Source organism: Nocardiopsis alba, assembly GCF_000710955.1.
GTDB classification, from domain to species: domain Bacteria; phylum Actinomycetota; class Actinomycetes; order Streptosporangiales; family Streptosporangiaceae; genus Nocardiopsis; species Nocardiopsis alba.
In genome coordinates this window covers 56,945-172,287 of record NZ_BAZE01000006.1, presented here as the reverse complement: position 1 = coordinate 172,287, position 115,343 = coordinate 56,945, and the positions used below count along the sequence as shown (strand labels likewise).

The 115,343-nt window shown below is 70.5% G+C and carries 98 protein-coding genes (2 of these 98 running past the window's edge); 55 read left to right on the top strand and 43 right to left on the bottom strand.

Features of this window, described 5'->3' with window-relative positions; translation table 11 throughout:
- Together TR33_RS13215 and TR33_RS13210 are read left to right on the top strand one after the other, a co-directional pair.
- Positions 1–578, top strand: partial view of a S9 family peptidase gene (locus tag TR33_RS13215; RefSeq protein ID WP_042283350.1) — the final stretch only. Its footprint begins 1,465 nt before the window's first position; the window shows 578 of its 2,043 coding nt (coding positions 1,466–2,043); its start codon lies beyond the left edge, outside the window; its stop codon occupies positions 576–578.
- A 153-nt stretch (positions 579–731) separates the two neighbouring features.
- Positions 732–1,544, top strand: coding sequence for an inositol monophosphatase family protein (locus TR33_RS13210; protein ID WP_042283347.1), 813 nt, complete (start codon positions 732–734; stop codon positions 1,542–1,544).
- Between the two features lie 153 nt (positions 1,545–1,697).
- Here TR33_RS13210 and TR33_RS26890 read toward each other — a convergent pair whose 3' ends face one another.
- A complete protein-coding gene (locus TR33_RS26890; protein ID WP_014912018.1) occupies positions 1,698–1,862 on the bottom strand; it encodes a hypothetical protein in 165 nt (54 codons plus the stop codon).
- Positions 1,863–2,514: 652 nt separating this feature from the next.
- On the opposite strand from TR33_RS26890, the gene TR33_RS13205 reads away from it, so the two are divergent.
- The 3 genes from TR33_RS13205 to TR33_RS13195 all read left to right on the top strand — a co-directional run bounded on the left by TR33_RS13205 (position 2,515) and on the right by TR33_RS13195 (position 5,241).
- Positions 2,515–3,168, top strand: coding sequence for a response regulator transcription factor (locus TR33_RS13205; RefSeq protein WP_014909606.1), 654 nt, complete (start codon positions 2,515–2,517; stop codon positions 3,166–3,168).
- A complete protein-coding gene (locus TR33_RS13200) occupies positions 3,165–4,424 on the top strand; it encodes a sensor histidine kinase (protein ID WP_026125139.1) in 1,260 nt (419 codons plus the stop codon). The genes TR33_RS13205 and TR33_RS13200 overlap by 4 nt, the downstream gene beginning before the upstream one ends.
- Before the next feature lie 520 nt (positions 4,425–4,944).
- Positions 4,945–5,241, top strand: coding sequence for a DUF4193 domain-containing protein (locus tag TR33_RS13195; RefSeq protein ID WP_013153901.1), 297 nt, complete (start codon positions 4,945–4,947; stop codon positions 5,239–5,241).
- A 343-nt stretch (positions 5,242–5,584) separates the two neighbouring features.
- Here the strand turns inward: TR33_RS13195 and TR33_RS13190 are convergent, their stop codons facing one another.
- Positions 5,585–5,860, bottom strand: coding sequence for a DUF4235 domain-containing protein (locus TR33_RS13190; protein ID WP_014912301.1), 276 nt, complete (start codon positions 5,858–5,860; stop codon positions 5,585–5,587).
- 206 nt (positions 5,861–6,066) lie between these two features.
- Here TR33_RS13190 and valS point away from each other — a divergent pair, with 206 nt between their 5' ends.
- From valS to TR33_RS13165, 5 genes are all read left to right on the top strand, one after another.
- Positions 6,067–8,655, top strand: a complete 2,589-nt coding sequence (valS, locus tag TR33_RS13185) for a valine--tRNA ligase (protein ID WP_042283342.1) — start codon at positions 6,067–6,069, stop codon at positions 8,653–8,655.
- A gap of 180 nt (positions 8,656–8,835) precedes the next feature.
- Positions 8,836–9,312 (top strand): dUTP diphosphatase, encoded by a 477-nt coding sequence (gene dut / locus TR33_RS13180; protein ID WP_026125138.1) that lies wholly within the window; start codon positions 8,836–8,838, stop codon positions 9,310–9,312.
- 59 nt (positions 9,313–9,371) lie between these two features.
- Positions 9,372–10,205 (top strand): DUF3710 domain-containing protein, encoded by an 834-nt coding sequence (locus TR33_RS13175; protein ID WP_014910394.1) that lies wholly within the window; start codon positions 9,372–9,374, stop codon positions 10,203–10,205.
- A 62-nt stretch (positions 10,206–10,267) separates the two neighbouring features.
- A complete protein-coding gene (locus TR33_RS13170; RefSeq protein WP_026125137.1) occupies positions 10,268–11,008 on the top strand; it encodes a PIG-L deacetylase family protein in 741 nt (246 codons plus the stop codon).
- Positions 11,009–11,097: 89 nt separating this feature from the next.
- Positions 11,098–11,814 (top strand): alpha/beta hydrolase, encoded by a 717-nt coding sequence (locus tag TR33_RS13165; RefSeq protein ID WP_042283339.1) that lies wholly within the window; start codon positions 11,098–11,100, stop codon positions 11,812–11,814.
- Positions 11,815–11,854: 40 nt separating this feature from the next.
- On the opposite strand, the gene TR33_RS13160 is transcribed toward TR33_RS13165, so the two are convergent.
- On the bottom strand, positions 11,855–12,967 hold the full coding sequence (locus tag TR33_RS13160) for a serpin family protein (protein ID WP_042283337.1): 1,113 nt from the start codon (positions 12,965–12,967) through the stop codon (positions 11,855–11,857).
- Positions 12,968–13,229: 262 nt separating this feature from the next.
- On the opposite strand from TR33_RS13160, the gene TR33_RS13155 reads away from it, so the two are divergent.
- On the top strand, positions 13,230–13,994 hold the full coding sequence (locus TR33_RS13155) for a DUF3159 domain-containing protein (RefSeq protein ID WP_017535344.1): 765 nt from the start codon (positions 13,230–13,232) through the stop codon (positions 13,992–13,994).
- A 7-nt stretch (positions 13,995–14,001) separates the two neighbouring features.
- Here TR33_RS13155 and TR33_RS13150 read toward each other — a convergent pair whose 3' ends face one another.
- Positions 14,002–14,694 carry a potassium channel family protein gene (locus TR33_RS13150; RefSeq protein ID WP_014912048.1) on the bottom strand — a complete coding sequence of 231 codons (693 nt, stop codon included), beginning with the start codon at positions 14,692–14,694 and terminating at the stop codon, positions 14,002–14,004.
- Position 14,695: 1 nt separating this feature from the next.
- Complete coding sequence (locus tag TR33_RS13145; RefSeq protein WP_042283334.1) at positions 14,696–15,382, bottom strand: potassium channel family protein; 687 nt, start codon at positions 15,380–15,382, stop codon at positions 14,696–14,698.
- A gap of 220 nt (positions 15,383–15,602) precedes the next feature.
- Between TR33_RS13145 and TR33_RS13140 the strand changes: the two genes are divergently transcribed.
- Complete coding sequence (locus tag TR33_RS13140) at positions 15,603–16,910, top strand: class I SAM-dependent RNA methyltransferase (protein WP_017535341.1); 1,308 nt, start codon at positions 15,603–15,605, stop codon at positions 16,908–16,910.
- Between the two features lie 82 nt (positions 16,911–16,992).
- Here TR33_RS13140 and TR33_RS13135 read toward each other — a convergent pair whose 3' ends face one another.
- On the bottom strand, positions 16,993–19,359 hold the full coding sequence (locus TR33_RS13135) for a M64 family metallopeptidase (protein ID WP_042283332.1): 2,367 nt from the start codon (positions 19,357–19,359) through the stop codon (positions 16,993–16,995).
- A gap of 150 nt (positions 19,360–19,509) precedes the next feature.
- On the opposite strand from TR33_RS13135, the gene TR33_RS13130 reads away from it, so the two are divergent.
- The gene (locus tag TR33_RS13130) at positions 19,510–19,890 is read left to right on the top strand and encodes a DUF427 domain-containing protein (protein WP_042283330.1); all 381 of its coding nucleotides are present in this window, start codon (positions 19,510–19,512) and stop codon (positions 19,888–19,890) included.
- A gap of 52 nt (positions 19,891–19,942) precedes the next feature.
- On the opposite strand, the gene TR33_RS13125 is transcribed toward TR33_RS13130, so the two are convergent.
- From TR33_RS13125 to TR33_RS13100, 6 genes are all read right to left on the bottom strand, one after another.
- Positions 19,943–20,890 (bottom strand): DMT family transporter, encoded by a 948-nt coding sequence (locus TR33_RS13125; protein ID WP_042283329.1) that lies wholly within the window; start codon positions 20,888–20,890, stop codon positions 19,943–19,945.
- 243 nt (positions 20,891–21,133) lie between these two features.
- The gene (locus TR33_RS13120; RefSeq protein WP_084570251.1) at positions 21,134–21,889 is read right to left on the bottom strand and encodes a DUF1326 domain-containing protein; all 756 of its coding nucleotides are present in this window, start codon (positions 21,887–21,889) and stop codon (positions 21,134–21,136) included.
- Between the two features lie 148 nt (positions 21,890–22,037).
- Positions 22,038–23,534: a hypothetical protein gene (locus TR33_RS13115; protein WP_042283327.1), complete on the bottom strand. Its 1,497-nt coding sequence runs from the start codon at positions 23,532–23,534 to the stop codon at positions 22,038–22,040.
- On the bottom strand, positions 23,531–24,424 hold the full coding sequence (locus tag TR33_RS13110; protein WP_042283325.1) for an ATP-binding cassette domain-containing protein: 894 nt from the start codon (positions 24,422–24,424) through the stop codon (positions 23,531–23,533). The genes TR33_RS13115 and TR33_RS13110 overlap by 4 nt, the downstream gene beginning before the upstream one ends.
- The gene (locus TR33_RS13105; protein WP_042283324.1) at positions 24,421–25,218 is read right to left on the bottom strand and encodes a zf-HC2 domain-containing protein; all 798 of its coding nucleotides are present in this window, start codon (positions 25,216–25,218) and stop codon (positions 24,421–24,423) included. Before TR33_RS13105 ends, TR33_RS13110 begins: the two co-directional genes overlap by 4 nt.
- Complete coding sequence (locus TR33_RS13100) at positions 25,215–25,805, bottom strand: RNA polymerase sigma factor (protein ID WP_014909197.1); 591 nt, start codon at positions 25,803–25,805, stop codon at positions 25,215–25,217. Before TR33_RS13100 ends, TR33_RS13105 begins: the two co-directional genes overlap by 4 nt.
- Positions 25,806–25,944: 139 nt before the next feature.
- Between TR33_RS13100 and TR33_RS13095 the strand changes: the two genes are divergently transcribed.
- The 8 genes from TR33_RS13095 to TR33_RS13055 all read left to right on the top strand — a co-directional run bounded on the left by TR33_RS13095 (position 25,945) and on the right by TR33_RS13055 (position 41,524).
- Positions 25,945–26,880: an LLM class F420-dependent oxidoreductase gene (locus tag TR33_RS13095; RefSeq protein ID WP_042283322.1), complete on the top strand. Its 936-nt coding sequence runs from the start codon at positions 25,945–25,947 to the stop codon at positions 26,878–26,880.
- A gap of 379 nt (positions 26,881–27,259) precedes the next feature.
- Positions 27,260–29,983 (top strand): aconitate hydratase AcnA, encoded by a 2,724-nt coding sequence (gene acnA, locus TR33_RS13090; RefSeq protein ID WP_014913034.1) that lies wholly within the window; start codon positions 27,260–27,262, stop codon positions 29,981–29,983.
- A gap of 130 nt (positions 29,984–30,113) precedes the next feature.
- Positions 30,114–32,072 carry a hypothetical protein gene (locus TR33_RS13085; RefSeq protein WP_042283321.1) on the top strand — a complete coding sequence of 653 codons (1,959 nt, stop codon included), beginning with the start codon at positions 30,114–30,116 and terminating at the stop codon, positions 32,070–32,072.
- Positions 32,062–33,345 (top strand): hypothetical protein, encoded by a 1,284-nt coding sequence (locus TR33_RS13080; protein WP_042283319.1) that lies wholly within the window; start codon positions 32,062–32,064, stop codon positions 33,343–33,345. Before TR33_RS13085 ends, TR33_RS13080 begins: the two co-directional genes overlap by 11 nt.
- Before the next feature lie 90 nt (positions 33,346–33,435).
- Complete coding sequence (locus tag TR33_RS13075; protein ID WP_042283318.1) at positions 33,436–35,466, top strand: hypothetical protein; 2,031 nt, start codon at positions 33,436–33,438, stop codon at positions 35,464–35,466.
- Entirely contained in the window at positions 35,456–36,772 is a 1,317-nt protein-coding gene (locus TR33_RS13070; protein WP_042283316.1) for a hypothetical protein, read from the top strand. The genes TR33_RS13075 and TR33_RS13070 overlap by 11 nt, the downstream gene beginning before the upstream one ends.
- Before the next feature lie 127 nt (positions 36,773–36,899).
- Positions 36,900–39,146: a serine/threonine-protein kinase gene (locus tag TR33_RS25700; protein ID WP_052358157.1), complete on the top strand. Its 2,247-nt coding sequence runs from the start codon at positions 36,900–36,902 to the stop codon at positions 39,144–39,146.
- Positions 39,147–39,361: 215 nt separating this feature from the next.
- Positions 39,362–41,524: a serine/threonine protein kinase gene (locus TR33_RS13055; RefSeq protein ID WP_042283312.1), complete on the top strand. Its 2,163-nt coding sequence runs from the start codon at positions 39,362–39,364 to the stop codon at positions 41,522–41,524.
- Between the two features lie 65 nt (positions 41,525–41,589).
- Here the strand turns inward: TR33_RS13055 and TR33_RS13050 are convergent, their stop codons facing one another.
- Complete coding sequence (locus tag TR33_RS13050; protein ID WP_017535668.1) at positions 41,590–43,101, bottom strand: AbgT family transporter; 1,512 nt, start codon at positions 43,099–43,101, stop codon at positions 41,590–41,592.
- Positions 43,102–43,344: 243 nt separating this feature from the next.
- A complete protein-coding gene (locus tag TR33_RS13045; protein WP_017535669.1) occupies positions 43,345–43,941 on the bottom strand; it encodes a uridine kinase family protein in 597 nt (198 codons plus the stop codon).
- 461 nt (positions 43,942–44,402) lie between these two features.
- On the opposite strand from TR33_RS13045, the gene TR33_RS13040 reads away from it, so the two are divergent.
- The 4 genes from TR33_RS13040 (at position 44,403) to TR33_RS13025 (ending at position 50,234) form a co-directional block, all read left to right on the top strand.
- Complete coding sequence (locus TR33_RS13040) at positions 44,403–45,662, top strand: styrene monooxygenase/indole monooxygenase family protein (RefSeq protein WP_017535670.1); 1,260 nt, start codon at positions 44,403–44,405, stop codon at positions 45,660–45,662.
- Between the two features lie 38 nt (positions 45,663–45,700).
- Positions 45,701–46,471: a sulfite exporter TauE/SafE family protein gene (locus tag TR33_RS13035; protein WP_017535671.1), complete on the top strand. Its 771-nt coding sequence runs from the start codon at positions 45,701–45,703 to the stop codon at positions 46,469–46,471.
- Positions 46,472–46,831: 360 nt separating this feature from the next.
- On the top strand, positions 46,832–48,760 hold the full coding sequence (gene dxs / locus TR33_RS13030) for a 1-deoxy-D-xylulose-5-phosphate synthase (protein WP_042283309.1): 1,929 nt from the start codon (positions 46,832–46,834) through the stop codon (positions 48,758–48,760).
- Positions 48,761–48,815: 55 nt separating this feature from the next.
- Positions 48,816–50,234, top strand: coding sequence for an FAD-dependent oxidoreductase (locus TR33_RS13025; RefSeq protein WP_017535672.1), 1,419 nt, complete (start codon positions 48,816–48,818; stop codon positions 50,232–50,234).
- A 7-nt stretch (positions 50,235–50,241) separates the two neighbouring features.
- Here the strand turns inward: TR33_RS13025 and TR33_RS13020 are convergent, their stop codons facing one another.
- Both TR33_RS13020 and TR33_RS13015 read right to left on the bottom strand, forming a co-directional pair.
- Positions 50,242–51,069 carry a neutral zinc metallopeptidase gene (locus tag TR33_RS13020; protein ID WP_084570250.1) on the bottom strand — a complete coding sequence of 276 codons (828 nt, stop codon included), beginning with the start codon at positions 51,067–51,069 and terminating at the stop codon, positions 50,242–50,244.
- Between the two features lie 544 nt (positions 51,070–51,613).
- The gene (locus tag TR33_RS13015) at positions 51,614–52,405 is read right to left on the bottom strand and encodes a TetR/AcrR family transcriptional regulator (RefSeq protein WP_017535674.1); all 792 of its coding nucleotides are present in this window, start codon (positions 52,403–52,405) and stop codon (positions 51,614–51,616) included.
- 138 nt (positions 52,406–52,543) lie between these two features.
- Between TR33_RS13015 and TR33_RS13010 the strand changes: the two genes are divergently transcribed.
- Positions 52,544–54,769 (top strand): MMPL family transporter, encoded by a 2,226-nt coding sequence (locus TR33_RS13010; RefSeq protein WP_014911184.1) that lies wholly within the window; start codon positions 52,544–52,546, stop codon positions 54,767–54,769.
- Positions 54,770–54,845: 76 nt separating this feature from the next.
- On the opposite strand, the gene TR33_RS13005 is transcribed toward TR33_RS13010, so the two are convergent.
- The 6 genes from TR33_RS13005 to TR33_RS12980 form a co-directional block, all read right to left on the bottom strand.
- Positions 54,846–56,939, bottom strand: a complete 2,094-nt coding sequence (locus tag TR33_RS13005) for a 3-hydroxyacyl-CoA dehydrogenase NAD-binding domain-containing protein (RefSeq protein WP_042283307.1) — start codon at positions 56,937–56,939, stop codon at positions 54,846–54,848.
- Entirely contained in the window at positions 56,936–58,111 is a 1,176-nt protein-coding gene (locus TR33_RS13000; protein WP_026125200.1) for a thiolase family protein, read from the bottom strand. The genes TR33_RS13005 and TR33_RS13000 overlap by 4 nt, the downstream gene beginning before the upstream one ends.
- Before the next feature lie 181 nt (positions 58,112–58,292).
- Complete coding sequence (locus TR33_RS12995) at positions 58,293–58,793, bottom strand: FBP domain-containing protein (protein WP_017535676.1); 501 nt, start codon at positions 58,791–58,793, stop codon at positions 58,293–58,295.
- A gap of 89 nt (positions 58,794–58,882) precedes the next feature.
- Entirely contained in the window at positions 58,883–59,884 is a 1,002-nt protein-coding gene (locus TR33_RS12990) for a tetratricopeptide repeat protein (RefSeq protein WP_042283303.1), read from the bottom strand.
- Positions 59,885–60,095: 211 nt separating this feature from the next.
- The gene (locus tag TR33_RS12985; RefSeq protein WP_026125201.1) at positions 60,096–61,346 is read right to left on the bottom strand and encodes an HRDC domain-containing protein; all 1,251 of its coding nucleotides are present in this window, start codon (positions 61,344–61,346) and stop codon (positions 60,096–60,098) included.
- Positions 61,347–61,457: 111 nt separating this feature from the next.
- Positions 61,458–62,033 carry a DUF3000 domain-containing protein gene (locus TR33_RS12980; protein WP_014909935.1) on the bottom strand — a complete coding sequence of 192 codons (576 nt, stop codon included), beginning with the start codon at positions 62,031–62,033 and terminating at the stop codon, positions 61,458–61,460.
- Between the two features lie 338 nt (positions 62,034–62,371).
- On the opposite strand from TR33_RS12980, the gene hemE reads away from it, so the two are divergent.
- Positions 62,372–63,340 (top strand): uroporphyrinogen decarboxylase, encoded by a 969-nt coding sequence (hemE, locus tag TR33_RS12975; protein ID WP_014908338.1) that lies wholly within the window; start codon positions 62,372–62,374, stop codon positions 63,338–63,340.
- Between the two features lie 64 nt (positions 63,341–63,404).
- Here hemE and TR33_RS12970 read toward each other — a convergent pair whose 3' ends face one another.
- The gene (locus TR33_RS12970) at positions 63,405–64,490 is read right to left on the bottom strand and encodes a DUF4349 domain-containing protein (protein WP_017535679.1); all 1,086 of its coding nucleotides are present in this window, start codon (positions 64,488–64,490) and stop codon (positions 63,405–63,407) included.
- A 168-nt stretch (positions 64,491–64,658) separates the two neighbouring features.
- Between TR33_RS12970 and hemG the strand changes: the two genes are divergently transcribed.
- Together hemG and hemQ are read left to right on the top strand one after the other, a co-directional pair.
- Positions 64,659–66,131, top strand: coding sequence for a protoporphyrinogen oxidase (hemG, locus tag TR33_RS12965; RefSeq protein WP_026125202.1), 1,473 nt, complete (start codon positions 64,659–64,661; stop codon positions 66,129–66,131).
- The gene (hemQ, locus tag TR33_RS12960; protein WP_014911538.1) at positions 66,128–66,838 is read left to right on the top strand and encodes a hydrogen peroxide-dependent heme synthase; all 711 of its coding nucleotides are present in this window, start codon (positions 66,128–66,130) and stop codon (positions 66,836–66,838) included. Before hemG ends, hemQ begins: the two co-directional genes overlap by 4 nt.
- A 69-nt stretch (positions 66,839–66,907) precedes the next feature.
- Here hemQ and pssA read toward each other — a convergent pair whose 3' ends face one another.
- The 3 genes from pssA to msrB all read right to left on the bottom strand — a co-directional run bounded on the left by pssA (position 66,908) and on the right by msrB (position 69,075).
- Positions 66,908–67,705, bottom strand: coding sequence for a CDP-diacylglycerol--serine O-phosphatidyltransferase (pssA, locus tag TR33_RS12955; RefSeq protein WP_014910258.1), 798 nt, complete (start codon positions 67,703–67,705; stop codon positions 66,908–66,910).
- Positions 67,692–68,360 carry a phosphatidylserine decarboxylase gene (locus TR33_RS12950; RefSeq protein WP_017535681.1) on the bottom strand — a complete coding sequence of 223 codons (669 nt, stop codon included), beginning with the start codon at positions 68,358–68,360 and terminating at the stop codon, positions 67,692–67,694. The genes pssA and TR33_RS12950 overlap by 14 nt, the downstream gene beginning before the upstream one ends.
- A 268-nt stretch (positions 68,361–68,628) precedes the next feature.
- Positions 68,629–69,075 carry a peptide-methionine (R)-S-oxide reductase MsrB gene (gene msrB / locus TR33_RS12945; protein ID WP_014910176.1) on the bottom strand — a complete coding sequence of 149 codons (447 nt, stop codon included), beginning with the start codon at positions 69,073–69,075 and terminating at the stop codon, positions 68,629–68,631.
- A 252-nt stretch (positions 69,076–69,327) separates the two neighbouring features.
- Between msrB and TR33_RS12940 the strand changes: the two genes are divergently transcribed.
- Positions 69,328–69,711 carry a hypothetical protein gene (locus TR33_RS12940; protein WP_017535682.1) on the top strand — a complete coding sequence of 128 codons (384 nt, stop codon included), beginning with the start codon at positions 69,328–69,330 and terminating at the stop codon, positions 69,709–69,711.
- Positions 69,712–69,816: 105 nt separating this feature from the next.
- Here TR33_RS12940 and TR33_RS12935 read toward each other — a convergent pair whose 3' ends face one another.
- The 5 genes from TR33_RS12935 to TR33_RS12915 form a co-directional block, all read right to left on the bottom strand.
- On the bottom strand, positions 69,817–70,605 hold the full coding sequence (locus TR33_RS12935; RefSeq protein ID WP_036568407.1) for a GntR family transcriptional regulator: 789 nt from the start codon (positions 70,603–70,605) through the stop codon (positions 69,817–69,819).
- A 168-nt stretch (positions 70,606–70,773) separates the two neighbouring features.
- The gene (locus TR33_RS12930; RefSeq protein WP_017535684.1) at positions 70,774–71,577 is read right to left on the bottom strand and encodes a dihydrofolate reductase family protein; all 804 of its coding nucleotides are present in this window, start codon (positions 71,575–71,577) and stop codon (positions 70,774–70,776) included.
- A 70-nt stretch (positions 71,578–71,647) separates the two neighbouring features.
- The gene (gene glgX / locus TR33_RS12925; RefSeq protein ID WP_017535685.1) at positions 71,648–73,792 is read right to left on the bottom strand and encodes a glycogen debranching protein GlgX; all 2,145 of its coding nucleotides are present in this window, start codon (positions 73,790–73,792) and stop codon (positions 71,648–71,650) included.
- A 205-nt stretch (positions 73,793–73,997) separates the two neighbouring features.
- On the bottom strand, positions 73,998–75,629 hold the full coding sequence (locus TR33_RS12920) for an acyl-CoA dehydrogenase family protein (RefSeq protein WP_017535686.1): 1,632 nt from the start codon (positions 75,627–75,629) through the stop codon (positions 73,998–74,000).
- A 109-nt stretch (positions 75,630–75,738) separates the two neighbouring features.
- Entirely contained in the window at positions 75,739–76,395 is a 657-nt protein-coding gene (locus TR33_RS12915) for a pyridoxine/pyridoxamine 5'-phosphate oxidase (RefSeq protein ID WP_017535687.1), read from the bottom strand.
- A 118-nt stretch (positions 76,396–76,513) separates the two neighbouring features.
- Here TR33_RS12915 and TR33_RS12910 point away from each other — a divergent pair, with 118 nt between their 5' ends.
- Together TR33_RS12910 and TR33_RS12905 are read left to right on the top strand one after the other, a co-directional pair.
- Positions 76,514–76,864 carry a DUF5713 family protein gene (locus TR33_RS12910; RefSeq protein WP_017535688.1) on the top strand — a complete coding sequence of 117 codons (351 nt, stop codon included), beginning with the start codon at positions 76,514–76,516 and terminating at the stop codon, positions 76,862–76,864.
- A 202-nt stretch (positions 76,865–77,066) separates the two neighbouring features.
- Positions 77,067–78,356, top strand: coding sequence for an MFS transporter (locus TR33_RS12905; protein WP_108914137.1), 1,290 nt, complete (start codon positions 77,067–77,069; stop codon positions 78,354–78,356).
- On the opposite strand, the gene TR33_RS12900 is transcribed toward TR33_RS12905, so the two are convergent.
- The 5 genes from TR33_RS12900 to TR33_RS27500 all read right to left on the bottom strand — a co-directional run bounded on the left by TR33_RS12900 (position 78,331) and on the right by TR33_RS27500 (position 82,058).
- Entirely contained in the window at positions 78,331–79,113 is a 783-nt protein-coding gene (locus TR33_RS12900; RefSeq protein ID WP_017535690.1) for a sirohydrochlorin chelatase, read from the bottom strand. The genes TR33_RS12905 and TR33_RS12900 overlap by 26 nt on opposite strands.
- Complete coding sequence (locus TR33_RS12895) at positions 79,095–79,796, bottom strand: phosphoadenylyl-sulfate reductase (RefSeq protein ID WP_017535691.1); 702 nt, start codon at positions 79,794–79,796, stop codon at positions 79,095–79,097. Before TR33_RS12895 ends, TR33_RS12900 begins: the two co-directional genes overlap by 19 nt.
- On the bottom strand, positions 79,793–79,999 hold the full coding sequence (locus TR33_RS12890) for a hypothetical protein (RefSeq protein WP_042283300.1): 207 nt from the start codon (positions 79,997–79,999) through the stop codon (positions 79,793–79,795). Before TR33_RS12890 ends, TR33_RS12895 begins: the two co-directional genes overlap by 4 nt.
- Before the next feature lie 83 nt (positions 80,000–80,082).
- Entirely contained in the window at positions 80,083–81,780 is a 1,698-nt protein-coding gene (locus TR33_RS12885) for a nitrite/sulfite reductase (protein WP_042283299.1), read from the bottom strand.
- Positions 81,781–81,968: 188 nt separating this feature from the next.
- Positions 81,969–82,058 (bottom strand): putative leader peptide, encoded by a 90-nt coding sequence (locus tag TR33_RS27500; protein ID WP_017535694.1) that lies wholly within the window; start codon positions 82,056–82,058, stop codon positions 81,969–81,971.
- Positions 82,059–82,186: 128 nt separating this feature from the next.
- Here TR33_RS27500 and TR33_RS12880 point away from each other — a divergent pair, with 128 nt between their 5' ends.
- The 3 genes from TR33_RS12880 to TR33_RS12870 all read left to right on the top strand — a co-directional run bounded on the left by TR33_RS12880 (position 82,187) and on the right by TR33_RS12870 (position 85,915).
- Complete coding sequence (locus tag TR33_RS12880) at positions 82,187–83,197, top strand: YihY/virulence factor BrkB family protein (protein WP_026125205.1); 1,011 nt, start codon at positions 82,187–82,189, stop codon at positions 83,195–83,197.
- A 306-nt stretch (positions 83,198–83,503) separates the two neighbouring features.
- Complete coding sequence (locus TR33_RS12875) at positions 83,504–85,072, top strand: hypothetical protein (RefSeq protein ID WP_042283297.1); 1,569 nt, start codon at positions 83,504–83,506, stop codon at positions 85,070–85,072.
- A 30-nt stretch (positions 85,073–85,102) separates the two neighbouring features.
- Complete coding sequence (locus TR33_RS12870) at positions 85,103–85,915, top strand: hypothetical protein (protein ID WP_042283295.1); 813 nt, start codon at positions 85,103–85,105, stop codon at positions 85,913–85,915.
- A gap of 94 nt (positions 85,916–86,009) precedes the next feature.
- Here the strand turns inward: TR33_RS12870 and TR33_RS12865 are convergent, their stop codons facing one another.
- A complete protein-coding gene (locus TR33_RS12865; RefSeq protein WP_014913499.1) occupies positions 86,010–87,209 on the bottom strand; it encodes an MFS transporter in 1,200 nt (399 codons plus the stop codon).
- Between the two features lie 276 nt (positions 87,210–87,485).
- Here TR33_RS12865 and TR33_RS12860 point away from each other — a divergent pair, with 276 nt between their 5' ends.
- Positions 87,486–88,046, top strand: a complete 561-nt coding sequence (locus tag TR33_RS12860; RefSeq protein ID WP_014911833.1) for a GNAT family N-acetyltransferase — start codon at positions 87,486–87,488, stop codon at positions 88,044–88,046.
- 144 nt (positions 88,047–88,190) lie between these two features.
- Complete coding sequence (locus TR33_RS12855) at positions 88,191–89,456, top strand: phosphoribosyltransferase family protein (RefSeq protein WP_042283292.1); 1,266 nt, start codon at positions 88,191–88,193, stop codon at positions 89,454–89,456.
- Between the two features lie 169 nt (positions 89,457–89,625).
- On the opposite strand, the gene TR33_RS12850 is transcribed toward TR33_RS12855, so the two are convergent.
- On the bottom strand, positions 89,626–89,925 hold the full coding sequence (locus TR33_RS12850; RefSeq protein ID WP_017588640.1) for a WhiB family transcriptional regulator: 300 nt from the start codon (positions 89,923–89,925) through the stop codon (positions 89,626–89,628).
- A 773-nt stretch (positions 89,926–90,698) separates the two neighbouring features.
- Between TR33_RS12850 and TR33_RS12845 the strand changes: the two genes are divergently transcribed.
- From TR33_RS12845 to TR33_RS12790, 12 genes are all read left to right on the top strand, one after another.
- Entirely contained in the window at positions 90,699–91,106 is a 408-nt protein-coding gene (locus tag TR33_RS12845; protein ID WP_014913110.1) for a YccF domain-containing protein, read from the top strand.
- Between the two features lie 123 nt (positions 91,107–91,229).
- Positions 91,230–92,594, top strand: a complete 1,365-nt coding sequence (locus TR33_RS12840) for an AI-2E family transporter (protein WP_017535698.1) — start codon at positions 91,230–91,232, stop codon at positions 92,592–92,594.
- A gap of 263 nt (positions 92,595–92,857) precedes the next feature.
- Entirely contained in the window at positions 92,858–94,456 is a 1,599-nt protein-coding gene (locus TR33_RS12835) for an ABC-F family ATP-binding cassette domain-containing protein (RefSeq protein ID WP_014912012.1), read from the top strand.
- Positions 94,457–94,662: 206 nt separating this feature from the next.
- Entirely contained in the window at positions 94,663–94,869 is a 207-nt protein-coding gene (locus tag TR33_RS12830; protein ID WP_014912345.1) for a helix-turn-helix domain-containing protein, read from the top strand.
- Between the two features lie 68 nt (positions 94,870–94,937).
- Positions 94,938–95,780 carry an enoyl-CoA hydratase/isomerase family protein gene (locus TR33_RS12825; RefSeq protein ID WP_042283535.1) on the top strand — a complete coding sequence of 281 codons (843 nt, stop codon included), beginning with the start codon at positions 94,938–94,940 and terminating at the stop codon, positions 95,778–95,780.
- Positions 95,781–96,110: 330 nt separating this feature from the next.
- Positions 96,111–97,700, top strand: coding sequence for a DEAD/DEAH box helicase (locus TR33_RS12820; RefSeq protein ID WP_014908592.1), 1,590 nt, complete (start codon positions 96,111–96,113; stop codon positions 97,698–97,700).
- Positions 97,701–97,895: 195 nt separating this feature from the next.
- Positions 97,896–99,449, top strand: coding sequence for an alanine/glycine:cation symporter family protein (locus tag TR33_RS12815; protein ID WP_042283290.1), 1,554 nt, complete (start codon positions 97,896–97,898; stop codon positions 99,447–99,449).
- Between the two features lie 169 nt (positions 99,450–99,618).
- Positions 99,619–100,689: a permease gene (locus TR33_RS12810; protein ID WP_017535702.1), complete on the top strand. Its 1,071-nt coding sequence runs from the start codon at positions 99,619–99,621 to the stop codon at positions 100,687–100,689.
- A complete protein-coding gene (locus TR33_RS12805) occupies positions 100,686–101,468 on the top strand; it encodes a TIGR03943 family putative permease subunit (protein ID WP_042283289.1) in 783 nt (260 codons plus the stop codon). Before TR33_RS12810 ends, TR33_RS12805 begins: the two co-directional genes overlap by 4 nt.
- Positions 101,469–101,560: 92 nt before the next feature.
- Entirely contained in the window at positions 101,561–102,976 is a 1,416-nt protein-coding gene (locus TR33_RS12800; RefSeq protein WP_042283287.1) for a sensor histidine kinase, read from the top strand.
- On the top strand, positions 102,973–104,154 hold the full coding sequence (locus TR33_RS12795) for an AI-2E family transporter (protein WP_017535705.1): 1,182 nt from the start codon (positions 102,973–102,975) through the stop codon (positions 104,152–104,154). The genes TR33_RS12800 and TR33_RS12795 overlap by 4 nt, the downstream gene beginning before the upstream one ends.
- Positions 104,155–104,183: 29 nt before the next feature.
- Positions 104,184–104,843, top strand: a complete 660-nt coding sequence (locus TR33_RS12790; RefSeq protein ID WP_042283285.1) for a TVP38/TMEM64 family protein — start codon at positions 104,184–104,186, stop codon at positions 104,841–104,843.
- A 27-nt stretch (positions 104,844–104,870) separates the two neighbouring features.
- Here TR33_RS12790 and TR33_RS12785 read toward each other — a convergent pair whose 3' ends face one another.
- On the bottom strand, positions 104,871–106,190 hold the full coding sequence (locus tag TR33_RS12785) for an ABC transporter substrate-binding protein (protein WP_042283281.1): 1,320 nt from the start codon (positions 106,188–106,190) through the stop codon (positions 104,871–104,873).
- A gap of 275 nt (positions 106,191–106,465) precedes the next feature.
- On the bottom strand, positions 106,466–107,368 hold the full coding sequence (locus TR33_RS12780; protein WP_014912117.1) for a LysR family transcriptional regulator: 903 nt from the start codon (positions 107,366–107,368) through the stop codon (positions 106,466–106,468).
- A gap of 227 nt (positions 107,369–107,595) precedes the next feature.
- Between TR33_RS12780 and TR33_RS12775 the strand changes: the two genes are divergently transcribed.
- Positions 107,596–108,753, top strand: a complete 1,158-nt coding sequence (locus tag TR33_RS12775) for an acyl-CoA dehydrogenase family protein (protein WP_042283280.1) — start codon at positions 107,596–107,598, stop codon at positions 108,751–108,753.
- Between the two features lie 10 nt (positions 108,754–108,763).
- Here the strand turns inward: TR33_RS12775 and TR33_RS12770 are convergent, their stop codons facing one another.
- On the bottom strand, positions 108,764–109,534 hold the full coding sequence (locus TR33_RS12770) for a 4'-phosphopantetheinyl transferase family protein (protein WP_042283531.1): 771 nt from the start codon (positions 109,532–109,534) through the stop codon (positions 108,764–108,766).
- 100 nt (positions 109,535–109,634) lie between these two features.
- Between TR33_RS12770 and TR33_RS27425 the strand changes: the two genes are divergently transcribed.
- From TR33_RS27425 to TR33_RS12750, 5 genes are all read left to right on the top strand, one after another.
- The gene (locus TR33_RS27425; protein ID WP_014910036.1) at positions 109,635–109,769 is read left to right on the top strand and encodes a hypothetical protein; all 135 of its coding nucleotides are present in this window, start codon (positions 109,635–109,637) and stop codon (positions 109,767–109,769) included.
- Between the two features lie 62 nt (positions 109,770–109,831).
- Positions 109,832–110,638 carry a DeoR/GlpR family DNA-binding transcription regulator gene (locus TR33_RS12765; protein WP_026125210.1) on the top strand — a complete coding sequence of 269 codons (807 nt, stop codon included), beginning with the start codon at positions 109,832–109,834 and terminating at the stop codon, positions 110,636–110,638.
- A 195-nt stretch (positions 110,639–110,833) separates the two neighbouring features.
- Positions 110,834–111,652, top strand: a complete 819-nt coding sequence (locus TR33_RS12760) for a polyprenol monophosphomannose synthase (RefSeq protein WP_042283275.1) — start codon at positions 110,834–110,836, stop codon at positions 111,650–111,652.
- A gap of 93 nt (positions 111,653–111,745) precedes the next feature.
- Positions 111,746–112,015, top strand: coding sequence for a hypothetical protein (locus TR33_RS12755; protein ID WP_017535712.1), 270 nt, complete (start codon positions 111,746–111,748; stop codon positions 112,013–112,015).
- A 122-nt stretch (positions 112,016–112,137) separates the two neighbouring features.
- Positions 112,138–112,434 (top strand): hypothetical protein, encoded by a 297-nt coding sequence (locus TR33_RS12750; RefSeq protein WP_014909971.1) that lies wholly within the window; start codon positions 112,138–112,140, stop codon positions 112,432–112,434.
- Here the strand turns inward: TR33_RS12750 and TR33_RS12745 are convergent.
- Positions 112,422–114,026, bottom strand: a complete 1,605-nt coding sequence (locus TR33_RS12745; RefSeq protein WP_017535714.1) for an MFS transporter — start codon at positions 114,024–114,026, stop codon at positions 112,422–112,424. The genes TR33_RS12750 and TR33_RS12745 overlap by 13 nt on opposite strands.
- A gap of 122 nt (positions 114,027–114,148) precedes the next feature.
- A protein-coding gene (locus tag TR33_RS12740) for an ABC transporter permease (RefSeq protein ID WP_042283274.1) crosses the window boundary here: on the bottom strand, positions 114,149–115,343 show its 3' portion. It continues 1,496 nt past the right edge of the window; only the last 1,195 of its 2,691 coding nucleotides appear in the window; its start codon lies off the right edge, out of view — the gene reads right to left on this strand; the stop codon is at positions 114,149–114,151.

Here is a 115,343-nt window from a genome sequence, read left to right as displayed (position 1 = left end):
CCGGCTACGGTCAGGACATGCTGCGTCGCGCCTGGGGCAAGTGGGGTCCGCGCACGCACGCCGACGTCATGGCCATCACCGACGCGGCCGTGGCGCGCCCCGACATCGACGCCGAGCGCACCGCCATGATGGGCGGCTCCTTCGGCGGCTACATGGCCAACTGGATCGCCGGGCACACCGACCGGTTCAAGGCGATCGTCTCCCACGCCTCCCTGTGGCAGCTGGACGGGTTCAGCGGCACCACCGACTACCCGCCGGTCTGGGAGCGGGAGTTCGGCACCCCGCTGGCGCAGCCCGAGCGCTACCGTCTCAACTCCCCGCACCTGAGCGCCGACCGGATCCGGACGCCCATGCTCGTCATCCACGGGGACAAGGACTACCGGGTGCCGATCGGCGAGGGGCTGCGGTTGTGGCGCGACCTCCTCCTGCACGAGGTCGACGCCAAGTTCCTCTACTTCCCGGACGAGAACCACTGGATCCTGACCCCGGGCAACGCGAAGATCTGGTACGAGACGATCTTCGCCTTCCTGGACCACCACGTCCACGGCAAGGAGTGGGCCAAGCCCGAACTCCTCTGATCGACCACGTGGCCACGGGCCCCGATACCGGGTGTGTCGGGGCCCGTCCCGTGTCCGAGGTCCGCCCGTGGCCGGGCGGGGCCCGGGTCATAGGGTGCGGGAAGAGCCGCCCGGGCACGACCGTCCGGGCGTCCACGAGCGGAGAGGACAGCAGTGACCACCATCCAGTCCACCCACGACCGGGAGAAACTGCGAGATCTGGCGGTCGAGGTGGCGGCCGAGGCCGGGGCGTTCGCGGCCAAGGGGCAGGAGGGCATCACCGTCCTGGACACCAAGTCCAGCCCCACCGACGTCGTCACGGAGATGGATCGGGCCACCGAACGACTCATCCGCGATCGCCTGCTCGCGGCCCGTCCCGACGACGCGGTCCTTGGCGAGGAGGACGGCGGGGTCGAGGGCACCAGCGGGGTGCGTTGGGTGGTCGACCCCATCGACGGCACCGTCAACTACCTGTACGGAAGCCCCGACTGGGGGGTGGCGATCGCCGCGGAGATCGATGGCGTGGTCGTGGCCTCCGCGGTCTGTCTGCCATCCCATCACCGGATGTTCGAGGCGGTCCTGGGCGGGGGAGCGCGCCTGGAGGGGCGGACCCTGCGCGCGCCCGACACGGTGCCGCTGGACCGGGCCCTGGTCGCCACCGGGTTCGGGTACTTCCCCGAGCGTCGACTCCAGCAGGCCAAGGTGTTGACCGGGGTGATCGAGCACATCCGCGACATTCGGCGGGGCGGATCGGCCGCCGTCGACATCACCGGTCTGGCCACGGGTCGTTACAACGCCTACTACGAGCGGGGACTCCACCTGTGGGACTGGGCCGCCCCGGGCCTGGTCGCCTCCGAGGCCGGTCTGCGGGTGGGCGGGGCGCGTGGCGGCCCGCCCTCGAACGACCTGGTCATCGTGGCCCGTCCCGGCCTCTACGAGGAGCTGGACGGTCTGGTGACGCCTCTGGGGGCCAACACCGACGGCTGACCCGTAGGCCTCCCGACACGACGAACCCCGGGCACGTGCACCGTGCCCGGGGTCGAACCGGGGGAAGGGTGGGCGGGGTCCGGAGAGGGCCCGCCCCTGTGCGCGTCGCCGTCGTGGCCGGCCCCGAGGAGGGGAGACGACGACGCCGGAGCCCTAGGAGCGGGCGTCGATACCGTTGCGGTCGGCGATGCGGTACAGATCCTCGAGCTCCGACGCGTGCGTCTCGGCAAGGAAGTCGTCCCCGGCGGCCTTCGCCGTCTGGAGCGACCGGTAGGTCTCGTTGATACGGACCTTGATCTCCGCCATGAACTCGCCCATTGCACCTCTTTCAGGGGTCGGCGCCGGGGCATGTCGATGCCTCGGTGCACATCGTTGTGCGCACGCCTGCGCGTGGCACGGAAAGAAGACGTCACGACTTTGTGACACGAACGCTCGTCGCGGTCCGGAGTCGGAATCCGGTGTCCACGCGTGCCTTCTACCTCTACCGCACTGTGACGCGCGTCAAACCTCGGGTCCCCCGTGTGATCCCTTCGTGACCGGAGTGGAGCACGGACCCCTCGCGCGGGCCGAGGCCACGGGTGAACGCGGCGCTCCGCGAAGAGAGGTGAAGCGTGGGGCAAGAGTGTCCCACGACACATTTTCCCTGAGGCTCCTGTGCTTACTTGTTTCTTATTCTTGATGTGTCAGATTTGAGATGTGCGGGGTTGAGTCGTCGCCGACGGTTGGGGGATTCGTCGGCGTCGGCCACCCCGCACACAACAGGGGTCGTGAGACTCCCGGCCCAGCGCCCGTCTCGTACGGGGGCGAGGACGCGAATGAAGGCCTTCGGGTTTACCGTGTCCTTACCCCGACCGTGGGAGAACGGATGACGCGGCCGGGACCAAGAACGCCGCTGCCGGTGTGTTGGGGGATGCGCCGGCAGCGGCCCCCTTTTTTTGTTCTATGTGCCGAACCCCCCAGAAGGACAACGTTGCGCGTACTCGTGGTCGAAGACGAACGGGTCCTGGCCGACACGGTCGCGGTCGGACTGCGGCGGGAGTCCATGGCGGTGGACGTGGTCTACGACGGTGACACCGCCCTGGAGTACACGGCGGTCAACGAGTACGACGTCGTCGTACTCGACCGCGACCTGCCCGGTACCCACGGCGACGACGTCGCCCGCTCCCTGGTCGAGGAGAGCTACAACGGCCGCATCCTGATGCTCACCGCCTCCGACGGTGTCCAGGACAAGGTCGAGGGGCTCACCCTGGGCGCCGACGACTACCTCGCCAAACCCTTCGCCTTCCCCGAACTGGTCGCCCGTGTGCACGCCCTCGGGCGTCGTTCCGCGCCGCCCCTGCCACCGGTCCTGGAACGTCACGGCATCACTCTGGACCCGGCCAACCACCAGGTGTACCGGGACGGGAACGAGATCTCGCTGACGCCCAAGGAGTTCGCGGTCCTCCAGGTGCTCATGCGCGCCCAGGGCACCGTGGTCAGCGCCGAGGGCCTTCTGGAGAAGGCCTGGGACGAGAACGCCGACCCGTTCACCAACGTCGTACGGGTCACCGTCATGACCCTGCGCAAGAAACTCGGCGGCCCCCAGGTCATCCAGACGATCCCCGGCGCGGGGTATCGGCTGTGAGACCGGGCGAGCGTCCGGAACCGGGGCAGGTGGAGGCCACCCGCCCCGGTGACACGGGGACCTGGCGGAGCCTGAACTCCGTGGCCCCCGGTGGTCAGACGACCGAGCGCTCCGCCGCCCACGCCACGGTCCACCGCTTCACCGACAACCTCAGCCTGCGCGCCCGCCTCACGCTCATCTACGGGATGCTCTTCTTCGCGGCGGGCTCCCTGCTGGTCCTGGTCAACTACCTGGTCGTCGCGGTTCTGCTCAACGCCCTCCTCGCCGAGGAGAGCCTGGCCGAGCTGATCGAGCACAGCCACCACATCGAGCAGGTCCTCACCCACGTCACCCGCTTCTCGCTCCTGGCGCTGTTCCTGGTGGGGCTGCTGGCGGTGGCCCTGGGCTACGCGGTCGCCGGGCGGGCCCTGTCCCCCCTACAGAAGATCACCCGCATCGCCCGTCGCCTCTCCGAACGCTCCCTGCACGAGCGCATCGCCCTGTCCGGGCCCGACGACGAGATCCGCGAACTCGCCGACACCTTCGACGGCATGCTGGAACGCCTGGACCGCGCCTTCGACGGACAACGTCGTTTCGTCGCCAACGCCTCCCACGAGCTGCGCACGCCCCTGGCGATCAACCGCACCCTGCTCGAGGTGGCCCTGAGCGCGCCCGACGTGTCGGCCGACCTCAAGACGGTCGGCCAGACCCTCCTGGAGACCAACGCCCGCCACGAACGCCTCATCGAGGGGCTGCTCTTCCTCGCCAAGAGCGACCGCGAGCTGGAGGTCAAGGCCCGCGTCGACCTGGGCGAGGTCACCGAGACCGTGCTCAGCCAGCTCTCCGGCGACCTCGACCGCTCCGGTCTGTCGATCCGGCGCGACCTGCGCCCGGCGACGGTCGTCGGAGACCCGGTCCTGCTGGAACGCCTGGTCGCCAATCTGGTGGAGAACGCCCTCAAGTACAACGTCGACGACGGTGAGATCACCGTGCGCAGCGGTATGTACGAGGGCATGCCGGCGGTCCAGGTGGAGAATTCGGGCAAGGTGATCCCCGCCTACGAGATCGAAGGGCTCTTCGAGCCGTTCCGGCGGGGTTCCGCGGACCGTGTGGGCTCCGGGCGCAGCGCCGGTCTGGGCCTGTCGATCGTGCGCTCGGTGGTCCGCGCGCACGAGGGCGTGGTCACCGCCTGGCCCCGTGCCGGCGGCGGTCTGGTCATCACCGTCTGTCTGCCGCCCGCGCCCGGTCCGGGCGGCGAGGGGAACGAGCGTCGCTGACCTCCGTCCTTCCCCCGCCCCCACGTCCGCCGACGCCCTTTCCACGACCCGTTCGCACCCCGAAGGGTCTCCAAGCTGCGTCCGACTCCGCTTCGTGGTATTTATACGTGTCCGAAGACACGCCCACCCCTGTCACGGGGCTCGACTCGGGGTGGGTATGCTTCCCCGGGCGTGGACACGGAGGGAATCCCTCCTGACGTGGGCATGTCTTGGTTTTCGCTTATATCCGGGGGAGTGTTCACACCGATCCGGCATATGGGCGCGAACGCGTTTTTCAGGTCTAGGAGACGCCCGACGTTGGGTAGTACACGAAGGAACGACGCGTGAGGGGCCACGGAACCTTGGCCGCCTTCGGTCACATTCCCAGGAAAGTGCTACCGACCAGCGAACAGTGACCCGGGAGGGGGCACCGTTCGCGAACATCGGGATAACTCATCGGCCGAATCGGGCACAACGAAGGTCTCTCAAGCGTTACACCCGCGCGACGAGGCACTAAACGAGGGGGATGGAGTTAGCAGAGATGGCCACCGACTACGACAGCCCGCGCAAGACTGACGAGGACATCAACGAGGACAGCCTCCAGGAACTGCAGGCGCGGCGTGTGGACAAGGGCACCGGCACCATCGACGTCGACCCCGACGAGGTGGCCGAGGGCATGGAACTGCCCGGTGCCGACCTGTCCGGCGAGGAGCTCGCGGTCCGTGTGCTTCCCCGCCAGGCCGACGAGTTCACCTGTTCGCGCTGCTTCCTGGTGCACCACCGCAGTCAGCTCGCGGAGCAGCGCGCCGGACAGCTCGTCTGCAAGGAATGCGCCTGATACGGGCGGATACGGGATCCCCGACCCCCGACGGTCCCAGGACGGTCACGGGGTCAGGGACGGGGGCCGGTGCGGCCTCGAACATCATCGACCGGTGGGCGGCGAGACCCGGCGTGTCCCCCTACCGGGCACGCCGAGTCCGAACTTCCGAGGGCCCGCCGTTCGAGGATCCGCCCTCGGCCGCACGATGAGGACGTCACCACCGTTCACGGGGGCTCGCACGGTGATGGCGTAGGGACCCGCGGGCGGTGGACGGCCGACCCCACACCGGGAGGACCCCGGTGGGGTGAGCCGTCCACCGCCACCCGTTCGCGCCGGGAGGGTCACGAGGGAGCGTTCAGGCTCACGAGCCGCTCTCCTGGGAACCGCCCCCGGTCAACTGCTTGCGGGCGGCGCGTACGGCCAGCACGCGGGCCACCTCGACCCCGACACCGGCGACCACGGCCCAGCTCAGGGCGCGCCCCAGGCTCACCTCGGGCGATTCCAGGTCCGTCGGGGGCTCTTCACCGGTCGCGCGGGTCCAGGCGAAGGTCAGCGCCTTGCGCGTGACGAACTCCGCCGCGAAGCCCGCGACGAGTCCGAGGACGACCGGTCCGACCTCACCGTCCTTCTTAGCCATGTGAATCGTTCACCGTTCCCTTGTGCGTACGATGGTGCGTGCCGATACGCACCGTCTGCGTGAGGAATACTGTCACGCCGGGCCGGTCCCGCGCAGCGCCCGCGCGACGGGGTGTCCCCGCCGAAGGCGGCGACCGCCTCCCGACCCCGGTCACGGTGCCGGAAAGCGGGAGCGACCATGGCTCCGAGAGCACTAACATTGCCCTCATGGCCAACCGCTCTCATTCCTTCCGCATGCCCGACAAGCCTTCGCTGGACGGTATCGAGGCGAAGTGGGTGGACGTATGGGATGAGTCCGGCGTCTACCACTTCGACCGCACCCGCGGCCGCGAGGACGTCTACTCGATCGACACCCCGCCGCCCACCGTCTCCGGCTCGCTGCACATCGGGCACGTGTTCTCCTACACGCACACCGACACCGTCGCGCGCTTCCAGCGCATGAACGGCAAGGCCGTCTTCTACCCGATGGGGTGGGACGACAACGGTCTGCCCACCGAACGCCGCGTCCAGAACTACTACGGCGTGCGCTGCGACCCGTCGATCCCCTACGACCCGGACTTCCGCCCGCCGGAGAAGCCCGACGCCAAGCGACAGATCCCCATCTCCCGTCGCAACTTCATCGAGCTGTGCGACGAGCTCACCGTCGAAGACGAGAAGGTCTTCGAGGGCATCTGGCGCCGGCTCGGCCTGAGCGTCGACTGGCGGCACACCTACGCCACCATCGACGACAACTCCCGGGCGGCCGCCCAGCGCGCCTTCCTGCGCAACCTGGCCCGCGGCGAGGCCTACATGGCCGAGGCCCCCACCCTGTGGGACGTCACCTTCCGCACCGCCGTCGCCCAGGCCGAGCTGGAGGACCGCGAGCGTCCCAGCGCCTACCACAAGATCGCCTTCCACAAGCCCGACGGCACCCCGGTCCACATCGAGACCACCCGCCCCGAGCTGCTCGCGGCCTGTGTCGCCCTGGTCGCCCACCCCGACGACGAGCGCTACCGGGACCTGTTCGGCACCACCGTGACCACCCCGGTCTTCGGCGTCGAGGTCCCCGTCAAGGCGCACCGGCTCGCCGACCCCGAGAAGGGGTCCGGCATCGCCATGATCTGCACCTTCGGTGACACCACCGACGTCACCTGGTGGCGCGAGCTCCAGCTGGAGACCCGCCCCATCATCGGCTGGGACGGTCGGATCATCGCCGACCCGCCCAAGGGCATCGACTCCGAGGCCGGCCGCGAGGCCTACGCCACGCTGGTCGGCGCCACGGTCCACACCGCGCGCGAGCGCACCGTCGGGCTGCTGCGAGAGAGCGGTGACCTGGTCGGCGACCCCAAGCCCATCACCCACCCGGTGAAGTTCTACGAGAAGGGCGACAAGCCCCTCGAGATCGTCACCACCCGCCAGTGGTACATCCGCAACGGCGGCCGGGACGAGGACATCCGGGCTCAGCTCCTCCAGCGCGGCCGTGAGCTCACCTGGTACCCCGAGCACATGCGTCAGCGCTACGAGAACTGGGTCGAGGGCCTCAACGGAGACTGGCTGATCAGCCGCCAGCGCTTCTTCGGCGTCCCCTTCCCGGTCTGGTATCCGCTGGACGCCGACGGCAACCCGCGCTACGACGAGCCGCTGCTGCCCACCGAGGCCCAGCTGCCCATCGACCCCAGCTCCCAGGTCCCGGAGGGCTACACCGAGGACCAGCGCGGTCGCGCGAACGGCTTCATGGGCGACCCCGACGTCATGGACACCTGGGCGACCTCCTCGCTGTCGCCGCAGATCGCCTCCGGCTGGGAACGCGACCAGGACCTGTTCGAGCGGGTCTTCCCGATGGACTTCCGCCCCCAGGGCCAGGACATCATCCGCACCTGGCTGTTCTCCACCGTGGTCCGCGCCCACTTCGAGAACGGCACCCTGCCCTGGAGCACCACCGGCATCTCCGGATGGATCCTGGACCCGGACCGCAAGAAGATGTCCAAGTCCAAGGGCAACGTCGTCACCCCGGTCGCCCTGCTGGAGAAGTACAGCTCCGACGCGGTCCGGTACTGGGCGGCCAGCGGCCGTCTGGGCACCGACACCGCCATGGACGAGGGGCAGATGAAGATCGGCCGCCGGCTGTCCATCAAGATCCTCAACGCCAGCAAGTTCGTCATGTCCGTGGCCGGTGAGAACGCCGACACCGACGCCTCCCTGGTGACCGAGCCCCTGGACCGGGCCATGCTGGCCGCCCTGGCCGACGTGGTCGAGGAGGCCACGGCCGCGTTCGTCGCCTACGACCACACCCGGGCCCTGGAGCGCACCGAGCGCTTCTTCTGGGACTTCTGCGACGACTACCTGGAGCTGGTCAAGGCCCGCGCCTACGACACCGAGTCCGCCGAGGGCGCCTCGGCCCGCGCCGCCCTGCTCATCGCCCTGGGCGCGCTGCACAAGCTGTTCGCCCCCTTCCTGCCCTTCGTCACCGAAGAGGTCTGGAGCTGGTGGCAGGACGGCTCGGTGCACGCCGGCCCCTGGCCGTCCGCGGCCGAGTACCGCGCGGTCGCGGCCGACGGCGACCCGGCCGTCCTGGCCGCCACCGCCGAGGTCCTGCGCGCCGTGCGCAAGGCCAAGTCCGAGGCCAAGCTGTCCATGCGCGCCGAGGTCGAGCACGTCGTGGTCTCCGGCAAGCGGGCCGAGTCGGCCCGTGCCGCGGCCGGCGACATCGCCGCGGCCGGTCGCGCCGCCGGGATCGACTTCCGGGCCACCGACGAGGGCGAGCTCTCCGTCGAGGTGACCCTGCCCCCCGCCGAGGAGGACGGGGCCGCCGGGTAACGGGCGAAACGAACGCACCACGTCGGGCGGGGCGGTTCCGGACCACATCGGTCCGGAGCCGCCCCGCCCTCGTCGGTACGGGATCGTTCATCGGTCCGTCGCCCACATGACCTCCGCGAGGAGTCGTTACGGCACGCTGGACACCCGGGCAGCGTTCCGGGAGCGATAGGCTCGGCGAATGTGAGTACCTCATCCCTGGAAGGCACCCGCGTGTCGATCACGGTCCGTCGCCTGGACCCCGGCCTCCCGCTGCCCGCCTACGCCCACCCGGGCGACGCGGGAGCGGACCTGTACACCGCCGTCGACGTCGTCCTCGAACCGGGGGAGCGGGAGACCGTCCCCACCGGACTGGCGATCGCCCTGCCCGAGGGGTACGCGGCCTTCGTGCACCCCCGTTCGGGTCTGGCCGCGCGCAGCGGTCTGACGATCGTCAACGCCCCCGGCACCGTCGACGCCGGATACCGGGGCGAGATCAGGGTGACCCTGCTCAACACCGACCCCCGCACCCCCGTGGAGCTGTCGCGCGGTGACCGGATCGCCCAGCTGGTGATCCAGCGTGTGGAGCGGGCCGAGTTCGTCGAGGCCGACACCTTGCCGGACTCGGCGCGGGGATCGGGCGGTTTCGGTTCGACCGGGGGCCACGCCGCGCTGCGGTGACCGTCCCCCGACACCCCGGTGTGATCCCGGGACCCATGAAGAAGCGGAGAGGTGAAGGCGTGTTTGGACGCCGCCGTAAGAAGCGGGACGAAGAGACCGAGAGAGCCGGGCGGGAGCAGTCCGGTTCCAAGGAGCGCCACGGCGCCGCCGGGGCCGTCTCGTTCGACAACGAGGTGGAACCGGAGCGTCCTTCGGGTCAGCCCGTCAAGGACGAGGACCGGTACCGTCCCACCGGTCCCTGGGACTCGACCGAGGACGCTCCCGACATCAAGCGGATGGACCTGGGCAGCATGCTGCTGCCGATGGAACAGGGCACCGAGATCCAGGTGAACGTCGCCCAGGACGGCCAGGGCAAGCAGAAGATCATCGGCGTGACCCTGGTGCGCGGCAAGACCGCCCTCCAGGTCCAGCCCTTCGCCGCGCCCAAGTCCTCCGGCCTGTGGGGCGAGATGCGCGAGGAACTGCGCACTCAGGTCACCGGTCAGGGCGGACGCGTCGAGGACCACGACGGCACCTTCGGCCCCGAACTCCAGGCGGTCATCCCCATCAAGGGGAAGAAGACCGAGGACGGTCGACAGCTCGGACAGCGGGTGCGCTTCATCGGCGTGGACGGCCCTCGTTGGGTGCTGCGCGGCGTCATCCGGGGCGAGGGCGCCACCAAGCCCGAGATGATGTCGGAGGTGGAGCGGATCTTCGCCGGCATCGTGGTGGTGCGCGGCGACCAGCCGGTGCCCCCCAACGAGCTGCTGCCCATCACCGTGCCCAAGCAGGTCCAGGAACAGATGGCGGCCGCGGCCAAGCAGCGGGCCGCACAGCAGGCGGCCCAGCGTGGCAACGCGGGGAGTTCGCCCAACGGTTCCGGCCCGGACACCGGTGGGGCCACACCCGTCTGACCGAGGAGAACGTCCCTGTGGACAACGTGCCCGGGGGCGCTCCGTTCCGTAATGTGTCCTGCATGGCACAGATGAGAGAGAACGGCGCCCCCGGACGGCTCCCGGAGGACTGGGACCGTCTCCTGGCGGTGGTGGCCCACCCCGACGACCTGGAGTTCGGTGCCTCCTCGGCGATCCACCGGTGGACCTCGCAGGGCAAGCAGGTGGTCGAACTCCTGGTGACCAAGGGCGAGGCCGGGATCGACACGATGGATCCCCGCTCCTGCGCGCCGGTGCGCATGGCCGAACAGCGGGCCTCGGCCGCGGCAGTCGGGGCGACGGAGGTGGAGTTCCTGGACTTCCCCGACGGCATGCTGGAGTACGGGCTGCCGCTGCGCAGAGCCCTGGCGGAGGCGATCAGACGGTACCGGCCCGAGGCGATCGTCTCGATCAACTTCCGTGAGCACTTCGACGGCGGGGGCGGCTTCAACCACGCCGACCACCGGGTCCTGGGACCGGCCCTACTGGACGCGGTCCGCGACGCGGCCAACCGGTGGGTCTTCCCCGAACAGCTCGTGGACGGCACCGAGCCCTGGTCGGGTGTGCGTCTGGTGGCCTTCGGGGCGGCGCCGGACCCCACCCACTTCGTCGAGTTGAGCGAGGACGACCTGGCCGCGGGCATCGCCTCCCTGGACGCGCACGAGGTGTACCTGGCGGCGTTGGAGGGGTTCGATCAGCGGACCTTCCTGCGCGAGGCGGCGGTTCTGGCCGGTGAACGGGCCGGGGTCCCGCTGGCCACCTCGTTCGAGGTCTTCGAGGTCTGACGGATACACGGAAGGGATATGAGGGGACGATGAGCGAAGGTGGAGGGGCGCGGTCACGTGGGCCCCGGCCCCTCGTATGGGCGGCTGCGGTGCTGTTCGTCCTGGTGGCGACGGGGGTCTTCCTCTTCCTGGCCTGGGCGCTCGATCCGCACCGGGCCGAACCCGGGCCCCTCGAACGGGCCACGGCCCTGCCGAACGTCGACGTGACCCGGGGCGAGGAGGCGGTGACGATCGCCCCCGCGGGCGACCCCTCGGGGGTCGGGGTGGTCTTCTACCCGGGCGCCCGGGTAGAGGCCGACGCCTACGTGGCCTCCTGGGCCCCGGTGGTGGAGGCCACCGGGGTGACGGTGATCGTGCCCGATCTGAGACTCAACCTGGCCCTGCTCGACCGGGCCCGGGCCGAGAGCGTGGTGGGTCTGGCCCCCGACGTGGAGACCTGGTATCTGGGCGGGCACTCGATGGGAGGGGCCTTCGCCGCCCGCCATCTGGCCGACGACACCGACGTCGACTGGGCCGGACTGGTGCTGTGGGCCTCCTACGCGACGGAGTCCGCGGAGCTGTCCGACCGCGACGACCTGAGGGTGCTCTCCGTCGCCGGCGGACGGGACGGGCTCCTGTCCCCCGACGAGGTCGAGGGGCACCGGCCCGCCCTGCCGGACTCGGCCGTCACGATGACCGTGGAGGGCATGAACCACGCCCAGTTCGGCGCCTACGGCGACCAGCCGGGGGACGGTCGGCCGGAGATCACCGACGAGGAGGCCAGAATGACCCTGGCCTCGACGACGGCGGACTTCCTCGTCCCCTGAGCCTGGGCGGAGAGGACCGACGGGGGAGGGGCGGGACGGTTCAGGAGGCGGGGCCGGGATCGACCGGATCGACCACCCTTCCGGTGAACAGGACGGCCTCGCCTCGGCGCAGGGCGAAACCGAACGGCCGATCCACCACGAACCGCTTCGCCTTGGTCGGCAGCGCCGCCGTCAACATCACGGCCGCGGTGGCGGCCGCACCCTCGGCGCCCCGCTCGTCCACGCGAAGGACCGACTGGTGGACGATGGCGTCCACCTTGAGTCGCGCGTCGGCGATCCCGGAGAAGTCGGCCTCGTCGGTGGCCAGGGTCCGCACCCCGATCGAGTCGTCGGCCAACGGTTCGAGCAGGGACAGGTCGCTCTCGACCGCGAACCTGGGCAGGGCCAGGTCGACCCGCTCCGGGCGCAGGGCCTCGTACAACGCGCGCGACGTGCGGTGGTCCGGTGGGGTATCGCCCTCGCCGAGGAACACGTCCAGGGCGAGGCCGTACTCGCCCGCCAGGCTCACCATCCGCCATCCGTCCCGCTCGGCGTAGGGCATACGACCGGAACGGTGCATGGTGGGGACCTTGCGCGCCCCTCGTGGGGTGTGGAATCGACGCTGCCCGGTCAGCCCCACCTCGAAGGGGTCACGCCAGACCATCTTCACCCACAGGGCGTTGACCAGCATCATCCGAACGTCGGGGTGGACGGTGCCCGGTGCGAGGAGCTCGTCGATGATCCCTCGGGTGACCTCCGAGACCCGCCCGTTGATCGACCGGCGGACCTCCTCCGAGGCGCCGCGGAAGTCGACCCGTTCCACCTCCGCGCCCGCCCGGGCCCGGACGGCCTTTTCGAACCCGGGGTAAGGTCGCAGGTCGTCGGGCACGTACAGACCGTTGAGCACGGCCAGGTCCAGGCCGTCGGCCGACTCGACGGCCGCGTCCAGGGCCGCCAGGTGGGCGGAGGGGTCGCCTCCGACCGGGGCGAGCAGGGCCGCCAGCTCCTCACGGGTCCGTCCGGCGGCCCCCTCGGCAAGAAGGGCCAGGACCGAGCCGACCGAGTACGGCGACCAGACGTGGGAACGGTCCTTCGCCGACAACAGGCGTTCCAGGGCCGAGGCGAAACGGGCGTGGTCCTCGTTGGGCGGTCGGTCTCCTCCGGTGGCGCTCAAGCGGTCCTCCTCGTCGAAGCGGGTGGGCCGCCAGGGTACGGAAGGGGACCGGTCGACGCCAGGGATCGGGCGTCGCCGACGACGGTGGCGAGGACGTGAGAAGCCGCACGCGACAAGGCGGGGCGAAAGCGGACGAGTACGTCCGGTACCCGGTTCTCGGAGGCCGGAAGGGGGGATCGGCCTGTGACGGTTGGCATAGGGTGGTGCATCATGACCGGCGGCCGTCGGACCCCATACAGCGAGACCGGAGCGGGAGCGGGATGTGACTGAGCAGCAGAGGGCCTCGGGCGAGACGGACCGGGTCGATGATCGGGAACGGTCCACCGTCGTCACCGAGGGCACGGTCGAAGCGCTGGTCAGGGCCAAACTCGCCGAGGCGCTGGGCGGTAAGCGCGGCATGGTCGAGGCGGCCATCCCCACCCTGGCCTTCACGATCTCCTACATCGTCCTCTCCGAGCTGAAGCTGTCGATCATGCTCGGTGTGGGCGCGGCCCTGCTGCTGGGCGTGGTCCGGCTCCTCCAACGCTCCTCGGTGCAGTACGTCGTCACCAGCCTGTTCGGCATCGGCATCGCCGCGCTCTTCGCCATGCGCAGCGGCAACGCCTCCGACGCCTTCCTGCCCGGCATCATCTACAACGCCGTCTACGCGGTGGTGTTGAGCCTGTCGGTCCTGGTGCGCTGGCCCGCCATCGGCCTGATGATCGGCCCGTTCATCGGCAACAAGGAGGACTTCACCTCCTGGCGGGCCAACCCGGCCGTGGTCAAGCTGGCCTCCCGGCTCACCTGGCTGCTGGTCCTGCCCTGTGTGATCCGGGTCCTGGTGCAGTACCCGCTCTGGCTCGCCGACAGCAACGGCTGGTTCGACGCCTTCGCCCTGCTGGGCCTGTCCAAGGTGGCCATGGGCTGGCCGCTCCAGGTCGCCGCCTTCGCGGGCATGGTGTGGGTGCTGGCCAGGGGCCGTACCCCGCTGGCGGAGGAGAAGCGCGAAGAGACGGGGACCGTCGCCCGCGATCCCGAGACCGACTAGGGGAGACTCAGTCCAGGGAGGCCGGGTCCGACTCGTCGACCGGTCCCAGGACCTCCTCCAAAGTGCCCAACACGTCCGTCTCGGCCAGGAACACCATGGTGTCGCCCGCCGTCAACGTCCGCTCCGGGTCGGGCGGGCACACCCCTCCCGAACCCAGGATCGCCACCAGCGCCACACCCTCGGGCAGCGCGGCGATCAACTCGCCCTCCCGCCTGTCCACGAACGGGCTCCCCGCGTGCAGCACGGACTCGGCGATCTCCGCTCCGGGCAGCGGGGGAGGCATGCCCTCCTCGGCGTACTCCTCCTCGGGGATCCCCTCCACGAGGTCGGCGATCAGACGGGGCGGCGAGACCGCCAGATCCACGCCCCAGGAGTCGTCGAACAGCCACTCGTTGTCCGGGTCGTTGATACGGGCGATCACCCGTTCCACCCCGAACTCCTTCTTGGCCAGCAGCGAGACCACGAGGTTCACCTTGTCGTCGCTGCCGGCGGCGATCACCACGTCGAAGTCGCCCAGCCGGGCGTCCTCCAGGGTGGCCAGCTCGCAGGCGTCCGCCAGCAGCCACTCCACCTGAGGCAGGTCGTCGACCCCGATCGCCTTGGTGTCCCGATCGATCAACAGCACGTCGTGGCCGCTGCCCGCCAACTCCGTGGCGATCGAACGACCCACGCTTCCCGCGCCCGCGATGGCGATCCGCATCTCACCCACGCCCCGTCTCGTCCTCGCGCGGCCCCTCCAGCCGCTCGGCCAGATCGGCCATGTCCCGACCGTGCGCCACCGCGTGCAGAACATCGCCCTCGGCGAGCGGTTCCCCCGGAGCGGCCAGCACGATCCGTCCCCCACGGACCAGGTAGACGGGCCGCAACGGGACCCGCTCCTCCAGCTCGGCGACGGTCACACCGGACCACGCCTCGGTCAGCGGGAAGGCGCGCATGCTCAGACTGCCCGAGGCGTCCTGCCACTCGGGGGCCGTGTCCAGACGCCCGTCGCCCGGGATCATCCGACGCAGGATCGCGTCGGAGGTCCAGCTCACCGTCGCCACGGTCGGGATGCCCAGCCGCTGGTAGACCTCGGCCCGGCGGGGGTCGTAGATACGGGCCACCACGTTCTGGACCCCGAACGCCTCGCGCGCCACCCGCGCCGAGATGATGTTGGAGTTGTCGCCGTTGCTGACCGCGGCGAAGGCGGACGCCCGGTCCACCCCGGCCGAGAGCAGGACCTCGCGATCGTGGCCCACACCGCGAACGGCGTGTTTGGCCACCGAACCGCGCAGCCGGCGGAACGCGTCGGGATCCTGGTCGATCACCGCCACGCTGTGCCCCAGGTCCACGAGCGTGTGCGCCAGGGTGGAACCCACCCGGCCGCACCCCATGATCACGATGTGCACGTCGTCAGCACTCCCCGTCCACCTCGGGGCGCACGGATCGTGTCCCGTGGCCCGCGTCTCCACCTTGGCACAGATCGATGTGACACGCGCGTCCGCCCCGGTGGCACGTCCGCGAGCAGTACGGGCGGCACGTGAAGGCCGGTAGATTGGGGGCGGTCGGTGGCTGTGCGCGCAGGGTCACCCGAAGGACCCGCCCACCCACCACCGAAGGACATCCACCATGATCACAGTCGGCACCGAGATCGAGATGAGCGTCGAGGACGTCGCCCACGGAGGATGGTGCGTGGGACGTCACGACTCCCAGGTCGTCTTCGTTCGACACGCGCTGCCCGGCGAGCGCGTCCGTGTACGGATCACCGAGCGGACCAGCCGTTTCCTCAGGGGCGAGGCCGTCGAGGTCCTCACCGCCTCTCCGGACCGGGTCGAGGCCCCCTGCGCCTTCGCGGGCCCCGGCATGTGCGGTGGCTGCGACTGGCAGCACGCCTCCCTGGAGGCTCAGCGCCGGCTCAAGGGCAAGGTCGTCGCCGACCAGCTGAGCCGGATCGCGGGCCTGGACCTCGACGTGGACGTCGAGGAGCTTCCCGGGACCCCCGACGGTCTGGGCTGGCGCACCCGGGTCCGCTTCTCCGTCGACTCCGAGGGCCGGGCCGGACTGCGCCGTCACCGCTCCCACGACATCGAGCCCATCGACCGGTGCCTGATCGCCCACCCCGGGGTCGACGAGCTGGGCGTGACCGAGGTCCACTGGGAGAACATCTCGGACGTGGAGGCGGTGGCCTCCGCCACCCGCGCCGACCGCGCCATCGTGGTCACCCCCACCACCGCCAAGCTCGGCGCGCTGCCCGACCTCAAGGCCTCCAGCGCGGTGCTGCGCCGCTTCAAGGGCGGCCGTGTGCAGTCGGTGCGCGGCCGCAAGGGCGTGCGCGAGGACGTGGCCGGACGCGAGTACCGGGTCGGCGCGGGCGGCTTCTGGCAGGTCCACCCGGCCGCGGCCGAGACCCTCTCCGCCGCCGTCCTGGACGCTCTGGAGCCGGAGGCCGGCGAGACCGCCCTGGACCTGTACTGCGGCGCCGGCCTGTTCACCGGTGCCCTCGCCGAGGCGGTCGGCGCCGAAGGCCGGGTCATGGGTGTGGAGAACGGCGAGACCGCGGTCCGGGACGCCACCTACAACCTCAAGGACCTGGAGCAGGTGCGCATCGAACGCGCCGACGTGGCCAAGCAGATGCGCGAGTGGGCCGACGTGCGCGCCGACGTGGTGGCCCTGGACCCGCCGCGCGCGGGCGCCGGCGCCGAGGTGGTTCGCAAGGTCGCGGGGATGAAGCCGCGCCGCATCGCCTACGTCTCCTGTGACCCGGCCACGCTCGCCCGTGACATCGCCGCGTTCGACCGCTCCGGATACCGGTTGGTCGGGTTGCGCGCCTTCGACGCCTTCCCGATGACCCACCACGTGGAGTGCCTGGCGGTGCTGGAGCCGGTCAAGCTCGCCCGCCGTCACCGCGAGCGCCTCGACGAGGGCGAGCAGGACTAGAGACGAAGAGACACGGACGCCCGGGACCGATCGGTCCCGGGCGTCCGTGGTCCGTGCGCTGGGGAGCGCGCGGACGGGGAGGTCAAAGGCCGGAGCACTGTCCGGAGACGGAACCCTTGACCTCATTGGCCGCGCCGAAGTCGGTGGCCGAGCCGCTGTTGTTCGAGCAGGCGAGCGCGCCGTTCAGCCGGTTGCCGGCCAGGACGGGGCCGTACCCCTCCTCGGGGCCGGTCCAGGTCGAGGCGGGCGCCTGGGTGTTGCCGGTCAGGGACACCGAACCCGCCAGGGTGGAGCCCAGGATCGTCACTTCCGACGTGGTGTCGGCGATCGACACCGAGCCGCGCACCTCGGCACCGAAGAGCCGGACGGTGTGCGCCCCGGCGGCGTCGATCCCGCCGCGCACCGAACCGCCGTCCACCAGGAGCGAGGCGCCCTCGGCGACGGTGATCCCGCCCCGCACGTCGGCCCCGTCGAGGCAGACGACGCCCTCGTCCACCCTCAGACCGCCGGTGATCGTCCCGGTGACGGTCTCGGCGCACTCCAGGTCGTCGCCGGGAACGACCGTGGCCCGGAAGGACTCGGGGGCGCCGATGTTGCCGGCGGCGTCGATCGCCCGGTGCTCCACGGTGTGGGTACCCCAGCCGGGCTCGTGGCCGTCGACCTCGAACACGGCCATGGACAGGCCACCGGTGCCGAGGCTGCCGTAGACCAGGTCGTCGACCTCGGTCCCGTCCGGGGTGAACCGGAACGGGGCCTCGGAGTCCTCGGGCCAGCCGTAGTAGTGGTGCCAGCCGTCCCCGTCGACCCGGAACTCTCCGACGACGTGTCCGTCCCGGTCGTCCTCGGGCGACAGCTTCATGGAGAACCCGTTGAGGAACAGGTGGTGCTCCCCGTCCGCCGCGGTGGCCGCGGCCTCGGACAGTTCGCGCGGGGCGGTCGGGGCGGTGGCGTCCACGGCCCAGGTGAGGCTCTCCGACGCCTCGTCCTTCCCGGTGGGGTCGGTGACCGTCGCCGTCAGCGTGTGGTCGCCCGAGACAAGGTCGAACGCTCCCAGGTCGAGGGTGCGGTCGTCGGTCGAGGTGGACACGGGGGAACCGTCCAGCTCCCAGGTCACGTCCAGGATCCGGTCGGTGGGGTGGGTGGTCTCGACGTAGACGACCTCGTCGCCGCCGACGGCGCGCTCGGTGTCCCGGAACCTCTCGAAGCCCACCTCGGTCTCGACCGGCTCCAGCGGTGCGCCGACGGTCCAGGTGAGCGTCCGCGTCATGGCATCGGACGCACGGATGAGCGGATCGCGGACGAAGTCGGTGGGGTCGGTGACCGTCACGCTCACCTCGTCGCCGGCGGACACGTCCAGGGCCGACAGGTCCAGGGCACGGGCGCCCTCGGCGTCGGGGAGTTCCTCTCCGCCGACCGACCACGTGTACGCCAGCTCGTGGCGGACGGGGTGCGGTCCCTCGGCCCAGACGACGTTCTCCGGGCCCACCTCGCCCTCGGGGATGGAGGCCACCGGCAGGGTCGCCTGGTCGCGCAGGCCCGAGATCCGGTGGGTCATCACCTCACGGCCGACCTGGTCGAAGTAGTACCCGAGGGTCTTGAGCATGGAGTGGTCGCTGGGGCGCCAGATCCCCTCGGAGTGGTAGAGGCCGCCCTCGTGGCCGTCGGGGTCGGCCGCGGCGATCGTGCCGCCGGACTCGCTCTCCTCGCCCAGCCAGCGCCACCACTTGGCCTCCTGGGCGAGCATCTCCTCGGAGGTCATCAGCGTGTGGTGCGCCGAGTCGGGTTCGCCAGCGTCGTAGCGGCCCAGGCTGGTGTCGCGGAAGTAGTAGGGGTACTCGTCCTGGAGCCGTCCCAGCGAGTGCGCCAGCTCGTGCGGGCTGATCAGCGCGGACAGGGCGTTGTCGGAGGAGGCGGTCGCCAGGCGTCCACCGGCCCCGCCGTAGGTCTCGCTGTTGGCCAGGGCCAGGATCTGCCGGTTGTCCTCGGTCACCCCGGGGACCAGGTCGGCGGCGGCGTTCGCGGACGCGGCGTCCACGGTGAGCAGCCGCTCCAGGGCGGACTCGTCGCAGCCGTTGAAGAAGCCCATCCCCAACGCGGTGTCGCGCCGCTCCCACCCATGGACGGGGTCGCAGTCGACGCCGGACTCGGCGGAGGGCGTCTCCACCACGTAGACGTTGAAGTAGTGGCGGTAGGAGCGGAAGGGTTCGATGCTCCACTGGACGTTGAGGTGCCGTTCCACCTGCTCGTGGAAGTCCGGCATCTCCTCCGTGGTGTAGCCGTCGCCCAGCAGGACGAGGTTGAACCGTTCGGAGGGGTCGCCGGTGACCTGGACCGGGACGACCTCGGCGCCGTCGAGGGTCGTGGCCTCGGCGGTCCGTTCGAAAGGCAGGAGGACGGCCGATGTGGCCATGAGTGAGAGGGCGGCCAAGGCCGCCGCGGTACCGCGCAAGGGAGGGGTCCTTCGATTCGGGGGAACTGCCTCGGAAGCGTACTGACCTTCGTGTCGTGGGTTCCAGAGGCGGGACCATAAGCGTTTCGATAACCCCGCAGGTCCTACAGTGGGGCCACGACCTGGGAGACCGACGAGGGAGCGTGGATCATGGCCGAGCACGGCGGGTTCTCGAACGAGGACCACCCGATCACCGTCGAACCCACCGGGCGCCCGGTGCGGGTGGAGGTGGACGGCCGGCGGATCGCCGAGACCACCTCGGCGTCGACCCTGCGCGAGGCCGGATATCCGCCCGTCCACTACGTTCCGCTCACCGACGTGGACCCGGCCCTGCTACGCCGGAGCGAGACCACCACCTACTGCCCCTTCAAGGGCACCGCCTCCTACTACGACCTGGTCCCGGAGGGCGGCACCGTCCTCACCGACGCGGTGTGGGCCTACGAGGAGCCCTACCCCGGCGTCGCCGCCATCGCCGGCCTGGTCGCCTTCGACCCCGCCCGCGTCCGCACCGAGCCCGTCGGCGGAGCGTAGGGGAGGGGCCTCGGGACCTTCCGCTCGGAAGGTCCCGAGGCCCCTCGGGCCGTCAGGGCGAGGGGCGCTTCGATCGGGAGGGGGCCTTCAGGATCGCCAGGCCCAGGGCGAGGACGACCAGTCCGGACCAGGAGATCGGGGGCAGTCGTTCGCCGACCAGCGCCACGCCCAGGACCGCGGCGACGGCGGGCTCGGCGAGGCTGAGCGTGGTCGCGGTGGTGGCGGAGGTACGGCGCAGTCCGTGGCCGAACAGCCGGTAGGCGAGGAAGACGGTGAACAGGGCCAGGTAGAGGGCGACGAGGGCGCCGTCGAGGGTGGCCAGCCAGGCGGCCCCGGTGGCCGCGACCACGGGGAGGACGAGGAGGCCGCCGCCGGCGAACATCGTGCCCATCACCGCCCCGGAGGGGTGGCCGCGGCGGATCAGACGCTGGGCGATGATCGTGTAGAGGGCGTAGGAGAACCCGGCGACCAGGGCCAGGAGCACGCCCAGGGGGTGGACCGGTGCGGGGGTGCCGACGAGGTCGGGGCCCAGGACCAGGACCGCGCAGCCGAGCACGGCGGCGATCGTCGCGAGGGTCCAGCGCAGGTCGGGGCGGACCCGTTCCAGGACCCAGGCGGCCAGGCCCGCGAAGACCGGGGCGCAGCCCAGGGTGATCACGGTGCCGACCGCCACCCCCGCGTGGGCGACGGCGGGGTAGAAGGACAGCGGGTAGCCGGCGACCGCGATCGAGCCCAGGAGCAGGGCTCCCCGGGTGCGCCGGTCCGAGTGGCGGAGCAGGGCGGTGGAGCCGCGGCCGGTCAGGAACAGCAGGAGTCCGCCGAGGACGAGTCCGGCCGATCCGATGGCGGCGGCGTGGGCGTTCTCGGGGGCGAAGGAGGCCGCGGTCCCGGTGGTGCCCCACAGGACGGCCGCTCCGAGGATCGGCAGGGGACCGCCGACCCGGTGGTTCAAGGGACGCTTCGACCGCTGAGGGGTCGTGGACGAGGTGTGTTCCGGCACGTTCGTATCTTCCGTCTCGACGCCTGGGTGATCTGCGGGGCGGGCGCACGACGGACCGGCCGCTCGCCGTGACGGCGGGGCCTGGACAGAGGGGGTTCGGGCGCCCGGTCAGGCGCTCGGAGGCGGAAGGACCTTGTGCCGGTAGTGGTTCATGGGGCCACGGTAGCGCGGGGTCTTCGGTGGAGAGGACGGCGGGGTGGGCTCCCGGGCCCGCCGGTCGGGCGGCGGGTCCGGGAGCGACGATCAGCGGGGGCTCCAGTCGAAGGGGAAGTGTTTGCTGGAACCGCCTCGGTAGGGGCGGGAGAAGTCGAAACCGGTGGCGTGGTCGTCCTCGACCACGCCCCAGGTGGCGACCTGGCCCGGTCCGACCTCGGATCCGGGTGCGTTGATCAGCTGGACACGGCGGTCGGGGTCGGCGGTGGGGCCGGTGAGGGCCTTGGCCCCGACCTTCACACGGCCGGGGATCTCGGCCTCCCAGCGGGCCAGATCGTGCGCGGCGTGGAAGCGGACGGGCGCGTATTCGATGCCGCGCAGTTCACCGATGAGCGAGCCGAACCGTCCGGGCCACCCGCCCTCCTTTCCGGTGAAGAGGCGTTCCAGGGCGTGGCGCTGGTCGGGGTCCGCCGCGGAGTCGATGTAGAACATCAGCCTCATCATGGCCCCGGGGTCGCCGATCCACATGTGGCCCTCGAATTCGCCGACCGCGACGACGCTCAGCCCACCGAGGTCGGTGTTCCGGTAATGGCCCTCCTCGATGTGCCAGACGAGTGTGAACAGGCAGCTTCCGTGGGTGGGCGCCTGGGCGAAGGTGCAGGGGCAGGGGAGTCCGCAGCTACAGACGTCGAACCAGTCGCCTCGCAGGTGCCAGTCCGGTGTCGTCGGGTCCTCGGCGGTCGTGGTCGTTCCGGTGCCGGCGATCCGTGCCTCGATGCCCTCCACGAGGCCGTGTCCGTGGCCGTCGGTTCCGGTGGTCGTGGTCCTGCCGTCGATGCCGCACATGATGCGTCTCCTTCGAGCCTTGTCCGATACCCCCAAGGGGTATATGAAGATCGTGGCATACCCCCCCGGGGGTGGTCAATGGGGTGTGGTCGTTCGAAAGGGGAGTGGAGCCTCGGGAGGAGAGGGGCGTGCGAGGAGAGGAGGGGCCTCAAGGGCAGAGCGGGGTGTCCTCGCCCATCTCGTAGGGGAGCTTGTGGGGCTCGATCATGGCCTGCTCCCAGTCGGGCTCGGGGAGCTCGTCCGCCGGCGGGAGATCGAGCAGTTCCGTCAGGGTGTCGAGGTCGGCCTCGGGGGACGTCAACGTCTCCCAGTGCTCTTCGATCACCGCGGCCACGCGTTCCTCGGGAAGGCGCGTCAACAGGTAGGCCAGGCTCAGGTCCGGAAGGTCGGGACGGTAGTCCATCAGGAACCACTCCGCGGCCGTGAAGCGCGTGGACGCGTCCTCGTGCACCGCGCCCCTGCTCACCAGCCAGGAGCCCACCACGACCCGGGCCTGACCGGTCGCCGAGCACAGGTGGTACAGGTACGGCGGGAGCCCCAGGGAGTAGGCGACGACGGAGGAATCCAGGTCCATGCCGTGGTAGGGGTTCTCGGGGTCCCAGTACTCCCCGACCGGGGCGGTGCCGTCGGGCGGGGTGTAGAGGGTGTCGGAACGTCGGGTGGGATTGGCCTGCCAGATCACGGGCAGGGGTGCCCGGTCGGGGATCCGGGCCACCACGGGGGTCAGCTCCGTGCTCCAGTGCTCGACCCACGGCTCGTACCCGGGCAGCGGGCAGTAGGTCATCCTGCCGATCTCGACGCACCCCTCGGCCGCCAGGTCCCGAGGCAGAGGGCTCGGAGACCGCTCGGGAGCAATGTAGACGTCGTTCGCATAGGCCTGGAGGCCGACGAGCCCCACCAGGGACAGGCCCACGACGCCGAGACAGGCGACGCGTCTCAGGCGGGCCCCTCGCCGAGCGGCCAGGACCAGCAGCGTCAGGCAGAGCACCATCAGCAGGGTGTGCGTCAGGTAGATCAGCGCGGTCTCGAAGGTGTCCGGGTAGAAGGGAAGCGGCGACAGGGCCAGGTACATGAAGCGGCTCATCTGCTCCATCACCAGATCGGCCGGGGTGACCAGGGCCAGAGCGGTGTACAGCAGGTACGTCGGGAAGAGCAGACCGACCGCGACCAGAGGCACGAAGGAGCGGGTCCAGACGGCCGAGACGACGGCCGAGAGGGGCCCGTACCAGCTCAGGAGGATCACCCCGACCAGGGCGATCGGTTGGAACACCCCCGCCGGCGGGACGGGGGCGAAGAGCGGGTACAGCGCCGCGACCGAGCCCATGATCACCGAGGTGACCGTCACCGAGGCGAGCGTCAGCGACAGCAGCCGGAGCGCCGAGGACAACGGCAGGGCCAGATCGTGGGAATGGCGGACCTCGCGGAGCGCCGGGAAGGTCGTGACCGCGAACATGACCGCGCCGACCCCGGCGACCTTCAGGACCGAGTCGGTGAAGAAGTCGTTCAGGGTCGGCAGGGCGGGCATGCTCGTCGTCAGCCACAGCCAGATGAGCATCAAGGGCATCAGGACGAGGAAGACCGGACTGATCAGAAGGTGCCGCAGGTTGAGACCGGTCAGCCGCCAGAAGATGGAGGCCCTGGTCAACGCCCGCCTCCCACGGCTCCGGTCAGAAGCAGGTAGGCGTCCTCCAGGGACGGCTCCACGGCCACCCTCCCGGGCGGGGCGGGTTCGGGAGCGGGCGCGCCCACGGGGAGCAGGACCCGATGGCGGCCATCGGCCAGACGCCAAGAGGTCACGCCCTCCTCGGGGCGCGTGTCCTGTTCCCAGACACGACCTCGGGCCCGGTCGACGAGTTCGCCCGGTGAGCCGTCGAAGATGATCCGTCCCCCGTCCAGACACACCACCCGGCGGCACAGCGCCGCGACGTCCTCGATCTGATGGGTGGAGAGCACCACGGTACTGCGCACCGCGAGCTCCGAGACCAGATCGCGGAAGCGGATGCGCTGTTCGGGGTCCAGGCCGACGGTCGGTTCGTCGAGCAGGAGCAGGCGGGGGTCTCCCAGAAGGGCGGTGGCCAGTCCCAGCCGCTGGCGCATGCCTCCCGAGAGACGCCGTATCCGACTGTGTCTTCGGTCGTACAGGTCCACCCGACGCAGCGCGCGACGTACCTCCTCGTGCCGTTCCCGGCGTCCGCCCAGGTCCTTGAGGACGGCCATGTAGTCCAGCAGGCCGAACGCGGTGAAGTGCGGATAGAAGGAGGGGTTCTGCGGCAGGTAGCCCATGTTCCGCCGGATCTCGGTGCGCTCGGTCGAGCGTTCCGGGGAGCGGTCCAGGACCCGCAGCTCGCCGTCGCTGATATCCAGGTCGGTGGACAGGCAGCGCATCAGGGTGGTCTTGCCGGCCCCGTTGCGTCCCAGGAGGCCGGTCACCCCGGGGCCCAGGTCGAGATCGATCCCGTCCAGGGCCCTCCGGGTGCCGTAGGTGCGGACCAGTCCTCGGGCGCTGACCCCGGAGGCGCCCTCCACGCCGCTCACGCGGTCCTGACCCGAAGGACGATCGCCACGGTCAACAGGGCCAGGGCGATGGCCCAGCAGCCCTGCGCGGTGGAGGAGAACAGCAGAAGCGGATCGACGCCCTCCAACGCCATGATCCCCACGGTGAGCACCCATCCGACGGCGACGATCCCACCGGCCAGACTCAGATGCATCCAGCGGCTCAGAGTCAGGCAACCGGCGACCATCGCCAGTGCGGGCAACAGCCAGAAGACGGCCTCGTAGAGCGTGGCGGACGAGGGCATCAGGATCGCCGCCACCGTGCACAGGAGCAGGGCGGGGACCAGGACCGCGCAGGTGCGCATGAGCAGTAGCGGATAGCCGGCCCACGGGGTGACCGAGGTCAGGGTGTGGGCGGGATCCACGCCGCGTCCGTAGGCGAGGGCGACCCCGATCAGCGGGACGATCGGCGCGGTGAAGGAGAACAGCAGGGTGCCGCGCGGGACCTCGTGGGCCAGGGTGAGGGCCGCGATGAGCACGACCACGGTGGCGATCAGCCAGGCCCGGTAGAGCGCCGGGGTGGCGGCCAGTAGCTTGGCGGTGCCCTCGCGCACGCCTATCACGCCCAAGAGGCGTTCGACCGGCCCGAGGCGGGGGCGGTCCACGATGTCGCGCAGGTCGGCCCAGCTGCTCTCCAGCCAGGCGTCGTCGGTGGGCAGACGGTCTCGGCAGTGGGCGCAGTGCGTCAGGTGGGCCTCCACGGACATGGCGGTGACGTCGTCGGCGGTGTGGTTCGCGTAGCGGTGCAGTTGGTCCTGGTCCAGGTGCCAGCTCATGTGGTCAGTGCCTCCCGTAGCCGAGCCTTCGCGCGCATGACCCGTGTCTTGACGGTCCCCTCGGGTATCTGGAGGATCTCCGCGGCCTCGCGGACGGTCAGGCCGTCGAGGACGGTCGCCTTGAGGGCCGAGCGGAGCTCGGGGGAGAGCTCGTGCAGGGCGGTTCCCAGAGGGCCGTGCTCGATGTTGAGGAGCACGGTGTCCTCGGCGGAGGCGTCGCCGATGGTCTCGTACGGCTCCGGCTCGCTCTCGGCGATCCACCGGTTGGCGCGTTTGCGCAGTTGTGAGATGAGTTGGCGGATCGCGATGGTCCACAGCCAGGCCCCGGCGTCGGTGTCTCCGGGACGGGGGCGGAAGGAACCGGCGTTGCGCCACACGGCGAGGAAGGTCTCCTGGAGGGCGGCGTCGAGTTGGTCGGAGTCGGAACAGCGGTAGCGCAACCGGGCGCGCAGCCAGGGAGCGTGCCTGCGGTGCAGGATCTCCAGGGCGTCGGTCTCCCCGGCGGCCACGGCCGTCAACAGCACCGGGTCGGGGCTGTCGGGGTCGTAGTCGGGAACGCGGCGTCGCGAGCGGCGGAGGAACTTCACGTGGTCGGCTATCGCTGGAAGGAGGGAGAACGGTTCAGACGGAGCGAGGTCGGGTTCGCACCGTCCTGACCACGCCTTTTCGACGGTACCCGCGCGGCGGTTCCGAAGTTGCCGGTCAGGGTGGGAGAAAATGGGGCGTATGCGTCTGAGTATCTTCCTTGAGCCCCAACAGGGGGCCACCTACGAGGACCAACTCGCCGTCGCCAGGGCCACGGAGGACCTGGGCTTCGACGGGCTCTCGCGGTCCGACCACTACCTCCACATGGGTGATCACGTGAGCGGGCTCCCCGGCCCGACCGACGCCTGGATCACCCTGGCCGGACTGGCCAGGGACACCTCTCGTATCCGTCTCGGCACCCTCATGACCGCGGCGACCTTCCGTCATCCCGGCCCCCTCGCGATCGCCGTCGCCCAGGTCGATCGCATGAGCGGTGGGCGGGTCGAGTTCGGCTTCGGCGCCGGATGGTTCGAGCAGGAGCACGCCGCCTACGGGATCCCCTTCCCGGCCTCGGCCCGTGAGCGTTTCGACCGCTACGAGGAGCAGCTCGACATCATCACAGGGTTGTGGTCGACCCCGGTGGGGGAGACCTTCCGGTACGAGGGGCGGCACTATCGGCTGGCGGAGGGGCCGGCGTTGCCCAAACCGCAGCAGGGGCCGCGCCCTCCGGTGGTGATCGGGGGGACCGGGCCCAAGCGGACCCCGCGTCTGGCGGCCCGGTTCGCCGACGAGTACAACGTGCCCTTCTGCTCCGTGGAGGAGACCGCGGCGGCCTTCGGTCGTACGGCGGAGGCGGTCCGTTCGGCCGGACGCGCCGCTCCGATGGTCTACTCGGCGGCGCAGGTGCTGTGCGTGGGGCGTGACGAGGCCGAGGTGGCCCGGCGCGCCGAGCGCATCGGGCGCGAGGTCTCGGACCTGCGTCGTGACGGCCTGGCCGGCACGCCGGACGAGGTGGTGGACAAGATCGGCCGGTTCGCGGCGGCGGGTGCGGAGAGGATGTACCTACAGGTCCTGGACATGGCCGACCTGGACCACCTGGAGCTGGTGGCCTCCGCGGTGGCTCCGCGGCTGGACTGAACCGGTTCCGGAACCGGGGGTGCCGGAGGGCTTCGGGGAGGCACCCGATAACTTGATATCGAGATACAAGTTGGATACCTTGACATCAAGATATAGCGGGGCTCCCCCGGCCCGCTCCCGACCCGGGCGTGTGAGGTCGACCGCGTTTCGACACACGGGCCCGAGTGGGTGGGCGTGCGCGGCCAGCGAGCCGCGCGACCGGCGGCGATGTGGCGTCGCCGCAGGTCAAAGCGGCCCTGAGGGGTTCTCGAAGGGGTAGGGCGCAGGAGGGCGCTCCACGTTCTCCGGGAACCCGGTCAGGGCGGCCTCAGTAGGTCCCGCGTCTTTGCCATAGGGCAGGATGCTGGGGACAAAGTGGCGAGATCAGGAGGCAGACACCGTGTCCGCGAACAGCTTCGGCGCCCGTGACACGTTGCGCGTTGGCGACGAGTCGTATGAGATCTTCCGGTTGGACGCCGTCAAGGGCGCCGACCGACTTCCCTACAGCCTGAAGGTGCTGCTGGAGAACCTCCTGCGCACCGAGGACGGCGCGAACGTCACCGCCGAGCACATCACCGCTCTGGGCAACTGGGACGCCAAGGCGCAGCCCAACCAGGAGATCCAGTTCACCCCCGCCCGGGTGATCATGCAGGACTTCACCGGCGTCCCCTGTGTCGTCGACCTCGCCACCATGCGCGAGGCCGTCCGCGACATGGGCGGCGACCCGGACAAGATCAACCCGCTCGCCCCCGCCGAGCTGGTGATCGACCACTCCGTCGTCGTGGACCTCTTCGGTCGTCCCGACGCCTTCGAGCGCAACGTCGAGATCGAGTACGAGCGCAACTACGAGCGCTACAAGTTCCTGCGCTGGGGCCAGACCGCCTTCGACGAGTTCAAGGTCGTCCCGCCCGGCACCGGAATCGTGCACCAGGCCAACATCGAGCACCTCGCTCGCGTCACCATGGACCGCGGCGGCCAGGCCTACCCCGACACCTGTGTCGGCACGGACTCGCACACCACCATGCAGAACGGCCTGGGCATCCTGGGCTGGGGCGTCGGCGGTATCGAGGCCGAGGCCGCCATGCTCGGCCAGCCGATCTCCATGCTCATCCCGCGCGTGGTCGGCTTCAAGCTGACCGGTGAGCTCAAGCCCGGCACCACCGCCACCGACCTGGTGCTCACCATCACCGAGAAGCTCCGCGAGCACGGTGTGGTCGGCAAGTTCGTCGAGTTCTACGGCGAGGGCGTCTCCTCGGTGCCGCTGGCCAACCGCGCCACCATCGGCAACATGAGCCCCGAGTTCGGCTCCACCGCCGCGATCTTCCCGATCGACGACGAGACCATCCGCTACATGCGCCTGACCGGCCGCTCCGAGCAGCAGGTCGCGCTGACCGAGGCCTACGCCAAGGCCAACGGCTTCTGGCACGACCCGGCCAACGAGCCCGAGTTCTCCGAGTACCTGGAGCTCGACCTCGCCGAGGTCGTCCCCTCCATCGCCGGCCCCAAGCGCCCGCAGGACCGCATCGCGCTGTCCGAGGCCAAGCCGACCTGGCGTCACGACGTCCGCAACTACGTCGCCGACGAGGCCGACGAGGCGGGCGAGGAGTCCTTCCCGGCCTCCGATGCCCCGGCGCAGAGCGCCAACGGCGGCCGTCCGCACCGTCCGGTCCCGGTCACCCTGGCCGACGGCACCGAGACCGAGATCGACCACGGCGCCGTGGTGATCGCCGCGATCACCTCGTGCACCAACACCTCCAACCCCTCGGTCATGCTGGGCGCCGCCCTACTGGCCAAGAAGGCGGTGGAGAAGGGCCTGAGCCGCAAGCCGTGGGTCAAGACCTCCATGGCCCCGGGCTCCAAGGTCGTCACCGACTACTACGAGCGCTCCGGCCTGACCCCGTACCTGGACAAGCTGGGCTTCAACCTGGTCGGCTACGGCTGCACCACCTGCATCGGCAACTCGGGCCCGCTGCCCGAGGAGATCTCGCAGGCGGTCCAGGACAACGACCTCGCGGTCACCGCGGTCCTGTCCGGCAACCGTAACTTCGAGGGCCGGATCAACCCGGACGTGAAGATGAACTACCTGGCCTCGCCGCCGCTGGTGGTCGCCTACGCGCTGGCCGGTTCGCTCGACGTGGACATCACCACCGAGCCCCTGGGCCACGGCAAGGACGGCGAGCCGGTCTACCTGGCCGACATCTGGCCGACCGCCGAGGAGATCCAGGAGGTCATGGACAGCGCCATCGCCTCCGACATGTACCAGGACGCGTACTCGGACGTGTTCGCCGGTGACGACCGCTGGCGTTCGCTGCCCACCCCGACCGGCAACACCTTCGAGTGGGAGGGCGAGTCGACCTACGTCCGCAAGCCCCCGTACTTCGAGGGCATGGGCGACACGCCCGCGCCGGTCACCGACATCACCGGGGCCCGCGTCCTGGCCAAGCTGGGCGACTCGGTCACCACCGACCACATCTCCCCGGCCGGCGCCATCAAGCCGGGCACCCCGGCCGCCGACTACCTCAAGGCGCACGGTGTCGAGCGTCGCGACTTCAACTCCTACGGTTCCCGTCGTGGTAACCACGAGGTGATGATCCGCGGCACGTTCGCCAACATCCGTCTGCGCAACCAGATCGCGCCGGGCACCGAGGGCGGCTACACCCGCGACTTCACCCAGGCCGACGCCCCGGTGTCGTTCATCTACGACGCCGCGCAGAACTACGCCGAGCAGGGCACCCCGCTGGTCGTCCTGGGCGGCAAGGAGTACGGCTCCGGTTCCTCGCGCGACTGGGCGGCCAAGGGCACCCGCCTGCTGGGCGTGCGCGCGGTCATCACCGAGTCGTACGAGCGCATCCACCGCTCCAACCTGATCGGCATGGGCGTCCTTCCGTTGCAGTTCCCGGAGGGCTCCTCGGCCGACTCCCTCGGCCTGACCGGTGAGGAGACCTTCTCCATCACCGGCGTGACCGAGCTCAACGAGGGCCGCGTCCCCGAGACGGTGAAGGTCACCACCGACACCGGTGTCGAGTTCGACGCCGTGGTGCGGATCGACACCCCCGGTGAGGCGGACTACTACCGCAACGGCGGCATCCTCCAGTACGTGCTGCGTCAGCTGATCGCCGAGTAGTCCCTTCGGCTCCACCGGCGCCCTCGGGCACCGGATCGGATCCTCGGGCCACCGCCGTCACACCGACGGCGGTGGCCCTTTTCGCACCCTTGGTCCTCATATGACCAATGTGGGTGGCTAAGATCCGGTCATGCCCCCGACCCTCATCCCCCGGTCCGGTCGCCTTTCGATCATCGTGTCGTGCGCCTTCCTGTCCCTTCTCGCGGGACCCTCCGACGCGAGGGCGGAGGCCCTCCATGACATCGGTCCGGCCGAATACGTCGCCGACCTCCTGATCGCGGAGCCCGAGGGCGAAGCGGTCGTGATCGGGGACATGCTCGCCGGTACCCACGACCTCGAGGACACGGCCGATCATGTCCGTGATCTCTTCTCCGACCTGGGCGTCCCCTTCCACGTCTACGCCTCGCCGTCGATGCCCTACACCTATGAGGGGAGGGCGTTCCTGTCGGAGGTGGCCGAGCGGGTCGGAGCCGACGGCCTCTACGTGCACATCGCCGACGGTTCCCCGAGGGTCAGGACGGTGGCGGTGGGGGTGGACACGCCGGTGGAGGACGTGGACGGCCTCGTCGGGGCGCGTGCCAGGGACGAGGAACATTCCTCCATCGAGACGATCGCCGAGATCTATGTGGAGACCCTCCTGGACCCGGCGTTGGAGGAGTGGGCCGAGAACCCCTGGCACGTCCCACCTCGAGATCCGCTCGATGAGGAGGGCGGGGACCGCTCCTCGTCGGGTCTCCTCGACCCGGATCGCCCCGGCGCCTCCGCCGACGCGGGTCTCCTCGTCGGGACGGTGGGAGGGGCCCTGATCATCCTGGCCGTGGTGCGGGTCCGTGTCCTCCGGCGTCGTTATCGCGCGTCGAAGGAGGATCTTCCCGGGACCGGCGCCGTCGTGGGAGCGGTCGCCGTCGCCGCCGTCCTCGCCATCGGGGCGGGCGCGGCGACGTCCGGGGCCGTGCTCGGGCGGTCGGAGAACCCGGCGTCCGTCCGGAGGCTCTCCTCCCCTCCCCACGTCACCTCCACGGAGCGGATCGACCGGATCGTCGAGGGGTGGGGCGACACACCGTTGTACGTCGACCCCCACGTGCGGGGGGACCGTATCGGGCTGACGCGGATCGGCGCCGGGTTGGAGGAGGGGACGGTTCCCGTTCGAGCGGCTCTGATGGTCCAGCACGGGTCCGACGAGTCCGCCGGCGTGCCCGATGTCCTCGCCTACGCGTTGGCGCACACCTATGGGGAGGAAGGCGTGTACGTGGTCCTGGACGTCATCGGCGGGAGGGTCGGAACGGCCTTCGTCGGCGCGAGGCCGACGGGGGAGGGCTTCGACTGGTCGCCTCCGAGGCCGAGCGACCCGGACGGGGCCACCCTCGCCGAGAGCCTTCACGGCCTCGCGGACGCCTTCGGAGACACCGTGCCCGACCCGACGGTGGAGCCGAGGGTCCCGCCCGAGGTGGAGGAGCGGATCGCCCGTTCACCCGATGTTCCGAGGGGACCCGGACCGGGGTTCCTCTCCGACGGCCTGCTCCCCGGGCTGTTCGTCGTCGGTCCGCTCCTCGGAGCGGCTCTGAGCGCGGCCCACCTCTTCGGGACACGGCTCGTGCGAAGGGCCGTGCCGGTCCGGGGGCGACGCCTGCGCGCCCAGGCCGAGCGTGAGGCCCGACGGATGCTGGAGGACCTGGAACGGGTGCCGAATCGGACCCCGGGACTCTCGGAGGCCACGGCCGAGGCGGACGTGGCCCTGGCGGCTCTCCATGGAGACCCGGACGACCTCGACCTTCTGGGTGTCATCGTGTTGGCGCGACGTGCCCGAGGACGTCTGTCGGGGACGGTCTCCCGCCCCTCCGTGTGCATGCTCGACCCTTTGCACGGCCCCGCCGAGGGTCGAGGGAGGCCCCGGCACACGAGGCGGCGGATTCCGCTGTGCGCCGAGTGTCTACGGCTTCCTGAGGAGGAGAGGGTCCCTCTTCTCCTCCGTATCGGGTCGCGGATCGTCTTCCACGGAACGGCCGAGCGCGTCTGGGGCCGGACCTGGTACGGCACGCGGGAAGTACTGGAAAGGCACATGGTGGAGGAGGAACGCGTTGCGCGTTGAACGGGCCCTGGCCGTCCTGTCGATGGTCGTACTGCTGTCCGGGGCGCCGGTCGCCGCGGCGGCCGACGTGGACGAGGCCGAACGGATCGCCCGAGGTCTGGTGGAGAACGGTCCGGTGCACATCGATCCGGCCTACGCCGACGACGTCTCCGGGAGAACGATCCAGGAGATCGAACGGCTCATCCTCGAAAGCGGTCTGCCGATCCGGGTCCTGGCGATCCCGTTGGGGGTGGAGGGGGAGGAGTACTGGCAGGGTGACGCCGAGCGGCTGGTCGCCGACGTGCACGGACTGATCGGTGACGACGGCCATTACCTGTTCCTTGAGAAGAACAGGTCGGTCGGGATCGATTACGTCGGAGAGCTCAGGGAGCCCTTCGGGCACGCGTACTACGCGGTCAGAATGGCGGAGGAGGGCTTCTACACGTCGCTCTCGTTGGACGATCGGCTGTGGGAGATGGTGGACTACGCCGTGCACTCGGACCCGGAGGAGCTCTACGAGAAGACGCGCCTCCATGAGCAGGAGGCGGCCTCTCCTCTGGAACCCTCTCCTCCGGAGCCTCCGGCCCCGGTCGACGACACGTCCACGATGCCGCGCGGGCCTTGGATCGGCGTGGGAGCGGGTGTCGTCGGGGCGTCGCTTCTGGCCGGCGGTCTGCTGTACCGCTCCCGGCGGAGAACGCTCGTCCCTCCGAGTCGCGCCTCCTTCGACAACGCGGCCCACACCCGACACGAGGTCCTGGCGGAACGGGCCGAACGGGAGTTGGTCGAGGTGGGCGAGCGGATCACCCGGGTCAGGGCCCGAGGCGAGGTCGGTCTGACCTTCCTGGAGAGGGCCTTGGAACGGAGGGGCGCCGCCCGCACGATCCTGGAGGGGGCCGGAACGGAACCCGCGATCGAGGACCTCGTGGGCGTGCTCGTCCTCCTCGACATGGCCGAGGACGCCCTGGCTCGAGCCCGCGGTGTGCGCCCGCCCGATGCTCTCGCACCGCGCCACTGTTACGCCGATCCGCTGCACGGTACCGATACGGTCGAGACCGACTGGCGGGGGTTGGGCGGAAACGAGACGCTCCGGGTGCCCCTGTGCCCCTCCTGCGTGGAATCGGTGCGGGAGCGACGGCGCCCCGACTCCCTGCATGTGGAGCACGAGGGGGGGAGGGTCCCCTACCACGAGGTGCCCGCCGAGCGGAGCCTGTGGTCGGCGACCGGTTACGGGGCTCTGGCCGACGATCTGGTCGAGCGGATCCGGAGAGGGGAGCACCGGACCCGACGGTGAGACGGTCGGAGTCGTCCGGATCCACGGTGGGTCGAGTGCGTTCGGGCAGGTGAGGGACGGTCGCGGATGGCCCCTCGGTATGCTCTGCGCATGCCCGAAGTCCCCACGAAACCCTCCGAACCCTCTTTAAGCGCCCTGCTCGCCGCGCCCCTCACGACCCTGGCCCTCGTCCTGGTGTTCCTCGTGGGCTGGCCCACCGCCGCGATGACCGATACCGAACCGGCCTCTCCGGCGGCGTACGTCGCCGACCTCATGGCCGAGCAGCCCGAGGGTCGGGCCGTCGTGGTGAACGACCTGCTCGCCGGCGAGTACGACCTGGAGCGGTTGGAGGAGGAGGTCCGGGCCGAGTTCGATCGGCTGGACGTCCCCTACCACGTCTTCGTCGGCACGGACCTGGTGAACCTGCGACAGCGGGGGTTCGTCGCCGCCCTCCAGGACCGGGTGGGCGAGGCGGGGCTCTACGCCTACCTGAGCGAGGGGAGCGTGATCGTCGACGCCTCCACGACGGCCGGTGTCGACCTGCCGATGGACGAGGCGAACACGGTCATGGTCTACGACGGCCCGGAGTACTCCGATCCCCTCCCCGTGGTGGCCAAGGCCTATGTCGACGCCCTCCTGGACCCCGAGGTCGCCGAGCACGCGGAGCGGGCCCGCCAGGCCTCCTACGACGAGGACGGGGGGTCGACGAGCGAGGACCGCGCCTCGAAATGGCGCGAGTTCGTCGATGACATGGACCCCGACTCCGTCAACGGGCCGGAGAACGCCGGGACCCTGGCCGGGATGCTCGGTGGGACGGTCCTCGGGGTGGGCGGCGCCTGGGCCGTCCTGGTGTGGCGACGTCGGGGCACCGGAAGGCCGCCCGTGGGCTCCCTGTGGTGGGCGGGCGGTTCCGTCGCGGTCGCCGGGGCCATCGCCGTCACCGGCCTGCTCCTGACCGTGCTGCCCGAGGCCGGACCTCGTGAACGGGCCTCGGAAGCGCTCGACGAGGCCCTGTCGTCCCCGCCCTATGTCCTCGCCACCGACCGGGTCGACCGGGTGGTCGATGGGTGGGACGACGATACGCGGGTGTTCGTCGATCCCCTCACCCCGCTGAGTCCGGAGGCGGGGGAGGAGTTGGCGGACGCCGTCGCCGACGCGAGCGTCCCGGTGTACACGGCCGTGGTCCCCCTCGACCGCGACGACGAGTCCGAGGGGGACGCCGAGGTGCTGGCCCACGCGCTCGCCCACACCTCGGGCCGGGGCGGTGTCTACGTGGTGGTCGACGGTCTCCACGGCGGGGTCGGGACGGCTCTGCTGGGGGTGGACGCCGGTGTTCAGGTGTGGGACCTGAACGTCTCGATGAGCGAGCTCCCGGAAGGGGCTCCGGTGACCGCCGCGGCCCTGGAACTGCTGGACCGCCTCGGGGAGGCGCGTTCGGCCCCCGGCGTGGCACCGACGGTGCCCTTGGCCGCCGAGTTCCACGCGGACGCCGCCGACGATGGAGAGCCCTCCACACGCGCGGAGCGTTACCACGCGGAGGGGCTATGGCCCGGACTGCTCATCCTCGGGCCCATGATGGGCGCGCTCCTCTGGTTCGTGTGCGCGGGCGTGGCCCTGCTCCTGCCCTGGTCCGTCCGGTGGACGCGGGCCACCCCCGGTCGGCGTCTGCGCCCCATGGCCCGGCGCGCGGCCGACCGTGCCGTCGCCGCGCTCGACGCCGCAGGCGACCACCCCGAGGCGGATCGGGCGGTCCGGGACCTCGACACCGCTCTGGTGGTTCTGGGCGAGAGCCCGGACGAACTGGATCTGGTCGGGGTGATCGTCCTCGCTCGTCGCGCCGCTCGACGCCTGGAGGAGGCGGAGGGGCGCGCGGACGGACCCGTGTGCATGGCCGACCCCCTGCACGGGCCTGCCGAGGGAAGGGGGCGTCTGCCCCGCTGGGACGGGGGGAATCCGTTGCCCCTGTGCCGGGGCTGTCTGCGCAGGCGCCCCGAACGGCGCGTCCCGCTCCGTGTGCGCGCCGGTGGGAGACGTTTCGTCCCCCACCTGACGCTGCGGGAGCGCACCTGGGTCTCCTCGCGCTACGGCACGAAGAGGCGATTGTCCGGAGAGAGTCTGTTGGAGGAGAGCCGTGCCCGTTGACACCCGACCGGGGATCCGGAGACCGCTCGGCCTCCTCACCTCGCTGCTGATCGTCCTGTCGGGCCTGGCGCCCGCCCCCGCCCACGCCGAGAGCACCGCGGAATCCTCGGCCGAGATCATCGCGAACGCGCTCCGCGAGTCCCCCGTGTACGTGGACCCCGTCTACTCGACGGTCGTGCCCGAGGAGATGGGGGCGGAGGCGGTCGCGACCATCGAGGAGAGCGGCCTGCCGGTGCGCGTCGTCCTGACGCCGCTGTTGGCGGGCGACGACTGGGACGGCGACGCCTCGGCGCTGGCCGCCGCCGTCCACGACCGTATGGGCGGGGTCGGCCACTACCTCGTACTGGAGGGGGACTCGTTCCGGGGACAGGACCTGCCCCCGTCGGCCGACGGTTCCCCGGATCTGCGCGCCCACTACGCGGCCCTGGCCTCCTCCTACGCCACCGAGTTCGACGGAAGCGTCGGGGAACGGATGGAACGGGCGGTGGAGTTCGCCGTCTCCGACGATCCCGAGGCCGTCTACGAGGAGTACGTGAGCGCCTACGAGGACTCTCGGGAAGCGGCCCCCGAACCGGCGGGGAACGCCGAGGCGTCGGACACCGAGAGCCCGGAGGGCACGGCGGCGATGTGGCCCTGGGCCCTGGGGACGGTCGCCCTCCTGGCCCTGCTCGGAGGCGGATACCTGCTGTGGACCCGGCGACCCACCGCGCCGAGCATGCCGCAGCACGCCGCCTTCGCCAACGCCTCCCAGGCGCGACGGGAGAGTCTGGAAAGACAGGTCGAACGGGAGCTCATCGAGGTCGGAGAACGTCTCGGAGCGATGGAACCGGCCACGGGCACCGACGCGGCCCTCTCCCTGGGGCGGGCCCTGGACGCCCACGACGCGGCCCGAAGAGTCGCCGAACACCTGGGGGAGGGGTCCCTCGCCGACGTCGTCGGTGTGCTGGTCCTGCTCGACCTGGCCGAGGACGGTCTCGCCGCTGCGGGCAAGGGCCGCCGGTGGAGCGGGGCCGACCGGCGACGGCACTGCTACGCCAACCCGCTCCACGGGACCGGGACCACCGACACGGAATGGCGCCAACTGGGGGCCACACGCAGCGTCCGGGTCCCGCTGTGCGGCGGATGCGCCAAGGCGGTGCGGACGCGGACCCGGCTCGCGGCCCTGCAAGTGGAACACGAAGGACGTTCCGTTCCCTACTATGAGGTGCCCGCGGAGGAGAGCGTCTGGGCGGCCACCGGTTTCGGTTCCCTCTCCGACGACCTCGTGGAACGGATTCTGCGCGGCGAACGCTCCGGACGGCGATAACGGGCCGACATCGGTTCCCCTTCGGACGGAACCCCTTCGGGGTACGGGTGGTCACACTCCTGTGACACCCTGGCAGGGCCCGCGATGACGGGCGGGCGACGGTGACGATCGAGAGACGGGGCGGGCTGTGGACGATCCCCAGAACCAGGACACGCGGGAGCGCGTGGTCGGCGGCTATCGGCTGCTGAGGTCCCTGGGGCGCGGCGGGTTCGGTGAGGTGTTCCTCGGTGAACGCGAGGACGGCACCAGGGCGGCGGTCAAGCTGCTGCACGCGAGTTGGGCGGGCGACGAGGGTATGCGCCGCCGTTTCACCGCGGAGGTGGAGCAGGCCCGGAGGGTGAGCGGGTTCTGCGTGGCGGCGATCCTGGACGCCGACCCAGAGGCGGAGCAGCCCTGGATCGCCACCGAGTTCATCGACGGTCCCACTCTCCAGGCCTCGGTGGAGGCCGACGGGCCGCGTACCGGCGTGGAGCTCCAGCGTCTGGCGGTGTCGTCGGCGACGGCGTTGGCGGCGATCCACGCGGCGGGCGTGGTCCACCGTGATCTGAAGCCGGACAACATCATGTTGGCGCCGGACGGCCCCCGGGTCATCGACTTCGGGATCGCCCGGGCGGTGGAGGCCACCTCCGTCACCGCCAGCGGCGTGGTCGGGACCATCGGCTACATGGCCCCCGAACAGTTGGAGGGGGCCCGCCTGACCGAGGCCGTGGACGTGTTCTCCTGGGCCGCCGTGATGGTCTTCGCGGCGACCGGGCGGGAGGCCTTCCCCGGCCCCACCCAGGCCTCCCGGATCGCCCGCATCCTGAGCGGAGGCCCCGACCTCGACGGGTTGGAGGGCCCCTTCGCCGAGATCCTCCGCGACTGTCTGGACAAGGACCCCGAGGCCCGGCCCGACGCCGCCACCCTGATGGGCCGACTCATCGCCGGCCCGCTCGTGGACGGCGGCCACCGGAACCCGACCCGGGGCCCGGAGGGGAACGACGCCACCACGGTCACCCCCTCACCCGACGCCTTCACCCGGGTGGGCGTCGACCCCACGCGGGTCGCCCCGCCCTCGAACGCCGACGCCGCGCCGGTGGACCCCACCCGGGTGGCGCGGGTCGACCCGACCAGGGTCGCGGGAGCGGACGTCCCCGCGGCCCACGCCGCACCACCGCGCTCGCTCTCCCAGGCGCCGCCGCCCTCGGGGCCGCCCCTCCTCCCGGAGCGGGCCCCGGACACGGCCGAGCCCTACCGTTCGGCCCCGCGGTCCCACACCCCGGTCCCGGCCCGGGGCGGGACGCTTCCGCCCTACCACTTCGCCGGAGCCCGCTTCCACGACCCGGGCTCCCTGGCCGAGGCCATGCGCGAGGACTGGGGCGCCGCGGTCCAGATCTTCAACAACCCGGCCGAACGCGCCGTCCTGGGCGCCTGGATCATGGACGACCTGCGCGACACCACCGTCGACCGGGCCCTGTTCCGGCGGGACGTCCGTGACGCCAACCTCGCGGTGGCCTCCTTCATCGCGCAGAGCCGCCCCGACCTGCCCCCGACCTTCCGAGGGCGGGACGCCTCCATGGAGGGCCTGCGCGCCCTGTTCGCCGACCCGCGCCCCCTGCTCACCGGGGCTCCGCTGGCCAACGAGATGGCCCTGTTGGCCCGCCCCGAACTCCTGCGGATCCTCGACGCCCACACCGGCCCCGAGGCGGGCGCCCACCGCAGGCTGGCCGAGGACCTGGACCGGGCCGAACGGGTCGGCACCGCCCTGTACGAGGAGCTCTCCCGAGAACTGGAGGGGTGGCGCTCGACCCACTCCACCGTCAACCCGGCCCTGGTCATGGCCTTCCTGCTCCACCCGGAGCTGATCGTCCAGCCCGCCGACGGCGGTGACGGCGGGGTCGCCGAGTGGATCGACATCCTCTGGCGTCGGGTGATCGCGGCCGACCTCCCCGACTCCGCGGGGTACGCCGCCGCCGTCCACGGCGCCATGAGCACCGTCCAGGCGCTGGCCCGCCAGCGCAGGTACTGGGAGGAACGCCACTCCCAGGTCTCCGGGACCCATGAGGCCTTGGAGGAGAAGGTGCTCTTCCAACAGCGGATGCAGCGGGCCGCGCGCTGGTGCAAGTACGCCATCGTCGCCCTGCCGATCGGTTTCGTCCTGAAGTTGGCCGACGGCGGCGGTTTCGGAGAGTTCCTCTTCGGGCTCGGACTGCTCGCCCTGGTGGCGTCCCTCAGCATCAACGTCACCAACGCGGTCATGTGCGGTAACGCCGCCCGGCGGGCCCAGCGGGTCATGGAACTCCACAACTCCCGCCAACAGCTGCCGCAGTTGGACTCGGGGGTCGGACGCATCCGCGCCGACCTGGAACGGGCCAGGCGCATCACCTCAGGCTGACCACGACACCCGCCCGAACACCGTTCGGGCGGGTGTTCCTTCGGTCGGCCCTCTCGGACCTTTCGTATCGGAGCGCCCGGTACGGTTCCGCGTCGGTCGGTGTCCCCCTGGAGCACGGACGGGAGACGACGCCCGGAACCTCCGAAGGCGCTCGGCCGCGCGACCCTCTCGCGCGGTCCCCCCTGAAAGAGCACAACAGGAGAAGAGGCCGCTTCGTGAACGAGACCACGGAGAGGGTCGACCCCGGACGTACGGTCGGTCGCTACCGGTTGCTCCGGCGGCTGGGCCGCGGCGGGTTCGGTGAGGTGTTCCTCGGCGAGGACGAGGACGGAGCCAGGGCGGCGGTCAAGCTGCTGCACGCGAGTTGGGCCGCCGACGCGGACATGCGGCGCCGCTTCGCCGCGGAGGTGGAGCAGGCCCGGAGGGTGAGCGGGTTCTGCGTGGCGGCGATCCTGGACGCCGATCCCGACGCCGACGAGCCCTGGATCGCCACCGAGTTCATCGACGGTCCCACCCTTCAACAGGCGGTCACCGAGGACGGACCCCGCACCGGAGCGGACCTTCAGCGTCTGGCGGTGTCGTCGGCGACGGCGTTGGCGGCGATCCACGCGGTGGGCGTGGTCCACCGTGATCTGAAGCCGGACAACATCATGTTGGCGCCGGACGGCCCCCGGGTCATCGATTTCGGGATCGCCCGGGCGGTGGAGTCCACCTCCGTCACCGCGAGCGGGATCGTCGGAACGGTCGGCTACATGGCTCCGGAACAGTTGGAGGGTATGCGGATCGGAGCCCCGGTCGACGTGTTCTCCTGGGCCGCCGTGATGGTCTTCGCGGCGACCGGACGGGAGGCCTTCCCCGGCCCCACCCAGGCCTCCCGGATCACTCGGATCCTGTCCGGGGAACCGGACACCGGCGACCTGTCCGGGCCACTCCTGGAGACGATCCTGGCCTGCCTGAGCAAGAACCCCAAGGCACGACCGCAGGCCCGGGACCTGCTCGGACACCTGGTCGCGGGCTCGGCGCCGAGCGGTGTCGCGCCCACGAAGACGGAGGGGGCGCCCCGGCCGGACCCGACCCTGTCCTATACCCGGATGGAGCGGCCCGACCCGGTGGCCGGGCCGGAGGCGGCGCATATGGCCCCGCCTCCCCCGTCCGGAGGACACCGGACCCCGCCGCCCAGGGAGGAACGGTCGACCCCGCGGCCCCCGCATGGGGAGGGAAGGGCCGATTCGGGGGCGTGGGGAGCCTCGAGCGGCCCTCGGGGCGGGGTGCCGCCCTACCATTTCGGCGGGACCCGCTTCGTCGGTATCGAGGAGCTGGCGGCGGCCTTCCAGAGGAACTGGGTCGAGGCCCTGCGGGTCTTCGCCGACCCCGAGGAGTTCGCGGCCCTGGGCTCCTGGGTGATGCACGACCTGGGCGACACCAGGGTCGACCGGGCCCTGTTCCGTCGTGAGGTACGCGACGTCAACCTCGCCCTGGCCACCTTCATCGCCGAGGCGGCCCCGGAGCTGCCGCCGAGGTTCCGTGGTCACGACGCCTCGATCAAGGGGCTGGCGGCGCTCTTCCACGACCCGACACCCCTGGTCAGCGGGGACCCTCGGGCCAACGAACTGATCATGACGGCCCGGCCACAGGTCCTGTTCCAAATGTCCCGGCACGGGGGCGGGGATTCCGCCCACCTCGCCTCGTTGGCGCGTGACGTCGAACGCGCGGAACGCGCGGGGCTGGACTTTCAACGGGAACTCATCGAGAACCTGGACGGTTGGCGGGATGTGCCGGCCCGGGTCGATCCGGCGTTGGCCCTGGTGTTCCTCCTACGTCCCGAGACCGTGCTCGCCCCCGATCCCGGGGCCGGGGCCGGCCCCGAGACCGGAGCGTGGATCCGGGCCCTGTGGTCACGTGTGGAGGCGACCTCCGGCGCGGACCGCGCCGGAAGCGCCGCCGCCGTCTACGGTGTGCTGGGGGTCATCGTCTCCATGACCGGACAACGCCGTGAACTGCTCAGGGAACTCGAGGCGCGCAAGGGGGAGCAGCGACACCTGGTGGAGCGTGACACCTGGCGATCCAGGCACGACACGGCTCTGCTGTGCCTGCCCCTCCTGGCGATCGCCTCGTGTGGTGTCGGCGCTGGTGCGGCGGCCGGGCCGAGCCCGGGGCTCGGAGGGTTCCTCTTGACGGTCGCGGCCCTCGCGGGCTTCGCGTTCATGGTCCTGCTGGTCGTCCGCATGGCCGAGGACGGCCGTGTCCGGAGCGCTGAACGGCGCAGGTCGAACGTGTTGCCCACGGTGTTGCGCCACACCGGGCAGGCTTTGCGAAGGATGGATCAGGACCTGGAGAGGGCGCGCCGGATCTGCTCCCGGCCGCACACCGGGGCCTGATCCGAACGCGAGGAGCCCCCCCGGACCTCTTCCGGAAGGGGGCTCGTTCGTGCGGCGGCCGGTCCCTAGTAGGTGTAGGGGGTGCCCGGGCCGAGGGGGATGCCCAGCCCCCACCAGAGGAAGAAGAACAGCGACCAGCTCACGAACACCGTGATGCTGATCGGCAGGGTCAGCGAGATCATCGTGCCGACCCCGGCGTCCTTGCGGTACTTCTGAAGCAGCCCGAGGACCAGGATGAAGTAGGCGCTCATCGGGCTGATGATGTTGGTCGCCGAGTCGGCGATCCGGTAGAGCGCCTGGGTGGTCTCGGGGCTGACGCCCATGAGCATGAACATCGGGATGAACACCGGGGCGATGAGGGCCCACTGGGCCGAGCCGCTGGTGATGAAGATGTTCAGGGTGGTGGCCAGCAGCAGGAAGCCGATGAAGAACAGCACCGGGTGCACGCCGAGGGAGTCGAGCATGTCGGCTCCGGAGACGGCGATCACGTCGGCCATCCCCGACCAGGAGAAGTAGGCGATGAACTGGGCCGCGGCGAAGAACAGCACCAGGACGGGGGCCAGCTCCCGGACCCCGACGGCCATGGCGGGCGGCACCGAGGCCATGGTGGGGATCGTGCCGACGGTACGTCCGTAGACCATGCCGACGATGAGGAAACCGACCGCCAGGACCACGGCCACGCCGGTCAGCATCGGGGAGCTGAGGAGGCCGCCGTCCTCACCGCGCAGCGGCGACGACGGGGGGAGCACGATCGCGGCCAGGGCGCCGAGGTAGAGCACGAGCGCGAGGCCGGCGCGGCGCATGCCCTTGCGCTCCTCGTCGGTGAGGAGCATGGAGCCGAGGTCGCCGGTCTCGCCGTCGCCGTCCTCCTGGACCTTGTCGGTGAGCTTCACCAGGACCAGCTCGGTGAGCAGGGTGATGACGACCGCGAGGAAGAGGGCCGAGACGAACGTGAAGAAGAAGTTCGACAGCGGGTTGACCACGTAGCCGGGGTCGATGATCTGGGCCGCGCTCGTACTGATGCCCGACATCAGGGCGTCGGTGAGCGTGATGGTCAGCGCGGCGTTGTATCCGGCGCTGACCGAGCCGAAGCCGACGACGAGGCCGAGGACGGGGCTGCGTCCCACCGCCTTGAAGACCATGGCGGCCAAGGGGATGAACACCACGTAGGCGGCGTCGGAGGCGACGCTGGCGCTGATGCCGGTGAGCACGACGGCGAAGGTCAGCAGCTTCTTGGGTACCCGGGTGACGCTGCCGCGCAGCGCCGCGGTGACCAGGCCGCTCTGTTCGGCGACCGAGACGCCGATCATGACCGAGACGATCAGCGGCAGTGGTGGGAAGGCCGCGAAGTTGGCGACGGCGTCGCCGACGATGAAGTGCAGGCCCTCGGGGCTCAGCAGGCTGCGGACCGCGATGGTCGAGCCGTCGGCCGGTGAGACGACCGAGACGTTCAGGGCGGCGAGCAGGGCGCTGGCCAGGACGACCAGGCCCGCCATGATGACGAAGAGCCAGAACGGATGGGGCAGCCTGTTGCCGACGCGTTCGATGGCGGAGAGGACGCCGAGGGTCAGTCGCATCCTGCGGGTGGGGGTCTTGGGAGACCCGTTCTGTGTTGTGGTCAACGGTCTTCCTAAGAAGGCCAGAGGCCTTGTGGTTCACGGGAACGGGCTCGGGCGGGACACGCGCGAGGGAACCCGACAAGTGGCCTGTGTGTGGTCAAATGTCTCGAAACGCATTTGTGGTGCAGGTGACAGTGAACCATGACCGGGTCAATGGTGTGACCATAGCGGGGGAGGCTCTTCGGGGTATCCCTTCCCACGTCAGCGGTTGAGAACCACCAGATCCGCCCGGTCGCGCGGCGGATCGACCGCGTAGACGTCCTCCTCCTGCCTCGCCCACATTCCTCGGTAGGGCGCGTAGAGATCGGAGTCCTCACGGGCGGCCAGCCGGCGCTCGCGTTCGGACGTGGGGGCCTCCACCCACAGCAGGACGTCCACCAGGTCGCCCACGACACCGGTTCCCGACCCGCAGCCCTCCACCACGAGGGTGCCGCCCCCGGCCACCTCCTCGGGAGGCCCCGGGATCGGGGGACCGAACCCGCCCCGTTCCCAGTCGTAACGCCGCCACACCACCGGGCGTCCCTCCGCCAAGGGCAGCAGGATCCACTCCCGGAGCAGCTCCGAGGCCCGGGACAGCCCCGCCCACCCCGGATAGAGGTCCTCCATGGTCAGCACTGCGGCGGGCTCTCCCCGGGCGACCAGAGCGGCGCGCAACCGCTCGGCGACCGTGCTCTTGCCCGAGCCGGAACGGCCCTCCACGGCCACGATCCGGACCGAGCCCTCCCGGCGGGGCGCTCCGGTCACGAGGTCGGCCGTCCATACGGCCCAGCCGTCCCGATCGGTGCTCACCTTCTCCATGCCCGAAGCCTAGGGAACATCATGGGCCCGGGGTGCCGGTGTGAACCGTGTCGCTTTTCGCGGACGACGTCCGTGTGCGCGTCGAGGACACCCTCCGGTCGGGACCGTGTTCCCTCGGGTTCGTTCCCCGTTCTCCGCCCGGCGGGGTTCGGGAAGCGCCTGCGGCGCCTTCCACCTGCGAGAACACCGCGTAGGGCCGCCCTCGACCTCCGTAACCGGGAGACGGGCGGAGCGCCACGAGGTCCCGGGTCCTTGGTCCCGGCCACCGTAGAGGCGAGAGTCCCGAGGTCAGGGGCGGAATCCGCGCCTCAGAGGGCGCTGCTAGCTTCGCCCCGTAAAGCCACCGGCCGACACGGGGACGTCGTACACGATCACGACGACCTCCGGTCGGTCATGCCCGGAACCCGCGGGCCGGGCACATGAGGCCGCGGCTCGACGGGGTGGGGGTACTAAGGAGAGAGATGCGCAGGATCCTCGTCGTCGGAGCCGGACAGTCCGGACTCCAGCTGGCCATCGGCCTGCTCGCGGAGGACTACGACGTCACCCTGGTCGACCCGAGGGGGCCGGAGGAGACCGAGACGGGACGGGTGATGTCCACCCAGTGCCTCTTCGGCCCGGCCCTACGCCGTGAACGCCGCCACGGTCTGTCCTTCTGGGACGACCGGGCCCCCGCCATCACCGGTGTGGGGGTCCGGGTGGCCCGCCCCGACGGCGACCCCGAACCCGAGGTCGACTGGGTGGGCCGCCTGGAGGAGCCGGCGCAGTCGGTGGACCAGCGACTGAAGCTGGCCGCCTGGCTGAGGGTGTTCGTCCAGGGCGGAGGCCGCTTCCTCCGCCACCGGGTGTCCGTGGAGGACCTCGCGACGGTGGGGTGGGACTACGAGCTGGTCGTGGTCGCGGCGGGACGGGGCGAGCTCGCGCGGATCTTCCCCCGGGACGAGCGACGTTCCCCCTTCCGGGCGCCGCAGCGCTCCCTGTCCCTGGCCTACGTCACCGGCGCCGAGGCCCATCCGGTCGGCGGGGTCCTGTCCCGGACCGCCGTGCCGGGCGCGGGGGAGGTGTTCTCCCTGCCCACCCTCTCCCTGGTCGGCCCCTGTCAGGCGGTGATGGTGGAGGCGGTGCCGGGCGGCCCGCTCGACCGGATCCCGGGCGCGGGGGCGAGCGGAGAGGAGATCCTGGCGGGGATCCTGGACGTCCTGCGCCACCACGCCCCTTGGGAGTACGAGCGCTTCGCCGAGGCCCGCCCGGCCGATTCCGGGGCGACCCTGTCCGGTGGCTACGCGCCGACGGTGCGCGAACCCGTCGCCCACCTGCGAGGAGGGAACGTCGTCCTGGGCATGGCCGACTCCGTGGTCGCCAACGACCCCATCACCGCGCAGGGGGCGAACATGGCGTCGCTGTGCGCCGAGGTCTACCGGCGCGCCATCGTCGACCACGGTCGGCGCCCCTTCGATGAGACGTTCATGCGCTCGGCCTTCGCCGCCTACTGGCACCACGCCCGTCAGGTCACGGCGTGGAGCCGGGTGATGCTGTCCGGTCCGCCCCATGTGTGGGAGCTGTACCGACTGGCCGAGCGGCACCGGCCCACGGCCGACCGGTTCGCCGACTCCTTCAGCGATCCGGGCGGGCTCATCGACTGGTTCCTGCACCCCGAGCGGGCGATGGAGTACGTGGATTCGGTGCGGTGCGCGACCGGTTCGTCCCACCTTCCTATCTCCTGATCCCGATCGGGTAGGGCGGGATATAGCCTCGCCTCCTCATGTTCGCTGATCTCCTCACACCCACCGACCATGCCCTGTTCGGTCAGATCGACCCTTGGGTCTTCCTGCTCGTCGCGGCGGTCGCGGTCCTGGCCGGGGCCGCCGTCCAGAGCATGGTCGGTCTCGGCCTCGGCCTCGTGGCCGCGCCGGTCATCTCCTTCCTCGATCCCACGCTCATGCCGGGGTCCCTGCTCATCACCGTCATCGTCCTGCCGGTGCTCACCCTCGTACAGGACCGGAGTCACATCGACTGGCGCGGTCTGGTCTGGGGGCTGCCGGCCCGGGTCCCGGGCACCGTCCTGGCCGTCTGGGTCGTGGCCGTGCTCGAACCCCGCATGCTGGCCGGGTTCGTCGGGGTCATGGTGCTGCTCGCCGTGATCCTGACCGTGTGGGCCTTCAAGGTGCGCGTCACCCCGGTCTCCCTGGTCACGGCCGGGCTCGTCTCGGGGTTCGCGGGCACGGCGACCTCGGTGGGCGGCCCGCCGATGGCGCTGGTCTACCAGAACGAGCCGCCCGAAAGGGTACGCGCCACCCTGGCGGCCTTCTTCCTGTGCGGCGGGCTGATCTCGCTCGTCGCGTTGGGGGCGGGCGGTCAGATCGACACCCGCACCGTCGCCGCGGGGATCGTCGCGATCCCCTTCGTGGGCCTGGGCTTCTTCCTCGGTAACCGGGTCCGGCGTTGGGTGGATCCGGCCCGCCTGCGGATCGGTCTGTTGACGGTGGTGACCCTCTCCGCGCTCGGTCTCCTCGCGCAGGCCGTGTTCGGCTAGGAGACGGCCCGGTGCCGGCCGCTCGTGTGGTGCGAAGCCTCACAGCGCGATATCGGGGCCGGTAGGGGAGGGTTCGTCCCGCTCTGGTCCATCCCATCGGTAACGGTGACGGCAAAAGAGAGTAATCTACGCCGAAACCGGTGGGTGGACGGGAACGTTCGTGGTACTTCGACCGGGGGACACGGGCGCCTTCCTTCGGATACCGTCGGGGCCTCGGCCTCGGGGGTTCCATGTGGGACCCGTGGACGAAGGCCCATAAACTCGGGTATGTATACCTGCCGGTGGCCAAGTGCGGCCCATGTCAGAGGCCGTTCACGGCAAACGTAAGCGGACACGCGGGACGAGGGGACTGACGAGACAGTGACACTGTTCGAGTCGATACACAATCCGGAAGCTCTCAAAAGGCTTTCGGCCGACCGGCTCCCTGTGCTGGCCCGGGAGATCAGGGAGTTCCTGATCGAGTCCTGCGCGCAGACCGGCGGACACCTGGGCCCCAGTCTCGGCGTGGTCGAACTGACCATCGCCCTGCACCGGGTCTTCGACTCCCCCAAGGACCCGATCCTCTTCGACACCGGTCACCAGGCCTACGCGCACAAGGTCCTCACCGGCCGTCACGACTTCACCGACCTGAAGTCCGAGGGCGGTCTGTCCGGATACCCCTCCCGTGCCGAGTCCGAGCACGACTTCATCGAGAACTCCCACGCCTCGACCGCCCTGTCCTACGCCGACGGCATGGCCAAGGCCAACGAGGTCCAGGGCCGCACCGACCGGACCGTGGTGGCCGTCATCGGCGACGGCGCCCTCACCGGCGGCATGGCCTGGGAGGCCCTCAACAACATCGCCGAGAAGAAGAACCGGCGTCTGGTCATCGTCGTCAACGACAACGGCCGCTCCTACTCGCCCACCAAGGGCGGTCTCGCCGACCACCTGGCCTCGCTCCGGATGAACCCCGGCTACGAGCAGGCCCTGGACCTGGCCAAGACCACCCTCAACCGCACCCCCGTGGTCGGCCAGCCCCTCTATGAGGCCCTGCACGGCCTCAAGAAGGGCATCAAGGACACCATCCAGCCGCAGATCATGTTCGAGGACCTGGGGCTGAAGTACCTGGGCCCGATCGACGGCCACGACGAGCAGGCGCTGGAGAAGGCGCTGCGCCGGGCCCGCGACTTCGGCGGCCCCGCGATCGTCCACGTCATCACCCAGAAGGGCAAGGGCTACACCCCGGCCGAGAACCACGACGAGGACCAGTTCCACGCCCCCGGTCCCTTCGACGTCGACACGGGTAAGGCCAAGCCCGGCCCCAAGGTCGAGAAGTGGACCTCCGTCTTCGCCGACACGATGGTCGAGCTGGGCGGCGAGCGCGAGGACATCGTCGGCATCACCGCCGCGATGCTCCATCCCACGGGTCTGAACAAGTTCGCCGAGGTCTACCCGGAACGGACCTTCGACGTCGGTATCGCCGAGCAGCACGCCGCCACCGCCGCCACCGGTATGGCGATGAACGGCCTGCACCCGGTGGTCGCCGTCTACGCGACCTTCCTCAACCGCTGCTTCGACCAGGTGCTCATGGACGCGGCCCTGCACAAGCAGGGCGTCACCTTCTGTCTGGACCGCGCCGGTGTCACCGGTAACGACGGCGCCAGCCACAACGGCATGTGGGACCTGTCCATCCTCCAGGTCGTTCCCGGTCTGCGTCTGGCCGCCCCGCGCGACGCCGCCCGACTGCGCTCCCTGCTGCGGGAGGCCGTGGCGGTCGAGGACGCCCCCACCGTCGTGCGCTACCCCAAGGGCGCCGTCGCCGAGGAACTGCCCGAGATCGGTCGGGTCGGCACCATGGACCTGCTGCGTCGGCCCGCCGACGGCGGCCTGTCCAAGGACCTGCTGATCGTGGGCGTGGGCACCATGGCCCAGGTCGCCTGTGAGGTGGCCGACCGGATGGCCGACCAGGGCATCGGCGTCACCGTCATCGACCCGCGCTGGGTCAAGCCCCTGGACGAGGCCCTCGTGGCCGAGGCCGCCGAGCACTCGGTGGTCGCCGTGGTGGAGGACAACGGCCGGACCGGCGCGGTCGGCGACGCGGTCTCCCGTCTGCTGCGCGACCACGAGGTCGACGTGCCCGTGCGCACCTTCGGCATCGAGCAGGAGTTCCTGGACCACGCCAAGCGCGACCGGATCCTCCAGCGGCAGGGTCTGACCCCGCAGGAGTTGTCGCGCCGGCTCACCGAGACGGTCTCCCGTCGCGGCGAGGGCACCCGGACCACGCGGGAACTGGCCGACGAGACGGCCTGACCACGCTTTTCACGGCGGCACCGGAGTGTTCCTCCGGTGCTGCCAGAATGGTCGTATGACCTCTCCCGAACCCGAGCAGCAGCGACCGGACCGGACCGACACGGAGGAGGCCTCCCCGCTCCGGGTGGCCGTCATCGGCTCCGGTCCGGCCGGGGTCTACACCGCCGACGCCCTGACCCGGCAGCGTCGGGTACCGGTCCGGATCGACGTCCTGGACCGGCTCTACACCCCCTATGGACTGGTGCGCCACGGCGTGGCCCCCGATCACACCAAGATCAAGGGCGTCGCCCGGGCGTTGCGCCGGATCCTCGAACATCCCGACGTGGACTTCGTCGGCGGGGTCGAGTTCGGCACCGACCTGACCCGTGCCGACCTGGCCCGTTCCCACCACGCCGTGGTCTACGCGACCGGGGCCTCCGTCGACCGTCGTATGGGCGTGCCCGGCGAGGACCTGGCCGGCAGCGTGGCCGCGACCGACTTCGTCAACTGGTACTGCGGACACCCCGACAGCGCGGTGGAGCGGTTCGTGCTGGACGCGGAGGAGGTCGCCGTGGTCGGCGCGGGCAACGTCGCCCTCGACGTCGCCCGCATCCTGGTCAAGACCGCAGACGAGCTCCGCCACACCGACATCCCCCAGCCCGTCCTGGACGTGCTGGCCCGGAGTCGGGTGCGCACCGTCCACGTTCTGGCCCGTCGCGGCCCTCTCCAGGCCAAGTTCACCGCGCCGGAGCTGCGCGATCTGCTGGAGCTCCCCGGCGTGGACGTGGTGGTCCGTCCCGAACAGGTCGACATCGACCCGGCGCGGGTCGGCACCGGCGACCCGGCCACGCGCTCGGTCTCGCGCGCCGCGCGGACCAACCTCAAACTGCTGCGCGAGTGCGCCGAACGTACGCCGGAGGGCAGGCCCCGCCGGGTCGAGTTCCATTTCTGGTCCCGCCCGGAGGAGGTCCTCGGCGAGGACCGGGTGAGCGGCCTGCGGGTGGAGCGCACCCGTCTGGACGACCAGGGCCGGCTGGAGGGCACCGGGGAGCACACCGTGCTGGACGTCGGAATGGTGCTGCGCTCGGTCGGCTACGCCGGCGTCCCCCTGAGCGGGGTCCCCTTCGACGAGAACGGTCGTACGGTCCCGCAGCGGGACGGTCGGGTCCTGGACGAGCATGGAGACGCCGTCCCGGGGGACTACGTCGCGGGATGGATCAAGCGCGGTGCGACGGGGGTGATCGGCACCAACAAGTCCGACGCCGCGGGGACGGTGCGCTCGCTGCTCTCCGACGCCGACGCGTTGCGTTCGGCCCTGCCCGAGCCGGTCGAGTTGACCGAGGTCCTGGCCGACCGGGGCCTGACCGTGGGGGACTACGAGGGCTGGTTGCGCATCGACGAGGCCGAGGGACGCCTGGCCGCCGAACTGGAGCGCGGCGAACGCGTCAAGCTGGGCGGTTGGGAGGCCCACCGCAGGGCGCTCGGCGAGGACTGAGCCCCGCTCAGGCGACCCGTTCCACGGGGGCGTCGTAGGTGTTGCACCCGGCCACGGTCGTGCCCTCCCAACCGGCCCGCAACCAGTGGTCGCGGTTGGCGGCGCTCCCGTGGGTGTCCAGGTCGCCTCCCTCGTTGAAGTGGCGGTTGACCACGTCCAGCGCGTCACCGTCGGGGTCGGTCAGGCCGCGCAGTCCGACCCCGGCCATGCACTCGGCCTGGAGTTCGGTGCGGCGCAGGGTCTCCAACTCGTCGGCCTGGCTCCCGGCGGTCCGACGCAGCTCGTGGGAGACGTTCAGGATGCCGGTGGCGTGCTGGACGTGGTGGGCGTACTCGTGGCCCATCAGGGCGAGCCACACGATCTCCTGTTCGTCCTCGGGGACGAACTCCGACACCTCGCGCACGTTGGGCAGGACGACGGTGATCAGCCCCCGGTCGCTCTCGTAGTAGGCCAGGGTGAAGGCGTCCTCGGTGTCGGTGTCCAAGGTCTCCTCGGTCACCGTGATCTCGGGCAGGTCGGGGAACAGTCGCAGTTCGTCCATCACCGGGATCCACAGCTCGTTCAGGCAGGTCCCCGCCTCGGAGGCGAAGGCCTCCCAGGACGCGTCGGAGTCGACGTCCAGAGGAGGGAGAGCGCAGTCGACGGGCGGGGGCATGGCGACGCCGTAGAGAGGATGGTCGATCAGGTCGACGTCGACCCGGTTCGGGCGCGCGCGCAGGTCGTCGTTCCTGACCGTGGCCACGTCCACCCCGTTCGGCGTGTCGGGCTGTCGAGGGGCCACGACCACGATCGACACCCCGGCGACGAGTGAGACGACCGCGACCACGGCGGCCACGCACGACAGGAACAGGATCGTTCCGCTCTGGTCCCGTTGGGCGGGAAGGCCGTACCAGGCCCGCGGAGGGGGGCCTCCGCCCGGCGGCCCCGTCCAGGGCGCGGGGGCGTGATGGGGGTGGGGGTACGTGGCGTACGGTCCGGTCGGGTATCCGGACCCGGGGGCAGGGGTGGCGCCCGCTCCGTGGAACGGGGGAGGGAAGGCCGGAGGAGGACCCGCCGGCGGGGGGCCCGCGGGGGCGACCGCGCGTGGGTCGACCGGAGTCCCTCGATGGGGCCCGTACGTCCCTGGAACGGCCGTGGCGGGGTCGGTGGGCGCCCATGTGGCCTCGGGGGTGGGTGTGTCTCCCTGGGCGCGAGAGATCGCCGGAGAGGGCGGGGCGGGGTGGTCGCCGTGCCGGTCCGGGCCGGGAAGGGGGCCCTGGGCGGCCGTGTCACCGGTTCGGTCGTCCACAGTGCCGTCCTCGTCGTCGCTCCAACAGGGATAGGGCATGTCGGTTTCGTACCCACGAATCCGGCGAGTGCCGCTTATCCCCAGTATGGGGTCAACCGGCCGTGCGAGTGCTCGTCCCCTCGCCCTCCTCCACCGGCCGGTAGCGCACACCCAGGCCCGTCATCATGTTCTGAAGCTCGGACTCGAAGAGCGGTTCCATGTCGCGCATCACGAAGTCGAGGTGTTGGAAGACCTCCATGCACACCACGCCGTAGACGCGGACCCAGCAGGTGGTCAACACCAGGGCGGCCCCCACGGGGACGTCGTGGACGGCCAGACCCACGGTGTCGGCGAAACTGTTCAACTCCACGCGCAGATCGGGGTCGATCTCCTCCTCCGCGGGGAAGGGGATGTCCTTCTCCTGGAGGAGGCGCTCGAACAGGGCGAAGAAGGTGGAGCCGAACCGGCTGCCCGCCTCCAACGCCGGGGTGATGTCGGCGTCGGGGTCCAGACGCGAGCGCGGGCCGAACATGACGGAGAACTCCGCCGGGTGGGCGATCGCCCACGCGCGCAGGGCCCGCAACGCCCGGTGCAGCCGCAGTTCGGTGTCCTGGGGCGGGGCCGAGGCGTCGGCGGAGGCGACGGCCTCGGCGAGCTCGTCGAACATGTCGGCGGTGATGGCCACCAGGAGGGCGTCGATCCCCGAGACGTAGCGGTACAGGCCCGGGGCGGTCATGCCCATCTCGCGCGCGACCGCGCGCAGGGAGACGCCGGCGACCCCGTGCTCCACGAGGTGTCGGCGGGCGATCCCCTTGATCTCGCCGAGTGTGGCCTCCCTCACTCGCTCGCGACGGCTGGGCGCGCCCGCTGTCTTCGGGTCGCTGGTGACCGGCGGTTTCGTCATCTTCAGAGGTACATCCCGTCTCGACTCCGTGGCGTCGGCACTGTTCGGTGCCCGCCGACGACATTGACAGCGTAATGGGCGCACGCTTTAGTGAACACCGTTAACCAACATGATGGATGTTCGCTCGAAGGGGCGTGTATGTCGACGAACACGGGGTTCTTCGGCCGGCTGGGACTCGGCGCGCACCGGGGGAGACGGTGGATCCTGGCCCTGACGGTCCTGTTCACGGTCTTCTCCCTGGTGTGGGGGCTCGGCGTCTTCAAGGACGTGGGACAGAGCGGTTTCGAGGATCCGGGCTCGGAGTCCTCACGGGCCATGGACGTCCTCCAAGAGGAGCTCGGCCACACCGACATCGACGTCATCGCCGTCTTCCGCAGCGACGAGATGAAGGTGGACAACCCCACCTTCGCCCAGGCGGTCCGACGCGTCGTCGACGCCCTCCCCGAGGACTCCGTGGCCGACCGCGACCTCTACCTCGACGAGGACCTGGAGGAGATCGAGCGCGGCATCCTCGTCTCCGAGGACATGCACGCCACCTACGTCCCGATCACCCTTAGTGGACGGACCCACGACGAGCGCCTCGAGCAGTTCGACGAGGTCGCCGAGGTCCTGGAGTCCGGCCCCCTCGAAACCCACCTGGGCGGCTCCATCGCGGTCGAACACGAGCTGTCCGAGACGGCGGAGAGCGACATCGTCCGCGCCGAACTCGTCACCCTGCCCCTCCTGCTCTTCCTCCTCGTCCTGATCTTCGGCGGCCTGGTCGCCGGCCTGATCCCCCTCGCCGTCGGCGGGCTGGCCATCCTGGGCTCCCTCACGGTCCTGCGCCTGCTCACCCAGGTCACCGAGGTCTCCGTCTTCGCCATCAACGTGGCCACCCTCCTGGGGCTGGGACTGGCCATCGACTACGGCCTGTTCATGGTCAGCCGTTTCCGCGAGGAGCTGAACAAGGGGCGCGCGATCGCCGACGCGGTGCGGCGCACCGTGGACACCGCCGGGCGGACCGTCGCCTTCTCCGGGATCACCGTCGGCATCGCCTTCGCCGGCCTGCTCTTCTTCCCTCAGCCCATCCTGAAGTCCATCGGCTGGGGCGGGATCGCCGTCGTCGTCTTCGACCTCATCGCCGCCCTGGTCTTCCTGCCCGCGCTGATGTCGGTGGTCGGCCATCGGATCGACCGGTTCAGGCTGCCACTGCCGCGCCGCACCGTCACCGGGATCGTCGACGAGAACGCCGGGGCCTGGGCCCGCCTGGCCCGCGCCGTCATGCGAGGACCGGCCGTCTCCCTGGTGGCGGTCGCCTGCGTGCTGGTGGCCTTCGGGGCCGGACTCACCGCGACCAACCTGGGCTCCACCGATCAGCGCTACCTCCCCGTCGACGCTCCGGCCCGGATCGGCACCGAGGCTCTGGGGGAGGACTTCCCCGCCGGAGAGGTCGGCCGGCTGCACGTGGCCGTCGTCGGCGACCCCGACGAGGCGGCGCTGGAGGAGTACGTCGAACGCCTGGACGCGCTGCCCGGCACCGTGCGCTCCGGCCTGGAGCGCACGGGCGAGGACATCGCCCACGTGGAGGTGGTCTACCAGGGAGCCACCGACGATCCCGAGGTCCAGGAACTCGTGCGCGACGTGCGCGCCGAACCGGGGCCGGAGGGGGCGGAGGAGACCCTCGTGGGCGGTGTGGCCGCGATGCAGTGGGACAACCTGGACGCCATCGTCGACAACGCCCCCAAGACCGTCGCGTTCATCGTCGGCTCCACGCTGGCGCTGCTCTTCCTCGCCTTCGGCTCTCTCGTCCTGCCGATCAAGGCGGTGCTCATGGGCGCGCTGTCCCTGAGCGCCTCCCTGGGCGTGGTGGTGTGGGGCTTCCAGGAGGGGCACTTCTCCGCCCTGCTGGGCTTCGAGGCGGTCGGCACCATCGACCCCACCTACCTGGTCCTCATCACGATCGTCTCCTTCGGGCTGGCCATGGACTACGAACTGTTCCTGCTCAGCCGGGTGCGCGAGGAGTACCTGCGCAGCGGGGACAACACGAGGTCGGTGGCCCTGGGATTGCAGCGCACCGGGCGGATCATCACCAGCGCCGCGCTCCTGCTGGGCGTGGTGCTCCTGGCGATGGGGACCTCGGGTCTGCTCTTCCTGAAGATCATCGGCGTGGGTCTGGCGATCGCGGTCCTGGTGGACGCCACCCTGGTCCGGGCGGTGATGGTCCCCGCCACGATGAGGCTCCTGGGTGACTGGAACTGGTGGCTGCCCCGTCCACTGCGATGGCTGCACGACCGGATCGGTATCTCCGAGGGCGGGGACGACGAGCCCTCCGACGCGCTTCCGGAACGGGAACGTGAGCGCGAGCGGATGACCTCGGGGGTGTGACCTCCCGCCCTCGCCGAACGACGACGGGCCCGCTCTCCCGGAGAGAGCGGGCCCGTCGCGTGTGTCCCTCGGAAGGCTAGAAGGCCTTCGGGTCGCCTTCGTGGAACGGCTTGCCGTTCACGGCGGTGGAGACGCCGACCTTGTCCAGGTACGGGGTGATGCCACCGGTGTGGAAGGGCCAGCCCGCGCCGGTGATCAGGCACAGGTCGATGTCGGCGGCCTCGGCCACGACACCCTCCTCCAGCATCAGGTGGATCTCCTTGGCCAGCGCGCGCAGGGCGCGGTCCAGGATGGCGCTCTCCTCGGAGGGGGAGTCCCCGCCCGCGAGCAGCGCCTTCACCTCGGGGTCGATCGACAGGTCCGGCGCGAAGATCGCCGTCTTGCCGGCGTCGACCACGGCCTTCAGCTGCGGCGAGACCGCGAAACGCTCGGGGAACGCCTCGTTCAGGGTCTCGGCGACGTGCAGACCGACGGCCGGACCGACCAGCTGGAGCAGCATGAGCGGCGACATCGGCAGACCCAGCGGAGCGACCGCGCGGTCGGCCACCTCGGGCTCGGTGCCCTCGGCCACGGCGCCCAGGACCTCGCCCATGAACAGGGTGAGCAGGCGGTTGACCACGAACGCCGGGGCGTCCTTGCACAGGACCGACGTCTTCTTCAGCTTCTTGGAGACGGCGAAGGCCGTGGCCAGGGAGGCGTCGTCGGTCTTGTCCCCGCGGATGATCTCCAGCAGGGGCAGGACGGCGACCGGGTTGAAGAAGTGGAAGCCCACGACCCGCTCGGGGTGGCGAAGCTCCGAGGCCATCTCGGTGATGGACAGCGAGGAGGTGTTGGTGGCCAGGATCGCCTCGGGGGAGACCACGGCCTCCACCTCGGCGAAGACCTGCTTCTTGATGTCCATCCGCTCGAAGACGGCCTCGATGACGAAGTCGGCGTCCGAGAAGGCGTCCTTGGTCAGCGAGCCGGTGACCAGGGCCTTGAGGTGGTTGGCCTTGTCCTGGTTGACGCGCCCCTTCTTCAGGAGCTTGTCGACCTCTCCGTGGACGTAGGCCACGCCCTTGTCCAGCCGCTCCTGGTCCAGGTCGGTCATGACGACCGGGACGTCGAGGCGACGGGCGAACAGCAGGGCGAGCTGGCCGGCCATCAGACCGGCGCCGACGACGCCGACCTTGGTGACCTTGCGGGCCAGGGACTTGTCCGGGGCGCCGGCGGGACGCTTGGCGCGCTTCTGGACCAGGTCGAAGGCGTAGAGACCGGCCTTGAGCTCGGGGCTCATGATCAGGTCGGCCAGCGCCTCGTCCTCGGCGGCGAAGCCCTCGTCACGGCTGCGGTTCTTGGCCTCGGCGACCAGTTCGACGGCGCGGGCCGGGGCCGGGGCGGCGCCGTGCAGCTTGCCCTCGACGACGAACCGGGCCATGTTGACCGCGTTGTCCCAGGCCTCGCCCTTGTCGACCTCGGGGCGCTCGACCGTGACGTCGCCCTTGAGGACCTTGGCGGCCCAGCGCAGCGACTCCTCGACGAAGTCGGCGGGGTCGAAGATCGCGTCGGCGATCCCCATCTCGAAGACCTGCGGACCCTTGATCATCTTGTTCTGGGCCAGCGGGTTGTCGACGATGAGCTTGAGCGCCTTCTCCGCGCCGATCAGGTTCGGCAGGAGGTAGGTGCCGCCCCAGCCGGGGACCAGACCCAGGAACGCCTCGGGCAGGGCGAAGGCCGGGACGCCGGAGGAGATGGTGCGGTAGGTGCAGTGCAGCGCCACCTCGACGCCGCCGCCCATGGCGGCACCGTTGACCAGGGCGAAGGTCGGCACGTCCAGCTCGCCGAGCTTGCGGAACGTGTCGTGGCCCAGCTTGCCGATGGCCTCGGCCTGCTCGTGGGTCCGAATCGCGGGGACACCGGTGAGGTCGGCGCCGACGGCGAAGATGAACGGCTTGCCGGTGACGGCCACGGCCACGATGTCGGTGCGCGCCTTGGCCGCCTCGATCGCGGCGTCCAGGCTCAGTAGGCCGCCGGGGCCGAAGGTGTTCGGCTTGGTGTGGTCGTGCCCGTTGTCCAGGGTGATCAGGACGGCGGTGCCCGCACCGTAGGGGAGCTCGACGTCACGGGAGATCGCGTTGGTGACGACCTCGTCCTTGAAGAGCTCTCGGGCCTGCTCGATGGCGGTGCTCACTTGCCCCCCTCGTAGTTCGTGTTCTCCCACAGGATGGTCCCGCCCATGCCCAGGCCCACGCACATGGTGGTGATGCCGTAACGGACGTCGGGGCGCTCGGCGAACTGACGCGCGAGCTGCATCATCAGGCGGCCGCCGGAGGAGGCCAGCGGGTGGCCGATCGCGATGGCGCCGCCCCACGGGTTGACCCGGGCGTCGTCGTCGGCGATGCCGAAGTGCTCCAGGAAGGCCAGCACCTGGACGGCGAAGGCCTCGTTGATCTCGATGAGACCGATGTCGTCCATGCCGATGCCCTGGCGGGCGAGGAGCTTCTCGGTGGCCGGGACCGGGCCCACACCCATGACCTCGGGCTCGACACCGGTGAAGGAGAAGTCGACCAGGCGCATCTTGGCGTCCAGGCCCAGCTCCTCGGCGACCTCCTCGGCCATGAGCAGGGTGCCGGTGGCGCCGTCGTTGAGGCCCGCGGCGTTACCGGGCGTCACGTTGCCGTGCGCGCGGAACGGGGTCTTGAGGCCGGCGAGCGACTCCATGGTGGTGCCGGGGCGCGGCGGCTCGTCCTGGGTGGCCAGGCCGAAGCCCTTCTCCGCGGAGCGGACCAGGGTCTCCACCAGGTCGGGCTGGATCTTGCCGTCGGCGTAGGCCTTGGCGACCTTCTCCTGGCTGCGCACCGCGTAGGCGTCGGCACGCTCCTTGGTGATGGTCGGGTACCGGTCGTGCAGGTTCTCGGCGGTGTTGCCCATGACCAGCGCGGACGGGTCGACCAGCTTCTCGGAGATGATCCGGGGGTTGGGGTCGACGCCCTCGCCCATGGGGTGGCGGCCCATGTGCTCGACGCCACCGGCGATCACGACGTCGTAGGCACCGAAGGAGATGCCCGCGCCCGCGGTGGTCGCGGCGGTGAGCGCGCCGGCGCACATGCGGTCGATGGAGTAACCGGGGACGCTGCGCGGCAGCCCGGCGAGGATCGCGGCGGTGCGCCCGAGGGTCAGGCCCTGGTCGCCGATCTGGGTGGTGGCGGCGATGGCGACCTCGTCGACACGCTCCGGGGGCAGGCCCGGGTTGCGGCGCATCAGTTCGCGGATGACGCGGACGATCAGGTCGTCGGCGCGGGTCTCGGCGTAGAGGCCCTTGCCTGACTTGCCGAACGGGGTGCGGACCCCATCGACAAACACGACATCGCGGGCAGTTCGCGACACGATGGCCCCTCCTTCTCCAAGCGTTGGGTGGACTGTATGCGTCCATGCTACTCGCCAGTAACAAATAGTGCGAGCGGCGGGGCCGAACACATCGAAAGAAGCCGGAAGGGCTCCGCGGTGGCGGTCGCGGACACGATCCCCGCAGAGGGGATTCCCCTCAGGAGACGAGGAAACCCGTCACGAAACGGGCGAGATTGTCGCGCAGCCGCTCCACCCGTTCTTCGCGGGTGATGGTCTCCGCCGGCTGGATCAGGGGAGAGGTCCGCAGACCTCGGACGTAGAGCGGGCAGGCCAGGTCCTCGCAGACGTACAGACCGACCGAGTCCCCCTTGCGGCCCGCCGCCCCGCGCTTGGGCGCGTTGAACAGGCGGACGCCGCCGGAGGGGTGGACGGTCAGGCAGAGCGAGCAGGCCATGGTCCTGAAGAAGCCGCCCCCGCGCCCTCCGGAGGACAGGCGCAGGGCGATACCGACCAGACCCTCCTCGGAGTCGGTCACGAGGTAGGCGTGCTCCTGGGCCCGCGGGTCCCGCCACCCGAGGAACTCCATCTCCTCCCAGGGCAGCGGGGGAGCCTCTTGGGGGAGGTTCATCCTCCGGGTCTCACCCTTGGAACAGTTGACGAAGGAGGAGCGCATCTCTTCCGCGGTCGCCTCGCGCACGGTGTGTCCGTCCCTTTCGACGATGTGGTGTGGAGACGACGGTGGGCCGGGACCCGAACGGGTCCCGGCCCACCGTCGTGTGTTCCGTTCTACAGCAGGGCGTCGGCCTCGCGGTGCCGCCCGGCCGCGTTGTAGGCGCCGGCCAGGTCGCGGCGCAGTCGCAGGGTCAGCCGTCGCACCTCGGGGTCGCCGGAGGAGTTCAGCGCGATCCGGTAGGCCTCGCGCAGCACCTCCACGGCCTCGTCGGCCCGTCCGGCCTGCGTGTGGGCCCGGCCCAGACGGTGGTGCACCGTCAGGGTGTCCAGGTGTCCCTTGCCCAGTCGGCGACGACGGGCCGCGAGCACCATGCGGAGCTGGGACCCGGCCTCCTCGTAGCGCCCGGTCATGCTCAGCGCGGCGCTCAGCCCCAGGCGCAGGTCCTCTCGGCGCTCGGTCGAGGCCACGTCCTCGATCGCCCGCTCGTAGTGGGCGATGGCCGCGTCCACACGACCACTGCGCCGGTAGCAGACGGCCAGACGCGTCCGGGCCTCGACGGTGTCCTCGTCGGCCGGGCCGAACTGGCTCTCCCGCTGGCCGAGCAGGGTCTCCCACTGGCCGGCGGCGTCCGCGGGACGACCGGCGTCCTCGAAGGCCCAGGCCAGGTTCTCCCGGATGATCTCGGTCCTGGGGTGGTCGTCACCGTAGACCGCCACCGCCTCGCCCAGGGCCAGCTCGAACTGCTGCACGGCCGACTGGCGACGCCCCATCTGCGCGTACTTGGTCGCGAGGTTGTTGCGCGCGGTGATGGTGTCCGGGTGCTCGGTGCCCAGACGCTCGACCAGGGATTGGAGGGTGCGCTCCAGAGCGGCCGCGCGCATGCCCGCCGTGGGCACACGCGAGCCGGAGGACCCGGTGCCGGGCCGTGCGCCCTCGGACAGGGCGGCGGGGACCGTGGCGGGGACGCTCGCCACGGGTGCCGACACCTGCTCGGGGATGGGCGCGGACGGTTCCTCGACATGGTCCATGTGAGTGGGCAAGGCGGTCTTGGGCGACTCGACCTCGGCGGAACGCGTCAACCCGGTCCCGCGTAGCAGCGCACGCCAGAACGACAAGCAGACTCACCACATTTCCCTGATCACGTACCGGGGCCTTGTGAGCCCACGGTTCGGTACACACCCGTCGTAGAGATAACGAGCCCCTGACGATCCGGGGCACGTTTCTATAACTTAATCGGACAGCGGGCTATGGAACAGGCGTGAACCGCCCCTGAATGCCGGTGACTTCGATCACGTTTGGATTCAAAGTGTGAGAAAGGGGTAAAGGTCACCCCTCTTCGGGCACCCGCAAGGCCTTCGTCAGCGGTTCCGCCGTCAACCCGACCTGCCAGTTCCGGGCCCCTCGGGACCGCAGGAAGGCGCCCACCGAGTCCGGATCGACGGTCTCGGGAGGCGTCCAGGCCAACCTTCTGACGGTGTCGGGGAGCAGAAGGTTCTCGGTCGGCATCGTGATCTCCTCCGCGATCCGCGCCACCGTCGACTTGGCCGCGTCCAGCCGCCGTGCGGCCTCCGGCGCGCGGTCGGCCCAACGGTTCACCGGCGGAGGACCGTCGCCCGGAGCGTTGGGGCGCGGCAGCTCCGACTGGGCCATGTCCCGGGCCCGATCGATCGCCTTCAGCCACGTGGCCGGATAGCGTCGCGCCAGCTTGATGCCGAACTGGCGGATCCGGTTCAGCTCATTGGCGTCGCGCGGCATGGTCGTCGCCGCCTCCACGATCGCCGCGTCGGGCAGGACCCTGCCGGGAGAGGTGTCCCGCTCCCGCGCGATGCGATCGCGTTCGTACCAGAGCTCGCGCACGGCGGCCAGGGAACGCTGCTTACGCACCTTGTGGATCCCCGAGGTGCGTCGCCACGGATCGGCGCGCGGCTCTTTGGGCGGGGCCGCCAGGATCGCGGCGAACTCCTCACGGGCCCACTCCAGCTTGCCCGCCTCCTCCAGCTCCGCCTCCAGACGGTCCCGGAGTTCGATGAGGATCTCCACGTCCAACGCCGCGTAGCGCAGCCAGTCCTCCGGCAACGGCCGCTGGGACCAGTCCACGGCCGAGTGCTCCTTGGCCAGACGGATGTCCAACAACCGCTCCACCATGAAGCCCAGTCCGACCCGCTGATAGCCCAGCAGGCGTCCGGCCAGCTCGGTATCGAAGAGCCGACCGGGACGCAGGTTGACCTCGGCCAGACAGGGCAGGTCCTGGTGCGCGGCGTGCAGCACCACCTCGGCCTCGCCGATGGCGGCGTCGACCCCGCTCAGATCGGGACAGGCGATCGGATCGATCAGGGCCGAACCGGAACCCTCCCGACGCAGTTGCACCAGGTAGGCGCGCTGGCCGTACCGGTACCCCGACGCGCGCTCGGCGTCCACGGCGACGGGGCCGGTGCCCGCGCCCAGGGCCGCGATCACACCCGCCAGAGTGCCGGGGTCGGAGGTGACCTCGGGAAGACCCTCGCGTGGTTCCCGCAGTAGAGGTGCCCTCTCCGAGTCGTCATGGTCGGGTTCGCGGGAGTCTGTCTTGGAGTTCAACGCGTTCGCCACACCACTACGGTATGCGCTGTGGCCACCCGACGCGGTGGGCGGCCCGTCCTCGACGCTCATGGAAGCGCGCGCCCACCGCCTTCCGACCCCGGTCCGGGGTCAGGGACGTGAGCGCTGCCGGGCTATGTCGGTGACGTCCCGGGGCGGCAGCCCCGACGCCGACGCCAACAGGGCCAGCCAGGCGTTCACGTGACCGGACAGGTCCTCGGACTCCGGCGTCCACGAGGCGCGCATCTCGACCTCGGTGGTGGCGCCCTCGTGGGCCTTGGTGCCGAACCCCTCGGTGGTGGCCCGGGTGACCGTGCCGCTCAGGGTGTGGTGGGCGGCCCCGTTGGCCTCCAGGGCGTCGGTGAGCCAGCTCCAGGCGACCGGCCCCAGCAGCGGGTCGGTCGCTATCTCCGATTCCAGCTCGGAGTTGGCCTGACAGACGACCCGGAAGGGGCCGGGCCAGTCACGGGTGCCCTCGGGGTCGTACAGGACGATCAGTCGCCCCCAGGCGACCTCCTCGCCCTGGACGACGACCTCGGCCGACACGGCGGCGGTGTGGGGGGCCAGCCGTTGGGGCGCGGGGATCTCCCCGACGGTGATCTCGGGGCGCAGCAGGGGGGAGCGGAGGGCCTCGACCGCTCGCCGGAACGTCTCTTGTGCGTTCTCGGCGCTACCGACATCGGGCATGGTGGAAACGTCAGCCTTCATTTTGTGGTGATCACGTCCTGGCGGGGGTCGTTCGAACGTGGTCCGCCGATGATGTGATGGTGGGCACGGGTTCGACCGTGGCACGAGTCACCGGTGCCGGGGCGCAGATCCCCCGGCGTGTCGGGGTTTTGTGATGTTCTTGGAACCGCCGGAGCGTCAACCACCCCGGTTCGCACCCGAACGTCCCCCGGGCCGGGAGGCCTTCCTCGGTGATCCGAGTGAGAGCACCGCGACGGGCATGGCACGATCAAGGTGTGACGCTTCAAGACTCTCCATTCCTTCGCGCCTGCCGGCGTCTTCCCGTGTCCCACACCCCGGTGTGGTTCATGCGCCAGGCCGGGCGTTCCCTGCCCGAGTACCGACGGGTCCGCGCCGACGTGCCGATGCTCGAAGCGTGCGCGCGCCCCGACATGATCACCGAGATCACGATGCAGCCGGTCCGCCGGTACGACGTCGACGCCGCGATCTTCTTCAGCGACATCGTCGTTCCGCTGAAGGCCATCGGTATCGACCTCGACATCAAGCCGGGGGTCGGCCCGGTGGTCGAGGAGCCGATCCGCGACGCCTCCGACATCAAGCGTCTGCGCGATCTCGAACCCGACGACGTTCCCTACGTCACCGAGGCGGTCGGTCGGCTGGTGGAGGAACTCGGCGACAAGCCGCTGATCGGCTTCGCCGGCGCCCCCTTCACCCTGGCCTCCTACCTCATCGAGGGCGGTCCGTCGAAGAACCACGAGCACACCAAGGCGCTCATGTACGGCGAGCCCGAGCTCTGGGACGAGCTCATGCGCCGTCTGGCCTCCATCACCCTCGGGTTCCTGAAGACCCAGATCGCGGCCGGTGCCAGTGCGATCCAGCTCTTCGACTCCTGGGTCGGCGCGTTGAGCGCCGAGGACTACCGCGCCTCGGTGCTGCCCTACACCTCGTGGATCTTCGGCCAGCTGGCCGACCACGAGGTCCCGCGCATCCACTTCGGCGTGGGGACCGGTGAACTGCTGGGTCTGCTCGGCGAGGCCGGCGCCGACGTGGTCGGCGTGGACTGGCGGGTGCCGCTGGACAAGGCCGCGCAGCGGGTGCAGCCGGGCATCGCCCTCCAGGGCAACCTGGACCCGGCGACCCTGTTCGCCCCCTGGGAGGTCGTCGCCGACCGCACCCGCGACATCCTGTCCCGGGGCCGCGCCGCCGAGGGCCACATCTTCAACCTGGGCCACGGGGTGCTGCCCACCACCGACCCGACCATGCTGGAGCGCCTCACCGCGTTCGTGCACGAGGAGACCGCCGTCTGACCGACGGCCCTCCTCCGCCTCCTCGGCGCCCGCCCCTCGAAGGGGCCGGGCGCCGAGGCGCGTCTCACCCGCGTTCGGCGGTCTCTCCGGTCGTGTCCTCGGGGCCCTCGGTGTCGCGGTCCTCTCGGCCCGGGGTGGTCTCGGCCGAGACCGGTTCCGAGGAGGCGCCCTTCCTCGCCCGTCGGCGGAAGGGGGACCCGGAGCGTCCACGTGCGGCCGGGCGAGCGCCCGCCTCCTCACCGGAAGGGGTGGCCGCGCGACGGCGACGCCACCACCACAGCGGGCCGGCCCCGATCAGGGCTCCCGCCAGTGCGAACGGCAGCAGCCAGCCGGCGGCCACGGCCAGGCCTCCGGCGACCCCGACCAGGGCGCGCCAACCGCGCTCCAGACCGCCCAGGAAGCCGATCGACTCGCCCGAGGGCCGCTCCTCCAGGTAGGTGGCGGGCGGGCGCAGCGACAGGTGCACCGTCGAGTAGGCGGTCTGGTTCCGCAACGCCTCCAGGCGGGCCTGGAAGGCCTCCAACGACTCCTGACGATCCTGGATCTCGCGCTCGACCCGGAGTAGGTCGTCGACGTCCTCGGCCTTCTCCAGATGTCCTCTCAGGGTCTCCAGGGCGGCCTCGGAGGAGGCGACGCGGCTCTCGACGTCGGCCACCTCCTCGGTGACGTCCTCCACCGATCGTTCGAGGTCGGAGCGGTCGCCCAAGGCGGCCAGCCCTTCGAGGGCCTCCTCGTAGCCGTCGACGGGGACGCGCAGGGTCAGTTCACCTTCGGGGGGTTCTCCGTTCGGGGTGGAGACGCGCTCCGAGGCGACGTGACCGTCGGCCTCCACCGTCAGCTCCTTGGCCAGCTCGGCGGCCTCGGAGACGTCCTCCACACGGACGGTCATGTACGCGGTGTGGACGAGGGCGCGCTCGTCGACCTCGATGTCGGTGCCGATCGGGTCGGCGGCCTCGTCCGCCTCGGCGCCCTCCCCGTCGTAGGAGTCGAGGGCGGCCCGTTCGGGGGAACCGGCGGAGCCGTCGGCGGGCGCGGAGGCGTCCATCTCCAGGGTGGAGGCCCCGCACGAGGTCAGGAGGAGGGCGGTCAGCCCTCCGGCGATCAGGGATCCGACGGCACGGGCCGTCCGAGAGGGTGGTGAAGTGTCCATGCGCCTTGGACGCGGCCGCTCTCGAACGGGTTCGGCCCCTTCGATAACACCGGCGCAACGGGTCGAAGGCACACATGGGGGCCGGCCCTTCGCCCCTCGTCACGGGCCGGAGGTCCTCTCAGTGGACGCCGGAGCACTGTGACCGCCGACATCTGGGAAGCTGGTGACATGCCTGAAGCACCGCATGTCGTCGTGGTCGGGGGCGGGGTCTCCGGACTCACCGCCGCACACCGTCTCAACGCCCGGGGGATCACCACCACCGTGCTGGAGGCCGCCGACGTTCCGGGGGGCAAGCTGCGCGCCTCGCCGGTGGCCGGGGTGCCGGTCGACGCCGGGGCCGAGGCGGTGCTCGCCCGCAGGCCCGAGGCCGTGGACCTGTTCTCCGAACTCGGTCTGGACGACAGGGTCGTGCACCCCGGACCCGGCTCGGCCGCCATCTACAGCCGGGGCCGGATCCGCTCCCTGCCCAAGGGGCAGCTCATGGGCGTGCCCGGCGATCTGAGGGCCCTGGCCCGGAGCGGGGTGCTCTCGCCCGCGGGCACCCTGCGCGCCGCCCTGGACCTGGTCTGGCCCGGTACCCCGGTGCGCTCGGACGTGCCGGTGGCCTCCTACGTGGGGATCCGGATGGGCCGGCAGGTCGTGGACCGACTCGTCGAGCCCCTGTTGGGCGGTGTCTACGCCGGCCGAGCCGACGAACTCTCCCTCGACTCGGCCCTGCCCCAGATCGCCCCCATGGCGCGGAGCGATCGCTCCCTCATGCGGGCCGTGCACACCAGTCTCAAGGGGCGGGGCGCCGCCCCCACCAAGGCCGGTCCGGTGTTCGCCTCCCTGCGCGGCGGCGTCGCCACACTCGTGGACGCCCTGGTCGAGCGCCAGAAGGACCTGCGGATCGGGACTCGGGCGCGGGCCCTGGAACGGACCTCCCGGGGCTGGAGCGTTCGACTGGAGGGCGCCGAGAGGCGGATCGAGTGCGACGGCGTCCTGTTGGCCTGCCCGGCCCCGGAGGCCGCGCGCCTGCTCGCCGACACCGAGCCCGCCGCCGCCCGAGACCTCCGCGGGGTCGAGTACGCGAGCATGGCCCTGGTGACCTTCGCCCTGCCCGCCTCGGCCTTCCCCGCGCCCCTCACCGGAACCGGCTTCCTGGTGCCGGCGGGGGAGGGGCTCACCATCAAGGCCGCGACCTTCTCCAGCAACAAGTGGCCCTGGCTCGCCCGAGAGCTGGATAGGGTCGACCCCGGTGCCGACCTGGTCGTCCTGCGCTGCTCCATCGGACGTTTCGGGGACACGACCGTCCTGCGCCGTTCCGACGAGGAACTGGCCGCGGCGGCCTTGGCCGACCTGGCCGTGGTCACCGGCCTGAACGGCGCTCCCGTGCAGACCCGCGTCACCCGTTGGACCGACGGACTGCCCCAGTACGGGGTCGGACACGCGGGACGGGTGGAACGCGTGCGGACGGCCGTGGAGCGCCACGACGGGCTCGGCGTCTGCGGCGCCGCCTACGGAGGGGTGGGCATCCCCGCCTGTGTCGCCGACGCGGGCCGCGAGGCCGCGCGGTTGGCCGACACGCTCATCGACCACAGCAACACCGGTCTCGACGCCTCGGGCGCCGAGGGAACGAACCAGCAAGGAGACAACCCGTGACGGGCCAGCAGAACGAGGCGGTCGCCCAGGACGGCACCGACCTCAACGAACTCATCCGCTACACCATGTGGTCGGTCTTCAAGATCGACTCCCTGGAGGGCGTGGACCGCGCCGCCGCGGCCGAGGAGCTCCAGGCCCTCCTGGACAAGGCCGCCGAGCAGGGCGTCGTCACGCGCGGCGCCTACGACGTCCAGGGCTTCCGCGCCGACGCCGACATCATGTTCTGGTGGGTGGGTCGGACCCCGGAGCAGGTGCAGTCCATCTACTCCGACTTCCGTCGCACCCTCATCGGTCGCGCCGCCACCCCCGTGTGGTCGGTCGTGGGTCTGCACCGGCCCGCCGAGTTCAACCGCGGCCACGTGCCGGCCTTCCTGGCCGGCGAGGAGCCCCGCGAGAACATCTGCGTGTACCCCTTCGTGCGCTCCTACGAGTGGTACCTGCTGCCCGACGACGAGCGTCGCGCCATGCTCGCCGAGCACGGCCGTATGGCGATCCCGTATCCGGACGTGCGGGCCAACACGGTCTCCTCGTTCGGGCTCAACGACTACGAGTGGCTGCTCGCCTTCGAGGCGGACGAGCTGCACCGCATCGTGGACCTGATGCGTCATCTGCGCGGTGCCAAGGCGCGTCTGCACACGCGCGAGGAGGTGCCGTTCTACACCGGTCGGCGTAAGAGCGTGGCCGAGCTGGTCGACTCCCTGCCGTAGGCCACCACCGGGTACGACGACGGCCCCCGCGCTCATCGAGCGCGGGGGCCGTTCGGGTCCGTGGGGCGGTCACTCGACCCGGGACGCCTCCCGACGGGTGGCGATCACGTAGAACGGGATCGTGACGATGAACAGCAGCACCAGGGCGCTCATGAGGTAGATGAGCGCGTCTCCGGCCGGCAGCCCCAGACCCCAGGCGACCATGAGGACCACACCGGTGCCGAGCATGCCCAGCACCACGTAGGCCTTGCGCCCCTTGGGCTTGGGGTACTCCATCCGGCTGACCATCAGCCAGGCCACGAGCAGCACCGCGGCCACGCCGACCAGGAGCGGCGGGTCGAGCAGCACGATCGTCACCACGGCCATCGCCCCGAAGGGGCACGGCAGTCCGGTGAAGTAGTCGGCGCCCGGAGCCTGACAGGAGAACCGGGCCAGTCGCACGATCACCGCGAGCAGGATCGCGCCGGCCGCCGCCACCGGCAGCGTCCAGGTACCGCCGGAGATGGTGCCCCACACGACGAAGAAGAACGCCGGGGCGACACCGAAGCTGATCACGTCGGCGAGGTTGTCCAACTCCGCGCCCATGCCGCTGCCGCCCAACTTGCGGGCGACCCGTCCGTCGAGCACGTCGAGCGAGGCGGCGATCATCATCAGACCCACGGCCGTGGCCATGGCGGTCTTGGGCAGAGGGCCGGACGCCCCGGCCGCCAGGTGCGCGCTCTGCGCGGCGGCCAGCGCGCACACGGCCAGGAAGCCGCACAGGGCGTTGCCCAGGGTGAGGTAGTCGGCGATCCCCAGGCGGAGCCGGGGGGCCTCCTCGGACACCTCGGCGGGTTCGGGCGCGCGAGCGGTGTCAGTCGGCGTCAAGGCGGGTTTCCCCGGCGCGGACCTTCTGGCCGATCTCCACCGCCGGGGCGACACCGGACGGAAGGTAGACGTCGACGCGTGACCCGAACCGGATGAGCCCGATCCTCTCGCCTTGCTCGACCTTCTGCCCCGCAGCGAGATACGGGACGATACGCCTGACCATCGCGCCGGCGATTTGAACGACCGTGATCTCACCGATCTCGGTTTCAAGGGTCCAGATGACGCGCTCATTACGCTCGCTGTCCTTGTCGAAGGCGGGCCGGAAACCCCCGGGGCGGTGCTCGACGCCGGTCACGACTCCGGCGAGGGGGGCACGGTTGACGTGCACGTTGAGTGGGTTCATGAAGACCGCGATCCGCGTGCGCCCGTCGGACCGGTGGTCGACGCTCTGGACGACACCGTCGGCCGCGGACAGGACCCGGCCGGTCGCCGGGCCGCGGTTCGGGTCGCGGAAGAACCAGGTCATCCCCGCGGCGAGGCCGATCACCGGGGCGGCGATCAGCGCGCGGGTACGGGAGCCCCGGGCGGCGATGGCGGCCGCTCCCGCGGCGCCGAGAGCCGGGATCAACCAGGGGGCCGACCCCTGGGCCATGCCCAGACGCGGACGCGCCGCCGGGCGGGGGGATGCGGAGGAGGAAGGTGAGTCGTCGGTCATCGGGCACTTTCGTCGCGGGTCGGTCTGGTCGCCCGCACATCGGTCTTCGCTGTGAGGGGTGGGCCCTGCCGGGGCGGGTCCGCCGGCGCGTGGGTCTCTCTCCGGTGGGGCGCTCTCTCCGCGCGCCCTCCGGTCGACGAGGGCCGAACGTCGGTGCGCTGGTGAGATTATCCCCGATCACTCGGGGCGGGGGAGCCGGGGAGGTCCCGGGTATCCCGCGTATCGCGGCCGTGGCCACGGGGATACCCGCCGAACCAGGATGGTAAGCCTACTCCGTGGGTTCGAGGGTGAGCGCTACGGAGTTGATGCAGTAGCGCTCGTCCGTGGGGGTGTCGTACCCCTCACCGCGAAAGACGTGTCCCAGATGGGAGTCGCAGGTGGCGCATCGCACTTCGGTGCGGATCATGCCGAGGGAGATGTCCTCGTGCAGGGTCACGGCGTCGGTGTCGGCCGGGTCGAAGAAGCTGGGCCACCCGCAGTGGGAGTCGAACTTCTCGTTCGAGCGGAACAGTTCGGCCCCGCACCCTCGGCAGCGATAGACACCGGTGGTCTTGGTGTCGACGTACTCACCGGTCCAGGGACGTTCGGTGGCGGCCTGACGGAGTACCGCGTACTCCATCGGGTCGAGGCGCTCCCGCCACTGCTCGTCGGTCCTGGGCAGGTCCTCGGGTCCCCCGCCGTTCTCGTGCGGGGCCCGGTCCGATGCGTCAGCCATGGAGAAGACGCTACCCGGAATCGGGTCCGGATGCCGACCCGCTGTCAATTGGTGTGAAAAGGGTCAACCAGTTCAGACCAAGGTAAATCATCCTTAGCGGCTACATACGCCTAACTTCACCTTTGGTGACGTTCGCTGGTGATTCATGCGGGTACGGGCTTCGCACAGGGGACAGTGGCCGAAGCACACGGGGCAGGTGACATGGCTGTTACGGCTCAACAGGCACTCGGAGTGAACAGGCGACCACTGCGTGTGGGAAGGGTCCGCTACGGGCTGTGGTGGTTGGACCAGGCGACGGTGGGCGTTCGGAATCGGGCGCGCGCGGTCACCGGGGGGACCGCCGCCGTGGGGCGGGAGTTGCGCTGGGCCGCCGAGCTCAGCGCCCGCAGCACACTGGCCGGGGTCGACCACGTCAGACCCGAACCCTGGAGCGACCGAGGTCTCCTCTGGTTGTTCGGTGGCATCTCCATCGCCGCGGTGGCGGTGGCGGTCCTCCTGGGGTTCGGAATGGCGCACTGGGCGATGACCTCGTCCGGTGCCACGCTGTTCGCCGCGGCGGGGGCCGTGGCGGTGGGAGTCGTCCTCCTGCCGCTGGCCTACCTGGTCTTCGCCTCCAAACGGCGGGGCCGCCGATAGGGCAGGACGTACGAACGACGGCACCGAGGAACGGAAAGACGATACGAGCGCGGTGGAGGGGCCTCCCGAGAGGGGAGCCCCTCCTTCGCGCGAGGGGGAGCGGGATCAGGCGTCGAAGTCGTACTGGAGCACGTACGCCGAACCGTCCATGACGATCTCGTTGAACTCCACCGGCCGGTGGTCGTCGGTCAGGGCGGTCCGGGCCATCTCCAACACGGGCGTCCCCGGGAACAGGGTCAGATCGCGGGCCTCCTCGGGGGTGGGCATACGGACCCGGATCTCCTCGGTGAAGCGGGCCGGCGCGTGCCCCGCCTCGGCCAGCCGGGCGTAGATCCCGCCGGGGCCGCTGTCGTGGGCGCGTACCCGTCGCGCGGACTCGGAGTCCTCGTCGCCCTCCCACAGGGCCCGCGGAAGGTGGGACACGGCGCTCTGTACGGGACGGCCGTCGACGAGATAGCGCCGAGAGCGTCGGATCACCCTGCTGGCCCCGGGCAGGTCCAGGGCGCGCAGCACGTGATCCTCGGGTACCACCTCGTCGACGATCAACCCCTCCACCTCGTAGCCGCGGGTGTCGCTGTCGGTCCTCCAGATCGCCCGTCCCGACCCCCAGTTCTCCTTGGACAGGCGACGGGCGCCGTGCCTTCTCAGAGGACGGAACAGGCGCACGTAGATGCCGGAACCGCGCACGGCCACGGCCAGCCCCTCGTTGGTGAGCACCGAGAGCGCCTGTCGAGCGGTCGCCCGCGCGATCCCGTACCGCTCCATGAGGGCGTTCTCCCCCGGAAGACGGTCGCCGTCGGCGTATTGTCCGGAGCGGATCCGTCCTCGAATTTCCTCGGCTATCTCCCTGTAGACCGGGGCTGATCCGTTTTCGGACGTCGACACCACGTTCATCCTCTCGCCCAGGGGGACCACACCGGTGAGCCCCGTCGATGCGGCGCGCCCAGTAACAGCTCTCGGGTGGACGGCACACCACGGGTATGTCCGATTGCGGGAGGGTTCATGCGTCATTGTGGGACGACCGGAACGGAGTGGTGATGGAGGTGTTCTCAGGGGAATACATCATTCCCTGACGTAACGGGCGAACAGATTCCCCTCGTTCTCCAGAAGGTGCGCCAAACGCAGAGGGACGTTCTCCTGCGAAAGGTGTCCGGCCTCCCCGGCCGCCGGCGGAGGGGCCGCCACGATCCGGGGCGAACCCACGCCCAGAAGACGCGGGCTCGTCGTCAGACACAGTTCGTCCAACAAACCCGCCGCGACGAACTCCCCGAGCAGGTGCGGGCCCCCTTCCGTCAGCACCCGGTACAGACCCCGCTCGGCCAACGCCCGAACGATGTGGGCGGGGCGTACGGACACGTCGTCGACGATCACGACGTCGGCGTGCGCAGAGACGCGTTCCAACCGTTCGATCGGGGCGTCGGCGACGGTGAACACGATGGTGCGCGCGTCCTCGGGGGCGGTCTCCAACAGGGCGTCGTCCAGTTCGAGCGAACGGGTGACCACCGCGATCCTCGGGGTCGCCGGACGCCCGGCCCGGAGTCGCTCCCACACCTCGCGGGGGCGGACCGGACGGTAGCCCTCCTGCCGGGCGGTCGCGGCGCCCACCACCACGACGTCGCACAGACCGCGCAGGACGCCCATGATCCGACGGTCGGGGGCCGAGGACAGGTCGCGGCTGCGCCCCGACGGTCCGATGGCACCACCGTCGGCGCTGGCGACCATGTTGGCGCGGACCCAGGGCCGGTCCGAGACCGGCGGATAGGCGTAGGCCTCGGCCGGATCGACGTCGACCCGGCCGGGGACGGGCAGGAGTTCGCGAAGGCTCGCGGGGCTCGAGGCGCCCCCCGCGTCGTGTGTGCTCGACATGGTCACCCAGGCTAACGGGGAGGCCCTCCCCTCCGGGGCGCACGGGGCGCACCGGAGGGGCGAGGACGGGTCAGGCCCTGCGGTGCGCGGCCCGACGCAGCAGGATCAGGGCCCGGTCGATCACCCGGACCGGGCCACCGGCGGGGATCGGCGGACGTCCCACCACGTCCGGATCGGCGGTGTCCAGGATCGTCTCCCAGCTCATGCCGTACGCGGTCCCCGGCAGTTTGAACTCCACCGGCTCGGGACCGTTGTTGAGCAGCAGTACGAACGAGTCGTCCCGGATGGGGCGGCCGCGTGTGTCGGGTTCGGTGATGGCGTCCCCGTTGAGGAACACGCCCAGGGCCCGTTCCGGATCGTTCCAGTCGGGCCCCTCCATGGTCGACCCGTCCGGGCGCAGCCACGAGATGTCGGGGAGCCCGTCCGAGCCGGCCCTCCCGCTCTCGATCGGGCTGCCCCGGAAGAAGCGGCGGCGTCGGAACACCGGATGTTCGCTGCGCAGTCGGGCCAGCCCGCGCACGTAGTCCAGGAGGTCGTTCTCCGGGTACTCCCCGGCCAGGCCCGCGCCCTCCCAGTCGATCCAGGCGATCTCGTTGTCCTGGCAGTAGGCGTTGTTGTTGCCCTTCTGCGTACGTCCGATCTCGTCGCCGTGCGAGAGCATCACCACGCCCTGGGACAGGTACAGGGTGGCCAGGTGGTTGCGCACCTGTCTACGGCGCAGGGTGAGGATGGCCGGGTCGTCGGTGGGTCCCTCCACCCCGTGGTTCCAGGACCGGTTGTCGTCGGTCCCGTCCCGGTTCTCCTCGCCGTTGGCCTCGTTGTGCTTGTGGTCGTAGGAGACCAGGTCGGCCAGGGTGAAGCCGTCGTGGCAGGTGATGAAGTTGATCGAGGCCACGGGGCGACGCCCGTCGTCCTGATACAGGTCGCTGGAGCCGGCCAACCGGGAGGCCAGCTCGCCCTTGACCGGCTCGCCGCGCCAGAAGTCGCGCACGGTGTCGCGGTACTTGCCGTTCCACTCCGTCCACAATGGCGGGAAGTTGCCGACCTGGTAGCCGCCCGGCCCCACGTCCCAGGGTTCGGCGATCAGCTTGACCTGGGAGATCACCGGATCCTGCTGGACGATGTCGAAGAACGTGCTCAGCCGGTCCACGTCGTGGAACTCTCGGGCCAGCGCCGAGGCCAGGTCGAAACGGAACCCGTCCACGTGCATCTCCAGGACCCAGTACCTCAGGGAGTCCATGATGAGCTGGAGCGAGTGCGGGTGCCGCACGTTCAGACTGTTGCCGCAGCCGGTGTAGTCGAGGTAGTAGCGCTGGTCCTCGTCGGAGACCCGGTAGTAGCCCAGGTTGTCGATACCGCGCCAGGACAGGGTCGGCCCCATGTGGTCGCCCTCGGCGGTGTGGTTGTAGACCACGTCGAGCAGCACCTCGATGCCCGCCTCGTGCAGCGACTTCACCATCGCCTTGAACTCCTGGACCTGTTGCCCTCGGGAACCGAGCGCCGCGTAGCCGCTGTGCGGGGCCAGGAAGGCCAGGGTGTTGTACCCCCAGTAGTTGGTCAGCCCGCGCGCCACCATGGCGTGCTCGGGAACGAAGTGGTGGACGGGCATGAGCTCGACCGCGGTCACCCCCAGCGAGGTGAGGTAGTCGATCATCACCGGGTGGGCCAGCCCGGAGTAGGTCCCCCTCTGGTGTTCGGGGATGCCCGGGTGGCGCATGGTCAGACCGCGGACGTGGGTCTCGTAGATCACCGTCCGGTGGTAGGGGGTGCTCGGGCGAGACTCGTTCCCCCAGTCGAAGAACGGGCTCACCACCACACATTTGGGCACGTAGGGGGCGCTGTCGGCGGTGTTCTTACGGGTCGGATCCGTGAAGTGATAGCTGAACAGAGATTCGTGCCAGGTGAGCTCGCCGTTGAGCGCCTTGGCGTAGGGGTCGGTGAGCAGCTTGTTCGGGTTGCAGCGCAGTCCGTGCTCGGGCGCGTAGGGCCCGTGTACGCGGTATCCGTATTGTTGGCCCGGCCCCACGCCGGGCAGGTAACCGTGCCATACGAAACCGTCGTATTCGGTCAGGGATATTCGGGTCTCCGTCCCCTCGTCGTCGAACAGGCAGAGGTCCACCTGTTCGGCCGCTTCGGAGAAGAGGGAGAAATTGGTCCCGGAACCGTCGTAGGTAGCACCGAGCGGATAGGGGCTACCAGGCCAGACTTCCACCATAGGCGTCGTCAGTCTCTTGAGTGTCGGGGCCCTGGATGGGCGTTTTCAGTTGCGACATCTTCCTTCCGCCTTGAGCACGGAAGTATGCCGAACTGGGCCGATGATCTTCTTCGACGACCGTTCCGGGTTTTGTGTCCTATATGTGAATGATGGACGATTTCCTAAGAGAAAAAGGAAATCGCCTTTTCCGTTCGATGCGATTCGATCAGGAACGCGGCCTGGCCCGCTCCAGGATCGCCTCGGTGTCCACACCCCGGGGCAGGGTGCCGAACACGTGCCCCCACTCCCCGTCCAACCGGCTGCGGGTGAACGCCTCGGCCACCGGGGACGGCGCGTGGCGCAGCAGGACCGACGCCTGTAGGGCCAGCGCCATCAGCTCCACCACCGAACGCGCCCGGAAGGCCATCTCCTCCGTGTCGCCCAGGGTCCGCCTCAGCCGCTTCAACGTGTCGTCGTAGCGCCGGTCGACCCCCTCGGCCTCGCCCAGCTCGGAGAGGAAGGCCTCCACCGCCTCGGGGGAGCGGGACATCGCGCGCAGCACGTCCAGCGCGGCCACGTTCCCCGATCCCTCCCAGATGGAGTTGAGCGGCGAGTCGCGGAACAGTCGCGGCATCCCGGACTCCTCCACGTAGCCGTTGCCGCCCAGACACTCCAGGGCCTCGGCCGCGTGGGCGGGCTGGCGCTTGGTCACCCAGAACTTGCCCACGGCCACCCCCAGGCGACGGAAGGCGGTCTCGCGCTCGTCACCGCGCACGGAGCGGTCCACCGCGCCCGCCAGACGCGTCATCAAGGCGGTGGCGGCCTCCGACTCCAGTGCCAGGTCGGCGAGCACGTTGCGCATCAACGGCTGCTCCACCAGAGGCGCCCCGAAGGCGCCGCGCGTGCGGGCGTGGTTCAGCGCGTGCACCACGGCGGCGCGCATCCCCGAGGCCGAACCGATCACGCAGTCCAGCCGGGTGCTGTTGACCATCTCGATGATGGTGGGCACCCCGCGTCCCGGCTCGCCCACCATGTACGCGACCGCGTTCTCGTACTCCAGCTCGGCGGAGGCGTTGGACCGGTTGCCGAGCTTGTCCTTGAGCCGCTGCACGAACAGCGCGTTGCGGGTACCGTCCTCCAGGACCCGGGGCACGAGGAAGCACGTGGGCCCCTCGGGGGTCCGCGCCAGGGTGAGGAACAGGTCGCTCATGGGCGCGGAGGTGAACCACTTGTGCCCGGTGAGCAGGTGGTGCCCCTCGGAGGTGGGCACCGCGCGCGTGGTGTTGGCGCGTACGTCCGAGCCGCCCTGCTTCTCCGTCATGGACATGCCGGCGATGAGACCGCTCTTGCCCGCCGGGGGACGCAGCCCGAAGTCGTAGGTGCGGGAGGTGAGCAGCGGCTCGTACCGTTCGGCCAGCTCCGGGGCGTGACGCAGCGCCGGGACCGCGGCGTAGGTCATCGAGATGGGGCACCCGTGCCCGCTCTCGGGCTGCGACCACAGGAAGAACTTCGCCGCCCGGGCCACGTGCGCGCCCTCCCGTTCCTCGGCCCAGGGCGCGGCGTGCAGACCGTTCTCCACGGCCTGGTCCATGAGCACGTGGTAGGCGGGCTGGTAGTCGACCTCGTCCACACGGTTGCCGTAGCGGTCGTGCGTGCGCAGCACCGGCGTGTAGGTGTTGGCGGCCTCGCCCCAGGCACGGACCCGCTCGGATCCGGCGGCGACGCCGACGCGGCGCACGTCCGGTTCGGCCCAACCGGCGCCCTCGCGCCGCAGCCCCTCCAGCAGGGCCGGATCCTCGGCCGCGTCGTAGTCGCCGAGCGGGGCGGCCTGGTTGAAGACCTCGTGAGTGGCGGGCATACCGGCTCCGTTCCTGGGTCGGGCGGCGGACGGGTGACGGGCATCCTATCCGTCCGCCGCCCGTGAACCCGAATCAGGTTCGGTCATGTGGGGGAGACGCCTCGCCGGCTCACGGCCAGAGCAGCCCGCGCCGCCAACCCGACCCCGCCCGCTCGTACCGCAGGCGGGTGTGCCGACGGTCCGGATCGGCCTGCCAGAACTCCACCCGCGTCGGACGCACCAGGTACAGCCCCCAGTCGTCGGGCGCCAGGTCGGGGTCGGCCCTCAACCTCTCACGGCTGCGTTCGGCCGTGCGGTGGATCTCCGACAGTTCGTCGAGGGGTTCGCTCTGCCGTCCGTGCAGACCGGCCACCCTGCCCTCCAACGGCCGGTTCCGGAAGTCGGCCGCCCGGGCCTCGGCGTCGGCGAGTTCGGCCCGACCCGTTACCCGCACCTGGCGTCCTCGCGGACCCCAGAAGAACAACAGGGCCACGTTCGGGTCGTCCGCGAGGTCGCGCCCCTTGGCCGAGGTCGTGGTGGTGGCGAACCACCAGCCCTCGTCGGTGAGGTCCTTCAGGATGAGGACCCGCGCCGAGGGGACCCCGTCCGCGTCGACGGTGGCCACCGTCATCGCGTGGGGCTCGTCCACCTCGGTCGCCACCGCGTCGGCGAACCATTCCCGGAACAGCTCCAGCGGATCCTCCGGCGCCGAGCCGGGATCGAAGGAGCCCAACGGCCCCGCGAACACCTTCAGCCCCCGCAGCAGGTCCCGCATCCCCTCGCCCATCGTGCCCCTTCCGTCCGGTCGATGTCCGTCCGTCGAACCTATCGAGGCCTCGGTGACGGAAGTGTCGTAGGCGTCCCGAAGAATCCCCTCGCACCCTTCGCACCACGAGGAGACACATATGAACAGCGACACCACCGCCCCCACGGGACCGGACCCGGACTCCCTGCTCGTCGGGATGTACCGGGACCCCTACTTCCCGGACCACCTCGTGGACCGCGGCAAGGCGATCCTGCTGCGCCTGAGCGCGCGGATCGAGGCCGAACGCCCCGCCGACCTCGACGCGCTGTACGTCCTCACCCACGCGGCCACCGAGGAGTTCAACGACCTGGAGGAGGAGTTCGGAGCGGCCGGCAGCGAGATCGAGACCGTGGCCAGGGACGAGATCGGCGAGTCCTTCCGGCGGGTGGCCACCGCACACGGGTTCCACGACGCCGATCCCGAGGAGCTCATCGCGCCCCGCGAGTGGTGAATCACCGGAAGGGCGGTGCCCGCCTCGCTCGAACGTCGACGACATGGCGTTCGACCGTCCTTCCACGCGGCCGCCGGGGGCGCCGACCCCGCCCGGTTTCGCACCTCGTGTCCTCGATACGATGCCCTGGCCGTGGCGTCTCGGTCCATGACATCCGGTGACGGGACGACCGGCGTGGGGATCGGAGCGGGAAGAGGAGACCATGACGGACGCGGAACCTCCCGAACGCTCCTGGTGGCTGTGGTCCCTCCTGGGCAGCGTCGTGCTCACCCACACCGCACTCAACCTCGCCCGACCCCTCATCTCCTATCGGACCATCGCGGTGGGCGGCGACGCCGTCGAGGTCGGCCTGGTCACGGCGGCCTACGCGCTCCTGCCCCTGCTCATCGCGGTCCCCTTGGGGCGTTCCATCGACCGCTCGGCGCGCATCGCCTGGATCGTCGGCCTGGGCGCGGCCGTCCTCGCGTTGGGCGGGCTGTCCCTGGCGCTCTCCGGCGGACTGTTCGGGATCGCCCTGGCGAGCACGATCGTCGGCGTCGGCCACCTGCTGTGCATGGTGGCCGGACAGGGCCTCATCGCCCGATACTCGCGCCCCGGCCACCTGGACCGCGACTTCGGCTGGTTCACCGCGGCCGCCTCCCTGGGCCAACTCGTCGGTCCCCTCATCTCGGGCGCCGTCCTCGGAGACACCTCCGGCGCGGCCCTGCTCTCGGCCACCTCCGTCGCACTGGTCGTGGCCGGGGTCACCGCCGCGCTGGGCGTCCTCCCGTTGCTGCCGCTCGCGCGGCTGAGACCGTCACGGCGCGCCGCGGACCGGCGAGACACCCCGCCGGTGCCCACCCGCGACCTGCTGCGACAGCGCGGCATGCCCTCCGCGCTGCTCACCAGCCTGGCCCTGCTGTCGGCGGTCGACATCCTCACCGCCTTCCTGCCGCTCATCGCGGAGAGTCGGGGCATCTCCCCGATGCTGGTCGGCGTCCTGCTGAGCCTGCGCGCGGGCTCCTCCCTGCTCTCCCGCCTGATCCTGCAAGCGCTGTTGCGCCGCTGGTCGCGCGGGACGCTCATCGTGACCAGCACCTTCGTCGCCGCCGTCGCCCTGGCCCTGGTCGCCCTGCCCACGGGAGGCTTCGCGGTCCTGGCGGTGGTGCTGGTCCTGGGCGGGTTCCTTCTGGGCCTGGGACAGCCCCTGACGATGGCCGAGGTCGCCACCCTGGCCCCGGAGGGCTCTCGCGGGGCCGTCCTGGCGCTGCGGGTCTGGGGCAACCGGTTGGGCCAGGTGGCCATCCCCGCCGCGGCGGCGGGGGTCGCCGGAGCGGTGGGGGCTCCCGGAGCCCTGCTCTTCTCCGCCGGGGTCCTGCTGATCGCCTCGGTCACCGCCCTGCGCTCGGGCTCCGGAGACGCCGAACGGGCGGCCGGGGAAGAGCCGCCCGTCCGACGTCCCGCCGAGGGACGTCCCCGAAGAGGGTTCAGGTCACGCCGTACGGAGAGGTGACCATGGCGTCGTACCTCTCCCACACCACCTCGGCGAGCTCCGGAGCGTCGCCCAGGGCCTCGGAGACCACGGAGGCCCCCGCCGCCACCGAACGTTCGCGCACTCGGTCGGCGAAGTACCCCGGGGCCAAAAGGTAGGTGGAGACCACCACCCGTTCGGCGCCGTCCGCCAGCAGTGCCGCGACCGCCTCGTCCGGAGTGGGGGAGGAAGCGGAGGCGTAGGCCGCCCGCACCTCGCGCCACGGCCCCCGTTCGGCGAGCAGGCGGCCCAGTTTCGCCACCACGGCGTCGGCCTCCGGATCGCTCGAACCCGCCGAGGCCAGGACCAGCGCCGTCCCAGGATCGGCGGACGCCCCGGCCTCGGCCAACCGGCGCTCCACCGCCTCCGGCAACAGCGGATGAGGTCCCAGCGTGTCGGCGTAGTGGACGCGCAGCCACGGACTCCGTTCCCGGACCCCTGCCATGGCCCGGGGCAGGTCCACCTTGCTGTGGAAGGCCGCCGTCAGCAGGGCCGGCAGGACCACGACCTCGCCCGCGCCCTCCGAGGCGAGCCCCTCCAGGGCCTCCTCGACACCGGGCTCGACATGGTCCAGGTAGGCCAGACGCACCTCCGTCCCGGGACGCAGGGCGCGCACCCGGGAGAAGAGCGCCTCGACCGCCGCTGCCGACCTCGGATCGCGGCTGCCGTGCGCCACCGCCAACAGCGGCACCGAGGAGACCGTGCTCTCGCCCCGGGCGCTCATACGTGGATCCCGCATTCGGTCTTGCCGGTCCCGGCCCAGCGGCCGCTGCGCGGATCCTCGCCGGGCGCGACCCGCCGAGTGCACGGCTCACAGCCGATGGAGGGGTAGCCGTCGTACTGGAGCGGGTTCACCAGCACACCGTGTTCGCTCATGTAGGCGTCCACCTCCTCCTGGGTCCACCGGGCGATCGGATTGACCTTGGTCATCCGGCGCCGCCGGTCCCACTGCACGACCGGGGTATCGCGTCGTGTCGCCGCGTCCTGCCTGCGCAGCCCGGTCAACCAGGCCGAGTAGGGTTCCAGCGCCTTGCGCAGCGGCTCCACCTTGCGCAGGTGGCAGCAGATGCCGGGGTCGCGGTTGTGCAGCCTCGGGCCCAGGGCCAGGTCCTGCTCGGCCACGGTTCGCACCGGCTCCACGTTGACGAGGTTGATGTCGTAGATGGACGCGACGGCGTCACGGGTACCGATGGTCTCGGGAAAGTGGTATCCGGTGTCCAGGAAGATCACGTCGATCCCCGGGACCGCCTTGGAGACGATGTCGACCATGAGGGCGTCGGCCATCGAGGAGGTCATGCACAGCCGGTCGCCGAAGGTCTCCGCGGCCCAGAGGACGATCTCCCGGGCCGTGGCCTCCTCCAGCTCCCGGGCCGCGCGCTCGGCCGACTCGGGACCTCCGGGGCGGGTGATGGTGGTGCTCATACGTTCCCTTCCATCGGTCTGGACGCGGCGCCGTCCGAGGAGAACGACGCCGATCGCAGGCCCACGTACTTGACCCGGAACACCCGGGCGCAGGACAGGCAGGCCCAGGGGTAGCCCTCGCCCTTGCCGGCGGCCCCCTCCTCGGGCACGAGGTCCTCGTCGCCGCAGTAGGGGCAGTAGTAAGGTGCGGCCCTTTCGGACACGACGCACCTCTCCTTCCGATCGGGCCCGGCCCCGACGATCCGGGGCCGGGAGGGTCCCCGGGCGCGGGCCCGGGGACCCGAGGTCACTTGAGGTCGGAGTCGTCGGCGCGGGCGGCCCACGCGGCGAAGTTCTCGTCGTCCTTACGCTGCTCCTGGAAGCGTCGGAGGACCCGTTCGACGTAGTCCGGCAGATCATCGGCGGTGGTCTTCAGACCGCGGATCTTCCGTCCGAAGGACTGCGTGAGCCCCATTCCGCCACCCAGATGGATCTGGAAGCCCTCCACCTGTTCGCCCCGCTCGTTCAGGACGAGCTGCCCCTTGAGGCCGATGTCGGCGACCTGGATCCGGGCGCAGGAGTTCGGGCAGCCGTTGACGTTGATGGTGACCGGCTCCTCGAAGTCGGGCAGCCGCCGCTCCAACTCCTCGATCAGGGTCGCGGCCCGATCCTTGGTCTCCACGATCGCCAGCTTGCAGAATTCGATGCCGGTGCAGGCCATCGTCTGACGACGGAACACGCTCGGTCGCACCTCGAAGCCCTCGGACTCCAGCGCCGCGGCGATCGAGTCGACCCGGTCCTCCTCGATGTCGAGGATGACGAGCTTCTGATCGGGGGTGGTACGGATCCGGTCCGATCCGTGCTCCTCGGCGATCTCGGCCACCCGGAGCAGCGAGCCGCCCGAGACCCGGCCGACCTTGGGCGCGAAGCCCACGTAGTACCTTCCGTCGCGCTGACGGTGCACGCCCACGTGGTCGCGGCGCACCCCCGGGTCGAGCACGGGGGCGGGACCGTCGGGCAGTTCGTAGCCGAGGTACTCCTTCTCCAGGACCTCGCGGAAGCGCTCCGTGCCCCACTCCTTGATCAGGAACTTGATCCGGGCGCGGGTCCGCAACCGGCGGAAGCCGTAGTCACGGAAGATGGAGCACACTCCGGCCCAGACCTCGGAGACCTGTTCGGGCCGCACGAACGTCCCCAACCGCCGGGCGAACATCGGGTTGGTGGACAGGCCGCCGCCGACGAAGAGGTCGTAGCCGACCTCGCCCGCCTCGTTCCGGACCCCCACGAAGGCCACGTCGTTGATCTCGTGGTTGACGCAGTGCGAGGTGCACCCCGACAGGGAGGTCTTGAACTTGCGCGGCAGATTGGAGAAACGGGGGTCGCCGATGTGCTCGTCGTAGATCTCCTGGATCTGCGCGGTGGGGTCGATGACCTCGTCCTCGGCCACGCCGGCCAGCGGACAGCCCATGATCACCCGAGGGGTGTCGCCACAGGCCTCGGTGGTGGAGAGTCCCACCGACTCCAGCTTCTCCCAGATCGCGGGCACGTCCTCGACCCGGATCCAGTGGTACTGGACGTTCTGTCGGTCGGTGATGTCGGCGGTGTCGCGCCCGTGGTCGCGGGAGATCTCGGCGATCGCGCGCAGTTGGGCGACGCTCAGCCGGCCGCCGTCGATGCGCACGCGCAGCATGAAGTAGCGGTCGTCGAGTTCCTCGGGCTCCAGCACGGCGGTCTTGCCGCCGTCGATGCCGGGGGCGCGCTGGGTGTAGAGCCCGTACCAGCGGAACCGGCCTCGGAGGTCGGCCGGGTCGATGGAGTCGAACCCGCCCTTGGAGTAGATGTCGATGATCCGATCGCGGACGTTGAGCCCGTCGTCGTTCTTCTTGTTCTCCTCGTTCTTGTTCAGCGGCTCGCGGTAACCGAGGGCCCATTGGCCCTCACCACGGGTGCGCCGGGGCTTGGCGGCCACGGGGGCCTTGCCGGGCTGCGCGGAAGAGGGAGGCATCGCGGGTGTCTCCGATGGGGTCGCGGGGTGCCGGGGTCCCGGCGCCCGCACCGCAGACCCGTAGACACCGCACGTCGTCGTGGTCGGTGCTACGGGTACGAGATCCGCGTGTACAGGAGTTTCGAGGGGGGAGCGCCGGGGCCGCCGGCACCCACTGGCTCACAGGGGTGCGTAAAGGCGGCGAGGAACTAACCGACGCTGCGACAGATGGCGCTGCTGACCCGCTGGAAGTCCACGTGGCGGCGCACGCGGAGCATGGGGTCCAGAGCAGCGATCATGAAGCGAGAATGTCACGCCCCCGTGTCCTTGTCCAGATGTGCCCGCCCGAGGGAGACGTGGGTCACGTCCGGAGGCGGACGCGTCCGCTCCTGTCGGGGCCGCCGCGGCTCCCGATAACGTTCTCCTTGTGGTGGGTTTCTGGGAGGGTCTCTGGCGTACGACCGACGCGTGGTTCCGGCGGCATTCGGTGTTCCACAGTGGTCTACTGCTGATCCTGCGCACCCTTCGAGCCCTGTCGCGTTCACGCGTGATCGGGCTGGCCGCCGAATCGGCCTTCTTCGCGCTGATCTCCCTGCCCGCGCTCCTGCTGTGCCTGTTGGGCGCCCTGGGGCCGTTGGCGGCGGTGTTCGGCGAGGGTCTCGTGGTGGAGATCCGCGAGTGGATGCTGGACCTGGCCGCGCGGGTCCTGACCCCGAACACCGTCGAATCCGTGGTGGAACCGCTGGTCGACGACTTCCTCGGCGGGGTCCAGGGCGGTCTGCTGTCGGTGACCTTCCTGGTGTCCCTGTGGTCGGGGTCGCGGGCGATGAACGTGTTCATCCGCTCCATCACGATCTCCTACGGGCTGGACGAGCTGCGCGGCTGGATGGGGCAGCGGGTGCTCGCCTTCTTCGCCTACCTGGGCGGGCTGTTCTTCGCGGTCCTGGTGCTGCCGATCATGGTGTCGGGTCCCGACCTCGTCCATGAGCTGTTGCCGGTCACCGTGGGCTGGCTCAACCTCCTCTATTGGCCGATCGTGGGTCTGTTGGTCACGACCGCCGTCACCCTCCTGTACGCGCTCAGCGTGCCGGTGCGCACCCCGCTGTGGCGTCACCTGCCGGGCGCGGTCCTGGCCACCGTGGTGCTCTTGGGCGGGTCGGCGCTTCTGCGCTCCTACCTGGACGCCTCCTTCGGTCAAGTGAGCATCTACGGTTCCCTGGCCGCGCCGATCGCGATCCTCGCCTGGCTGTACGTCATGGCCATCGCGGTGTTGGTGGGTTCCTCGCTCAACTCCGAGATCGACGCGATGTGGCCGACCATGCGGACGGCGGCGGCCCGGGCCGAACTCGCCAACCGCCACTTCGAACGCGCGGACCGTATGGCCCAGCGCAGGGAGCAGGCGGTCATCGACACGATCAACGACCACAACGGGCGCTGACCGCGCGGGCTCGGGGCCGTGCCGTGGAGGCGTCGCAGACGTGCCCGTAGGTCCTCGGAAACTCCGGGTGGCCGGATCCGGCCAATTTCGGCGTGAACCGAGGTGTCTTTTGGGGTGTCCACACCAGAGTCGATGGATGTGGGAGAACGGGACCATCCGCAGGTGGGAGATGGTTTTCGCAGGTCAGTGGAGAGGTGGCCGAAAAACCGATGGGAGAGGTGCGAACCATGACCGATTCTCGGGCATCCGATCAAGTCGGCCGGTTCCGGTGAGGATCAGTATGATCGCGTGCAGCACCGACGACGTATGCGCCGCACCCTCTTGTTCGGTCTTCTCGCCGAGCCGCCGCCGAACGTCATCGCCGACCACGATTCCCCTGCTCCCGTATACGAACAGGTCCATGTTCCACATGCCTTCGGAGGCACCATGAGCCGGGCGTCCCGTCCGGGACATCCCGGACCCACCGCCGTCATCGTCATCGCTCCGGACGAGCGCACCGCCGAGATCGTCATCGAGGGCCGCCGCCAGGTCGTGTCCGGCCAGGCACCCAAGGACACCAGACGGGCCGCGCTCGACGTCGCCACCGGTCACGCCGCGCGGATCGGCGGGCCGGTGCTCATCGACGCGCGTGACGCCAACGGCTACTGGCGTCTGGTCGCGACCCCGGACGGGGTCGTCCGGGCCGCCGATCCGCCGCCCCCGGGGCCCGCGCCGAACACGACACCGCCGGTCCCGGCGAAGGCCGGTGGCGGGCGCAAGCGCGTGTTCGTCATCGTGGGCGCCGTGGTGCTGGCCCTGGCCCTCATCGGTGGTGTGGGCGCGGTCGTCCTGCGCTTCCTTCCGGACTCCACCACCACGGCCTCCGAGGCCGGGGAGGACGAGCCCACCTCCGACGGGCCGATACTGGACCACCCGGCCCCGCCCGGTTACGCCACGACGGTCGAGATCACCGAGGAACTCGCCCCCGACACCCTCCCCGGTGTCAGCGGCGACGGCGAGAACCTCGTCTACATCGACCCGGCCGAACGCCTCAACCTGCTCAACGCCGACGGGTCGCGCGAATGGTCGGTGAACCTGCCCTTCGAAGCGGCGGAGGTCCTCGGCAGCCCCCGTTTCGTGGAGTACGACGGAGCCCCCCACATCGCGATCGAGACCGCCGGGGCCCTGTGGTTCTGGCCCGCGACGGGCGGCAACGCGGGCAACATCGAGCTCAGGGAGGCCGCCTCCGCCCAGTACGCCGGTTCCGGGGTGCTGGTGCGCGGCGATGACAGCGCCTACGTCCCGATCGACGGCGAGCTCGAGGAGATCGACACCCCGGGCGGTTCCGGGGCGATGCTCGCCGAGGACGGCCGTGCGCTGGCGGGCGTGCTCCGAGGCCCCTGGCACTGGGTCGCCCCCGACGAGGACCCCCGGAAGGTGGAGCCGGAGGAGCCCGAGGGCGCCGGCGACCTGGACTCCATCATGACCTTCATCCGCGGCTACGCCATCGTCCTCTGGGAGATGGAGGAGGGCGACGACCTCCTCCTGGCCTTCCACGACAACACCGACGGTTCGGTGCTCGGCACCGCCGAGGTCGACCCGGACGACCTGGAGGACGTGCGCCACCGCACCGGACCTCTGGGGTCGGAGCTGGCCGCCTACGGCCCGGTGCTCTTCGAGCCCGGCAGCGGCGAGACCACCGTGCTCCCGGGTTTCGAACCCGAGATCGCCATCGGTGAGCGGATCTTCGGCGAACTCGACGGGACCCGAGTGGCGGTCGACGCCTCGGGCGAGACCGTCGAGGTCCCCGAGGACGCGGAGACGCCGCGCGGGCTGCTCGGCGACCGCGCCGTCGTGGTCCGTGAGGACCACCTCTATGCCATCCCCCCCGAATAGTTCAGTACACCAGTGAAAGAAAGGAGCGGGATGTCCCCTAAGAAGCGGGTATTCACCGTTACCGCGGCCGGTCTGTTCATGGCCGGTTTCTCCGCCGGTCCGGCGTTCGCCGACACGGTGGACGAGATCGCCCCCGAGGTCGCCCCCGAGGTCGCCGAGGCCCCCGCGGTCGAGACCCCCGAGGTGGAACCCCTCTCGTTCGAGGCCCCCGCCGTCGAGACCCCCGTGCTCGACCTGGCCCCCGCGGTCGAGGAGGCGGTCACCACGCTTCCCGAGATCGCTCCGGTCGACCTGCCGCTGCCGCCCGTCTTCGACCCCCCGGGTGACGACGACGGCGAGGGCGAGACCCCTCCGCCCGGTGAGACCCCTCCGCCCGGTGAGGACGAAGACGAGGACGAGGGCGACGGCGGCGAGGGCGAGACCCCTCCGCCCGGCGAGACCCCTCCGCCCGGTGAGGGCGAGGAAGAGGAGGAAGAGGAAGAGGACAACGGTCAGACTCCTCCGCCCGGTGAGGGCGGGGAAGAGGAGGAAGAGGAGGAGGAAGAGGAAGAGGACAACAATCAGACTCCTCCGCCCGGTGGGGAAGAGGGGCAGACTCCTCCGCCCAGTGACCGGACCGGTGGTGATGAGACCGGCGGTGACAAGACCGGCGGTCAGTCCTCGAACACGACCACCTCCGCCTCCTCCTCGTCCTCCACGACGACGGAGAGCGCCTCCGACCCGGACCTCGCCGCGACCGGCGTCGACCTGTCGGGCTTCGTGCTCGGCGGCGCCATCGTGGCCGGTGTCGGCGCTCTGGCCCTGTGGGCCGGCAGCCGCCGTCCGGGCATGGTCATCGAGTAACACCACGCTCCGCCCCGTGGCGACACGGGACGAAGCGCGGGCCCCGATCTCCTCCTCGGAGGTCGGGGCCCTTTCGTATGCGCGACGGGACGCTTCAGGAACGGGGGCGCAGGGCGGGTGCCAAGAGGAAGGCGGCCGCGCCTCCGGCGGCGATCACCCACAGGGCCGAGCCCAGCCCCGCCGAGTCGGCGAGGAACCCCACGGCCGGTGGGAAGGCCAGGAAGCCCGCCCGACCCAGCCAGCCCACCACGGTCACCCCGTCCCCGGTACGGACTCCGGGCACGTTCCCGGCGGCGGTCAGGGTCAGGGGGAACAGGGTGGAGACCCCCAACCCCAGGACCCCGAAGCCGACGATCGCTGCGGCCGGATGCGGCAGGGCCAGGGCCAGGGCCATGCCACCGGCGGCGAGGAGACCACCGCCATGGCCGACCGCCACGGCTCCGAAGCGGTCGGTCAGTCGGTCCCCGAACAGCCGACCGACCGTCATCATCGTCTGGCAGGCCACGAACGGCATGGCCGCGAGGAACAGAGGGGCTCCCAGCTCGGTGCTCATGTACACCGCGCCCCAGGAGGCCGCCGAGTCCTCGATGCCGCCGGCCATCATGAGCAGGATCCCGAGGGCGGCGAGCAAGAGGATCGCGCGGGGCGGCACGCGGGTGCGGCCGCCGTTCCGGCCGCCGGTCCCGTCCTCGCGCTCGCTGTTCTCCGGCCCGGGCAGGAGCATGCGTCCGATCGACAGGTTGACCGCCACCAGGATCGCGGTCACCCCGCCCAGGTGCCACAGGATCGGTACCCCGCTCCCGGCCATGGTCGCGCCGAGCAGGCCCCCGGCGACCGCGGCCATGCTCCAGACCGCGTGGAAGGTGTTGATGATGCTGCGTCGGTAGCGCCGCTGGACCCGGAGCCCGTGCGAGTTCTGGGCCGAATCGGTCCACGCGTCCGCGCTTCCCATGACGAACAGGGTCGCGGCGAGCATCCACCAGTTCTGGGCCAGCGCGATGAATGGAAGCGCTCCCAGTGAGAGTAGACTCGTCGCCACGGCGGTGGGACCGCTGCCGAACCGATGGATGAGAGGACCGGCGAGCATACCCGTCAGGATCGCTCCGAACGGCATCGCCGCGATCGCGAGCCCCAACTCGGCGTTGCCCAGCCCCAGGTCGTCCTTGATCACGGGGAGCCAGGGCACCGCGTTGGTGTAGGTGAACCCGTTCACGAAGAACAGGGTCGACACCGCGATCCGCGCGCGCCTGGCGTCGGGCGGCGGGGCGGTCGGTGTCTCGGTCCGGGCGTTCACAAGCGGCTCCCACGGTGGTCTCGGTGCGGGCAGATGCTATCCAGTCCCGCGTTCGGGTGAACAGGGGGCGGGCACGAACCTCGCGCCATGGGCTTGCCAAGCGGGACGGAGGTGTCTTACATAGGGAGACCCCGTCGTCCAGTGTCCAGGAGGCCGATCCCGGCACCGCCCCCGAACCCCTCGCGCCCCGCGGCCCGCTCCCGCGTGCGGCCCCCGTCCGCCGAACCTCTCCCGGACCGTGCCCGCACCCGGCCCCGGTCGAACCGGAAGATCCGCATGATCAATACGAGCGCACTGCGAGAAAAACCCACCCTCATCGGCGAGAACGTGCGTTTGGTGCCCCTGGGGCCCGAACACACGGATTCCTATTTCTCGGCGGGCCTGGACACGGAGGTCCGCAGACTCATGGGCGCCCACGGTCATCCGACCTACGAGCAGGCCCGGAAATGGTGTGAGAGCAGAGCGGACAGGGAGGACCGGCTGGACCTGGCGATCACCGCCCCCGAGGACGGACGCTACCTCGGCGAACTCTCCCTCTACGACGTCTCCCCGGAGAACGCCTCGGCCGGCTACCGCATCGCCCTCTCGGCGATCGAGTTCACCGGCCGAGGGCTGGGGCGGGAGGCCACACGGCTGGTCCTGCGCCACGCCTTCGAGGAGGTGGGTCTGCACCGGATCTGGTTGCACGTGTACGCCTTCAACATGCGCGCCATCGCCGTCTACCGCTCCTGCGGTTTCTCGGTCGAGGGTCGCCTGCGCGACTCCCTCCTCTGGGAGGGTCGCAGGTACGACTCCCTGCTGATGGCGGTGCTCCGCGACGGTTTCGACCCCTCCTGACGGGGGCGGACCGAAGGGGCACGTGGGGACCTCGGGTTCCAACCCGCGTGCGGCGGGGTATGCCGCTAGCACTGTTTCCAGCAGCTCACTCCGGACAGGCGGAAGGAGCGGTGCCGGGCCTCACGGTCCGGTGCCGGTGAGGACATGAACCCGGTACCCGTTTCCCTGCCCTTCGCCGACCGCGCCGAAGCGGGACGGCGCCTCGCGGAGCGTGTGCGCGCCCACGCGGTCGACGATCCGCTCGTGCTGGCCCTGCCCAGGGGCGGTGTCCCCGTGGGCGCGGAGCTCGCCCGCGCCCTGGGGGCGGACTTCGACGTGCTCGTGGTGCGCAAGATCGGTCTTCCCGGCCATCCGGAGACCGGTGTGGGCGCCGTCTCCGAGGACGGTCGCGTCCTCTACGACGATCTCGCCCTGGCCCGTATGCACATTCCGCGTCAGGCCCTGTCCGACACCGTGGCCTCCGAACGCGACGAACTCGATCGCCGACGTCGGACCTACCGGGGCGAACGCCCTCTGCCGCGGATCGCCGGACGCGACTGTGTGGTCGTCGACGATGGCGCGGCCACCGGCGGCACCGCGCGCGCGGCGCTGAGGACGGTACGCCAGGCCGGGCCCGCCCGACTGATCCTGTCGGTGCCGGTGGCCTCCCCGGAGGCGGTGGAGCTCCTCCGCGGCGAGGTCGACGCCCTGGTGGTGCTCGGCGCCCCGGACAACTTCCGCTCCGTGGGGGAGTGGTACCGGGAGTTCGGCCAGCTCTCCGACGAGAACGTCACGTCGACGCTCTTCGAGGTCGAACGTTCGCGGCCCAGGTCCGAGGTGGCCAGGGCGGTGCGCGTCCCCGCCGGTCGGGCCTACGTCGACGGAGACCTGACCATGCCGGAGGAACTGCGGGGCGTGGTGGTGATGGCCTTCGACCACGGTCGGGTGGATCCGCGCGGGCGGGCGATCGCCTCGGCCCTGCGGCGGGCGGGTTACGCGACCCTGCTGGTGGATCCGCCGGACGAGGAGGAGGCCTCGGCGGAGTGGCCCGCGGCGGTGGTGACCTGGCTGAGACGGGCCACCGACGCGGCCGGCGAACCTCTGGGGATCCTGTGTTCGGGGGCCACGGCGGCGTCCCTGCCCCTCGCGGCGGCGGCGCTGCCCGAGGACGTGGCGGGGGTCGTGGTCCATGGGGGCCGGATCGATCGGGCGGGGGAGGCCCTGTCCGGGGTACGGGCGCCCACCCTCCTCCTCGCGGAGAGCGGGGACGTCTCCGCTCGGGAGGCGGGGGAACGGGCCCGTGCCCTTCTGGGCGGACCGGTCGAGTCGGCCGTGGTCTCGGCGCCCGAAGGGGACGGGGAGGAGTGGCGCGAGGTCGCGGTGCGGACCCTGGACTGGTTCGACCGTCATCTCACGCGGGGCTCCGGGTGAACGGATGATCGTGTCCGGGAATATGTCTTCCTGGTCGGACATTCGATGGGGCCCGAAGGGCTTTCGAAGACAGAAGACCCGCGGCGCCCTCGACGTTCGTCGTCGGGGCGCCGCGGGTCATCGGGCCGGGGCCGTGTGGGAAGGGATCCGCGCGGGGGACTCGTGGGTCCTAGGCGGCGTTGGCGCGTCGCATGCGGCGACGACGCTCGGAGGCGCGCTCGTCCTCGTTCAGGCCACCCCAGGTCCCGTACTTCTCCGGACGCGAGATCGCATAGTCCAGGCAGTCGGTTCGAACCGGGCAGGCCGCACAGATCTCCTTGGCCTTGCGCTCGCGGATCTCCCGCTCCGGCTGGCGTTCGCCATCGGGGCCGAAGAAGAGCACAAGGTCCTCGCCCCGGCACGCGGCGGCATCCTGCCACCCCCAGCTCGGGCGGGGGCGCAGCGCGGCCTGCCGACGTACCTGAGACATGCTTGAACCACCTCTACTGAAATCACTAGTAAGCTGTCGTAAAAAGCTTCAGTCACCGAAAGTCGGTCATGCGGCGCGAGACACCCCGCACGACGCAAACGTCGAGCGGTGCTGGCGTTGTTCCCCGGTGTGGTTGAGACCACGAGAAGCGCCACCACAGAGGCGAAGCCTGCCGATGATGGGGTGCTCTCACACGAACGGCCGCGGAGGCGGTGACGGCCTCCGTCCGAGCCGGTACGTAATCATGCCATCCCCACTCCCGATCGTGCACGGGGGGTGGGGAAATTACTCGTCCAACCGTTACCGAAACCTGATGGCTGACATCTGGTTTGCTGGTTTTTGTCCGAGTTTGTCGCAGATCACGCGAACGACCGTTCCCTGTAGGACACCGCACATCGTATGGGGCTATGTCCCTCCTGCCTAGGGGGTCCCCCTGATGCGCCGATCACATTGTGGACGGGACATCGCTCCGAGATTGGGTTCGACCGTATGTCCTCACCCTCCGCCACCGGCGAGGAGAGGGAGAGGCGGCGTCTCCGGTGACACGGAGCGGCGGTGGCGGCGAGGCCGAGACCCCCGCATGGCGGTCGGACGCACCCGGCGCCGAGACCCCGACCCGCACCCCTCCGCCTCGCCCCCTAGGGGAGGTTCCAGGGAAGAAGAACGGAACAGGTCGTGGTGTCCGAGCGTCCCAGACGATAGAAAACAGGGTGCGTCCGACTCCCGTCCGGGGGTGGACCCATTCCGGGACAGACACAAGGAGACGAATCACCGTGGCCCTCCTGCGGCTCATCCTCAACATCATCTGGCTCTTCGTCGCCGGATTCTGGCTGGCGGTCGGCTATGTCATCGCCGGCATCATCTGCTGTCTCCTCATCGTCACGATCCCCTTCGGCATCGCCTCCTTCCGTATGGCCCGCTACGCCTTCTGGCCCTTCGGTCGCGAACTCGTGCGCAAGCCGGGTTCGGGGGGCGGCTCCACCTTCCTGAACGTGATCTGGGTGATCGTGGCCGGCTGGTGGCTGACCATCGGACACATCACCACCGCCGTCGGCCTCGCCGTCACGATCATCGGTATCCCCATGGCGTGGGCCTCGATCAAGATGATCCCCGTGGCCCTGGCGCCCTTCGGGAACGAGATCGTTCGCAGTGGTCACCCCCGGGAACCCTGGCAGTTCTGACAGAGTTGACCACTCACGGGGTCCGGGCGCATCGAACGGACCCCCTTCCCCGACATCCCCCGCGTACCCATGTGTCCGCTCCGGCCGGAGCGGACGGACCCACCAGTAGAGAATGGAGTCCATGTGCAAGCCCAGCGGCCGGGAGTATGGGCGCTCCTGAACAAGTGGCTCGACGCCCGCAGAGCCCGGGCCGAGCGTCTCGCCCTGCTCGAAGCGCAGGACAAGGCCCGCATCGAGGCCGAGACCCGGGCGGAGGAGAAGACCGCCGCGGAGCAGGACGACGTCGGGGCGGGGGATCTCTTGCGCGTGGTCAGTGACGTCGCCTGGCGGATACTGCTGGTCGGTGTGGTCGCGGGGCTCCTCGTCTACGCGGTCATCCACCTCTCGGTGATCACCCTGCCCGCGATCCTGGCGGTCTTCATCACGGCCCTGTTGATGCCCTTGGCCAACTGGCTGAGGGGCAAGGGGCTGGGGCGCGGTTCCTCCACCGCGATCTCCATCCTGGTGGCCCTGATCGTGCTCAGCGGCGTGATCACCATGATCGTCTCGCCGGCGATCCAGGGGTTCGAAGGGCTGGTCGCCAGCGTCTCCAGCGCCATCACCGAACTCCAGGGTCTCCAGATCCCCTTCCTCGACCCGGCGCTCATCACCGAGATGATCGACAACGCCTGGCTCCAGATCCAGGGGATGATCACCGACAACACCGACCGTCTGCTCAGCGGAGCCTGGACCGCCGGTGCCGCGGTGGTGCAGATCCTGCTCGGGCTGGTCCTGATCATCGCGCTGACCGTGTACTTCGTCCACTCCGGCGACAAGCTCATGGAGTGGATCGCCACCCTCCTGCCGCCCAAGTCCCGTCCTGGGCTGCACCACGCCGGTGGTATCGCCTACGGGGTGATGGGGCGTTACGTCCGGGGCGTGGCGATGGTCGGGTTCATCGACGCCGTCGGCATCGGCATCTTCCTGCTCATCTTCCTGGACATCAACCTGGCGATCCCGCTGATCGTGCTGACCTTCGTCGGGGCCTTCCTACCGATCATCGGTGCCTTCCTCACCGGCCTGCTCGCCGCGTTGGTGGCGTTCGTGACCGAGGGCTGGGTGATCGCCCTGGTGATCGTCGGCGCGGTCGTCCTGGTCCAGCAGCTGGAGAGCAACATCTTCGCGCCCCGTATCTATGGTCAGGCGCTGGAACTGCCCTCTCCCGTCGTCCTGATCGCCATCACGGCGGGCGGCATCCTCGGCGGCATCCCGGGCATGTTCCTGGCCACCCCGGTCGCGGCCGTCCTGGCCGCTCTGTTGCGCAACCGTCCGCCGGCCCACAACGAGTACACGGACGAGAGCGAAGGGGAGGTCGACGAGAAGCGTCGTCGAGCCCTGACGACGGCGGAGTCCGCCGTGGTCGTGGTGGCCCGACCGGAGGAGACCGGAGAGGCCGCGACGGCCAAGGAGCCCCCCAAGAAGGGGGACAAGGACGCCCCCGGAGAGTGACCCCGGAAGGACCGTTCCTTCCTCATGGAGGAATGCGCGGCGCCCCCGGCCCCGTTGTGGGGTCGGGGGCGCGCCCGTGCCCGGGACGTCCGCCCGGAAAACCCTGGCCCTCTCCCACGACCTTGCCGTTAGGCTGGATCGGTCCGCCCGAAGGCGGATCCGCCCGATCCGTCCGCGTCCCCGCGACCCGGACCACACGGCCCGCGCCCCGTATCCGGGCCGCGACGACGAACCGCCACACCATCTTTGAGGAAGCCCCACCCATGTTGATCGCCACCGACCTCGAACTGCGCGTCGGAGCCCGACTCCTGCTGGAACCGACGACCTTCCAGGTCGCGGCGGGGGACCGGATCGGTCTGGTCGGCCGCAACGGTGCGGGCAAGACCACCATGACCAAGGTGCTGGCGGGGGAGGGACTTCCCACCGGTGGGACGGTCACCACCTCGGGCACCATCGGCTACCTGCCCCAGGACCCGCGCACCGGCGACCTGAACGTGATCGCCAAGGACCGCGTCCTGTCGGCCCGGGGTATCGACGAGGCGCTCCGAGGTCTGCGCGAGGCCGAGAAGAAGATGGCCAGCGACCACGAGAAGACCAGGAACAAGGGGGTGCGCGCCTACGCCCGTTGGGAGGAGCGCCTCCACGTCCTGGGCGGGTACGCCGCCGAATCCGAGGCCGCCGCCATCGCCTCCAGTCTCGGTCTTCCGGATAAGGCGCTCTCCCAGCCCCTGCACACGCTCTCCGGTGGTCAGCGTCGTCGGGTCGAGTTGGCGCGCATCCTGTTCAGCGGGGCCGACACCCTGCTGCTGGACGAGCCCACCAACCACCTGGACGCCGACTCCATCGTGTGGCTGCGCGACTTCCTCAAGACCCATCAGGGCGGGCTCATCGTGATCAGTCACGACGTGGAGCTGGTCGACCAGGTGGTCAACAAGGTGTTCTACCTGGACGCCAACCGCAGCGTCATGGACATCTACAACATGGGCTGGAAGCAGTACCAGGTCCAGCGCGAGGACGACGAGCGTCGCCGCCGCCGTGAGCTGGCCAACGCCTCCAAGCAGGCGGACAACCTGCGTAAGCAGGCCGAGCGCTTCCGGTACAAGGCGACCAAGGCCCGCGCGGCCCAGCAGATGCTGAACCGGGCCGACAAACTGCTCGACGGGGTGCAGGGGACGCGCAAGGCCGACAAGGTGGCCAAGCTCCGGTTCCCGGACCCGGCGCCCAGCGGTCGCACCCCGCTGATGGCCGAGGGGCTGTCCAAGTCCTACGGATCGCTGGAGATCTTCACCGGCGTCGACCTGGCCATCGACCGGGGCAGCCGGGTGGTCGTCCTCGGGCTGAACGGCGCGGGCAAGACGACCCTGCTCCGTCTGCTGGGCGGTGTGGAGGAACCCGACACGGGCCGTGTCGTGCCCGGACACGGACTCAAGATGGGCTACTACGCCCAGGAGCACGAGACCCTGGACGTGGGCCGCAGCGTTCTGGAGAACATGATGAGCGCGGCCCCGGATCTGCCGGAGGTCGAGGCGCGCAAGACGCTGGGTTCGTTCCTGTTCACCGGTGACGACGTGGACAAGCCCGCCGGTGTGCTCTCGGGTGGTGAGAAGACCCGGTTGGCGCTGGCCACCCTGGTGGTCTCCAGCGCCAACGTGCTGCTGCTGGACGAGCCCACCAACAACCTGGACCCGGCCAGCCGTGAGGAGATCCTGGCCGCGCTGCGCAACTACAAGGGCGCCATCGTACTGGTGACCCACGACGAGGGCGCGGTCGAGGCGTTGAGTCCCGAACGCGTCATCATGCTGCCGGACGGGGTCGAGGACATGTGGAACCCCGATTTCGAGGACCTCATCGCCCTGGCCTGAGTCGACGGCGGGATCATGGGGAGGGTGGACGCTCGGCGTATCGCGAGGTTCACCCTCCCCCTTTTTCGGTCGGGGTTAGGGGTCTTCCGAAACGTGGGCCGACCGGCGCGGCGTTCGGTGAATGTGGCGGTGGGCGGGCGGCATGTCGGATCATGGCGATGGTCCGGCCCGTACCCGAGGCCGGTGTCCCGAAAGAGGAGAAAGCCGTGAGTGACGAGTTGAGGAAGGGCGCCCGGGTCTCCGGGGAGAGTCGGGCGGAGCTGGCCGCCGAACTCAGGCGCCGCTATGACGAGGGCGAGAGCATCCGCTCCCTCGCCGCCGCCACCGGGCGCTCGTACGGGTTCGTGCATCGCCTGCTCGGTGAGACCGGTGTGGAGTTGAGGGGTCGGGGCGGAGCGACGCGCAAAGCCTGAGCCCGATCGCGAGTTCGAGGTTACTCGCGAGTAGGGTCGGGGGTGTCGACGACCCGATGGAGGAACCCATGACACAGGCCCCGCAGGAGACCGGAGTGACGGAACCGCCCGGCGAGGAGGAGCTGACCCGGGCGGGGCTGCGCCTCACGGTGGAGGGCGCCGTCGCCCGCATCACCATCAGCCGTCCCGAGCGCCGCAACGCGATGACCGGGCGGACCTGGACGACCCTGGCCCACATCGGCCAGACCCTTCCCGAGGATGTCCGAATCGTCGTCATCGCCGGAGAGGGCGACATCTTCTCCGCCGGGATCGACCTCGGCATGTTCACCCCCGAAGGGGTCGAGGGCGAGCGTTCCATCATCGGGGGGCTCACCGACGGGTCCGCCGACGAGGCCGACCTGGACGCCTACATCGCCGAACTCCAGCAGGGCTTCCTGTGGCTGCGCCGCCCCGACCTGGTGACCATCGCCGCCGTGCGCGGGTACGCCATCGGCGCCGGGTTCCAGCTCGCGCTCTCCTGCGACCTGCGCGTCCTCGCCGACGACGCCGTCTTCTGCATGAAGGAGCCCGCCCTGGGGCTGGTCCCGGACCTCACCGGGACCAAGCCCCTGGTGGACATCGTCGGCGTCCACCGGGCCACCGAGATCTGCCTGACCGCGCGCAAGGTCGGCGCGGAGGAGTCCCGTGAGCTCGGCCTGGCCACCCTGGTCGTGGGCGTCGACGAACTGGAGGGGGCCGTCGACGACGCCGTCGCGGCGCTGCTCACGGTCGACCACGGGGCGGCCGCCGCCACCAAGGACCTCCTGCTCCAGGCCGAGGGCAACACGCTCGAAGAGCAGTGCGCGGCGGAACGGGCGGCCCAGGTGAAGCGGCTCACCACGCTGGCCAAGGCCATGGCGGCGCAGGCCTGACCCTCCTGACCTCGGGGAACGGGGTGGGGAGACCCGTATCACCGGTGAAAAACACCCACCCCGTCCCCGATTCGCGGCGATCTCTAGTACGCTGCTGCAAGCGGTCGTTCAATATCGCGCGCATCCGAGCGCGCCGGACCGCCAAGACGCGGAGAGCGTGTCGACCCTGTCGACGTCACTCTTGACCCGAAGAGCACACGAACCCCACCTACGTCGGGGTCGCTTCCGCGTGTGATCAGGCGCGTTTGTGTGATTTCTTCGCTGGGTCCGTCGTGACCGTGTGGAGCCTTCCTCGAAACGCCGCCAAACGATGAGGAAGGTACACGTCACTTGACGACGGACACTGCCGTAACGCCTGCCTTCGACAGCCTGGGGCTTCCCAAGGACATCGTCGACGAGCTGGCCAAGAACGGTGTGACCACCCCGTTCCCGATCCAGGCCGCCACCATTCCCGACGCCATCGAGGGCCGCGACGTCCTCGGCTGCGGCCGGACCGGATCGGGCAAGACCCTGGCCTTCGGCCTGCCGGTCCTGATGCGCTGCGCCGAGCGCCGCGCCGCCTCCCACCGCCCGCGGGCCCTGATCCTGGTGCCCACCCGCGAACTCGCCCACCAGGTGCGCGACGCCCTGCGCGGCTACGCCCGCGTCGTGGGCGTGCGCGTCGGCGACGTCGTCGGAGGCAGCTCCTACACCCGCCAGATCAACGAACTGCGCCGCGGTGTCGACGTCCTCGTCGCCACCCCGGGCCGTCTGACCGACCTCATCGACCAGGGCGCCTGCGACCTGGGCGACGTGGAGATCTCGGTGCTGGACGAGGCCGACCAGATGTGCGACATGGGCTTCATGCCGCAGGTCAGCGAGCTCCTCGACCAGGTGCACCCGGACGGGCAGACCCTGCTGTTCTCGGCCACGCTCGACGGTGACGTCGACAAGCTGGTCCGCAAGTACATGAACGAGCCGCGCACCCACTCCGTGGACCCGCCGGTCTCGCAGGTCACCACCATGGAGCACCACCTGCTCAAGGTGCTGCCCCGCGACAAGAACAAGATCGTCACCCAGATCGCCGCGCGCGAGGGTCGCACCATCCTGTTCGTGCGCAGCAAGTACCGCGCCGACACCATCAGCGAGCAGCTGATCGAGGCCGGCGTCCCCTGCGCCTCCCTGCACGGCGGCAAGACCCAGAGCGTGCGTACCCGCACCCTCGCCAAGTTCCGTGAGGGCCGCATCCAGGCCCTGGTCGCCACCGACGTCGCCGCCCGCGGCATCCACGTCGACGGAATCGACCTGGTCGTCAACGTCGACCTGCCCACCGGCCACAAGGACTACCTGCACCGCGGTGGTCGTACCGCCCGCGCCGGTTCCTCCGGCTCGGTGGTCTCCCTGGTCGCGCCCAACCAGCGCCGTATGGCCCGTCGTCTGCTCAGCGACGCCGGTGTCGACGCCAAGCAGCACCTGGTCAACCCCGGTGACGAGCTGCTCACCCAGGTGACCGGGGCCAAGGAGCCCTCCTGGGAGCCGTGGATCGAGCCGCCGGAGCCCGAGCGTCCCCGTCGTGGTCGTGGCGGCCCCCGTCGCGGTGGCTACCGCGGTAACGGTGGCGGCTACCGTGGCGGTTACCGCGGTGACCGTCGCAACGACCGCGGTGAGGGCGGCTACCGCCGTGACGACCGTGGCGAGGGCGGCTACCGCGGCCGGCGCGACGACCGTTCCGAGGGCGGTCGCGACGACCGCCGTGGCGGTTACGGCGAGCGTTCCGAGGGCGGCTACCGCGGTGGCGGTGAGCGTCGTGGCGGCGGTTACGGTGGCGAGCGTCGGGGCGGTTACCGAGGCGACTCCCGTGGTGGCTACCGCGGCGACCGTCGCGGTGGCGGCCCCCGTCGCGGCGACCGCTACGACTCCGCCCCCAGCGGCCGGAGCTGATCGAAAGCACGACACGGAGGCCCGGTGCCCGGCGTTCGCCGGTACCGGGCCTCCGGTCTGTCCGGGGTGAGGTGTTTACGTTCCTTTACCCCGTCTTCGCATGTCCTGGGCGCCCGGGAACACCGTCGACGTGGACAGTTGGCGGGAAACCCCGAAGTCGCACTCGGGACCACCACGCCACCTGAAGGGGAACGCGTGACCGTCCTCAACAACGCCCTCGTCACCCTCAACGACACCTTCTGGGCGTACCTGGTCATCCCGCTACTGGTCGTCCTGTCCGTCTACTTCACGGTGCGTTCGGGGTTCGTGCAGCTCCGGCTCCTGCCGGACATGTTCCGGGTGATCCGGGGCAGGGCGGGGACCGCGCCCGACGGCGGCAAGGAGATCTCCCCGTTCCAGGCCTTCGCGATCTCGGCGGCGGCCCGAGTGGGCACCGGCAACATCGTCGGCGTGGCCACGGCGATCATGCTGGGCGGGCCCGGTGCGGTCTTCTGGATGTGGCTCATGGCGACGGTGGTATCGGGAGCCGCGTTCGTCGAGTCCACGCTCGCCCAGCTCTACAAGGTGCGGACCGACACCGGATTCCGAGGCGGCCCCGCCTACTACATGCTGCACGGGCTCGGACAGCGCTGGATGGGCGTCCTGTTCGCGGTGATCATCACAGTCACCTTCGCCTTCTTCTTCAACTCGGTCCAGGCCAACAGCATCTCCGGGGCCATCTCGACCTCCGCCTCCCAACTCGGGATCCCCACCGGATGGGGACTGAACGTGGTGGTCGGTCTGCTGCTCGTGGCGCTGACCGGAACGGTCGTCTTCGGCGGTATCCGTCGTATCGCCTCGGTCGCCCAGGCCCTGGTCCCGTTGATGGCGATCATCTACATCCTGCTCGGCACGGCCGTGGTCATTCTCAACATCGGCGAGGTCCCCGGGATGATCGCCGACATCTTCGCCTCGGCCTTCGGCCTGCGTGAGATGGTGGCCGGCGGCGTAGGCGCCGCGATCGTCCAGGGGCTGCGCCGCGGCATGTTCTCCAACGAGGCCGGTCTGGGTTCGGCGCCCAACGCCGGAGCGACCGCGTCGGTCTCCCACCCGGTCAAGCAAGGGCTGGTCCAGACCCTGGGCGTCTACTTCGACACCTGGCTGGTCTGCTCGGTGACCGCGTTCATCGTGCTCTTGAGCACCTCCGAGTTCGACGGGTCCAGGGGTCCGGAGGTCACGCAGTACGCGCTCCAGGCCAACCTCGGCGACTGGTCGGTCCACGCGCTGACGATCATCCTGTTCCTGCTGGCCTACACATCGCTGCTCGGCAACTACTACTACGGGGAGTCCAATCTCAGGTTCCTCGACGCCGCCCCCGAGCACGTGACGTACTTCCGTTCGGCCGTCCTGGTCTTCATCTTCCTCGGCAGCATCGCCCCGCTGACCCTGGTGTGGAACGTCGCGGACGTGGCCATGGGCGTGATGGCGGTGGTCAACCTGGTCGCCCTGGCGCCGCTGTCGGGGGTCGCCTTCCGCCTGCTGCGCGACTACAGCCGTCAGTTGCGCAATGGCCTGGACCCGCAGTTCACCCTGGCCAAGATGCCCGACCTCCAGAACGTGGAGGCCTGGGGCCCGGTCGAGGGCGGTCTGCTGGAGGACCAGCCCCGCGAGGAGGGGGCCGCTCCCTCCGACCCGGGCGCCGAGATCACCCCCGAGGAGGGTGAGGGTCCCGAGGGGCCGGGCCGTCCGAACGGCTCCTCGAACGACTGACGCGCACACCACCGAAAAGGGGGCGGGGCCGTGGGGAGACGACCCACGGCCCCGCCCCTTCCCTTGTGGTAGATAGGGCGGAACGAGGTGGAACCTCTCATGGTGCAAACGAAAACTGTTTTCGGTTACCATTCGTGGAGTTCCCGAACACACCCCACGGAGTACCCCTGTGTCCGAACGGACCACCCACGACTCCGCCCCGTCCTCCTCGCTCGGCGACTCGATCGCCGTCGGCTGGGACGACCGCGGAGACGAGTTGCCCCCGGCAGATTGGGGCAGGCGGGCCGGCTCGCGCCGAACCGGCACCGTATGGCTCTTCGCCCTCCTCATCACCGCGATGGCCTTCGGACACGCCTGGTTGTCCGACGAGCTGACCGGGCCGGCCTTCCTGGCCTGGGCGACCATCTTCACCGCGATCAGCTTCCAGGCGCTGCCCTTCCTGGTCTTCGGTGTGGCCCTGTCCGCCGCGCTGGTCGCGTTCGTCCCCACCTCGTTCTACCGCCGGTTCATCCCGAGCAGTCCGAGCCGGGCGGTCCCCGTCGCCGGGGTCTCCGGGGCCCTGCTGCCCGGTTGTGAGTGCGCCTCGGTGCCCATCGCGGGGAGCCTCATCAGTCGAGGGGTGGCGCCCGCCGCGGCGCTCACCTTCCTGTTGGCGGCGCCCGCCATCAACCCGATCGTCATGATCGCGACCGCGGTGGCCTTCGCCGGTCAGCCCGAGATGGTGCTGGCCCGCTTCGTCGCCTCTCTGCTGGCCTCGGTGGTCATCGGTTGGATCTGGGTGCGTTTCGGGCGCGCGGACTGGCTGCGCCTGCCCTCGCGTCCCACCACCCCCGGAGCGTCGAAGTGGCGGGTCTTCCGCGAGTCGATGCTGCACGACATCATGCACGCGGGCGGATACCTGGTGGTGGGCGCGGTGGCCGCCGCCACCCTCAACGTGATGGTCCCCCGGGAGTGGCTGTTGACGGTGGCCGGGATGCCGATCGTCTCGGTCCTGGTGCTCGCTCTGTTGGCCATCCTGCTGTCGATCTGTTCGGAGGCCGACGCCTTCGTCGCGGTCAGCCTCACCGACTTCTCGCCCACCGCCAAGCTCGCGTTCATGGTCATCGGACCCATCGTCGACCTCAAGCTCATCGCGATGCAGGCCGGTGTGTTCGGCTGGCGGTTCGTCGCCCGCTTCATCCCTCTCTGTCTCGTGGTCGGTCTGGCCTCCACGTTCCTGATCGGAGGCGTCCTGCTGTGAACCGCATCGCCCAAGGGCTCACCCTGGTCCTGCTCGGAGCCGCCGCGCTGACCAGCACCGTCCCCACCGACCTGTACCTGAACTGGGTCAAGGCCGGTTTCGGTCCGTTCCTGATCGCGGCCGGCGTGGTCATGGTGGTCCTCGGAGTCCTGGTCATCGCCTCCGAACTGCGCGGCGAACGCCACGACGCGGAGGAGGCCGACGAGGGGCCCGAGCACGCGGAGCACCACGAGGGCCACGGACACGACCACGCGCGGGCCCCCAGGGTGGCCTGGCTGCTCCTGCTCCCGGTGATCGCCGTCTTCGTGGTCGCCCCTCCGGCCCTGGGCGCCTACACGGTGGAGAGCACCGGGGCCTCCTCCGGGCCACCGCCCAGGACCGAACGTTCCACCTCCTCCTCTCCCTTCGGCGACGGTCTGGAGGAGGCCGGCCCGAACGAGGTCACGCGGCTCGCCATCCGGGAGTTCGTGCTGCGGGCCTGGATCGACGAGGAACGCGAACTGGCCGGACGCCGGGTCGAGCTGGTGGGGTTCGCCGTCCCCGAGGAGGAGGGCGGGGACGGTTGGTACCTGGCCCGCCTCCAGATGTCCTGTTGCGCCGCCGACGCGGTGGTCAACAAGGTCCTCATCACCGACCGACCCGCCCCCGAGACCGATACCTGGTGGCGGGTGCGGGGGACGTGGGTCGAGCCCGAAGGGGACCTGTACGACGTCTCCCGACACGAGTTCTCCATCGACGAGATGGAGGAGGTCACCGACCCTCCCGACCCCTACGAGTGACCGTTGGGCGGTCGGAGACCCGGGGGAGGTCCTCGGCCGCCACACCGTGATCAAATCCCCACTATGGGACGGCCCTGAGTGACAATAGGTCCGTGTCAGAACCCCGCGTGCAGACGAGGAGCCTCTGGAGCCGGATACGTCCACACTCCATTCGAGGCAGGGTCACGCTGTGGGCCGTCGTCATCATCGCCGTGGTCCTGACCCTCCTCTCCGTGGGCTCCTATCTCCTGTTCCGAGAGGTCGTGCTCATCCAACTCCGCGACCGGGAGGACGAGGAGGCGCGGCACATCGTCGAGCACATCACGACCGAACGCTACGAGTCCTCGATCCCCGCCAACGAACCGATCCTGCGGTCGCAGATCGTCGACCGAGACACCTACGAGGTCCTCGCCTCCAGTGACGCGTTGCGCGGTATGCCGGCCATGACCACGAAACGGCCCTCCCGCGACGACTTCCGCCTGGTGACGGTCGACTGCGGTGAGGTGGCCGGGGACGAACCCACCGACTGCTATCAGGTGGTCGGGTACGCCATCGACGATTCCGCCTACGGGGACGTCATGGTGCTCGTGGCGACCCAGACCCCGCAGGTGCTGGCCCACCACACCCTGGAGATGGTCCTGGGCGGGATGTCGGTGGCCCTGCTCGCCGGGACGGCCCTGACCGCCTGGTACGGGGTGGGCCGCGCGCTGCGTCCGGTGGACCGGATCAGCGACGAGATCGACCGGATCTCCGTCAGCGGCCTTCACCGCCGGGTGCCGGTCCCCAAGAACGACGACGAGATCGCCCACTTGGCCCGCACCGCCAACGAGACCCTGCGGCGGCTGGAGGAGGCGGTCGCCCGACAGCGGCGGTTCGTCTCCGACGCCTCGCACGAACTGCGCAACCCCATCGCCGGGATGCTCACCAAACTGGAGGTCGAGCTCTCCGACCCCGACCCCGACCTACGGGCCAGGGAACGTCTGCTCACGGGGCTGCTCTCCGACACCGAGCGGTTGGAGAACATCGTCGAGGACCTGCTGGAGATGGCCCGGCTGGACACCGGCGTGGTGATGGATCTGGAGAGCGTGGACCTGACCGCCCTGGTCGAGGAGGAGTTCCGGGAACGGCGTGGTCAGGCGCGACTGCTCATCCACGGCTCCGAGCCGGTGTACGCCAAGGTGAACCGGTTGCGTCTGGCCCGGGTGCTGACCAACCTCGTCGCCAACGCCGAACGCCACGCGAAGAGCCGGATCGACATCATCGTCGGACACACCCACGGCTCGGCGGTCGTCGAGGTGCACGACGACGGATCGGGCATTCCGGAGAAGGACCGCGAGCGCATCTTCGAACGCTTCGCCCGACTCCCCGAGTCCAGGGAACGGGACCCCGGCGGCAGTGGTCTGGGACTGCCCATCTCCCGGGAGATCGTGCACTCCTACAACGGCACCCTCGTGGCGGGTCACAGCGATCTGCTGGGCGGTGCCCTGTTCACGCTGCGTCTGCCAGAGGATCCGGAGCCGAACACGTGACCGTCGACCAGAAGACCTCCCAGGGCAAGGGGGAGCCCGTTCCGCCGCCCACGTCGGGGGACGAGGAACCGGGGACCGAACACGACGACCCCACCGAGACCTCCGGCGGCGACGGGGGAGAACCGCCGGAGACACCGCTCGCGAGCGGCGGACCGCACCGTCCCAACTACTTCGTGATGGGGTTCGTCGGAGCGCTGGGCGTGCTCTCGGCCTGGCTTCTGGTGAACGCCCTGTCCGGGGCCGGGGCGGTCTTCGTCTACATCCTGGTGGCCCTCTTCCTCGCGGTCGGGCTCAACCCGGTGATCCTCCTCCTCCAGAGGATGCGCATGCCCCGCTGGGCGGCGATCCTGACGGTGTGCCTGTTCCTGGCGCTCTTCATCACCGTGTTCGTCTGGACGATCGTGCCTCCCCTGAGCGATCAGGTGAGCAGCTTCGTGGCCGGTCTGCCGCAGGCGATCGACCAGCTACAGAACGCCAGGTTCTTCCGCGAGCTCGACCAGCGCTACGACGTGCTGGCCCGGATCAGGGACATGGTCACCGGCGCCGACTTCGGCCAGCAGGTCTTCGGCGGGCTGGTCGGGGTGGGGCAGGTGGTCTTCAACTGGCTGTTCGCGACCTTCACGGTGTTCATCCTGACCCTGTTCTTCATGGCCTCCCTGCCCGGGATCATGGACGTGTCCTACCGTTTCGTGCCCCGTTCCCGCAGGGAGGGCGTGCGCGAGATCGGCGACGAGATCGTGCGGCGCATCGGGGCCTTCATCGCCGGCCAGTTGGTGGTCGCCGCCCTGGGCGGGGTGGTGGCCTTCCTCTTCCTGTGGGCGATCGGTTCCGCCTACGCGCTCACCCTGGCCCTGGTGGTCGCGGTCACCGCCCTGATCCCGCTGGTGGGCACCACGATCGGTGCCCTGGTGGCGTCCTTGGCCGTGGCGCTCGGAGACCCGCTGATGGGGCTGGTCACCCTGATCTTCTTCCTCGTCTACCAGCAGATCGAGAGCTACGTGCTGGCTCCGAGGGTGATGCGGCACGCCGTGGACGTGGCGCCCACAGTCAACATCACGGCGGCCCTGCTCGGCGGGGCCCTGCTCGGCCTGGTCGGCGCGCTGCTGGCCATCCCGACGGCGGCCGCCCTCACCCTGGTGCTCAAACGCGTGATCTTCCCGCGGCTGGAGCGTCGCTGAGCGCCCCCGAGCGGCCCTACCCTGGTCGGATGGGAAGCGGGCGGGGGTGGGTGTGGCGGATCGCGCTGCTCGTCGCGTGGGTGGGTCTGCTGATCTGGGCCCTGGTGTACGGGCCCGATCTGGCCACCGTCCGTGCCTGGACGGACGGCGCGGGCGCGGCGGGGGCCCTGGTCTACCTGGGGGCCTACGCTCTGGCGGTCCAGGCCCTGGTGCCCCGTCCGGCCTTGAACATCGCGGGCGGGCTGCTCTTCGGGATCCCGCTCGGGGTGGCCCTGGCCCTCATCGGTGGTGTCCTGGCGGCCCTCGCCCAGTTCGCGGTGGCCCGACACGTGGCCGGTGACGCGCTCGCCGCACGCCTGCCCCGACGGGTGAGGGTACGGCTGGAGGGGCTGACCTCGTGGCGGGCCTTCCTGGTGGTGCTCCAGTTGAGGCTGGTACCGGTGGTCCCGTATCAGATGGTCAACTACGGCTGCGGATTGACCGGGGTCGCCCTGGCGCCGTTCGCCGCCGCCACGGCGCTGGGTTCGCTGCCCGCGACGGTCGCGATGGTCCTGGTGGGCGCGGGCGGCGCCGACCTCGGGCTGGAGGTCGCGGTGGCCACGGGTGTGATGGCCGGGCTCATCGCCCTGGTGTGGTGGCTGGTGCGGGCTCGACGTCGCCCTCGTGCCGCGTGGCGGGCGCGGGCCTGATCGGACCGCGCCCGCAGAGGGCCGCCGCTACGAGGCGCCGCCGAACAGTTCGACCTCGTCCGGGGTGGGACGGTCCATGTCGAAGGGGAGGATCTCTCCGCCGTCGCTGTCGGTGATCCGCGGTTCCTGGAGGATCTCGGGCTCCTTCCCCGCGCGGTTCTGGACGACCATCACACCGGAGTAGCCGCTGTGGTCGTCCTCGGTCGCGGCGAAGGGCACCAGGCCGGGGCCGGCCAGGTCGTTGGAGTTCAACGTCCGGACGAGGGTCTCCCGGTCGAGGTCGGGGCCGACCTCCATGAGCAGGCGCGCGAACAGGGTCGCCTGGACCATGCCGTAGACCGTGGTGTCGGTGAAGGGCGCGTCCTCGATGTACTCATCGTGGATCCCACGATAGAACTCGGTCCAGGGATCGTCGCTCTGGGCGGCCATCGGAAGGAACGCGGTGATGATCAGGCTGTCGGTGAAGGCCTCCGGGGGTACGTCCTCGGCGGGGGTGCCCGCCGCGTACTCGCCGATCAACTCTTGGACGATCTCGACGTCGCCGCCGAAGCTGGGCGCCACCCATTGGGGTTCGTACCCGATGGCCTGCGCCTCCAGGATCGCCATGCCGAGGAAGGCGGGGATGCAGTAGCAGACGGCGACGTCGGCGCCGGACCTCTTCAGCTCCTCGATCTGGCCGTCGAGCTCGGGGACCCCGGGGTCGTAGGACTCCCAGGCGACGATGTCGTCCATGAGGTACTGCTCGATGCCCGCGTGCGAGGCCGGGCCGACGTCGTCGTTCTGGTAGAGCAGGCCCACGTCCTCGCCGGGGAAGTTCTCCGCGATGTAGGCGCCCTGGACCTTGGCCTCCTTGGAGTAGTCCACCTGGAAGCCGTAACTGAGGGGGTACTCCTCGGGCTGGTCCCAGGCGAGGGCCCCGGAGGAGACGAACAGGTCGGGGACGCCCGCGTCGTTGAGCTCTTCGATGACCGACTCGTGGGTGGGGGTGCCCAGCCCGCCGAGCATCGCGAAGATCTCCTGTTCGTTCATCAGGTCGTCCGTGACCCGCATGGTCTGCGCGGGGTCGAAGGCGTCGTCCTCGACGCGGTAGTCGATCCGGCGGCCGTGGATGCCGCCGTTGTCGTTGATGTGGTCGAACACGGCACGTGCGCCGGCGGAGACGTGGACGAAGCCGGGTGAGGCGGGCCCGCTGAGGGGCTGGTGGGTGCCGATGACGACGGTGTCGTCGGTGACCCCGAGGGTGAGGTCCTCCGCGGAGCCGCTCCCGTCGGTGGACTCGGCGTCGCCGCACGAGGCGGCGAGTATCGCGACGGCGAGCGCCGCGGCGATGATTCTCGGTGATCGCATGATGTGTCCTGAACTTCGGTCATGTCTTCGCAACGGGAGGCCCGAGGGCCCGTGGGGGGAAGACGGCTTCGCAGCTCGGGGGAGAAGGCCTGGTACGGGGTTCCTACTCGGCAGTACGTTACCGGCCGGTAAACATCATACGAACGCGGGTGAGGTGCGCAACCGCCCCCGCCCTCGGTGGCCGGAACCGGCCCGGGGCAGGGGTGATCCCGGGAGGGCGGACACCGCCCTCCCGTCGAGGAGGGGAACGCCGGCGGGGCGCCCCCGGAGTCGGGTCAGCTCCGGACGACGTCACGCTCCAGGATGGTGCGGGTGAGCCTCGCGATCCGCTCCGCGGCCTGGTGCACCACGCTGTCCCTACGCCAGACCAGGAGATGGCGGAGCTGTATCGGGGCGTTCTCCAGCTGTCGGACCACCACACCCCGCCCGGTGACGAAGTCGGACTGGCAGGGGGCCACGGCCCTGCGATCGGCGACCAGGTCGCGGATCTCCGACCTGTCGTGCAGACGGTAGGGCACCTCGGGGCTGAACCCCGCGCGCTGGCAGGCGAGGTAGAAGCACTCGGGCCATCCGGTGCCGTCCGGTGGGGTGAGCGCCCACGGGCAGCCGGCCAGATCCTCCAGCCTGATGAAGGTCTCCCCGGCTAAGGGGTGGTCGGCCCACAGCGCCACGTGAAGGGGGTCCACCGCGAGCATCGCCCAGGCCAGGGGGCCGTCGGTGGTCAGATCGCGGTCCACGTAGTCGATGGTGGTGCCCAGGTCCAGACGTCCCGCCCGCACCAGGTCGGTGACCAGCTTGGGGGAGTACTCGGTGCGCACGTGGACGGGGACGCCGGGGAAGATCTCGGGCAGTCGTGCCGACAGCTCCACCGTCAGAGGGCCCACTCCGCCGATGCGCAGGGCGCTGGGGGAGGCGCCGCGCGCGGTGATGTCGTGCAGCAGGTCGTCCATGGACAACAGGACCGTCCGCGCGCGGACCAGGACGAACTCTCCCAACTCGGTGGGGCGGACCCCCGACCGTCCACGATGGAACAGACGTCCCCCGACCTCGCGCTCGATCCGTTGGAGTTGGGTCGTCAGCGCGGGCTGGGAGGTGGACAGAGCCGTGGCCGCCTTGGTCACGCTTCCGGTGTCGGCCAGGAGGCAGAGGGTGCGGAGATGGCGGAGTTCGAGGTCCATGCGTGGAATCTAAGGTGTGCCTGCCCTTCGTGTACAGACGTGTCGACGCGGTGACCGTTCGGAGCGGGGATCGGCGGCCGGGATCCGTGCGACCCGGACACCCTTCGTAGGGACTCGGTGGGATAGAGTGCCGTGCGTCACCATATAGTTTGACGACCTACTAAATGGCGGAAACCCCGTCATGGTGGGTCCGACGCGCACCAGGGCGCGCGACAGTGGGAGAACTCATGGCGGTCGAACGCACGCTGCACACACCCGAGGCCGAACAGCTCCTGGAGCTGACCCGGGAGATCGTGGACAAGGAGATCGCCCCACGCGCGGCCGAGGACGAGGAGAACTCCGTCTTCCCCCGCGACGTCTTCACCACCCTCGGACGGGCCGGCCTGCTCGGCCTGCCCTACTCCGGCGAGTACGGCGGCGGCGACCAGCCCTACGAGGTCTACCTCCAGGTCGTGGAGGAGCTCGCCCGCGGTTGGCTCGCGGTCGGCCTGGGCGTCAGCGTGCACAGTCTCTCCTGCTATCCCCTGGCCACCTTCGGCGGTGATGAGCAGAAGGGCCGGCACCTGCCCGACATGCTCGGCGGGGAACTCCTGGGCGCCTACTGTCTGTCCGAGACCTCCTCGGGCTCCGACGCGGCGGCCATGACCACCCGGGCCGAACGCACCGACGACGGCGGCTACCGGGTCAACGGCGCCAAGGCGTGGATCACCCACGGAGGACACGCCGACTACTACACGCTCTTCGCCCGTACCGGCGCCCCCGATTCCGGGGCGCGCGGCATCGGCTGCCTCCACGTTCCGGCGGGCACCCCGGGCCTGAGCACGGCCGCCCCCGAACGTAAGATGGGCATGCGCTCCTCCACCACCGCCGGGGTGATCCTGGAGGACGTCGAGCTGGGCCCCGAGGCCCTGATCGGCGAACCCGACCGCGGTTTCGGGATCGCCCTGGCCGCCCTGGACTCGGGTCGACTCGGCATCGCCGCCTGCGCGGTGGGTCTGGCGCAGGCCGCGTTGGACGCGGCCGTCGCCTACTCGCGCGAACGTCGCCAGTTCGGCTCCCTCATCGGGGACTTCCAGGGACTGGGCTTCATGCTCGCCGACATGGCCACCCAGGTCGCCGCCTCCCGGGAGCTCTACCTGTCGGCCGCGCGCCTGCGCGACGCCGGTCGCCCCTTCGGCAAGCAGGCCGCCATGGCCAAGCTCATGGCCACCGACACCGCCATGAAGGTCACCACCGACGCGGTGCAGGTCTTCGGCGGGTACGGCTACACCCGGGACTTCCCGGTGGAGCGGTACATGCGTGAGGCCAAGGTCCTCCAGATCGTGGAGGGCACCAACCAGGTCCAGCGCATGGTGATCTCGCGTCACCTGGCCAAGGAGGCCTGAGCTCCCACCCCTATCCGCGCAGCAGGGCTGCGGTGCGCTCGGCCGGGTGCACCGTCGGCTCCACCGGACGGTCGGTCAGCACCGCCAACGCGGATCGGTACCCGGGGTCGCGCTCCAGGTCCGTCAACCACGCGGTCCCGGGCGCGCCCCCGCCCTCCCAGGCGACCAGCCGCGCCCGGTCGGACGGAGGGGTGACCGAGACCCTGCGCAGGCCACCGGACAGCCCCAGGCCGGTCGCCTTGAGCAGTGCCTCCTTGCGCGCCCAATAGCCGAAGAAGGCCTCGGAGCGGTCGTCCTCGGGCAGCGCCCGCCACGCCCGCGCCTCGGACTCGGCCAGCGTGTAGGCGGCCAGTCCGTCCAGATCCCGTGCCTCGGACACCCGCTCCACGTCCACGCCCACCGGGACGCCCTCGGCCATGGCCAGGACCACCCACTCACCGGAGTGGCTGATGGAGATCTCCCAGCCGGTCGCGGGGCCCACCGGCACCGGTTTGCCGTGCGGTGAGGGGTCGCCCCCGTCGGCCCCGGTACGGGCCTTGTCCTCACAGGAGCGGCAGCGCAGCTCGAAGGCCACCTCGGAGGCGGGGACACCGGTCCGCTCGGCCAGCGCCGTCCGGGCCAGGGCCCGGCCCAAGAGGTGGCGGTCGCGGTCGGTCTGGAGCCGGAAGCGGGTGTTGCGGGCGAGCTCCTCCTCGTTCAACAGACGGACCAGGCGGTCGTTCGCGGAGGAGATGTGGGCCCACCACACCGTGGGCCGGAGGGGAGTGGAACCGAGCGTCATGGACCCATTGTCGCCGATCTTCCGACGATCGGTGGTGTGAGCGAACGGGAAACGGGGCATCCGGTAAGTGGCAGGTCGGCCCGCCCCCTTGGAGGCTCAGATGTCTGTCGTGGTGCTGCTCGGAGCCGGAGCCCTCATCGGCCTCGTCGCCCTCACCGTCATCGTCCTGGTGACGCTCCTGACGGAGCGGCCACCGGCCCGTGTCGAGGGGAGTCGCGACCGGTCCGTACTCTAGGGCGGTCGGCGCGGTATTCGTATCGCGCTCCATCACCGGTACGGAGGAGAGTGTCCGTGTCCATGGCCGAGGAGAGCCGTCCGGCGTTCGCAGCCGAGCGCCGGGAGCGCATCCTGGAGTTGGTCCGGGCCCACGGGAGCATGTCCTTGCGCGACATCGCGGTCAAGGTGCACGCCTCGGAGGTCACCGTCCGTCGTGACGTGCGCGCGATGGAGGCCGAAGGGCTGCTCGACCGCCGTCGGGGCGGGGCCGCGCTACCGGGCCGGATCGGGCACGAACAGAGCTATACGGGCAAGAGCGATCAGTGCGCCGCGGAGAAGGCCGCCATCGCCTCGGCCGCGGCCCGTCTGGTCCGCCCCGGCGACGCGATCACCCTCGGCCCGGGCAGTACGGCCGAGGCCCTGGCCCGCGAGCTGCGCGGCCACGAGGACCTGACCGTGGTGACCAACTCCCTGCGCGCGGCCGACGTCCTGGCCGGGGCGGCGGGGGTGGAGGTCGTCATGACCGGGGGCACGGTGCACGCGCCCATGCGGGCGCTGATCGGCCCCGCCGCGGAGGCCGCGCTCTCCGGTCTGCGGGTCAACCGCGCGTTCCTGTCCGGCAACGGTGTGAGCGCCGACCGGGGGCTGAGTACGCCCAACCCCGCTGTGGCCAGTGTCGACCGGGCCCTGGCGGACTGTGCGGAGGAGACCATCGTCCTGGCGGATCACACCAAGGTCGGGGCCGACACCATGGTCCCCACGGTGGCCCCCGAGGACATCGCCCATCTGGTCACCGACTCCAGTGCGGACCCCGAGGTCCTGATGACCCTCGAGGAGTCCGGGGCCCTGGTCCACGTCGTCGTGGTGGCCGACGAACGGGGTCAATGAGCGCGAGGGGAAGGTGCCGTGGGCGGTGTCGTTCCGCCGGACAGCGGCATCGGAGCGCGCACTCCCTTACGTTTCGCCCTATTGTGCGAAGAACATCCGATGCGTGATCCTGTACACACTGACGATACCCATTGGTAACTTTCGGGCCCGGCCCGACGACCGACCCACCGCAACGACGACCAGGAGCCGCCGCGTATGTCCTCCCGATCACCGCATCCGGAGCACCGCCCGTCCGAGCCCGTACGGGTGACCCCCGAACCGGTGGCGCTTCCCGAGCCCTGGCGGAGCTCCCGTCTGACCGTGGTCGTCCCCACCTACGACGAGGCCGGCAACCTCCCCGTCCTCGTCTCCCGCCTCATGGCCCTGGACCTCCCCGAACTGCGGATCGTGGTGGTCGACGACGACTCGCCCGACGGCACCGGCGAGATCGCCGACAAGCTCGCGATCGAATACGGCGGACGTCTCGACGTCCTGCACCGCACTAAGAAGGACGGGCTGGGACGGGCCTACGTCGAGGGCATGACCCGCGCTCTGGAGGACGGGGCCGACTACGTCGTTCAGATGGACGCCGACCTCAGCCACCCCGTGGGCTATGTCCCCCAACTCCTGGGCACCCTCCACGCCACCGACGCCGGAGTGGTCATCGGCAGCCGCTACGTTCCGGGAGGCAGCCTCTCCGAGACCTGGGGCGCACGCCGCCGTCTGCTCAGCGGCTGGGCCAACGCCTACGTCAAGACCGTGCTGGCCATCCCGGTGCGCGACGTCACCGCGGGCTTCAAGATCTGGCGGGCCTCGGCCCTGCGCACCCTGGACCTGGCCGGGATCGAGAGCACCGGTTACGCCTTCCAGGTGGAGATGCACTACCGGGCCTACCGTCGGGGGCGAAAGATCGTGGAGATCCCCATCCACTTCGAGGACCGGGTGGTGGGCCGTAGCAAGCTCGACGGCGCGGTGGCGCTGGAGGCCGCGCTGCGCCCCCTGCGGCTGCGCCGGGCCGAGAACGCGCGCCGCTGATCTCGGGCACGCCCCGGTCCGAGACCCGTGTCCCCCTTCTCGCACCCTCCTCCACCTGCGATCATCGGGGGAACGCGAGAGGGGGTGACAGCAGTGTCCGAACAGCCCTACGACGTCGACTCCGACATGGGGGAGGACCCCCAGGAGAGCGAGATCGCCGAGGCCGAGAGCCGTCAGAACCCGGGCGAGGGTGTCTACGGCTACACGTTCGAGGATGAGCAAAAGGACGACGAGGGGGAGCTCGGGATCGAGGAGGAGGTCCGTCTGGAGCGGGACGACGTCCTGCCCCGCGAGGACTTCGACATCGACGGACCCGGAGCGGAGGAGGAGGCCGTCCACGAGGTGGACGACTCCGACACCTGACCGTCGGCCGGGGTCCGTCGCCTTGTGGGGGCGGGCCCCGCCCCATTCCCACCGACCTCTTTCTTCACAATTTCACTTGGATTTGGGATGATCGAAGTGACGTGGGGAGGGAGGCGGACGACGTGACCGAACAGCCCTACGAGGTGGACCTCGATCTGGGGGACGACCCGCAGGCGACCGAGGTCGCCCAGCGCGAACTGTTCATCGATCCGATCTTCGACATCCTCGGATACGACTTCGAGGACGATGACAGCCGAGGCCGTCTGGGGATCCTGGAGGGTGTGCGGGCCGAACACCTGGGGGTCGCCGTGCCCCGCCAACGGTGGGGCGGTGAACGCAGCGCGGAGGAGGAGGCCCTGAGCGTGGTCCCCGACCCGGACGCCGTCAAGGACCGCCCACCGGAGGACTACCGGGACTGAGCGTTCCCGCCCGAGGGGCCGTCACCGTGGACCTCTCCGGCGCTGGAACCCGGACACGAACGCAGCGGGGGCCCCGAGACCCCGCAGAAGCGAGGCGTGGGTCCGACGGCCGGAACCGCGACCTCCCCTTCCTCCGGGGCCGTCTCCTCGCCGGTCTCCTCCGCCCCGGGCATCCGACCACGAGGCAGGGCCAGGGCGCACGCCGCCGCCACCACCGCGAGCCCCGCCAGGATGAGCATCGCCGTCCCGAAGTGCTCGGCGAGCCCGGCCGTGCCGCCGCCCCCGTCACCGGAGGAGCCCCCGATCCCGGCCAGGGCGGGGATCGCGGCCACACCGATCAACTGCGCCCCGCGCGCGAACGTGTTGTTCACCCCCGAGGCCAGCCCGGCGTGGCGTTCGGGCGCCGAGGCCAGCACCGTCGCGGTCAGGGGGGCCACCGTCGTGGACAGTCCCAGCGCCACGAGGAGGATCCCCGGGAAGACCTGGGTGAGGTACGTGGCGTCCGGCCCCATGGACGAGAGCAGGAGGAACCCGCCCGCCAACAGAAGGGGGCCCACCACCAGTTGCGGGCGCGGACCGATCCTGGAGGCCAGCTTCCCGGAGCGGGCCGAGAGCGTCAGCATGAGAAGGGTCAACGGCAACGAGGCCGCCCCCGCCGCGATCGGGGAGTAGCCGCCGACCTCCTGGAGGTAGATCACCAACAGGAAGAGCAGGGTGCCCAGGGCCGCGTAGATCACCACGGTGGCGGCGTTGGTCACGCTGAACGCCACCGAGCGGAAGAGCCCCAGGGGCAGCATGGGGGCCCGGCCCCTCGCCTCCACCACCAGGAACACCACCAGAGCCAGGACGCCGATCACGGCGCCCACCCACACGTCCACGGTTCCGCCCTCGGCGCCCCACTGGATCAGCGCGTAGGTGATACCGCCCAGCGCCACCACGCCCAGCAGGGCCCCGCCGTAGTCCAGGCCGCCCGTGGCCGAGGTGTCCCGTGTCTCGGGCACCTTGAAGTGGGCGATGAGCAGGACGACGACGGCGAGCGGCAGGTTGATGAGGAAGATGAGCCGCCAGTCGCCCGCCTGGACCAGCCATCCGCCCAGGAACGGGCCCACGGCCGAGGCCACACCCGTCAATCCGGACCAGGCGCCGATGGCGCGGGCACGATCCTTCTCCCGGAAGCCCGCCTGGAGGATCGCCAGGCTCCCCGGGGTCAACAGGGCGCCGCCGACCCCTTGGACGACGCGGCCGGCGATCAGCCACTCCAGGGTCGGTGCGAACGTGCACAGGGCCGAGGCCAGCGCGAACACGGTCACCCCGACCATGAACAGGCGGACCCGGCCGAACCGGTCCGACAGGGAACCACTGATCAGGATCAGGGCCGAGAGCGTGACCATGTACCCGTTGACGATCCATTGGAGCCCGGCCAGCCCGGTGGCCAGATCCTGTTGGATCGCGGGCAGGGCGACCGTCACGACCGTCGAGTCGAGGAAGGCCATCCCCGAGCCCAGGACCGTCGCCGTCAGCATCCACCGGGCGGCGGGCGTTCCCCAGGCCACCCGCCCCGCGGTGTCCGGTGGCGAGACCGAACCGCTCATGACGTCTCCCTGTCCGATGGGCTCCGTGGTCGACCGCTCCGACCACAGTAAGGCGCGGACCCCCTCCCGAAGGTGGTGGCCCGCGCCTTGTTTCCCTTACGCTGTGCGGTTTTGACCCGCGGTCACTCGCTGGCGAGCGCCCCGGTGATCGAGGTCCCGGCGGCCCGACGGGCGGGCAGCACCGCGGCCAGCAGACCGGCCAGGACCGAGACCGCGATGAACACCGCGATCTGGCCGGCCGGGGCCGCGAAGACCATGTTCGGCAGCACCGCGGCCGCGGCCGCCCAACCGAACACCACGCCCAGGGCGATGCCGATGCCCGCGCCGATCAGGCAGAGCAGGACGGCCTCGATGCTGAGCATCCGGCGCAGTTGCCCCCGAGCCAGACCCAGGGCCCGCAGCAGGGCGGACTCGCGGGTGCGCTCCAGGACCGACAGCGCCATCGTGTTCGAGATACCGAACACCGCGATGATGATCGCCAGGCCCAGCATGGCCGCGATGGTGTAGAACGCGATGTCCATCATCTGGGAGAACTGGTTCTTCATCTCGGCGACCGAGTCGACCTGAAGGGTCGGGTGGTCGTCCACGGCCGAGTAGACGGCCTCGCGCAGCTCGGCGGAGTCGGCGCCCTCGGCGCCCCGGATCATCAGGGTGTCGTCCTGAGTGCGTTCGGGGAAGGCCCGCACGAAGTCCTCTTCGCTGACGGTCGCCCCGAAGAGGCTCTGCATGTCCTCGGCGATCGCGGCGATCTCCAGCTCCAGGTCGCCCTCCGGGGTGACGAGGGTGAGCGTGTCGCCCACTCCCATCCCGCCGGCGTAGCCCTCGGAGAGCACCACACGACCGGGCTCCAGGTCGGAGAGTTCGCCCTCGACCATGTCCGCGGTGAGGTCGGTGCCCATGTCGGCGCCGACGTAGGTGCTGACGGGCATGCTCTCCAGCGGACCTCCGACGCCTTCTTCGGCGACCTCGGCGGAGTCGGAGCGCACGCCGAACACCTTGGAGACGGTCGATTCCTTCTCCAGGCCCTCGCGGACCCGGGAGGGGATCGTGGCCAGCTCGGCCAGGGGCTCCTCGTCCTCGACGGCGACCTCGGTCCCTTCGACCGCGCCCTCCTCGGTGCCCTCTTCGGTTCCCGCGACGCCCTCTTCGACGCCCTCCTCGGTCGTCTCGGTCTCCTCCTGGCCGACGGTCAGCTCGTCCGGGTTGAACTGCGGGCTGATCTGGTAGTCGACCGGGAACTGCTCGTCGAGCGTCTTGGTCAGGGTGCTCTCCAACGAGGCGCTGACCACGGAGTAACCGGTGATGAGCGTGGCGCCC

Coding starts and splice junctions, on each gene's coding strand:
- TR33_RS26890 (WP_014912018.1), bottom strand. CDS start 1,862: ATGGGCGAGTTCATGGCGGAGATCAAGGTCCGTATCAACGAGACCTAC.
- TR33_RS13195 (WP_013153901.1), top strand. CDS start 4,945: ATGGCCACCGACTACGACAGCCCGCGCAAGACTGACGAGGACATCAAC.
- TR33_RS13190 (WP_014912301.1), bottom strand. CDS start 5,860: ATGGCTAAGAAGGACGGTGAGGTCGGACCGGTCGTCCTCGGACTCGTC.
- valS (WP_042283342.1), top strand. CDS start 6,067: ATGGCCAACCGCTCTCATTCCTTCCGCATGCCCGACAAGCCTTCGCTG.
- TR33_RS13170 (WP_026125137.1), top strand. CDS start 10,268: ATGGCACAGATGAGAGAGAACGGCGCCCCCGGACGGCTCCCGGAGGAC.
- TR33_RS13150 (WP_014912048.1), bottom strand. CDS start 14,694: ATGCGGATCGCCATCGCGGGCGCGGGAAGCGTGGGTCGTTCGATCGCC.
- TR33_RS13140 (WP_017535341.1), top strand. CDS start 15,603: ATGATCACAGTCGGCACCGAGATCGAGATGAGCGTCGAGGACGTCGCC.
- TR33_RS13130 (WP_042283330.1), top strand. CDS start 19,510: ATGGCCGAGCACGGCGGGTTCTCGAACGAGGACCACCCGATCACCGTC.
- TR33_RS13120 (WP_084570251.1), bottom strand. CDS start 21,889: ATGTGCGGCATCGACGGCAGGACCACGACCACCGGAACCGACGGCCAC.
- TR33_RS13105 (WP_042283324.1), bottom strand. CDS start 25,218: ATGAGCTGGCACCTGGACCAGGACCAACTGCACCGCTACGCGAACCAC.
- TR33_RS13095 (WP_042283322.1), top strand. CDS start 25,945: ATGCGTCTGAGTATCTTCCTTGAGCCCCAACAGGGGGCCACCTACGAG.
- TR33_RS13085 (WP_042283321.1), top strand. CDS start 30,114: ATGCCCCCGACCCTCATCCCCCGGTCCGGTCGCCTTTCGATCATCGTG.
- TR33_RS13075 (WP_042283318.1), top strand. CDS start 33,436: ATGCCCGAAGTCCCCACGAAACCCTCCGAACCCTCTTTAAGCGCCCTG.
- TR33_RS13050 (WP_017535668.1), bottom strand. CDS start 43,101: ATGCGACTGACCCTCGGCGTCCTCTCCGCCATCGAACGCGTCGGCAAC.
- TR33_RS13045 (WP_017535669.1), bottom strand. CDS start 43,941: ATGGAGAAGGTGAGCACCGATCGGGACGGCTGGGCCGTATGGACGGCC.
- TR33_RS13040 (WP_017535670.1), top strand. CDS start 44,403: ATGCGCAGGATCCTCGTCGTCGGAGCCGGACAGTCCGGACTCCAGCTG.
- TR33_RS13035 (WP_017535671.1), top strand. CDS start 45,701: ATGTTCGCTGATCTCCTCACACCCACCGACCATGCCCTGTTCGGTCAG.
- TR33_RS13025 (WP_017535672.1), top strand. CDS start 48,816: ATGACCTCTCCCGAACCCGAGCAGCAGCGACCGGACCGGACCGACACG.
- TR33_RS13015 (WP_017535674.1), bottom strand. CDS start 52,405: ATGACGAAACCGCCGGTCACCAGCGACCCGAAGACAGCGGGCGCGCCC.
- TR33_RS13010 (WP_014911184.1), top strand. CDS start 52,544: ATGTCGACGAACACGGGGTTCTTCGGCCGGCTGGGACTCGGCGCGCAC.
- TR33_RS12980 (WP_014909935.1), bottom strand. CDS start 62,033: ATGCCCGATGTCGGTAGCGCCGAGAACGCACAAGAGACGTTCCGGCGA.
- TR33_RS12970 (WP_017535679.1), bottom strand. CDS start 64,490: ATGGACACTTCACCACCCTCTCGGACGGCCCGTGCCGTCGGATCCCTG.
- hemG (WP_026125202.1), top strand. CDS start 64,659: ATGCCTGAAGCACCGCATGTCGTCGTGGTCGGGGGCGGGGTCTCCGGA.
- TR33_RS12950 (WP_017535681.1), bottom strand. CDS start 68,360: ATGACCGACGACTCACCTTCCTCCTCCGCATCCCCCCGCCCGGCGGCG.
- msrB (WP_014910176.1), bottom strand. CDS start 69,075: ATGGCTGACGCATCGGACCGGGCCCCGCACGAGAACGGCGGGGGACCC.
- TR33_RS12935 (WP_036568407.1), bottom strand. CDS start 70,605: ATGAACGTGGTGTCGACGTCCGAAAACGGATCAGCCCCGGTCTACAGG.
- TR33_RS12930 (WP_017535684.1), bottom strand. CDS start 71,577: ATGTCGAGCACACACGACGCGGGGGGCGCCTCGAGCCCCGCGAGCCTT.
- glgX (WP_017535685.1), bottom strand. CDS start 73,792: ATGGTGGAAGTCTGGCCTGGTAGCCCCTATCCGCTCGGTGCTACCTAC.
- TR33_RS12920 (WP_017535686.1), bottom strand. CDS start 75,629: ATGCCCGCCACTCACGAGGTCTTCAACCAGGCCGCCCCGCTCGGCGAC.
- TR33_RS12915 (WP_017535687.1), bottom strand. CDS start 76,395: ATGGGCGAGGGGATGCGGGACCTGCTGCGGGGGCTGAAGGTGTTCGCG.
- TR33_RS12910 (WP_017535688.1), top strand. CDS start 76,514: ATGAACAGCGACACCACCGCCCCCACGGGACCGGACCCGGACTCCCTG.
- TR33_RS12905 (WP_108914137.1), top strand. CDS start 77,067: ATGACGGACGCGGAACCTCCCGAACGCTCCTGGTGGCTGTGGTCCCTC.
- TR33_RS12900 (WP_017535690.1), bottom strand. CDS start 79,113: ATGCGGGATCCACGTATGAGCGCCCGGGGCGAGAGCACGGTCTCCTCG.
- TR33_RS12895 (WP_017535691.1), bottom strand. CDS start 79,796: ATGAGCACCACCATCACCCGCCCCGGAGGTCCCGAGTCGGCCGAGCGC.
- TR33_RS12885 (WP_042283299.1), bottom strand. CDS start 81,780: ATGCCTCCCTCTTCCGCGCAGCCCGGCAAGGCCCCCGTGGCCGCCAAG.
- TR33_RS27500 (WP_017535694.1), bottom strand. CDS start 82,058: ATGATCGCTGCTCTGGACCCCATGCTCCGCGTGCGCCGCCACGTGGAC.
- TR33_RS12875 (WP_042283297.1), top strand. CDS start 83,504: ATGCGCCGCACCCTCTTGTTCGGTCTTCTCGCCGAGCCGCCGCCGAAC.
- TR33_RS12870 (WP_042283295.1), top strand. CDS start 85,103: ATGTCCCCTAAGAAGCGGGTATTCACCGTTACCGCGGCCGGTCTGTTC.
- TR33_RS12860 (WP_014911833.1), top strand. CDS start 87,486: ATGATCAATACGAGCGCACTGCGAGAAAAACCCACCCTCATCGGCGAG.
- TR33_RS12855 (WP_042283292.1), top strand. CDS start 88,191: ATGAACCCGGTACCCGTTTCCCTGCCCTTCGCCGACCGCGCCGAAGCG.
- TR33_RS12850 (WP_017588640.1), bottom strand. CDS start 89,925: ATGTCTCAGGTACGTCGGCAGGCCGCGCTGCGCCCCCGCCCGAGCTGG.
- TR33_RS12835 (WP_014912012.1), top strand. CDS start 92,858: ATGTTGATCGCCACCGACCTCGAACTGCGCGTCGGAGCCCGACTCCTG.
- TR33_RS12825 (WP_042283535.1), top strand. CDS start 94,938: ATGACACAGGCCCCGCAGGAGACCGGAGTGACGGAACCGCCCGGCGAG.
- TR33_RS12790 (WP_042283285.1), top strand. CDS start 104,184: ATGGGAAGCGGGCGGGGGTGGGTGTGGCGGATCGCGCTGCTCGTCGCG.
- TR33_RS12785 (WP_042283281.1), bottom strand. CDS start 106,190: ATGCGATCACCGAGAATCATCGCCGCGGCGCTCGCCGTCGCGATACTC.
- TR33_RS12780 (WP_014912117.1), bottom strand. CDS start 107,368: ATGGACCTCGAACTCCGCCATCTCCGCACCCTCTGCCTCCTGGCCGAC.
- TR33_RS12775 (WP_042283280.1), top strand. CDS start 107,596: ATGGCGGTCGAACGCACGCTGCACACACCCGAGGCCGAACAGCTCCTG.
- TR33_RS12770 (WP_042283531.1), bottom strand. CDS start 109,534: ATGACGCTCGGTTCCACTCCCCTCCGGCCCACGGTGTGGTGGGCCCAC.
- TR33_RS27425 (WP_014910036.1), top strand. CDS start 109,635: ATGTCTGTCGTGGTGCTGCTCGGAGCCGGAGCCCTCATCGGCCTCGTC.
- TR33_RS12765 (WP_026125210.1), top strand. CDS start 109,832: ATGGCCGAGGAGAGCCGTCCGGCGTTCGCAGCCGAGCGCCGGGAGCGC.
- TR33_RS12760 (WP_042283275.1), top strand. CDS start 110,834: ATGTCCTCCCGATCACCGCATCCGGAGCACCGCCCGTCCGAGCCCGTA.
- TR33_RS12745 (WP_017535714.1), bottom strand. CDS start 114,026: ATGAGCGGTTCGGTCTCGCCACCGGACACCGCGGGGCGGGTGGCCTGG.